This is a genomic window from Falseniella ignava CCUG 37419, from assembly GCF_000301055.1.
Taxonomy (GTDB): domain Bacteria; phylum Bacillota; class Bacilli; order Lactobacillales; family Aerococcaceae; genus Falseniella; species Falseniella ignava.
In genome coordinates this window covers 1-115343 of sequence record NZ_JH932300.1, presented here as the reverse complement: position 1 = coordinate 115343, position 115343 = coordinate 1, and the positions used below count along the sequence as shown (strand labels likewise).

The window sequence follows — 115343 nt, the reverse complement described above, 5'->3', positions numbered from 1 at the left end:
TTGCGGTTTCATGAGGAATAATTGGAATCCCTCTTTCATTGGCATAAGCTTGAATTTGATTAACACCTTCACTATCAAATCCACCCTGAGCCGTCCGCATAAATTCGACTACTTTCTCCATCACAACAGGGTGATGCATCATTTCATTTAACATTCTTTATTTCTCCTTTATTAAAATAAATAACGAACCTACCCCTCATTCGAGGATACTGTAGGCTCGTTCATCATTAATCCTTGAGTGTTTCTAATTCATTTATCTCACGAGTCAACTCTTGATGGACGCGTTCTTGATCCACATCACTATATAAATTATAGTCTGTATCAATCGTGGCAAGCGGATCGAGCTCAACGCGAATGCCGCGAATTCGACCATTTTCGATGGTATCGGTAGTAAGAACATATCGATTGGCACGAAATGTCAATTGCTCGTCATTTTCAGGAACATATCCGAGATGGTAGATCATTAATCCTGCAATCGTATCTACTTCATCGGATTCTAACGTCTCTTCAAAATAATTATTGAATTTATCTAATGGTACTATTCCATTGATATAAAAGTGCGTCTCATCGATTTGTTCAATATCCCCTAACGAGATTTCATCCGTTTCATCTTCGATATCTCCCACAATTTCCTCTAAGACATCTTCCATCGTCACAATTCCTTCAACACCACCATACTCATCTCGTAAAATCGCCATATGATTCTCCGCTCGGCGAAACTCTACCAATAAATCATCGATATAAATCGTTGAAGGAACAAACAATGGCGGACTCGCCAATTCATGCAACTGAATATGTTCAAACCCATGTTCCGCTGCTGCTTTAAGTACGTGTTTAATATGCAAGACCCCTACCACATTATCTTTATCATCTTCATAAATTGGGATCCGTGAAAAAGGTGAACTCAAAATTTCTGCGATATTTTCAGTGTAGTTGTCTTCGATATCGATCATAAATGTATCTGTTCGAGGCACCATAATCTCCCGTGCCATTTTGTCATCTAATGACAATACCCCTTGCAACATGGTAAATTCCTCTAGGTCAATCGAACCTTCATCGCGACTTTCAGAGAGAATGGCTTTCATCTCATCTCGTGTGAAACGTTCGTCTCCCTTATGGAAATCGATTGGCGTAATTTTTCGCAAACCACTTGAGGCTACTTGAATTAACCAAACGAAGGGTTTAAATAAACGATAAGTTCCCATAATAATGAAACTCGTTGACAGTGCTACTTGTTCTGGTGCTTGCAACGCCACTTGCTTAGGATAAACTTCACCTAATACGATAATTAATAAGGCTAATCCTAAAAATCCTAGTCCAATCGCTACATACTGCAAAACATTCCATGTCGCCATGGTTCCATTGGAAGACATATACGATAAATAATACAATGTCATTCGTGATCCGATGACCAACGTGATTAAGGTGGTAATCACTTGCATCGTAGCTAAGAAAGTTTCAGGTAATTCAATCAATTGAAGCACACGACGTGCATTACGTGAGCCGTCATCCGCCATGGCACGAATTTTGGATTGATTCAATGACACATAAGCCGTCTCATTTGCCGCATAAAATGCATTTAGCATAATTAATATTAGTAGTACCAACAACTGCGGCCACAAGGAACCCGGGGAATCCATGTTTATTCTCTCCTTTTTGATAAAAAATATTTCAGTTTTCTTCTATTTTTTCATAATGTTTTCTCTACAATAATATAAGCAATTTCAGTTAAAAAATCAATCATTGCCCTAAACGATGCAACGTTAACACGCGACTCAATGGTATTTTATTAAATGTTTATGATTTTTATCAGATTAATGTTAAAATACTATGAGAGAAAGATAGCTATTATAATGGGTAAATGATATAATCTAGTAGTTAATACATACGAAAGGCAGGTTAAGCATGCTAGAGCACTTAATGGTACCCGCATCACAAGTTATTACAATTGCAGAATCATTTAATCTTCAATCAGCCTTAGAAGTATTGGAAAAACACCAACTCCGCTGTGCACCAGTGATTGATAACAGCGGGCAATTATATCGCGGGAATATTTATCGATATCATATCTATAAGTATGCATATGAGCATCCTGACACACAACTAGAAACGATTCCAGTAACACATTTATTAAAAAATTCAAGTCATGTCATCCAAGAACCTAATTCTATTTTGCATTTATTTTTCGCTATTCGTGACTTACCCTATATTGCTGTATTAAATGAACAACGTTCTTTTATTGGTATTATTTACCATAAAACGATGCGTGATTATATCGTACAGGGATGGGATCTAAAAAATGCGAGCTACTTTATACAGATTGATCTTCAACATACTCCCTTTGAAGAAATCAAATTATGGTGGTTAATGAGGCGCCATCTCAATGTTACTGGCCAATTAACTTTTGAGGAAACAACATATGATACACCAAATTGTTTATGCCTCTTAATTCCAAATCATATCTCGGATATTAAAGTTAATCAGTTTATCCATCATTTAACAAAACGAGATTATCGCGTCAATTCTTATCCAATCTAAGACTCAATAAGAAACCTAGTGTAACTGTCTCATTCAGTGCACTAGGATTTTTTTGAGCGCATCACTGCCAAACAAAAATTATTGATCGCTAAAGTTATGCATGTCTTTACGACGGAATACTTCAAAGAAAGGATTAGTTTTTAATTCTTCACCAATGGTTGTAGTACCACCATGGCCTGGATATAGCCGGTAATTTTCTGGTAATGGAATAATTTCTTGACCAATATAATAGATGAGATCAAAGTAACTTCCTCCTGGAAGGTCTGTACGACCAATCGTCCCTTTGAAAATCGTATCTCCATTGAATATTAGAGCTTGATCATGGAACACATACACGACATGCGCAGGGCTGTGACCGGGAACAAAGCGGACTTCAAATTCAAAATTCCCAATTTGATACGTTCCCTTATGCTGCCAATAATGTTCAGGTGCTCGGTAATGCCCCATTTGATCTGCAGTATATTCAATAAATAAATCTTCTTCTGCTTCAGGAATATATACTTCAACTTGATAGTGTTCTCTAATGTCATTGACTGCCCCTACATGGTCAAAATGACAGTGGGTAATTAAGATTGCTATAGGGCGTACTTTCAATGAATCAATCCACTCAATCAATCGATCACTTTGAGCACCAGGATCAATAATAAGCGCTTCTTTTTGTTCATTGATTAAGAGGTAGGTATTTTCTTGCAAACGACCTACTTCCATTTGCTCTACTTGATACATTTTACATAACTCCTTATTTACTCATTCAAATAAACTCTAGGAACACGTTCCCCGATTGAGGTGACAATTTCGTAACCAATCGTTCCAACTTGTTTCGCAATATTCGACGCACTATTATTCGACTGCGTCTCCGGACTAATCAAAATGACTGACGTGCCGACGGGATAATTTTCTGGGAGTCGAATCATCAATTGATCCATATTGATTACCCCTAATACTGGGCATGGTTGACCCTTAACACTTAAAGTGACCTCCCGATAGTGTCTCAACCAACCATCAGCATAACCAATCGGAATGGTGCCAATCCACTCGTCACTCTCGGTTGTATAAGTCGCACCATAACTGATAGATTGTCCAGCAGGGACTTGTTTGACGTATACTAACTCCGATACTAGTTCTAACGCGGGTTGCAACGTGTATTGCGCGCCACTATCTAATTGATCTTTCGGATCAATTCCGTACATTCCAATTCCAAAACGGATGATGTCACTTTTTTGCGTCTGGTGCGCTGCTAACCAAGCTGAATCATTGTGCCAAATACCCATCGCCGTATTGGCAAAGTGACGTTCTTTGACGGAGCTAGGGACCGATTCAAGCAAAGTATTCCACTGATTTAATTGATGTTCAATATAATCAGCAGGTCCTCCCCCAGCCGTTGAAAAATGGGTGAAAACCCCTTGCCAATCTACCCAATCCAACTGGGATACTGCCTGATGGAACATCTCAATCTCGTCACACGTGCGAAGCCCAATCCGTCCCATTCCTGTATCAAGCGGGAGATGACAAATTAAACGGTGATGCTTCAACAAGTCTAATTGATCCGTTTGTTCTAATTGGCGGTATGCTTGATCAAACCAACTTGGATGCGCAACTGTAACGGTAATTTGATAATGCAAAATTTCTGCAATCCCTCTTGGGTCGGTGAGACCCAGAACAATAATCGGTACCGAGGTGATGTTAGCTTCTCTCAGTTCAATCGCTTCATCAACTGTTGCTACCAACAATCCCGTTGCTCCTGCTTCAAGAGCTGCCTTGGATACTGGCACACTGCCATGGCCGTACGCATTGGCTTTAACCGTTGCATATAACTTCTGATCTGCCGACAACGTCTCAAGCACATGCTGAACATTGTGACGGATCGCTGCTAAATCTACAATAGCCATTGTTGGACGATGATCCGTAAATTGCATAAAATTGCTCCTTTCGTAGAACCTTATTTTAATTATTCTTCAATAATAACTGTAGCCATCGCATAATCTCGACTATGACTAATCGATACAACCACTTCCGGGTACAAGACTGGACCTGCTATCATCCTAGGTTCACCGTCAGCGGTATTTATTACCGATAAACTATGAAATGGAATTCGCTTCGCTTCAGCGGAAGCAAGTGCTTTGATAAAAGCTTCTTTCGCAGCAAATCTTCCAGCTAAATAGGCTAGACGACGGCCTGGGTGTTGGTAGGAAAAAAATTGTGTTTGTTCTTCAACACTTAAGATACGTTCGACAAAGTGTGGGTGTTTTGCCAAAACATGTTGAATTCGATCGATTTCAATAATATCTGTTCCTAGCCGCATTCCCTCACCTCTTAGAGACCTTATTAACGTTGACGTTGTCGTATTTTAAATCCTTTATTATTCTTTCTCACTTGGCTATTTCTTTTAGTGCTAGAGCGTTTGGATGTTTCCTTAAAATTTCTTGATCTTTTGCCCGAGTATCTTGATTGTTCTTCCTTATTTTTTCGTTCATGTTTTGAACGTTTGGAATATTTTTTCTTTCTTATATCTTTAGTATCATACTGCTTATTTTCTGGTTTAATCCGTTCTGAACGGTTCGATGAAGTGTGCTTCCGGCGCTGTTGATGATGTTTCGACTTTGAATCTCGTTGACGGGAATGACTGTTATGCCGCTTGCTTTTACGCTTTGGTAATGGTTTTTGGGGCGAAATCACAACATCAATTTGCGTCGAATCACTGATGACTTCCGTCAATAAGGCCGTTACTAAGTCATTCACTTCATAGTGTTCTAATAACATCTTCGCTGTATTACGTAATGCATCCGCTTCTTCAGATTGTAACGTTAAATTCATGCGATCAATCAACTGTTGTATTTGACCGTGTTGGGCTTCTTTCGAAGTTGGTGGACGCATTGGCATCATCTGAATACGAGTTAATTGCTCAATCGTCTTTAAATATGCCATCTCGTTATGGGTCACAAAGGTAATCGACATCCCCTCTTTGCCCGCTCTACCCGTTCGCCCGATGCGGTGAACATAGCTTTCAGGGTCTTGAGGAATATCATAGTTATAGACATGAGTTACACCCGATATATCCAGTCCGCGAGCGGCTACATCGGTAGCCACTAATATTTCTAAGACGCCGTCTTTTAATTCTTTGATCACACTCGTTCGTTTCTGTTGGGTAATATCTCCGTGAATCATCTCCGCATTATAGCCACGCAATGCGAGCCCACGACCTACTTCATCCACCCTTTTTTTCGTGCGACAAAAGATAATCGCTTGTTTCGGGTTATGAATATCAATAAAACGTGTTAAAATATCAAATTTTTCACCGTCACTACACTTGGTAAAATATTGATCAATTAAATCCGCTGTCATCTGTTGGGCTTCAATTTGAACATGTTGAGGATGACGTAAAAACTCCTCTGCCAATGCCTTAATTTCTGAAGGCATCGTAGCTGAAAATAACATTGTCTGGCGTGAATCCGGAGTAGCTCGAATAATCGCGCGAATATCTTCAATAAATCCCATATTCAACATTTCGTCCGCTTCGTCAAGCACCAATTGTTCCAATTGACTAAAATCGAGCACATTACGGTTCATCAAATCTAAAATACGCCCCGGTGTTCCGACAATAATTTGCGGATTATAGCGTTTAAGTCGTTCAATTTGTTTGCCAATCGGCGTTCCGCCATAGACTGAGTAGACTTTGGCTTTTAATAATTTACCATAACGGTATAATTCTTCCTGAACTTGAATTGCTAATTCACGCGTCGGTGCGATAATGAGTCCTTGGATCGTTCGATTCGATAAATCGAGATGTTCTAGCATCGGGATGCCAAAAGCTGCGGTCTTTCCAGTCCCTGTCTGCGCTTGACCGATAAGGTCGTCACCCGTTAAAGCAATAGGAATCGCATCGCGCTGTATCGGTGTTAATTCCTCAAAGCCTAATTCATCAAAAATTTGTATTAATTCTGGTTTTATATTAAGTTGGTTAAATTCCACTCAGTACATTCCTCTTTCTCTATCGGTTATTCTTTTCGTAAAAAATTATGTGTTTCATGATTGGTTAACGCTGTAACGACTTGTAACAAATCGACACCTAAGCTGGATTTTACGAGCACGATGTCTTCAGGGCGAATCGATGCTTGGATTCGTTCAATCAAACGATCGTGATCTTTGCGAATATAATGAATCTGATCGGAAGGATAATTTGGGTGGATTTCTTCATATAGCGCACCCATTTCATCACCAAAGAGATAGACTAGATCTATGGTTTCCGGATCAATCACCTCTGCGATACTACGATGATAGGCTTCACTCTTCTCACCAAGTTCGCGAATATCCCCTAAAACAGCAATCCGTCGACCACCTTTTGGACGTTGCAGTCGTGCAAAGGCTTGAAGTACCGCCTTCATCGATGTTGGGCTCGCATTATACGCATCATTCAATACTTGAAGACCATTGTCAGCTTGAATCCATTCCAAGCGACTGGCGGTCAATTTAAATTGTGCGAGCTGGAAAATCGCTTGTTCGATTGGAACATTTAATCGCTTCGCAACACTTAATGCAACGACCGCATTATTCACATTATAGGCGCCCATTACTGGAATTTTACATATGACATTTGAATCTAAATTCGTTTTAAAATAAGTTTGGTCTTTTTCCTCAATAATGTCATAAGCATAGACATCGTTGTCCTCTTCCAAACCAAAACTAATACACTCAACAGAAGAAACCCAGTCTTCGAGAAAATCGGTAATTAGCGGTTCCGCCCCAGGATAAATAAAGACTCCCTCTGGATTTAAACCTGATAGTATCTCTAACTTAGCTTGCGCAATTCCAGCCCGGCTTCCTAAAAACTCCAAATGACTTTCGCCAATCAAAGTAATTACGGCGATATCGGGCTCCGCAATATGACTTAATAATGCTATCTCACCAAAGCCACTCATGCCCATCTCCAACACTGCCACTTCTGTTTCTTTCGGCATCGAAAGAATCGTGTAAGGCAAGCCGATTTCATTATTATAGTTGCCTTCAGTCTTGTGGATATGATATTTGGCGGTTAAGGCATTTGCCATCATATCTTTAGTCGTTGTTTTCCCGTTGCTACCGGTAATCCCAATAACAATCGGATCAATCAAATGACGGTAATAATTAGCTAAAGATTGCATCGCCCGCAATGTATCATCCACATAAATTACCGCAAGTTGATCGATCGGAGCGCTATCCGCTTCACGCGACCAAAAAGTTGCGACAGCTCCTTGCTCAATTGCATTTACTACATAATCATGTCCGTCCGAAGCACCACCCGTTAATGGTACAAATAAATCTCCCGGCTTAATTTTTCGTGAGTCAAACTCGACACCTGTTATATTAATTTCATGATCCGGTCCAGGCGCCGTAAATTCACTCGCACCAACCGCCTGAACGATATCAAGGATGTTTATTGTCTCCACAGTACTCTCCTTACATAATGCGCAAAGACACGAATAAGCTCTGTTCAATCCACAGAGTAGATTCGTGCCCAGCATCTTTTTCTAATATTCAACCCGCTTTTGTGCTAATTGCTCGTGGCGGCGTATAGCTAGCTGAAGTAACTCTTCAACTAAATCAACTTGCGATAAGCCTGTTCGTTCCCACAAAACAGGATACATACTAAACTGCGTAAATCCTGGCATGGTATTAATCTCATTAATATACACATCATCATTGGATGTTAAGAAGAAATCGACACGCGCTAAGCCACTACCGTCAATCGCTCGATAAGCTTTCAATGCATACTCACGAATCGTATCTGAAAGAGACTCCTCAATATTCGCCGGAATTTCCATATCTACTGTATTATTAATGTACTTCTCTTCATAGTCGTAGAAAGAAGCCCCTTTTACTAAACGGCCCACTACGCTTACATGGGCATCATCGTTTCCAAGAACGGCAACTTCAATTTCATCGGCATTAATTCCTTGTTCTACAACAATTCGGTGGTCATACTCTAAAGCTAAATTAATTGCTTGAACGAGTGCTTCACTGTCTTCAACACGTGAAATCCCAACTGATGAACCCATATTTGCTGGTTTGACAAATAATGGATACAACAAACTACCCTCAGCTTTATTAATCAGTGCATCTGGATCTTCATTCCATTCTCGACGATCAAATGCAATATATGGAACTTGAGGAATTCCAACATGATCGAATAATTGTTTGGTGATAATTTTATCCATCCCACACGCGCTAGCACAAACACCGGCACCAACATACGGCAGACCTAATGTTTCTAGAAACCCTTGGATCGTTCCATCTTCGCCATTGGGGCCATGTAACACTGGAAATACAATCGCGTCTTCTTGGTGAATCTCACAAGGTGAAATTTCGACGCCGTAAGACGTATCTGAGGCATTTTCTCCCCAACTTGCTTCTTCAGATTTTATCAGATGAAGTTGACCTTCATATGCCGGAGGAGCAGATAGTTTTGGCCCTTGCAACCATCTACCATCACGCGTAATCATCACAGGTTGTACAGAATACACTTCGTAAGTAATCATTTGTGCAATATTGTGCGCGGATAATATTGAAATGTCATGTTCCGCACTTTGTCCACCATATAGTAAAATGATATTCATCTTGATAAATCCTCCGTATCTGTACTCAACTGCTCTTCATTCAATTCGAACAACCATGTTTTAGTCGCATCATCATAAGTTATAAAACCAACATGTTCTTTCGGAAGTTGATGTTGGGTTAATAAAGTTAATTCATCTTCAATAATATTAATTGGAATACGCCAACTCTCACCAATCGGGACTGCTTGGGAAAAATTAATTTTCAACCCATCTACAAAGAGCGGGGCCATCTGCTCAGCAATTTCCAAAGGCATTTTTGCCACTTCTTTTTTGCGGAACAATGAAAATCGATTGGATTCCTCAACCAACAATTGGGTCTGTTGACATATCATCCGTTGAAATCTCGGTAGAAAATGTGCTACATGTCGATAATAAACCTTTATCAATCCGTTCGGTAAGGTCAAAAACACATAGTTATTTTGTAATTTATAGAAAAAAGCGGATTTTAACGGACGATTCGCATGAAATAAATATAGCATTTCAGATATTTCATTCGGTGTTAGTTGATGCATCGCCTCGACACTCTCAAAGTCAATCCAGGCACACAGACGTGTTTTATAATCTTCAACCGCTCTGAAATAGTTAATCACTTCACCGCGTGTTCGCAAAATTTTAAAGTTTGTTTGCACATCGAAACGCCCAAAATCTAGCGCCGCATCAGATAAAATCATCGCTTTCGGAATAAAGCTCGGATCAAAATCTATTAATTTTAAATCCATACCGCGAGTCATCACATGGTTCGTTACCGAATCATAATGGATATATAAATTTTTACGCATCACCGAGCTCCTTTCTACAATGGTTCATACCGAATTATTTTAACATTTTTTGAGATGATTTGAAATCATTCTTTGTCACAAAAATACCCGAATAGTTCGTTGAAGTCAAAGTTCAAGCAACTATTCGGATATACCTAAGCATTTTTAAAGAGTGAGTCCTCTTAGAATTGAACTTCTGGGACTTTTCGATCTTCTTCAGGTGTTTCTAACAAGTTGGATGGTTCAAAGTTATGAATGCCTGCGATTAAATTCGTTGGAAAACTTTGGATGGCTGTATTGTATTGGGTAGCACTAGAGTTAAATAATTGACGTGCTGTCGCAATTTGTTTTTCCAATTCTTCAAGGGTTGATTGCAATTGTAAGAAGTTCGTATTCGCTTTTAAATCTGGATATTGTTCTGCCACTGCTAATAATCTTGATAATGCCCCTGATAATTGATTGGAAGCCGCATTAATTTGTTCAGGCGTTGCATTCGCTGGCAAATTAATTAATTGTTGACGTGCTTTTGTGACGGATTCAAGTGTATCTGATTCATGCGTCGCATAACCTTTAACAGTATTAACTAAGTTTGGAATTAAATCATTTCGTCTTTGTAATTGAACATCAATTTGAGAGAATGCTTCTTTGACCCAGTTACGTAATTTGATTAAACGATTATAGGTACTAACCCACACGAGTCCAATAATAACCACGATTCCTAAAATAATCCATAACATATTAACAACTCCCTTGATTATGATAATTAATTCTTACTAAAGTATAACATATTCAACGTCTGCGCACACGTAATATCCTCGAATTGGTGCAATGACTTTATCATTGTATATGATATAATACGTTTGAATTAATGACATAAGATATGCGTTAAGAACATTAAGATAGGAGATCACTTATGCCCCCTACAAAATCACGTCAATTTAACCCTTATATATTTCTTAGTTTGATGATGCTATCCATCGGAGTCCTGATTGGATGGCAAGGTTGGTATATTGGAAATATTGCCCCTGTAACGAGTCAATTGCTCGCATTATTTTTAGCAAGTCTTATTTTATGGCTCAAGGTAGCCATTGACTGGCCGAGCTTAATTACACTTATCGGTCTAGGTTTGCTGCCAGGACTGACATATAGCGAAGTCTTTACATTATCCTTTGGCAATACGACCTTTGTTTTCTTATTCTTTACGTTTATTGTGACCTATGCCCTCGAACAAACTTATGCCCTAAAACGAGTGATTGCCTGGGCGATGAATAGCCGTTTTGCACAAGTATCTGCAGAGCGATTTATCTTCGCGTTTTTGTCTGTTGTTTTGCTATTGGCATCCTTTATTTCTCCAACCATTTTATTTATGATTGTCTTTCCACTTTACGAAGAAATCATGCATCAATTTGACTTAAAAAAGGGAGATCGACGAGCATCTCAACTGTTAATTGCCCTATTTTCAACGATTGCGATTGGGACAGCGATGACACCCATTAATCATGTGTTTGCGATTACTGCAATGGGAATCTATTCGAGTGCTTCTGATGTTACTATCAGTAATGCGCAATATATGTCTTTTGCAGTCCCAGCGGGGTTGGTAATTTATCTTTTACTACTCTTTTCACTCAAATATTTATGGCATTTTGATTTGTCAGACATTCAAATTAAAACTGTCCATTCTCTGAAAGATTTGCCTCCGGTAGACACTCAGGAGCGGTGGACGATTGCAGTTTTTATCGCAATGGTTCTAATGTGGATTGTTCCGGAACTGCTGGGGGGGCTCTGGCCGAATGTGACACTCTTTTTCAAAACCGCGGGCATTGCCTTTCCCCCAATGCTCTGCTGCTTACTACTTGCCGGCATCCATCTTCAAGGCAAACCTTTAATCCATTTGCCTGAAGCCATTCAGCGTGGTGTCTACTGGCCAAGTCTACTAATAGTTGCAGCTACATTAAGTTTAGGGAGCGTACTAACGAATCCAGAATTTGGCGTGACCCAATTAATCGAGTCTTATCTCGGGACCCTTTTGATTGGTTTAACACCCCTTATGATGTGCTTATTATTTATCACTTGGGCTGGAATACAAACCAACTTTGCTTCCAACTTGGTCACCACAACAATGGTTACAACCATTTTAACAACGGTTGCTGCTACTCAAATGACACAGAACTTTAACGTCGGTGTGGTCGCTTGCTTAATTGGCTTTATTGCCTCCATCGCATTAATGACCCCGCCAGCCATGCCATATGTCGCCATATCCATCGGTTCCAATTGGACCTCCTCCCGCGACTGTCTTAAATATGGAGGATGGATTCTCGTCATTAGCATTTTAACCGCTACATTTATAGGCTATCCATTAGGCCATTATCTGATTTCTCTTCCATAGAAATAGAAAGGATGATTCAAATGTTAGAACAACAACGTCAGCAAATTGATCAAATCGACCGTGAACTCGTCCGACTTTTTGAAGCGCGCATGCATGTCGTTCAAGAAGTTGCTCAAATAAAATCAAAACATCATTTACCGATCTTAGATGCTCAACGCGAAAAACAAGTTATTACGAAAGTGCAAGGATACCTTGCCAATTCAGAATTTGAACATGCACTGGCTGATTTTTATACAGAGCTTATGCGCATTTCGCGCCAACACCAACAACAGTGGATCGATCAAAATTAAGTTTATAGAATCTCTACACAAAAAAGACAGCGCTATGGCTGTCTTTTCTCTACTCTAATCTAAATCTGCTTTTCGAATCATATCATGTGGTTTAAGTGGGTGTTTTACCCGAATTTTAAAGATGTCCATTGGGTTTGGTGCCTCCGTAACGAGTACACCCTCCTCATCCCATATCTCATCAATCACATCATATTGATGACGTAAGCCAGGTCCGTAAAATTCAACTTCGTCCCCTTTTTCAAACTTATAACGTTGTTGGACGGTCGCAATTTGTGTGGTTTCATCATAATCTAGAACTTCTGCCACAAAGCGATATTGACGTATTTCACGGGGTTGTCCAAAAATTTGCTCCTTCTCTGTCGGTTGACCATAGAAGAAACCTGTCGCTAACTCACGGTGAGCGGTCTTCCATAATTCATCCACCCACTCTTGCTTGAGCTCGTAATTCTCTGGGTCTTCTAAGTAAGAATCGATTGCTTTACGATAAACGTTGCAAACCGTAGAGACATAGTGAATCGACTTCATGCGACCTTCAATTTTTAATGAGTCTACCCCCGAATTTACAATATCCGGAATGTGCTCAATCATCGATAGGTCAACCGCACTCATTGCAAAGGCTGACTCTAACTCTTCATGCTCACTCTCAACGGTTAAGCGTTCATCTAACGTAATCATATCTGATAACCCGTATTTCCAGCGGCAAGATTGACAACAGCCACCACGGTTCGCATCACGATGTGCCATATGGTTTGATAAAGTACAACGACCCGAATAAGAAATACACATCGCACCATGAATAAAGACTTCGATTTCTACATCGGTATTAGCTCGAATTTCTTCAATTTCTTGCATTGAAACTTCACGACCTAATACACAGCGAGTTAATCCTGCATCTTGCCAGAAGTTCAACGTTTCATAGTTTACCGCAGATTGTTGTGTAGATAGGTGCATCTCTAAACCAGGTGCTTCTGTTGCGCAAATGTGCATTAAGGCAGGGTCTGATATAATAACCGCATCAATCCCAATATCTCGAATTGTCCGGAAAAATTCTCCCGCTCCTTTTTCGTCCCCCATATGGGTGACCATATTAGTCGCACAATAGACTTTAGCACCTCGGGCGTGTGCGAATTCTACTCCTTCACGCATCTGATCGTAGTCAAAGTTACGTGCACGGCTTCTTAAGCCATACGCAGGAGCACCAATATAGACCGCATCGGCTCCATAATGAATCGCGATTTTTAATTTTTCTAAGCTACCTGCAGGCGCTAATAATTCTGGACGTTTTAACCCATTCTCCATCGCAGGTCTTGGTTGTTTTAATATTTCTGTCATCATTTACTCCTTATTATTTAACAGTTCCTGGTTCATGTAAGAAGAATCCAGTATCTAAATCTCGATAAGCCGGTTGAAATTGATGCAATTGTTCATCTAGAGCTTGCATCGCTTCTTCATTCCACTGATTACTTTCAATCCGTCGTTTCGCCTCTAAATATACACTGATAATGCGATTATAATTTTCCTTAGGGCATAAAATACCATCTAAAAACCAGTGATTCACGCCACATTCTACCAAATCATTTAAGTAAGGTAGTAGATCTAAGTCATTATCTGCAAAAATATGGGTACCATGCGAATCTTCAAAGATTGCATAATGCGAGTCCGGATTATTTGGGGTCGATAACGCTAAGTGTCGATCTTCAAATCGACTGGGTTCCGCTTGAATATAGTTAAAATAATTCTCCAATAATTGACGACGGCTATGATGAATACACGTAGCTCCATATACTTGATAGTACAATGGAATTACCGCTTCTTTTGCCATCTCAACTAATTCATAATAAGGAACTTCTCTAGCTACAAACGAAGCTACCGCACCATATCGACTCCAAAAATTCACTTGCCCCGCACTAGCAACTAAGGTTGCCGCATCATAAATATAAGGCATCGAACAATCCGGCTCTTTTAAGATTTGAATCAGACCGGTATCACCAACTAATAATTTATCCGCGCCTAACGCTTTAATCCGTCTTAAAAAAGGACGTGCCTGCTCTATCTTATCATTATGCAAGATGGCATTGGCTGCCACAATTACTTCGACATTATGTTGATGCGCATAGTCAATCATCTCCGCCATCGCTTCTTCCGAAAAATGTCCTGGAATGCGCAAACCGAAAACAGCTTCTCCAATCAGTAATTGATCAACGCCAAGGTCGACCAATTCGCGTCCTTGCTCTAAGGATTCTGCTGTTGCTAGAACTTTTATCATATTTATTTCCTCTTTCATCATGCACTGTACACACTTCATTCAGTACACACTAATTCGCTTGTCATATCATATCATAGCGACTCTATTTGTAAAAGTCATCTTACTTTAATTTCTCAATCGACAGACGATTAAAGCGATTACTTGAAACAATTATGTTATAATAAAATCATTAAAAAGCAAAGGAGTATTGGGATGAAATTTTTCTTAGACACAGCAAATATCGAAGAAATCAAACGCATCAACGCACTCGGCTTAGTCGATGGAGTAACCACTAACCCTACGTTGATTGCTAAGGAGAACTTACCATTCAAAGAAGTGATCGTTGACATCTGTCGTGAAGTTAAAGGTCCTGTCAGCGCAGAAGTTGTCGGGTTAACTTACGAAGAGATGGTTAGTGAAGCTCGCGAAGTCGCGGCTTGGGCTGATAATGTTGTCGTTAAAATTCCGATGACCGAAGCAGGTCTAAAAGCCGTCCATACACTTTCACAAGAAGGTATTAAGACCAATGTAACCTTAATCTTCACCGTCGCCCAAGGACTGATGGCAGCAAAAGCTGGTGCTACTTATATTAGTCCATTTTTAGGTCGCCTTGATGATATTGGTGCAGACGGTCTCCAACTCGTTGCAGATTTAAAAGAAGTGATGGATATTTATGGCTTCTCAACCGAAATTATTGCAGCAAGTATCCGCCACTTACCACACTTAGAAGGTTCTGCTTTAGCAGGTGCTGATATTGCGACAGTACCTGGATCCATTTTCCCTAAATTATGGTCTCACCCATTAACCGATCGCGGGATTGATTCATTTTTAGCAGACTGGGAAAAATACCAATCCGAACAAAAATAAATAATAATCTTTAACACAAAAGACTGCCATTATGAGGTGTCCCTCCATAATGGCAGTCTTTATTAACAATTATGCACGTTTTTGGTACGTTCCGTCAGTTGTATTAATAATTAGTTTTTCGCCAACTTCAATAAAGTCTGGAACGTTAACCACTAATCCCGTTTCCATTGTCGCAGGTTTTCCTGATCCTGTTACCGTCGCACCTTTAATTGACGGTTGTGTTTCAGTTACCGTTAGAACTACTGTTTGTGGTAAAGATACCCCAATCACTTCTGAGCCGTAAAATTGGATGCTAGTTTGTTCATTTTCCAATAAGTATTTTAACTCATCTTCGATCGTATTCATTGGAATTTCATATTGTTCAAATGTTTCCATATCCATAAAGACCGCATTATTGTCTGCGTTATATAGATATTGAACATCTTTATCTTCTAAATAAGCACGCTCAAATTTTTCATCTGGGCGGAAAGTCGTCTCAACCGTTGATCCCGCTCTAACATCACGTAATTTCATACGCATTACGGTATTTCCTTTACCTGGTTTGTGGTGACTCGCTTCCAATACTTTAATTAATTTCCCATCAACAATAATGGTCATTCCCGCTTTTAAATCTACTGCAGAAATCATCTTCTCATCTCCTTTTTGAATCAAATCCGTTCACATTATAGCATAATTCAATATACTTGCGCTATGAAACTTTTTTATTCTATCGGCATCATAACCGCCAAGGCATTCAAGCCAAATTGTGGTGAATCTCTTCGGCAAGAATGAAGCGTCGATGTTGTATAGGTTGATTGGCTCGCAACTTCAATTTGCTCTTGTGAGAAACCTAACTCCGTCAAAATCGATCGATTCGCATTGATCATACTGAGCCGATAACGCCCTTCATCATCCGGAACGATAAAAGTGTCACGTTCTGAAAAAACATCAAATGCTTCATAGACTTCACGACCAACTTGGTAATTCGCTTGATCAATTGAAGGTCCAATATAGGCAATCATATCTTTCAACTGACATCCAAATTCATTCACCATCTGGTCATATGCTTGCTGGGCTATTCGTTGTACCGTTCCTCGCCAACCTGAATGCACGATGGATAGTACTTTACGCTGCGTATCATATAAAACTACCGGTGTACAGTCGGCAAATTTTACCAGTAAGGCAATGCCAGGTCGGTCCGTGATCAATCCATCGGCATCTCCTGCCAATCTTCCCCAAGGCATTTGCTCCCCATTATTGCCATCGCAATAGATGACCCGATTTCCGTGAACTTGCCGTGCGGTATAAAGCGCCTGCGGGGTTGATTCAAGTTGCTTTTCAATCCATTGATAAGATGGGATAAGCTGGTCCCCTGCCGTCTCAGCCTTAAAGTTCGCTTCGCCTCGACCTGCCAAATAATGACTAATGCCATTGGCTGTTAATAACTTCGACTTCACTTTATTCTCCTTTAAAGACAACGCCATTTGTTCGAAGACACTTGATCGTCCCCTCAGCAATTCCAGGCTGACTCACTAATTCCGCTACGGTCACATTCCGGTAGGACTCAACGGTTGTCAGTCCCATTTCCGTTAGCTTAGAATGAGCTCGTCCTCGGACCCCTTTAAGTGGCGAATCAACCTCTGTCTTAGAGGAATTATTTTTCGCTTGAGTTTTCACTGAAGTATTTGCCGATGCTTTTTTGGACACTGCTTTTATTTTAGGCTTTGCTTTTGATTTGTTTTTTGTCTTACTCTTTGGAAAAGCTACAATCGTTGCCTTTTCCTGTTTCGCCGTATTGCCTTGTCTTTCTTCACGGATTAGCGACGCATCGATTAATTGGGCTACTTCATCCCATGGTTTCATATGAACGAAATATTCAAACAATCTTTCCAACTCTTGATCTGTCACTCTAAACTGTTGTATGAACCCTTCAATAATTTGATCGAATGCAACATACGGTCCGCGATGATTTCGCAAAAACATTAAAAATTTGTGAATTACATCTGGTTTTATATTACCCATATGCTCCCTCCTCTGATACACTAAGTATACCGATTATTTTGTGATTTGAATAGTAGATTGGAGATATTCTTAATGGATTCATGGATGAAACGATTAAAATCATATCAACCTCAGCCCCTAGGCGTCCAGCGCATCTATGCGATTTTAATGCCGCTCGTCCAAATTCAGGACGAATGGCACCTTCTTTTTGAAATACGCAGCGCAACCATCTCCCAACCTGGGGAGACCTCATTCCCTGGCGGACGCGTTGACAACGATGAAACTCCAGGGCAAGCCGCAATTCGCGAGACTTGCGAAGAGCTGCTAATCGAACCTGAAGCCATCCAAATTCTTGGGGAATTGGATTCGATTATCGATTTTGGAAGATGGATTCACTGCTTTGTCGGTGTATTAACTGATTTTGATATCGAAAATTTTACAGCAAATTCAGAAGTGGAACGAATCTTTACCGTACCCATCGAATTCTTTAAAACCCATCCCCCTGAAATACACGCTTTAACAAGAACTTACGACGTCAAACGTGATCGCTTTCCATTCGACCTTATCCCCGAAGGACAGCGTTATCCTTTTGATGCATTGAGTGATTATCCGATCCTATTTTATTCGCTACCCGATGAACGTCTGTGGGGAATCACCGCAACGTTTGTTAATCGTTTGATTCAATTTATTTACGAAAATTAATTATATTAAAGGAGATTAAATCTCATGAAAATGGCCATCGTTGGCGCCGGATTAAGCGGTGCGACATTAGTCAATGAATTCGTCAACCATCCAACAATCAACAAACTACAAATTGACGTCTATGAACCCCGAGACTTACTATGTGTGGGACAAGCCTATCAACCTGATACTGACGAAGCAATTCTTAACTTACATGCCCAAGACGTATCTGTTAAACCCGATGATCCTTCAGATGCGCTCAAGTGGTTAGACGAATATTACCCAAGTTACGCTAATCCCCATACTTTTTTACCTCGGTCGATTTATGGTGAATATTTAATAGATCGCTTGGGGGGTGCTTTTAAACACCCGCATGTCCACGTAATTCAGCATGACATTAAAGACTTGAAAATCGATGGCACCAAATATTATCTTCAGTCTCATCATGAGCTCTGGAGTGATGCCTATGACGCTGTGTTCTTATGTATCGGACACCCCCCCTATGCCGATTATTATGAATTAGCTGGCCAGCCAAACTTTATTCAAAATCCATTTCCAATTCAGGAAAAGCTCCAGCATATTCACTCAACTCAACGTGTTGGAATTATCGGTACGTCGCTTTCGGCAATGGACGCTTTAAAGTTTCTCGTTCATCACACCCAATTCGATGAACCTGTTCAATTACTCAGCCACATTGACATTCCTTTTAACTCGATAAAAAAACCAAGAGATTTAGGCGAAATTTATAGTGCCATTAATCATAACTGGATTGATTCACAAGTTAAGAAATGGGGCCACTTACCGCTTAATCAATTCATCAAAACCCTAAAAAGTGATTTAAAAGAAAATCAAATTGATCTCGAGCAACTCAAAATATCCGAGTCAATGGGGTCTCTTAAATCTGTTGAAGCTGCGCTTAAGCATGATGAACCAGAAATCAACAAATTACAATCCTATATTGTTTATTTAAACCAATTTTTCCCTGATCTCTATCAAGCACTGACACCAAGCGACCGAGACCGCTATGAACAAGATTACGCACCGAAATTTAATCGCTATCTCAGTCAAATTCCAGCTGAATCTTTTGATGTCTTTTTTAAAGCATACCATCAAGGCCAAGTTAATCTTGTCTCAAATATTCAGTCGATTGATATTCAAGATGATAAAAACTTTCTCGTTACAACGCAAGAAAATAAACAAATTGCAGTAGATCTATTAATTAATACTGCAGGATTTGAATTCGATGTGACTCGAGCCGCTCACCATGATCCTTTCGTCAAAAATCTTTATGATCGCGAAATCATTACCCCTTACTACCGAGGTGGAATCCATGTCAGTTGGCCTAATTGTGAAGTTATCCGGCCGAGAAGTGGTCGCCAACCAAATCTTTATCTATTAGGACATTGGATTTCAAAGATTCAATATGCCAATAATAATATTTTATTGATCCAACAAAAAGCGCGTGAATTGGCCCGAAACTTGATCAATCAACTATAAATATTATTAAAAAACGTGCGGAAGATGCTTTATCGATACATCTCTCGCACGTATTTATATCTATAGATAATGTTGAATTTGTTGAAGTGCCTGACTGGCTTTTTGATGAAGAACAACATCTGCATAAGAGTCTAACGGCGTGGGTTCTAAATTGATAATAATCAAATGTTTGACCAGGCTAGGCAAATATGCCACCGGCATGACTTCTAAGGATGATCCGATAACAATCATCGTATCCGCACGTTCAACGGCCGTCATCGCTTGATCAAACGCTGTCGGCATCGAATCGCCAAATAAAACGACATTGGTTCGTAATATTCCACCACACTCAGGGCAGCGCGGAGGAATCTCTCCACGTTGAATCCGTTGATCAAAAGTCATCGCATCCTCTGCATACCCACAAGCTTCACAATGATTCTTTGAGGCATCGCCGTGTACTTGCAATACCGATTGGCTTCCTGCTTTTTGATGCAAATCATCGATATTTTGAGTAATAATCTCCTGCAAATAACCTCTTTGTTGCCAATCTACTAATATTTGATGTGACACGTTCGGTTCTTTATCGAGCACATCTTGAATAATGGTATAGCCCTCTCGATAATATCGTTCAGGATTTTGATACAAAATACTCACAGATAAAGCTTCCTGCGGCAGGATCGTTTGATAATACCCTCCGGTCCCTCTAAAATCTGGAATTCCCGATTCGGTCGATATCCCTGCGCCTGTCAAAGCGACCAAATGCTTGGCATCCTTAATTAATTGAGCTGCTTTTTGATAATGATCCACGTTTTAACCTCTCCTTTACGAATATTATTCCCCCAATGAATCTCTGCTCTAAGTGTAGCGTTGATACATAAAAAAAGCTACTCCCCGAAGAGAGTAGCTTTCACCTTGGAAATATTCCAGTGGCATATCAAAATGATTATTCTGCGTTTTCGTCTTTGAAGCCGTATTTCTTGTTGAAACGGTCCACACGACCATCGGCTTGCGTGAATTTCTGACGTCCAGTGTAGAATGGATGAGAGTCTGATGAAATTTCAACACGAATTAATGGATACGTATTGCCATCTTCCCATTCAACTGTCTCGTTAGAAGTTCTTGTAGAACCAGATAGAAATTCATAACCTGTCGTAGTATCACGGAATACGACTGGATGGTATTCTGGATGGATATCTTTCTTCATTCTATTACTTCCTTTCTGCCGTGATCTATAGGCTAGACCACAGTTATTCGTACCTATATTGTGTAACATACGAATTGTAACACATACCATTATAGAACTCAATCAGAATTCGATTTAAAATCGATTAAATTTCGTAATATTCTCGAATATAATCTAAACGAGCTTGTCCTAAGGAAGTTAATTGATAAATTTTCCGGTCTGCATCAACATAAATTAAATCCGCTTTAAATAACTCTTTCAAAGTCGTGTTAATGATATTTTGATTCCACTTAAAGTGTTCTGACAGCGTATCGACTTCCAATTCTTCTTGTTCTTGATTTTGCTGAGTATGACTTTGAATATGTAATAAAATCAAATCTTGCTTCAATTGATGTTTACGACGTCTTTGAATAATTAGCGAAGTAATTAAGCCTTGACGATGGAATAAAAATACTAGGATAAATGTTAAGCCTGTAATGACGGAAGCCATCCCCCCAATCGATACATTCAGAACAATGCCGATAATATAACCCAAAGTGGCATTCCAAAAAGCGTAACAAGCCGATAACGTGAGCATACCACTTAAGGTTTTGCTCGTTAAATAAGCTGTTGCTCCAGGCCCCACTAAAAAAGCAACCACTAAAATCGCCCCTACAGCATCGAAGGATACGACCGTCGTAATTGAGACCAATGTCATCAATAAGTAAAAGAGCACGGTCATATTATAACCTGCCATGTAACCAAAATCACGGTCAAAGGTAGTAACTTTTAATTCTTTAAAGCATAGCGTCATAAATAAAAGGTTAACCCCGAATAAAACAACCATCTCAACCACCGCTCGTGGTAAATCCCACCCGAATAATTCGATTCGAGCAAATGGAGCGAATAATACTTCCCCAGTTAACACCACATCCATATCCAAATGAACATTGCTAGCAAAGCGTGTAATTAAAATGACTGCTAGCGCAAAGAAAAATGGGTAAACAATTCCAACCGCATCATCATTTTCTACCAGACCCGTTTGAGTCAATCCTTCAGTCGCCCAAACCGTTAAAATGCCAAAAGTTGCTGCACCAATAATCAGCAAAGGCGAGTCTAAATTTCCTGCTAAAAAGAAACCTAAGACAATCCCAAGCAAAACAGAATGTGAAATGGCATCGGCAATCATTGATAATTTACGTAGTACCAAAAAGGCGCCAATCAAAGCACAGGTCACCGCAGTTAAAATTAACAAGACATAAGATTCAAATGACGTTATAAATAACTTTAATATTTCATCCCATACTAACACTTTGATGACCTCCTTTGTCGCCAACGATGGATGACACCACGCCGTCCGATGACTAGAGAGATTAGGGCTAAGGTTGTCATTACGACAATAATGGTGGGGCCTGTACTAAATCCGAGATGGACAGTTGAAATATAAGTTCCAATCACTGCCGAGATACCTCCAACACCTGCAGCAATAAAACAGACTTTATGATATTGATTACTCCATTGTAAGGCTGTAACCGCTGGAACGATTAACAATGAAGCAATAAGGATTGTTCCGACTAATTTAAGACCTACCCCAATGATAAACATTGTCATTAAGACGAGTAAGGTATACATTGTTTTTGCATGAAATCCTGTAGCTTGACTATACCCTTCATCAAAAATAAAAATTTTAAATTCTTTAAAAAACAGAGCGAAAATGGATAATGAAATAATCGAAACAATCAATATCAAACGGACATCTTGTTCCATAATATACGCTGCTTGACCAAAGATATAATTATTTAATCCTGCTTGCGATTGTTGTGAATAAATGGGGTGTCCTTGAATCCAAGTTTTTAATACCATCCCCATCCCAAAGAACATCGATAACACAATGGCTAGAATCGCATCTAACTCAACTTTTGAATAATGATTGATTAACTGAATTAAGCCAAAAGCTAACGTCCCAGTAAATAGAGCTCCCAATAATAAATAAGTTGGATTTTTTGTTAACGTCAGCATAAAAGCAATAATAATCCCTGGATAAGCCGCATGCCCTATCGCGTCGCCAATCAGCGATTGTCCTTTTAACACACTTATCGTCCCAATCACACCTGCAGAACTAGCGAGAAGGAAGGTCCCTACCGCAATTAATATAAAGGAATAACTCGTTAAGATTTGCCAATCAAGCATAATTATTCCTCCTTCAGAAGGATAGCCTGCGCAGACAGCATTTGAGCTTCCTCGAGATTTTGTTTTGTAAAGACCTGATCAAGAGGGCCAGAAGCAATTAATTCTTTATTCAAGATGACTAAATAATCAAAATAACTTGATAAAGTATTCAAATCATGGTGAACAACAATCGATGTTTTTCCTTCAGATTGAGAACGTTCAAGAAAATCAATAATAATTGCTTCGGTTCGCTTATCCACCCCCGCGAGTGGCTCATCCATCATATAAATATCTGCTTGTTGAGCGATTGCTCTTGCAATAAACGTACGTTGGCGTTGACCGCCTGATAATTGTGAAATTTGACGATGGCGCAATTCATATAAGCCAATCTCTTCTAATGCCGCATCAGCAATCTCTCGATCGAGCTTCGTAGGGCGTTTAAGCCATCCTAAGTGGACATAACGGCCCATTAAAACCACATCTTCAACGGTTGTCGGAAAATTCCAATTCACCGAAGAAGTTTGTGGAATATATGCGATATCTTTCAATAATTCTTTCGCTTTTTTACCTTGAATCAAGACTTCACCTGCTAAAAGGGACTCTAAGCCTAGAATCCCTTTCAGTAGAGTGGATTTACCCGCGCCATTGGGACCAATTATCGCAGTCCTTGATCCTTGTGGAATATCTAAGTCCACATCCCAGATGACCGGTTTGTCATGATAAGCCATTGTCAAATCGCGAACTTGAATCAATGGTTGACTCATCATCAACACTCCTTTATTTAATTATTTTAAGTGACTTGTAATTAAATCAATATTATGTCGATACATTGTTAAGTATGTATCTCCAGGTTGTCCTTCCGGTGCCAGAGAGTCTGAGAATAATTCTTGACCTTCACCGTGAACGACTTCCACATCAAACCCTTTTGCTTTGCAAGCTTCTTTTAGTTTTTCCATTCGAGCAGGGTCTGTCGTAGATTCTGCAAAAATTGCTTTAATCTTGTTCTCGACAATCGCATTAACCGTCTCATCAATATCGGCATTCGCCACCTCTGTATCCGTTGATACACCTTGTGGTGCAATTACAGGAATTGCATAGCGTCTTGATAAGTAATTAAATGCATCATGCGGAGTGACTAAAAAACGATTTTCTTCTGGGATTGCTTGGAATTGTTCTTGCGCGTACTGGTCGAGTTCATCGAGTTCTGCTAAATAAGCTTCTTTATTCGCTTCAATGCTATCTTTCGCTTCAGGAACTAATTCAGATAATTTTGCCGCAGCATTATTAACCGCCTCTTTATACAAATCGATATCAAACCAGAAGTGAGGGTCAATGACTATCTCACCGTCCTGTTCCATCCGACCAACCTGATCTTCAGTAAAAGTCTCTGAAACTGCGTATCCTATTTCTTCTAAAACATCAATCATTCGACCTTCAAAGTGCAAACCGTGATATAATACCAAATCTGCTTCCTTTAACTTTACTAAATCTTGTGGCTTCGGCGTATAAACGTGCGGATCTTCTCCCGCCGGAATAATTAACTCATTATTCACTGCATCCCCAGCTAAAACATTCACCATATCATACAAAAACGAAGTAGTGGCGGTTACAGTTTTCTTCTCTTCAGCATGACCTACAAGACCAACTTGACCTAAACATAACATTCCTAAAACGAATGCAACAATTATTTTTTTAAATTTTGACATCTTTACATCTCCTTTAATATTTTCTAATTTAAGGCTACCCTAAAATAATTTTTAAGTCATCCTAAAATTGGTGCGGGGTTAATTTTTCATGTTATACTAACCTTAAAGGAGGCGACCTATGACACCGAGTAAAGAAAACTACCTGAAGGCGATTTTTGAAATGGGTGGTGGCACACGGCATGTGTCAAATAAAGAAATTACCCAATTACTTAACATCTCTGGAGCTTCCGCAACGGAAATGAATATTCGCCTGGAACAGCAAGGATTACTCCACTATATTCCCTATAAAGGTGCTAAATTAACTCAGTCTGGATTAGATTTATCCATTGAATTAATTCGTAAACATCGAATTTGGGAAGTTTTTCTCGTCGACGTATTACATTATGATTGGTCTGAAGTACATGAAGAAGCCGATCGCCTCGAACACGCTTCGAGCGACCGACTGATTGAACGTCTCTATCAATTTTTAGGACAGCCAACGCAGGATCCTCATGGCGGGACCATTCCGGTGCTCGGCAGTGGTTGGACGAGCGATAATTATTTGCCATTATCATCCCTTGAAGAACCTGTTAAATTCGTGATTCGAGCATTTAATGACCAGCGTGAGGTGTTAGATTACGCTGATCGATTAGGCATCTCTCTCAATGGATCCTATCAATTTATTCAACAAGAGCCCATTGACCAAGCCTATCGTATTATGAATTCGCAAGGTGATGAGTTGATAATTAGTCTTGATTTAGCTCAATCAATCTATATTGAATTAAACTAATAATACCGTGGAGCCGAATTTTTCGGTCTTCCACGGTATTTATGTTAAGCCTTGTTTTCAAAGGGGGTTAAAGCTTCAATCAAACGATTGAGTGCTTCTTCTAAAGTTGCTCTCGGACAAGCGAGATTGATTCGCATCAATCCCTCACCCGCTTCTCCAAACCAAATTCCTGCATTCAATGCTACCCCAGCTTTTCGATAAATTAAATCTTCGAGCGTGGCCTCATCGAGCAGATAATTCGAGAAGTCTAAAATAGATAGGTAGGTAGCTTGTAATTCTAGTACTTCAAGTGACGGCAGTGATTGAGCCAAACGCTCTTTCATATAATGATAATTATCATTGAGATAGACAATTAACGTGTCTAACCAGCTATCTCCATACTGATAAGCCGCTTCCACTCCAACAAAGCTGAGAGGATTACAGAGTCGAATTCCCATTTGTTCTAAGTGACGACTGAATTTTTGACGAATTCCTTCATCTGGAATGACCATCGCCGACCACTGTAATCCCGCAATATTAAATGATTTACTCGGAGCCATACAAGTAATAATCCTTTGATAATAGGCTTCGCCTAATTGTCCTATCGTTGTGAACTCATACCCTGGCATAATAATATCGTTATGGATTTCATCCACAATGACTTGAACATCATATTTGAAGCAAATATCAAACATCCGTTTCAATTCATCAGGTGTATAAATTCGACCTAATGGATTATGCGGTGAGCATAAAATAAATAAGCGAGTCAGTGGATCTTTGGCTAGCGTTTCGAAGTGTTCAAAATCGATTTGATATTGATCTCCCTGACGAATTAATGGGTTATTAGCTACTTGTCTTCCATTATTGATAATACTGTGATAGAAAGGTGGATAGACGGGTTGTTGGATTAGTACTTGGTCCCCGGGTTGGGTAAAAACTTGAATCGCATTATTTAAACCTACGACGACCCCTGGTGTATTTACAATCCATTCGGATTTGATTGTCCAATGGTGACGGCGTTCGACCCAACTTGCAAAAGCTTGATTTGCTTGTTCCCCCATTGAGTATCCATAAATTCCATGTTCTACTGCTTGTTTTAAATGGTTGATTACTTCGGGTGGTACTCGAAAATCCATGTCTGCTACCCATAGTGGTAGCGCTTCTTGATTACCAAACATCTCTTCTAAGGTCTGTGGATCCCACTTTTTACTTAAAGTGCCTCGCCGTTCCACAACTTCATCAAATTGATACATCTTCTGCCCCTTCTTTCGTAATCTCTAGTCAAATAATTCGCCTAATATATTATATAAACTATGTAATTCTTCTTCAGTAAAGGTAATTCCTTTCCCCATTTTTGAATAGTCCGAACTCCAGTCACGAATATCATACTTTGCTTCGCGCCCATTCCAAGAAACGCGGGTTAATTCTTTAGACCAACCGTTCGGTTTTTCCGATAATACACCGACGTGCTCTTGAATTTCAAAACTAAATTCTGCCATCTCTTCTATCCTTTCAATGCTCTAAAGCTACATTGCCATATTGTCCGTTTACAAGTTCTAGTAATTGGTCTGGTTTCATCCCAACTGAAAATTTAATTCTTCCACCACTAAAAATTATTTTATCAAGTGTCTTCGCCGAATCATCAAGAATTGTCACGAAGTGTTTTTTCATCCCGATTGGCGAGCACCCTCCGTGCACATAGCCAGTTAAAGGTAATAATTCTTTCTCTTTAATCATATGGATACTCTTCTCACCCACGACTTGGGCTGCTTTCTTGAGATCCAACTCACAATCGAGTGGAATTACAAAGACATAGTGTTCCTTTGACTTCCCAACGGTTACCAACGTTTTATAGATTGGGGCATCGGGGATAGAAGGAGTATCACCTTCAAATTGATATGCATCATAGTCCAGACGTTGTTGATCTAATATTCGCATTACATTTGTTTTATCTTTTTTTGCCATTTTATTCATCACCTAATACGAACGCAACTCAAATTGATCGATATCTTCTTGAGTTAACCCTCTCAATGTCGCTAACATCAGTTGAAGTGCATCCTCAAAATCTTGATAACAAATATAGCTTGCATGACTGTGAACATATCTTGCAGGCACACTGATCACACCACATGGAATACCCTGTTGCGCTAAATGAATCGAACCAGCATTCGTACCGCCACCTTCCCTTACAGCATGTTGAAGCGAGATGTTCTTTGCCTCAGCTGCGGATTGCAGCCATTGAATAATTCGTGAATTTGATATATAGCTTACATCGCGGTGACGTATTTGCGGTCCAAAACCTAATTTTCCTTGTTCGAGTGCATCGCTCGATGTAAAGTCATCACTTGGGCAACCTTCAAATACAAAAGCCATTTGTGGCTTGACCCGTTGTGCTGTCACTTTAGCGCCGCGAAGTCCAACTTCTTCCTGAGTAGAGAATGCAGCCACTAGATTATACGGTAGCTGATCTAATTCATCCGCCAGCTCATTCATAATCGCTACCGACAATGCAACGCCAATCCGATCGTCAAAAGCTTTGCCTAAAACAAAGCCGGTCTCGCTTTTTACTTCCGCTTGCGTGGCTGGAACGATTGGCTGTCCTACTTCAATTCCATAGACTTCAATGGCTTCTTCGCGTGATCTTACGCCCACATCAATTTTCAAGTCTTGAAGTTCTATCTTGCGTTCACGTTCAGCTGGGGTTAAGAAGTGAATGGGTTTGGAAGTACAAATACCTCGAATATATTCTCCCCAACGATTACGGACAAAGTACGTCTGTCCGGCAATATGTTCATTCATCCACCCTCCCAATGTCTGGAGCGTAATTAAGCCGTGCGCATCAATGCCTTTAACCATTAAGGCTACTTCATCTAAGTGCGCATCTAACATCACAGTTGGTTTACTTGAATCGATAGACTGGAGATTAAAGTAAGTATTATGCATGGAATCTACCTGCATCGAGTAAGAACCCCTAAATTGTTGCAACACTTCAACAACTTCCTCTTCGAATCCAGGAGCTCCTTTCGCGTTCGATAGTGCCGTAATTAAGTCAATATATTTCATCGCCTGCCTCACTTTCTATATATCTAATTATAGAAGAAACACCCTTTATCGCCAAGCGCTTCCAAGAATATTTCATGATACTTCTATAGATCAAAAAAGACGACGGTACCGTCGCCTTATTATTTCATTTGAGTTAGTTGATTCATTTGTGCAAAGAAATCTTCATTATTCGCTGTATTCCGCAACATATTAACAAATTGATCGGTATAATCTAGCGAATCACCGGTCATCATTCGACGGAAATTCCAAATCGATTCTAGCTGTTCCGGCATCATTAATAGTTCTTCTTTTCGCGTACCTGAACGTTGAATATCAATCGCAGGGAAAATACGTCGCTGCGCTAACTGACGTGACAGGTGCAACTCCATATTCCCGGTCCCTTTAAATTCTTCATAAATGATATCGTCCATCCGGCTTCCCGTATCAACTAAAGCAGTCGCTAAAATAGTCAGTGAGCCACCGTCTTCAATATTGCGAGCCGCTCCAAAGAAGCGTTTTGGGAAATAAAACGAAGCCGGGTCTAAACCACCACTTAATGTTCGCCCACTCGGTTTGACTACTAAGTTGTATGCTCGAGCTAAGCGAGTAATACTATCCATTAGAATTACAACATCTCGTCCATCTTCTACCAGTCGCATTGCCCGATCTAAAACGAGTTCCGCAATTCGAATATGATTTTCAGGTTTTTGGTCAAAGGTTGACGAAATAACTTCGCCTCTTACTGAACGTTCAATATCGGTCACTTCCTCGGGACGTTCGTCGATTAAAAGCACTAATAACTCGACATCTGGGTAATTGGTTGCAATTCCATTCGCGATTTCTTTTAAAGTCGATGTCTTACCGGCCTTCGGTGGCGATACAATCAACCCACGTTGTCCAAATCCAACGGGTGATACAATATCAATCATCCGATTGGTTAACACATTGACTTGATACTCTAATTTAATTTGCTCATCAGGATACAGTGGTGTCAGGCTCGGGAAGTGATCTCGTTCCTTCGCTAATTCTGGATCTTTCCCATTAACCGTTGAGACTTGCATTAAGCCATAATAACGTTCGTTTGATTTGGCAGGACGAGCTGGCCCTGCCACTTTATCACCATTTCTCAAATCAAAACGACGAATTTGAGAGTTAGAAATATAAATATCTTCTTGACTTGGTGAATAGTTAATCGGACGTAGAAAACCGAAATTATCACCAGGGATAATATCTAGGACTCCTTCAACATTGAAAAAGCCTTGTTTTTCTTCTTGCGTACGCATTACTGCGAGTGCTAATTCTTTTTTATTTAATTCACTATAATTAGGAATTTCCAACTCTTTCGCATAATTATAGAGTTCTTTCACTTCTTTATTGAGTAACGTTTCTAAGGAGAATTCATCGCTCATTGATTGCCTCTTTCTAATACGTTCATTCCAATTATTCGTCCTCTTCAATCATCTCAATATCCGCGCCGATTGCTTTTAATTTATCAACAATATGCGCATAGCCTCTTAAAATATGGTCAACTCCAGTAATCACCGTCTCTCCCTCAGCCATGAGACCTGCGATGACAAGACAAGCTCCTGCTCGTAAGTCACTTGCAACAACCGGAGCTCCGGTCAGCTTGCAAGGGCCTTTTAGGCGAATAATATCGCCATCGACACGAATATCTGCTCCCATTCGATTTAGTTCTGGAATATGCTTCACGCGTTGTGGGTAAATTGTATCCATAATGGTCCCTTCTCCGCGCGTCTTCAGCAATAATGCAGTTAAAGGTTGTTGTAAATCAGTTGCAAAACCAGGATATGGTAAGGTCTTAATGTTAACCATATTGAGCTCATCTGTGCGCTCGATATCGATCGAATCTTCGCCAATCGTCATTCGTGCGCCCATCTCATCTAATTTCGCAATAAAACTTTCAATATGTTCATAAATCACGTTATTAATCCGGACTTTCTCTCCCATAGCTACTGCTAAAGAAATATACGTCCCGGCTTCGATACGGTCAGGGATAATCGTATGATTGGTACCTGTTAATTCTTTCACACCTTCAATCCGGATTACGTTGGTTCCAGCACCACGAATGTTGGCTCCCATTTTATTCAGTAATGTGACAACATCAATAATTTCAGGTTCTCTTGCCGCATTCTCGATAATAGTCTTACCTTCTGCTTTAACAGCAGCTAAAATAGCATTAATTGTTGCTCCAACAGACACGACGTCCATATAAATTCGGTTGCCTTTTAGTCCATTTGGCGATGTCAAGGTAATGACACCGTACTGATCATCAACTTGTGCGCCTAAAGAGCGAAAAGCTTTCAAATGTTGGTCAATCGGGCGAGGCCCTATGACACAACCGCCAGGTAATCCAATGACTCCCTCACCGAACTTAGATAAAAGTGACCCCATAAAGTAATATGACGCTCTTAAACTTTGAATTTTACCTGTTGGCATCGGAATGGATTGAATTTCTGTCGGGTCGATTCGTAATACGTTATCTTTGAATTCTGTTTTAACGTGAAAATCATTCAATATTTCAATCAATGAGTGCACGTCTTGAATATCTGGTACACCCTCTAAGACAACTTCAGAATCAGCCAAAATAGCTGCTGGAATTAAAGCCACAGTACTATTTTTGGCACCGTTAATTGTAATTTCTCCATTCAGTGGATTTCCACCGCGTATAATCAACTTTTTCATAGTTTACTCCCTTAGTTTAAAAATCTTGATGTATCGACGTGCGCAATTCTTCGTCAATATTACTTAAAATACCTATCTGTCTTGGATCATTCAATTGAGCTTGCTGACATAAATGATGCAACAGTTGGTGAATCTCTTCCGCTGTCATTAAGCTCCGGTGATAAATCCGCTCTGGCGACAAGTAAATGGCTTCGTGCGCAACGATATTACGTATATCTTTTTCAATTCGACGCAATGTTTGTGCAGGGGTTACAAAGGACGGATCCATTGTATCTTGCATCAATTTAATTAAATGGCTCGAAGACACATAATGGCCATAGTTAAAATAATCACCATAATAATTTTGCCATGTTTTGCGGATTACATTATCATCCGCCTCAATTTTTTCTTGAATCCAATGAAGACCTTTATAAATCTGGCGCCCATCATCAGTTGGTTTAATAACAGGTTCCATATAATGACTCAATTCCGGAATGGCATGCCGTTCAATTAATAATGCAAAGAGATCTACCATAACTGGTGAGATTGCTCTGAAATAGTCTGTCCAAGCTTGACGCTCATAGAGTTGATTCATATGGTGAATATAGCTGTAGATTCTTAATTCTAATTGCGAAGGTGCTAGCAAGTAATTTCGTTCTAACACCACGGCTAATTCACGGATTGACTCTAAATCATTGGTGAGATATGCTTGCGCAAGTTGCGTTAAGGTGATTTGCTTTTGCCACTTCTTGGCATCTGCTTGGTGAAGGGTTTCTTGAAGGATTGAATACTGACGATGCTCAATCATATGCTCTGTTAATGCAGCAAATACGTGATGCTCACATTCTTTGTATTGTACTTCCATTTTGCGCTCCCCTCCATTTCATTCATATCGCTCATCGATTTTAACACATTTGGCTATAAATATAAAGTTGATATACCTATTCAATCATTGCTATAATAAAGCTCACTTATTAATACGATGTAATTTAAAAGAAAGGATCACTTAGATGAATTCATCGCACTTAACAGATCGCTCTCCAATCAGCGGTACTACCCTTAAAATTGTCGGAATGCTGTCAATGTTGATTGATCATGTGGGGGCTTTTTTATTGTTGCCATGGATCAATTTTCAATTGATAGGCATAACATCTGCGGACGCTCAATCTGCTGCCACTTGGCAACAGATTTACTATGCTACGCGTGCTATTGGCCGGTTGGCCTTCCCTATTTTTTGCTTTCTAATTGTTCAAGGTGCTATTCATACTCGTAATATCCAACGTTACCTACTTCGTTTAGGGATATTCGCTTTATTATCTGAGATCCCCTTTGATCTTGCCAGATCGCAAGTGATTTTTGATTTTTCTGCCCAAAATGTATACTTTACGCTCTTTCTAGGATTACTCACATTGGCCGGTATGAAACATTTTAAAGCCAACACACTAATTCAAGTAGCGATTATTTCTTCCACTTGCGCACTCAGTTATTTTTTAAACACAGATTATGATATTTTTGGTGTTTTATTGATTGTTGTATTGTATCTTTTTAAAGCCGAACGTCTTTATCAAGTGCTAGCTGGAAGCTTCATTTACTTAGGCTATAATTTTTACGCTTTACCAAGCTTTATTTTGATTTACTTTTATAATGGACAGCGGGGTAAATTCAACTCAAAACTATTTTACTTATTTTACCCAATTCATTTAATTATTTTAGCAGGTTTGGCTCGCTACTTAATCTACCCATAACTTTTGTTGTTGTTCTCGTTTTGCTTGGTAATGTAAGTATAATAAATTAAAATCATTATTTGTTTTAGCATCCCATGGCTTATCTTTGCCGCAATAGTGCAAGAAGACAGTTTCTTGCATCACGCGCTGAGCAGTCATGGGATGTTCGCTAAATAGTTCATACACTTTTGGATAGCGAACGTCATAGTTATAAATTTCATCTGGAATTAAATGAATATGGGCTCCGTACAGACCATTTAAGACGTCTTGGTCTGGTAAAAGTAATAGGCGCCGATTGGCCTCAATATAATCAAAAATCACCTTATCTGACACATTCTGCCGGCAAGCTTCCAAATTAATTAATAATACGCCTGTATTAATATATTCTTCAAGCTGAGGATTTTGTAGACGCAATCGATTAAATTTTTCCCTCGTCTCATTAATTAATCGCCCATGGCTCGCTCCCGCGTAATAGTTAGCTCCCATTTCTAAATCATACAATGAATCGAGCGCATTAATACATAATATATCAGCATCTAAATATAAGACTCGCTCTAAATGATGAGGTAAATAATCGTGCGCCAACAGTCGATAGTAGATTGTCTCATTCCAGTGTTTTAGGACCGGGGCATGTTGAAAGGCTTCCGCATCAATTAAAATAGGGTGGTACGTCATCTGATAAGCTTCACACCATTGGCTGATCCGTTGATTTTGCGCTAAAGGTTGTTTTTGTAAAACAAAAATATCGAAATGTGGTTGTGGATTATTTATGCGAATAGAATATAATGTCGTCAGCATCGGTTCGACAAATCGTTCATCAATAGAAAATAATATATTCATCGGCTTCTCCTTCGTCTCTTTAAGTCTCATTATAACATGATTTATAGATAACGCTGATAATGAAACCCACAAAAAAAGCTGTGACATCCGTCACAGCTTTCTTGAATTTTATGCTTTACCTGTTGATCCAAACATATCCATTGTTTCTTTGGTAATTTTAATAATCGCTTCTTTACCAGGCCCAATGATTTTACGTGGGTCATAGACTTTGTCATCGGTTGCTAATTTTTCACGAACCGCTTTCGTCCATTGTTGTTGCAATTCCGTGTTCACGTTAATTTTAGCATGACCACGTTCAATTGCTTTTTTAATTTGATGTTCTGGAATTCCAGATCCACCGTGTAATACTAGCGGTGTTTGAGTCGCTTCAGAAATAGCTAACATTTCATCAAAACCTAAAACAGGTTCTCCTTGGTAAGGTCCGTGAACAGAACCGAGTGCCGCTGCTAACGCATCCACTCCAGCCTCTTTTACCATACGTTCACATTCATGAAGGTCTGCATACTGGATACCACCAATTACGCCATCTTCTTCTCCACCAACCGTACCTACTTCTCCTTCGACCGATACGCCTTTAGGATGCGCGTAGTCAACAACTTCTTTCGTCATACGAATATTGTCTTCAATTGGATGATGAGATCCATCGAACATAACAGATGAATAACCTGCATCAATCATTGCTTTACATGTTTCAACACTTGAACCGTGGTCTAAGTGTAAAGCAACTGGAACCGTAATATCCATTGTTTCTAATAAAGCATTGACCATCGCTACAACAACTTCTGGCCCTCCCATATATTTTGTCGCTCCTTCAGAAGCTCCTAAAATAATTGGAGATTTATTTTCTTGTGCTGCTTGCAATACAGCTTGGGTCCATTCAAGGTTATTAATATTGAATTGACCAACCGCATAATGTTCCTCTTTTGCTTTATTTAACATTTCTGTCATACTGACTAATCGACTCATTTATAATCTCCTCTCAGATATTCTGATTCTATTATACCTTATTGTTTTCGATGACAACAGTATTTTTATGAAAACTTTTTGTTTTAATTTACATCGTAATTTTCGCTATGTTCAATACTTGCTTGAATTAATCCCGCAAAGAGTGGATTTGGTCGGTTTGGTCGTGAAGTGAATTCTGGATGTGCTTGTGTTGCAATAAAGAATGGATGATTTGGCAGCTCAATCACTTCAACTAATTTGCCATCTGGGCTCACACCGGAGAAGTGTAAGCCGTGTTTTTTTAACATTTCACGATATTCATTGTTAAATTCATAACGGTGACGGTGTCGTTCATTCATTTGGTCCGCATTACCATAAAGGCGTTTTGCTAATGAACTTTCTTCTAAGACCGCTGGATATAAACCTAAACGCAAGGTACCTCCCACTTGATCGACGTCCGTTTGATCGGTCATTAAATCGATAATACGGTATGGCGTATTCGGGTCGATTTCAACAGAATGCGCATCTGTCAAATTCGCAACATAACGCGCAAACTCTACGGCAGCGAGTTGCATCCCTAGACAAATTCCTAAAAACGGTACGTTATGCGTGCGTGCATAATTAATTGCTAAAATCTTACCATCGATACCACGTTTCCCAAATCCGCCAGGAACAACAATTCCATCAACATCTTGCAATGCTTCTTGAACATTTTTTTCATTAATTTTGTCAGACGCAACCCATTTAATATCGATATCTGCATCATATTGGTACCCCGCATGTTTCAATGCTTCAACGACTGAAAGATAAGCATCCGGTAACTCAATATATTTCCCTACAATCGCAATTTTAACGCTCTTAGATAGATTTAAAACACGTTGTTCCAATTCTTCCCAAGCGGTCATATCAGCCGGCGGAACATCAAAACCAAAATAATCAACGACAAATTGGTCCATCCCTTGCTCTTGAATGGATAAAGGAATCGTGTAAAGTGTTTCAACATCGCGAGATTCAAAGACTGCCTTATAGGGTACGTCGCAAAATAGCGCCAATTTTTCTTTTGTAGAAGAAGGGATTGGCTCTTCGGTTCGAACGACTAGCATATTAGGCTGAATACCGAGTGAACGAAGTTCTTTTACACTATGCTGGGTCGGTTTTGTTTTTAATTCACTCGATGCTTTCAAGTATGGGATTAATGTTGTATGAATATAGAGAACATTCTCAGGCCCAACATTTGCCCGCATTTGACGTAGCGCCTCTAAGAAAGGAAGACCTTCAATATCCCCTACGGTTCCTCCTACTTCCGTAATCACAATATCTGCATCCGTTGTTTCAGCCGCTCGCATGATTTTCTCTTTGATTTCATTCGTGACATGAGGGATTACTTGAACGGTACGACCATCGTAGGCACCTTGACGCTCTTTGCGTAAAATCGTGTCATAGACTTTACCAGCAGTCACGCTAGAGTATTGGTTTAAGTTAATATCAATAAACCGTTCATAGTGCCCTAGGTCTAAGTCGGTTTCAGCGCCATCTTCTGTCACATAGACTTCCCCATGTTGATAAGGACTCATCGTCCCTGGGTCGATATTTAAATACGGATCAAATTTTTGGATATTAATTTTTAATCCACGATTTTTTAAAAGTCTTCCAAGTGAGGCTGCGATAATTCCTTTTCCGATGGATGAAACGACGCCACCTGTTACAAATATATATTTAGTCATATTACTCCTCCTCATTAATTTGGCGATTAAGATCTGCTGACTGGTTGCTTCTTAAAATAAAAAAACTCCTCATCCAGCATGGGATAAGGAGGCTCAGTTTGTTTTGATTCGACTTCTCGCTATGAGAAGTGCCCAAGATAAATAATAATTGATTTTCACACGAGAGTCAACAGTGAGTTCTGCTCTATTCTGTCAACTATTCGTGATCCTCATCATATTCTTCGTCTTCATCTAAACTATCTTCATCTTCATCGTACTCTTCACCGATATCTCCGATCTCATCATCATAATCTTCGAGATCATCGTCCAGTTCATCGGGATCATCTTCAAAGTCATCAAGTTCACGATCATATTCGATATCGTCATCATCTTCATCTTCATCGCTATCTTCATCGAGATCATCATCTTCAAATTCTTCGTCGTAATGATCTGAATCTTCTGGGTCATCCGAATCATAGTCGACCACATCATCTCCGTAAACACTTCGTTTCGATTTACGACGGCGGCGTGGCGCGCTTTCCTCATCAGAGGTGGCTGTCTCTTCATCAATCTCATCAATTGCGAACCATAATCTTAATCCCCAACGGTTATCTCCAACAGAGATAAAACGACCATCAATATTTAAATCGGTATAAAAACGGGCCATAAAACGATTCAACTCATCATCATTTAATTCTAAATATTCTTGTAACTTCATTAAAAGGTCATTAAAGTGATGGATTTCTCCACTTTCTTCAAGAATAGCATAAGCAACTTCAATCCAAGACAATTCATTTTTTTGTTGACCTGCTAAGGTTTTTAATTCCATTATGGGCACTTCCTTCCTGACTTTATTATCTTACCGACTTAGTGATTAAATTGCAATTGAAATTGATATTCTCCCAAAGGTCCTTGGGGTACAGAGAGCTGATAAGCGATATCCAAGCTGACATAATCTGAAGATGCTTGATAAGCTAATTGATTGGTATGTACATCAAGTAACCATAATCCCTGGGGGGTCATATACGGTGTTTGCGTTGTTAATTGATGCTTGAATTGTAAGGTATATTCTGGCATTCGAATCTCCAAGTGATCTATTTGCGCATCGTTCGCCCATTTTAAACTCACATTACGTTGCATCGCATCTTGATATTCAATTTTTCGGTATGACTTCAATTCCGTATAGATTCCTTCACAAGACAATTCTTCGACTTCCCATTCATCGCAGTGACTATATCGAATTAATTGCTTTACTTTAACCTCTACGCTTTGACGCTTCATTCAATTTCTCCTCCTGTACACATTCCTATTATAATCAAATTTCTGCTATAATGAAACTATCGTTACAGATAACTTTATAAATCGATAACAATGAAGTTTAAGATTGGAGTTTTTATGACACAATTAAATGATTTTCTAGCAACTTTCCAATGGCAGACATTAAATGAAGCGAACAACCCAGATGATCAAGATGTAAACAGTGCCTTAGCTTATCAGGACGCTTTAGTACGCTATATCGTACAGCAAAATCAAACTCAGCATGACAAACCCTATGGCGTTCTCCACTTCTATTCAACAAAAATCGACAGCATCTACCTTGGAGCAAAAGATACCCGCGTTGAAAGATTCAATCAAGGAATCGCTTATTTAAAGGATAATGACTATCGAATTGCGGTTCGACCTCATGGTGGATTATGCGTCATTAGTGATCCTGGAATTTGTAATGTCAGTTTCGTTGTAGACTCAGATTATTTCGCCTTATCAATTGATGAAGGCTATCAATTGATGGTCGATCTAATAGAAACACTACTCAACCCATACCATCTTCAAGTAGAAAGCTACGAGATTGTTGATTCCTATTGCCCAGGGAGCTATGACATTGTTGTAAATGGTTTAAAATTAGGGGGCATTGCCCAAAGACGTTTCAAATCAGGCGTAGCCATTGCGGCTTATCTAAGTATTGAAGGTAATCAAGAAGAACGTAGCCGATTAGTTCAAACTTTCTACCGGATTAGCGAGGCCGATCCGACCTATCCGCTTGTCAATCCAGCAAGTATGACGACACTCAGTCAATTGCTCGACCAACCCATTACGGTAGAGCAATTCGAGCAAATGATTATGACATATTTTGAATCGCACACCGAAATTCAACCACTAAGCTATCAAGATTCTACCCTTGATTCAATCTATCAAGAGATGCTATTAAAGCAACACCAACGCAGTTCTAAGTATCAGCTATAACACTATAAAGGAGCAGACGATGACTACTTATCAAGCCCGATACGAGCAACAAATTTTACCTCGTGAAAAAGTTTTTCGTGACCCTGTTCATGGTTATATACATATTCGAGATAACTTAATTTTACAGTTAATTGATACGAAAGAGTTTCAACGTCTGCGCCGAATTCGCCAACTAGGTACTTCAGCTTATATCTTTCATGGCGCTGAGCACAGTCGCTTCAATCATTCGTTAGGCGTTTACGAAATCACACGCCGTATTATAAATAATTTCCAGCGAAACTATCCTTCAGTAGAAGCTGGGGATGGTCTTTGGGATGACAACGAGCGCCTAGTGACACTTTGTGCCGCTTTATTGCATGATATAGGGCATGGCCCATTCTCGCATACTTTTGAGTCTATTTTCCAGACAAATCATGAAGCAGTGACGCAACAAATTATCACTTCTCCTGAGACCGAAGTGCACCAAGTGCTGCTTCAAATGGGAACTGATTTCCCGGATAAAGTCGCCAGTGTGATTAATAAAAGTTATCCGAACCGTCAAGTCGTTCACATTATTTCAAGTCAAATTGATGCTGACCGTATGGACTATTTAGTTCGAGATGCTTATTACTCTGGAGTAACTTATGGCAAATTCGATACAACACGTATCTTACGCGTCATCCGCCCTTACCAAGGCCAGATTGTCTTTGATTTTACTGGGATGCATGCGGTTGAAGATTATGTTATTAGCCGTTATCAAATGTATATGCAAGTATACTTTCACCCAGTTGCACGAGGTATGGAGGAAGTCTTAAAAAATCTCCTCGCTCGAGCCCGAGATTACTTCCAACAATATCCAAGTCGGATCGCCTCCTGCAGTGAATATTTGGCACCATTTCTAGAAAATCATTGGACACTCGCGGACTATCTCAAGTTAGACGATTATGTATTAACAAGCTATATCTCAGCATGGATTGAGGAAGAAGATACCATCTTATCCGACTTAGCTTATCGCTTTATCAATCGCAAACCTTTCAAATCCTTACTCACCACAGAAGCAACCATTACGGAATTAACTTTAGCCATTCAAGAAGAATTAGTTCAAATGAATTTAGACCCTGAGTATTATTTCGGTTCTAATTCTTCATTTGATTTACCATATGACTTCTATCGACCGAATGCTACAAGTCAAAGAACTCAAATTGATTTAATTACCAAAATGGGCCAAATTGTTGAGCTCAGCCAAGTTAGCCCGCTAGTCCAATCATTTGCTGGAGAGCAACGCGGAGACCACCGGCTCTATTATCCACGTGAGCTAATTCATCAACTGCTAGAAACAGATCCGGAATTATTGACAGAAAATCAAACGAAAGTACTATTGGCTTATCAAGCCGAAATCAATGACGTGACCTTTAATATTCAAGAAAGACTCTTTTAATAAATAAACACCTCACAACGCTTTTTAGAGTGACCCCAATTAGTTGGACCAAAGAGATAAGCATATTTTGCTTGTCTCTTTTTTATGTGTATAGGATTTAATCCTTAAGCAGTTTGTGCCTGTCTATATTCAACAGGACTTAACCAGCTCAACTTTTCCTTAATTCGCTCTTCGTTATAGTAACGAATATAATCAATGATTGCTTGTTCCAATTCCTTGTAACTTCGATAAACTTTTCCATAATACATCTCTTGTTTCATTACACCAAAGAAATTCTCTATCGGTGCATTATCGTAACAGTTGCCTTTACGTGACATACTTTGAAATATTTGATGTTCTTCCAATAACGCTTGATATTCTTTCATTTGATAAGCCCAACCACGGTCTGAATGGAAGGTTCGTCGATAAGAGCAGTCTTTTGAAACTTCAATCGCTTCCACTAATGCTTCAAGCATCGTTTCTTTATTAGGCTGATGAGAAACTTTAAAACTAATGATTTCTAGATTGTACAAGTCCATAAAAGGATCTAAATATAATTTCTTTACTTGAAGCTTGCCCGAATCATCTGCTTCATAGTATTTGAACTCTGTTGTGTCCGTCGTAATCTTCTGATACGGTATCGAGCTTTCGAATCGACGATTGATTCGATTGGGTGCAATTTGTCCGACAATGCCTTTATAACTATTATATCGACGATATTTGCGTCCAAAGTTTTTGACTTGAATCTTTAATTCTTGACAGATGCGTTGAACTTTCTTTCGATTGATTTTCAAGCCATCTTTTACAAGTTTTGCATGAATTCGACGGTAGCCATAATTTGAATGTGCCTCACGGATTGACATTATTTTTTCTTTTACTTCTTGATCTGGATCTGGTTTTTTCCATTGAGACTGCCAATACATATAGGTGGATTTAGGGAAGTTGATTGCCGCAAGAATCTCAGTTAAGGTAAATCTTTCTTGTTGACGGAGCTTGTGGATGATTCTTGCTTTGTCTTCGTTGCTTTCTGTAGCCGCAAGCTCTTTAGCATTTCCAAGTACTCATTTTTAATGGTCTGCATTTTAAGCTCATATTCAAGCTCTTTAATGCGATTGTTTGCCCGTTCTAAATCCGTTATTTTCAGTGGCTGAGAATCCATTTGATTTTTGTTTTTAGATTGTTTATTTCTAGACATCGGTGGCCTCCCTCGTTTTCGAGAAAGTCCTTCAACCCCTTGATTATGGTACTCTTGACGCCATCTAGCAATGAGACTTGGATTATTTAATCCCAACTCATTCGCTACGTCTTGATAGGACTTCTCACTTGCTTCATACAACGTAATTGCCTTCAACTTAAATTCTACACTGTATGAATTACTTTTGCGAGAACGTTTTAAACCTTCTATACCTAAAGTTTGATAAGCGTTGATCCATGTTCTAATTTGAATAGTCGATTTGAACTGATATTTTTTAGCCAATGATCTTAAGCTGATGGTTCCAGAAAGATACTCTGCGACCACTTTCATCTTGAATTCTAAACGATATTTAGCCATACAAATACCCCCTAAAGTTGGATTTTTCTTGGTCCAACTTTAGGGGGTCAGTTCATTTTGTGAGGTGTTTTGATTTAGAATTAAATTAAATTCTTATAGGTCATCTTGATCTGACCAAGCGGGCACATCGCCACCGTCTGAGACTTCAGCTAATTTTTCTTTGACTTCATCTGTTTGGTATAGAGAAACGATAAAGCGATATACTTCGTTATCTTTGTCGTCTTTACGTGTTGCAATAACATTTTTGTAGTCATCACTTAATTCTGCTGGATTATCCGTATCTAAGAAAATAGCACTTTCTTGATTTAAACCTGCATCCAGTGCAAAAGTATTATTAATTACTGCGGCTGCAACGTCCGGTAACACACGAGCTAATTGACCCGCTTCTAATTCTTCAAATTGAATATTTTTTGGATTTGAAGTAATATCTTTCACTTCTGGTAAGATGCCTGCGGCATCATCAACTTCAATGACGCCCGCTAATTCTAAAGCAAGCAACGCGCGACCACCATTAGTAGGGTCATTAGGAATTGCAACCGTATCGCCATCCTTTAATTCATCTAATGATTCGATTTTATCAGAGTAAACTCCGATTGGTGTGACATATGTATAACCAATTGGAACTAAATCTCCATCGTTTGAGTCGTTCCAATCATTTAAGAATGCGACATGTTGGAATGCATTTAAATCAACTGAGCCATCTTGCAGTGAAATATTTGGTTGTACGTAGTCTGTGAATAAGACAATCTCAATTTCGATGCCTTCCTCCTTCGCTCTCTCCGCTACAACTTTCCAAACTTCTTCTTCAGCCTCACTACATACGCCAACCGTTACTTTTTCATCTTCAAATTTAGGCTCTGCGGATACTTCGGTACCTAGACCAATGAATGACCCCGCTAAAACAACCGCTGCAGATAAAGCTTTTAAAAATTTTTTCATTTTACATTCTCCTTTTTATAAAATCTAGTACGACAACAACTTGACTCACCAATCGTTTCAGATTGGCTATGCGACAGACTCTCTCAGATTAACCACAATCCAAAATAAAAACTCCCGTCCTTCATAATTGAAAGGACGAGAGTTATACTTCGTGTTACCACCTTTATTTGTTGTTATATTACTATAACAACCTCTACCAGTGCGGAAGGATACTAAACTACGATACCTTCGATACTGTGGCATGGATAACGGGTGCTTCCGTTCATTCTTATTGCTTAAGCATTCAGAATGACCGCTCAGTGACCATTTTCAATTAAGTTTTTCTTACTTACTCTCACCACACGTAAGCTCTCTGAGAAGAATTGCTCAATTTACTTTTCACATCATTGCGTTTCTTAATCTGTGACATTATCTTACCCTCTCATAAAATAAATGTCAACACTTTTTTGAAAAACTTTTCAGAAATTAATTTTCTAGATGTTTACTGGCACGTCGTGTTAAATAATTGAAAATTAATTGCGAAATAAAAACAATCAATAAAATCAATAGGGTAGAAACAATAATAACATCGTAGCGACTACGGTTATAACCTCGGGCAATCGCAATCGTTCCTAAGCCACCCCCACCAACATAGCCAGCCATCGCCGTTAAACCAATTACATTAATCACGGTTGAAGCTGTTACGCGTAAGAGCGAGGTCAGTCCTTCTCTTAAATAGACTCGCGTAATAATATCAAAGTTTGATGAGCCCATCGCTTGAGCCGCCTCAACAACGCCAGGGTTTACTTCCAGCAAAGCAATCTCAACTTGACGGGCAAAAAATGGAATCGTACTAATAATCGTCGGAATAGTTGCAGCGGTAGGTCCGGTTGTTTTACCGACAATCCAACGTGTCACCCCTACCAATAATGCGAGTAAAATAATAAAAGGAATCGATCGGAAAATATTGACAAAGGTATCTAAGACACGGTAAATAAACCGATTCTCTAAGATGCCCCCTTTTCCGGTAACGGTCATAATAACTCCCATAACAAGGCCAATTAAGCCCCCGATAACCATCGATACGAGTAACATATAGATTGTTTCCCAAGTTGCTGTTACAAATTCATCACGTAAATCCCAAGCATATGGGAAGTGCTGCTGAATAAAATCGAGCATTTGGACAGAAGTGTCTTCCCAAGTTAATACAGGTTGCATTAATAATCGCCCCCTTCTACATTTACATATTCACGTAATAGTTCGTTATAGCGTTGAACCATAATGCCTTGGTCTGTCATGCCTTGCACAGCATGTTCAACTTGTTGTCGATTTCCCTCTAATCCAATAAGTAAATTACCTACAGGCGTATTATCTAAAATTTCAATATGCCCGTATAAAATATTCGCCGTTAAATCATACTCTTGCACTAAATGCGTAATAAAAGGTTCCAACGTTTGGTCACCAATATAGCGAATACTAATGATTTCGCCACGTTCATTCAAGGCTTGTGTGGATGGATGCTTCAAAACAATTTCCATTTCTTGGTCGAAGTGAGTTGCCGTATTAATAAACTCACGCGTTAAAGGACGTTTTGGTGCGGTAAAGATCTCCACAATTGAGCCTTGTTCGAGTACACTCCCGTCTTCCATCACCGCAACGCGATGGCATAAGTCTTTGACCACAGACATTTCATGTGTGATCATCACAATCGTAAGATTTAACTGTTGATTTAACTTCGCTAATAATTCTAAAATCGAACTCGTTGTTTTCGGGTCTAAAGCACTGGTCGCCTCATCACATAGCAAGATATCCGGTTCATTAGCTAAAGCACGGGCAATCGCAACCCGTTGCTTTTGACCACCCGATAATTGGGTTGGATAGCTATCAACCTTATCAGCAAGACCTACTAAATCCAATAGTTCTGCCACACGTCGACCTTTTTCTTCTCGGCTAAGCCCGCTCCCTTTCAACGGGAATGCTACATTATCAAAGATGGTTCTTGATTCCATTAAATTAAAATGTTGAAAAATCATCCCGATTTTTTTACGAGCTTGACGTAATTCTTTAGGAGTTAACGCCATCATGTTCTGTCCCTTTACCCAAATTGTTCCTTCCGTTGGCGGTTGTAAAAGATTAATCGTACGAACTAAGGTACTTTTACCCGCGCCACTATAACCTACAATTCCAAAAATTTCTCCCGGCTGAATATGGATATTCACATCTTTAACGGCTTGGACCGCTGAGTTTTTATTTTGGAATACGACACTGACATTGTCTAATTTAATCATGATTTTATCACTCCCTTTTCACTCAATGTATCATAGTCTAGTCTCTCGCTTCGAAAATGTCAATCTATCATATGAATATTTTTTCATTTGTTTTTCAATTTCAGCAAAAAAACACCTCTTATCTTTCGATAAGAAGTGTCTTAATTTTACGTTAAGATTAGTCTAATTCTGCTGTCTCGATTAAGCCATAGCGGCCATCGTTTCGGCGATAAACAATCGCAATTTCCATCGTTTCAGCATCCGTAAAGATAAAGAAGTCGTGCCCTAACATATTCATTTGTAAGACCGCTTCTTCACTATCCATCGGTTTAAGATTAATACGTTTACTACGGACAATCTTCAATTCATTTTCAGGGTGTTCCTCTGGTTCAGAAGACTCAACGAAGATGGCTGCTTCTTCCAAGCCTTTTTCACGTGATTTACGATTAATACGTGTTTTATATTTGCGAACTTGACGCTCTAACTTATCGACGACAAAGTCGATACTCTTATATAGATCGTCCGTTGTTTCTTCCGCTCGTAACACTAAAAATGAGAGTGGAATTGTCACTTCAGCTTTCGCTGTTTTATCATGATATACTTTTAAGTTCACATAAGCGGTAGCTTCTGCGACATCATCAAAGTACTTTTCTAATTTACTGACGCGTTTTTCTGCATATGCACGTATAGCTTCAGTGACTTCAATATTTTCTCCGCGTACGTTGTAGTTAAACATATCTATCCCTCTTTTCCAAATATTCTAAATAAGTTTTCAAACAAAGAGACTTATTTAGCGAAAAAGTAGTATCAACCACTTTTATTAATTATAACATAAAAAGGTATTTTAGAAAACGCAAACAATCAAAAAAGTAAATCTTAAGATATGAACTGGTCTGTAAAGTCATCTTCTTGTGAAATCGCAATTAGCGCATCCCCGTCTTTCAAAATATAATCCGGTGAGAATTCCATCGTATGGCGCTGGTCACTGCCGGTCTTAATGGCTAAAATATTAATTCCATAAGTTGATCTTAAATCTAACTCTCTAAGCGTATGCCCAATCCAATCTGGCTGAACTTGAATTAAGCCCATCGCATACTCTTTGTTCAACTCTGCTAACTGACCAAAAGATGGGTTAGCTAATTCACGACCGATTCTCACACCCATTTCCGTCTCAGGTAAAATAACTTGATCTGCTCCTAGCTTTAATAAGACTTCACGATAAGTCATATTCTTTGTTTTAACAATAATATGCGGCACACCCATTTTCTTCAAATGTAATAACGCAACAATTGTATCTTCAAGCTGACTTGAGGTCGCAATAATCACTATATCGCACGTATCGATACCTGCTTCTTTTAAATTCTCGATTTTTGTAAAATCTCCTTGGACTGCTTGCTCAACGATATCCATCATTTCCTCAACGTGATCCATTAATTTGTCCATAATAATGACATCATGACCTTCTTGAGTCAATGTTCGAGCTAAGGCTGCCCCAAATAGGCCTAATCCTAATACACCAAATGTTTTTTGTTCCATACTGTCTCTCCTAACCTATCATCATATTCATTTCTGGATAGTGAATTTGCCAATTTTTTTCATGACTACCCAATGACCATAAAAATGTTACCAAACCACAACGTCCCATAAACATTAACCAAATTAAGACAAGCTTACCGACTGCAGATAATTGTGGCGTTATTCCCATTGTTAATCCTACTGTACTAAAGCACGATACAACTTCCATTAATATTACTTCAATCCCTGTACCATGGGGAAAAGGTTCAGTAATTAATAAAATTAAAGTTGCAAACAGTATGAAAGTAAAGCCCATTGTTAAAATGAAAAAGGCACGTCGCAATGTTTCTTCACGTAATTCTCGACGATACAACGTCATCGGATGCCCTCGGAACGTATTAACTAGGAACAAGCCGGCCACAATTACAGTCGATACTTTAACCCCACCTGCTGTTGACCCTGAAGTCCCGCCAATAAACATTAATGCGATTGTTAAAAATAAACTCCCTGGCATTAGAAAATTATAATCAACATTAGCATATCCAGCCGTACGAGGAGTTACCGCTAAGAAGAATGAATTAATCACCCGATTCACAGGCGATAAATGCTGCCAAGTTTGATTATTCCATTCAAAACAAATAAATAGTAACGTACTGGACAACAGGAGCGCTAAAGTTCCAATAATAATTAACTTCGTATAGCGCATTAACTTACGGTTACGATACACTGTCAATAAGTCGCGCCAAACAATAAAACCTAAGCCACCCGCAATAATCAACACACTAATCGTCAACATTACTAATGGATTCGCTTGATAATTAATCAAACTATTACCAAATAAATCGAATCCTGCATTATTGAAAGCAGAAATACTGTGGAATACAGAATATAACGTCCCTTTGACCCAACCGAATTGAGGAATAAAGACTAACGAAAGGACTAACGCTCCCAAAGATTGGACTGCAAGTGTAAATTTAATGATATACTTCACAATATCGATGGAACCACTCATCGTCTCAATATTTAGCGTTTCAAGTAAAACACGACGTTGTCGCAAATTCGTTCGCCGACCACTTTGAGTAAAGAAAACCACCCACAAAGTCATAAAACCAATTCCACCAATTTCAATCAGTGTAATAATCACTAACTTGCCAAACGGACTCCAATGTTGTGCCGTATTTAGCGTTGTCTGCCCCGTCACACACACAGCACTAGTTGCTGTAAACATCGCATCTAATAAGTTTGTCCATTGATGGGCATTCGATGCAAAAGGTAATGCGAGTAAGATACCTCCGATTAAGATAATTGCCATGTAATTTACCACAATGTATTGTGGAATCGTTAATTGTTTTATTTTATATTTTTCCATGTTGCATTCTCTCCTGACACATTCTATTCAAGTAGTATATACTCTTTTGCTTAGAATGCAATCAATCAGATAAAATATCTCGCGCTAAACTTAAACTCAACACTTTACTTCCTTTTGGAAGAGCAAATATCAGTAGCGATTTAGAACAATGCATGGTCGCCCCAGTTGTATAAATATCATCAAAAATTACCCACGGTTTATCCGAAGGAAGTTGCCGAGATGTAGTAATTCTGAAAGGTTGTGACAACGACATACGTTGCATTCGATTCTTTTTAGCCTGCTTTGTACCATCGCCAATATAACTAAAAATAGATTCGACCGGAATCTGCGCCACCCGAAGTAATTCTAATGTGGCTGGGAAACCACGCTCTTCAATTGACTGAGGAGAATTGGGTAAGTAAGTCCAGTAACATGATTGATATTTTCGATACATCTCACGGAGTGGAAGACACATCACATGAGCCATTCGCACATCCCCCACATACTTATATTGAGTGATCCATTCGCGAAATACTTGATTATAGTGGAAAATAGCTTGATGATACAATTGTTCTTGAGGATAGACTGATAACCAACGATAACAGTCATAGCACCAGCTTTCTCCTTCTGAATGATAACATTGAGTGTATGGAGATGAGGCTTTCGTATCCAGAGGACGCTGGCAACCCGAACAAGATAACTCATGATTTTTGGAACCATACCGTTTCCAACGTTTTTCACATTTCTGACAGATTACCGGTTGAATTACTGGCTGAAACGATAATATTTGTTGGATGGTTAAGTCATTATTTAAAGGTTGTTCACACATTAAACACTCTGAAATATTATTCATTCGCTAACATCCCCTTTTCTATTGCAAGCTGATTCATCTGCTGAATCTCTTCTCGAGCTTGCACCATCGATTTGGAACGACCGAAATGACCAAAAATCAGTGTCCCCGTCGGATAATCAGGTCGCCTACCTACCCGCCCACTTATTTGAACCAAAGAAGACATATTAAATTGAGGATGTTCAGCCCCAACGACAAAAACATGACATTGCGGAAAGGTTACCCCTCTTTCCAAAATCGTTGTCGTTATCAAACCGTCCAACTCCCCTTCCCTCAACTGCAATACTTTCTCTTTTCGATCAACATCTTGTGCATGAACACAAGCTAAGCGTACGGACGTATCCAGTTCACTTAGCCAATCAAATAAGGCTTCTGCCATCGGAATACTTGGTAGAAAAATTAATTTTACCCCCGATAAATGCAAAAAAGATTGCAAATGATTCGCTAAATGACTCCATCGATCTCGCCGTTGAATGGCACGTCGCCAATCACCCAACCATACAAATTGTGGTTCTGGTAAGCGATGACGATGGTAACGTGCAGGAATTAAAATCGAATTCACCTCATGGTTAGCAATTTGTTGCTGTAACTTCGCATCCGGTGTTGCCGTTAAAAAGACGCATTTACCCTGAGGCCGATTCGCTTTTTGAACGGCATAATGCAGCATTTCGCTATTAACGTATGGGAACGCATCGACTTCGTCCACAATGATTAAATCAAACGCATGTTTAAATCGAAGCAATTGATGCGTTGTACTAATCACCAAAGGAGCGTAACGATAAGTTTCCTCGCTACCACCATACATTAATTGAATCTCAACTTGTGGAAAGGCTTGGGCCAAGCGAGGTGCCAATTCCAACACAACATCAATACGGGGCGACGCTAGCGCAGTACGCTTACCTTGTTGTAGTTGATGCTCGATCAGAGGATATATAATTTCAGTTTTCCCAGATCCTGTTACTGCATGCACCAAATCAGCGCGTGTTACATCGGATAATTGATCAATCAGCTGGTGTGCAGCTTGGTGTTGTGCGGGAGAATAGTGCCCCTGCCAAGCGCAACGAATCGTTGGATTGGGGTCCGATGGTAGAGAAGGCCAATAATAAAGCTGCGTGGACAAAGACATCCGACCTAAAGTTAAACACTCCAGACAATAGATTAGCCTTGAATAAACTTCATGTTGGAAAAACCTGGCAGAATCCATATTCGAACATCGTAAGCAACGATAGCCTCCGGACATTGTTGCCTCGACGGCAGGGTACTTTATCACCACTTGACTACTCTCTAATTCGGGTATTTCTGACTTTTGTTGCTTTGGTAAATTTAAAAACCGAACAATTTCATCCATTGTTAACTCACAGCCTTGTAATTCATAATCAATCGAAAACATTCATCAATTCCCTCCTTATGAATAGATACGCATAAAATTTAAAAATTTTGATTAAAATAAAAAAACGCTAAACAAATTTGTTTAGCGATTAAATAATAAATTGAATAAGTTCATAGTGATCATTTTAGCGATTATCAATCTTTGGAATCAGTGCGATGCCGCGTCCCCCATGTCCTAAGTGAGTTGAAATCACGGATCCAAGTGGGCGAATTTGAATCGGGATATTCGGGTGTTTTGATTGAATAGACTCTTTAATAGACTGAATAGTTGGTTCAATATCTCCATGAGCTAACCAAATCTCAATGCCTGCTGGATATTGTTCTAATCGGTCTGCAGCGAGTTCACACCACCGTTGAATCACTTTTTTATCAGTACGTAACTTCTCAAATAAAACAATCTGTCCGGCCTCATCAAAGACCATCAAAGGTTTAATCTTTAAAAGATTTCCAATCAAAGCACTTCCGCTTGATAATCTTCCCCCTTTGCTCAAGTTATCGAGATTTTCTACCGTTAAATAAATCTCGCTCTGCTCAGCTAACCACAACGCTTCTTGATAGACTTGTTCAAAGTCTATCCCTAAAGCGACTCGGTCCATAATATGGCGAACAAGAACCTCTTCAACAACGGAAGCTCCTTTAGAGTCAACCAAGTATATTGGCAACTGATCTTCATAATCTTCTAAGATCATCGAAGCAGTTTGGAAAGTCCCGCTAATACCCGATGACATAAATACACCAAAGACCGCGTCATACCCTTCATTAGTAATCTTTTCCATCACTTCAATATAAGCGCCAGCGGGAGGTTGTGAAGTTGTGGGTAGCGGATCACTCTTGGCTAACTTTTGATAAAAATCGGCTTGATCAACAGCTGAGTCAACCATATCAATACCGTCTGAAAAATGAACATTCAAATTCACAATATAAATGTTTGCTAGTGCTTGAAGTTCCGACGGTAAATAAGCCGAAGAATCTGTTATAATTGCAACTTTCATGCTCTATCCTTTCTTATAAATGTTGTTTGTTCCCTTTTGTTTAGATTGTCTATTCTGATTTCACATGATACAGTAAAGAAAGAATAAACAAAGGAGTTCATTAGATGATTAATTTACTCACGATCCAGCAGCCGATCGAAGATGAAATTGAAATTCGTAAATCAAGATTTATCACTTACCTGATCCCCATCGAAAATGAAGATGAATTTCATCAAGCTTATGATGAGATTAAAAAACAACACCCCAAAGCCACCCACCACTGTTATGCTTATATCTTAGAAGGTGAACAAATTATCCAGCGGATGAGTGATGATGGTGAACCTTCTGGTACAGCAGGGGTTCCAATGCTTGAAGTTTTGCAAAAAAATAATTTAAATCATATTATGGCTGTCTGTGTACGATATTTTGGTGGCGTTAAATTAGGGGCTGGTGGATTAATTCGTGCGTATAGTAGCAGTGTTAGTTCGGCGTTAGACCATGCTACGATTGTAGCTCAAGTTGATCAGCAAATTATCGAATTATCGATTGCTTATGAACATAACGATACGGTCTTTCACTACTTAAGCGTTGATGCTCCTCAACCCATTCAAATCATCAATACTGAATATACTGAACAAGTGCGCTATCAACTTGCACTCTTTCCACATAATTTAGCAGATTTTACGCAACAAATTAATAATCTAACTCATGGACAAGGTATTATTAATCCCATCCATATCCAACAAGTCCGTATTCCTGCGGCCCAGCTTGAAGAAATTAATTCTTAGGTAAGATAGGCAAAATACCTAACCCCATACAATCTTTACCTCCATGTGTTCCGATTACAGGTGATAAATAGCCTGTTCGAATCGAAATATGGGGGTATTTTTGTTTGATTTGTTGGCTGAGCCATTCCGTATCAGCCAAGTTATCCCCATGCGCCAGACCTACTTCAATACCTGATTCGTATTTCTCAACGGCGTCATCAACAATTTGTAAATAGCGTTGATATACGCGTTTGAGTGTCCGCTGTTTTTCAAAAATATCTACCTTCGAGTCAGAAGTAAAGTAGACAATCGGATGAATTTGTAATAGGCCACCAATAAAAGCGCCCGCCTTACTTAAACGTCCGCCTTTAACTAAATTTTCAAGATGTGGAATCACGACATACACTTCAGATTGCGCTGCAAACCACTCGAGTTGTTCGACGATGGCATCAAGTTCCCATCCCTTCGCTTCTAATTCAATCGCATCCATTAACATCCGTTCCATGACAAAAGATACGCGCTTTGAATCTACCACCCGAATGGTCAACTTCGACTGGTATTCTGAAGCAATCATTTGCATTGTTTGATAGGTTCCACTTAATCCTTTGGCCATTGAAATCATTAAGACTTGCTGATAGCCTTGTTCTACAATCTCATCAAGACAAGCGGCCCATTGGTAGGGCTCTGGTTGAGATGTCGTTGGTAACGTATCCGAATCAGCTAAACGTTGGTAAAATAATTGAAGCGCTGAAGGATCCGATGTATCTTGAATCACTTCATCATCCCAAATAAGTGAGAGCGGCACTTCATAGACGTCAGGCCGCGCTCTTAAGGTATCTGATATGGTGGCAGTGCTATCAATAATATAAGCCGTTTTTGGCATTTTTAATTCGCCTCCTCGATTATACCCCCATCATATCACCGTTAAATTAACTCAATATGAACTAGAGCATCGATTTAGCTATTATTTCCAAAAATCATCAAAAATTGTAATCGGCATATGTCGCTTATGTTGATTCGCTAGATATAAACTTTCAATCCGTTCTGCCGCTTTTTCCGCAATGGCTTCTCCATGTAAATACGCATCAATTTCACGATAAGTTACTCCAAGTGCTTCCTCATCCGATTGTAGCGGTTGGAGATCTTCTAAATCTGCGGTCGGAACTTTAGTATAGAGGCGCTCATTAGCATTTAAATATTGCAACATCTGGGCACCTTGCGATTTCGTTAAGCGCCACAATGGCATTAAATCCGCTGCACCATCGCCAAATTTGGTAAAGAATCCGGTCACATTTTCAGCTGCATGATCACACCCAAGTACAACCCCTTGACGCGCTCCCGCAATCGCATATTGTACAATCATCCGTTGACGCGCTTTAATATTCCCTTTATTAAAGTCCGTCATCACGACTTCATTTTGTGTTAATTCTTCAACCAATTGATCCGTAGCGGACTTAATATTAATCGTTAATACTTCATCGGCTTGAATAAAATCAAGCGCTAATTGTGCGTCTTCCTCATCCAGTTGTACGCCGTAGGGTAAGCGAACTGCAATAAATCGGTATGCCGTATCTAGGGTCTCTTGGCGCAATTCTTCCACTGCTAATTGTGCTAATTTCGCTACCAAAGTGGAGTCTTGGCCACCACTGACACCTAAGACATACGTCTTCAGCCCGGGGAGACGTTTGAGGTATTGTTTTAAGAAATCAATCGTCCGACGAACTTCGTTAGCTGGATCAATTATCGGTTGAACTTGAAGTTGTTGGATAATTTCTTGTTGTAATGGTCTCATGTTTACTCCTACTCCTTAGCTTGTTGCATCGCTTGGACACGTTGGTTGACTTCTGCTTGAATTTTTCGAATGCTATTCATTTTTTCATCGTATAATTCTTGGGACAAGTCTACTGGATATGGCGTTGGATTTAAAACACGCTTATGTTCGTCATCCAACCATTCTAAGTTAGCTTGCGCATAAGAACGAATTGTATCTAAATCAGGTTGGTCATATACCAACTTCCCATTATCAAATATTTGATGAAGCATCGGCTTCGCTTCAAAATTCTCAACCGTTTTATTAATGTATGTATACGTTGGATGGAACATAAAGAGCGAATCTTGTTCATTTGGATCCGCATCTTCAAAGGTAATATAATCACCTTCACCTTTTCCTGTTTCTTTACTAATAATCCGCCAAACTTGTTTAACACCTGGGGTTGTAATTTTTTCGGCATTACTTGAGATTTTCATGGTTGGGACTAGTTGACCAGTTTCGTCTTCGATACTTACTAATTTATAGACTGCACCTAGAGCGGGTTGATCATAGGCAGTAATTAGCTTGGTGCCAATTCCCCAATCATCTACCCTGGCTCCTTGCATATTTAAGTTTAGAATCGTCAATTCATCCAAATCATTCGATGCAATGATATGCGCATCTGGATAACCTGCCTCATCTAACATCTCGCGAATATGTTTTGATTGATAAGTAATATCTCCGGAGTCAATCCGAACACCGATAAAGTTGATACGGTCTCCCATTTCATCAGCCACACGGATTGCATTTGGCACGCCAGATCTTAGTGTGTCATAGGTATCGACTAAAAAGACGACATTTTTATGTGTTTCAGCATAGGCTTTAAACGCTTCGTACTCATCGCGATAAGCTTGAACTAAAGAGTGGGCGTGTGTTCCAGAAATTGGCATACCAAATAACTTACCCGCTCGAACATTGCTTGTAGAGTTAAAGCCACCGATATAAGCAGCACGCGTTCCCCAGATTGCTGCATCAAATTCATGTGCTCGACGACTTCCGAATTCCGCAATCCCTGCTTTCGGTCCAGATACATACCGGATTCGGGCAGCTTTCGTCGCAATTAATGTTTGGTAGTTAATAATATTCAACAACGCCGTCTCAACTAATTGGCACTGAAGTAACGGACCTTGTACTTGAATGAGAGGCTCATTGGCAAAGCACAACTCGCCTTCAACAAAACTTCGGACGGATAGCTTGAACTCTAACTCCCCTAAATATTGAATATATTCTTCTGGGAATAGTTCGGTGCTTCTTAAATAATCTAAATCACTTTCGGTAAATTTCAGATTAGATAGATATCGAATCATTTTCTCTAAGCCAACAAAAATAGCATACCCACTCTCGAATGGGTTAGAACGAAAATAACCTTCAAAAACAGCTTCCTTATCTTGAATCCCTTCCGCCCAGTAGGTCATCGCCATATTGATTTGATATAAGTCTGTATGCAGCATAAAGCTGTCATCGCATGGATAATATGTCGTCATAGTTCTACCTCTTATCTATATTATATTACGGTCATTGTATCACATTCTAATACTGTTTGACTAAATTAGTATCGTAAGACATTAAACAAACCCCATGCCTCGACATGGGGTTTGATAAAACTTTTTATAATTTACGTGACTTATTCTGCACTTGTTTCTTCTTCAGCCGCTTCTGTTTCTTCTAATGATTCCGCCTCAGTCTCTTCAATAGATTCATCGCTTGGCTCTTCTTCTGATGCTTCTTCAGATACTTCTTCAGATTCGTCAGCTGCTTCATTTTCAACAGATGATCCAAGCGTTGGTGCTGTAATTGGACCTCCTTGGAATTCTGGATCAATATGAATTTCAAGTGTTAACATAAGTTTGAATTCATCCAAGACCGCTGACTCTTCTTCGGTCATACCATTAACCTCTTCCATAACTTCACGAATAGCTGGACCATCAAGCTCAATTTCCATGCGTGTGTAAGTCATTCGTTTTGTTTCTTTATCGTAATGAATTTCCGCATCTTTTAAAGCTTGAATACCTAACTTAATTTGCTCTTCAATATTTTCAGTCGCACTGTTAAGCATTTCTTGTTTTTCTTCTTCTGTGAGTCCAACAAATTCTTCGGGATCTTCCCCGGCTTCTTCTGCTTCTTGACGCGCTTCTTCGATGGCTTGTTCGATTTCTTCAATCATCTCTTCAGTATTTTTACGTGATTGTTCTTTTAATTCTTCCAAGTCAATCATTTCAAGAACTTGTTCATAACTTACATCGTCTTTTAATGTCATGATGTATTCTGTATCAGTTTCTTCAAAATCATACAGTTGTTGTACGAGTTCCCAGTCTTCAGGAGTTTGTCCTTGCATGTCCTTGATTTGATCGAAAATTTCAGCGAATTGCTCTTCAAATCCATCGAAATTGATGACTTCCCATTCAAAACCTGTATTATAGTAAACAGTGTCATCGACATAAATTGCTTCACCTGTAAAATCAATATTTTGCGGTTCTGCGTCTTCTTCAGATGCTGGTGGGTTCACTAGCCCTTTAATTGTTACGTTCCCTTGAGCCGTTAAAGGTTCGGTTGTAAATTTGAATGCACCATCTACATCGCCATTAACGCTAAGTTCATCCGCTCCAACTAAGTTTGCTGTTAATTGATAAGTTCCAGAGGTAGGTTGAAGTTCCATGCTTGTTTCAACAAGTTCTTCGTAAATACTCTGCCAATCTGTTTCAGCATGAACGGATTGACCTAAGGTACCCATACCGATACTTGAGCCTAACAAGCCAACTACGAGCCATTTTTTCATCTTTTTCATCATAGCAATCTCTCCTTCGTTGATTGATAATTTTAGTATACGCTTTTCATAAAAAAATGATACTAAAATGATTAGTATCATCAAATAGTATCATTCGTATTCTTTATTTAATAATCGTCATTTGATCTTCATAATCTTGCCACTCATCTTCCACTCGTTCGACTTCTTCTTCAAACCCTCGCGAAGAGACTTTATCAAATAAAATTTTTGTCGTTCTAAATAATAATTTAAAATCAAATGCTAACGAATAGTTCTTAATATATAGCAAATCAAAGTTTAATTTACGATTAAAATCTGAACTATACTTGCCGTAGACTTGTGCATAGCCTGTAATCCCGGCTTGCACATTGTGACGTAGCGTATAGTACGGGTTTTGCTCTGCGTATTGTTTTACGAAGAATGGACGTTCCGGACGGGGCCCTACAAGCGACATATCACCTTTCAAAACATTGATTAACTGTGGCAACTCATCAATCCGCGTCGAGCGAATAAACCGGCCCACGCGAGTAATTCTGGCATCATCCTTTGTCGCTAAGACGGGACCTGATTCTCTTTCTGCGGTTGCACTCATCGAACGGAACTTCAAAATATTAAAGTGACGCCCCCCCTTAGTAATGCGCTCCTGCTTATAGAAAATCGGCCCTGGAGAATCCAACTTAATTAAAATTGCCGTAATTAACATAATTGGTGAAGTAACAATTAGCAATGCGACTGATACAATCAAATCGAAAGCACGTTTCAACACCGCTTCTTCAGGATTAATCTCAAAGTTCGATATTTCCAGAACACTCTCGTCATCAAAGTTCATCACATTGGCATTCAACATCATTAAGTGTTCAAACTCTGAACTTAAAAATAATTTCTTACTCTCTTGCATCAAATATTCGTATACTTTCGTTCGAACAGCTTCATCGATCTGTCCGGTCATATAGACAATATCCACTTCCGAAGCGTAAGCTTTAATATTCGATAAATAATTGGAAAGAATAACGTGGGTAACTTGGTGGCGCTGATTTTTCATCGCATCAAAGTTGCGTACAGCCTCTAATACACGTTCATTTTCCCCGACAATCATCACCCGCTTATGACCGCGAACTTTCTGGTAAATCATATAGACAATCGCGTTATAAATAAATAAAATAAAAGTCCCTAAAACAAAGTTAATCAGTAAAACCGAACGTGGAAACGTTAAACGACTGCGTGCATATATCAATACCATAATATAGCACGTTAATGCCAATTCGCTCAACATCGTAAAATAAAACAAATCTAATAAATTTTTATTGTAAAAAACATATGTCCCAAAAAGAAAATTAATAACAATAAAACCAACTACAATCCACAAATAATTCGCTTGAAATGCACTGTAATTTCGATATGGAATATTCCCAGCAAAACGTAAGTAAAAACTTAGATACATACTGCCTAACGCGATTAGAGAACTAACAATGACAACTGCCAGACGCAACAGCGTATTCCATTCGGCTTTCTTAAACATAGTATCCTCCTTCCAAGCTTTGGATTCTCATCTATTATACTGATTCAAGCTTTAAAATGCTAGACCCTGAAGAAATGGACTTAAAAACTCTTTAAATCACTAAAAAACCACTCAGCGCAAGCTAAGTGGATTTGAAATTCGTATTCGTAAACTTACCTTAAAATTTCTCATCAAAGAGTGGACTTACTGAACGATCTTCATGAATGCGCAGTAAGGCTTCAGCCACTAACTTCGCAACCGTAATTTGTTCAATCTTATCAAGCTCTTTTTCTTTTGGTAGAAGAATTGAGTCTGTAATCATAACCTTCTTAATTGGAGAAGCTTCGAGGCGCTCAATTGCGGGCCCTGATAAAACAGGGTGAGTACAGCAAGCATAAACTTCGGTAGCACCTTGATCTAATAATGCTTGTGATGCTAAAGTAATCGTACCTGCCGTATCGATCATATCATCGATAATGATACAGCGTTTGCCTTTAACATCCCCAACAATATGCATCACTTCAGCGACGTTCGCTTTAGGTCGACGTTTGTCAACAATCGCGATCGGTGATTTTAAGAATTCCGCTAACTTACGTGCACGGGTCACCCCACCATGGTCTGGAGAAACTACAACCACATCATCACCATATAAACCATCATTCATTAAGTGGCTCGCAATTAAAGGCGATGCGAGCAAGTGATCCATTGGTATATCGAAAAATCCTTGAATTTGTGCTGCGTGAAGATCTAAGGTTACCATGCGCGTTGCCCCGGCAGATGTTAGCATGTTAGCAACTAATTTTGCGGTAATTGGCTCGCGAGACTGCGTCTTACGTTCTTGACGAGCATATCCATAATATGGCATCACCACATTAATGGTTCGAGCGCTCGCACGCTTGCACGCATCAATGGCAATTAATAATTCCATCAAGTGTTCATTGACTGGGTTTGATGTAGACTGCACGATGTAGACATGGCTACCTCGAATACTCTCAGCAACATTTAACTTGATCTCTCCATCTGCAAACTGGGTTAAATTAATCGTACCTAACTTAACGCCTAATGCATCAGCGATTTTCTCTGCGAGCGGTTCATTTGAACTCAGCGAAAACAACTTAAATCTTGGATCATCGATAAAACGATTACTCATTTTTTTCCTCCCAATAATTATTTTTGCATAAATTTTTGCCAAAAATTAGATTTTGTCGTCTGTCTAACACGACCAATACCGAGACTCTCATCTGGCATATCTTCTGTGATGGTTGATCCCGCTGCAGTAACCGCATGATTACCGATTTGTACAGGTGATACAATCACTGAACCAGATCCGATAAAGCATTCATCACCGATAGTACTGTGATGCTTTTTCTTACCATCATAGTTTGCGATGACCGTACCACAACCAATATTCACATTTCTACCAATCGTTGCATCTCCAATATAGGTTAAGTGGCCCGCTTTCGTATGGGCACCTAATTCGCTTTTCTTCACTTCGACAAAATTACCGATATGAACGCCTTCGTCTAATACCGTTTCAGGTCTTAAATGCGCAAAAGGACCGATCGTCGCTTGTTGGGCGATCTGACTCAACTCAATAACCGATTGGCGAACAACGACTTCATCACCAAGTTGACTATCTTCAATTACACTATGTGCTCCAATCGTACAATTTGAGCCGATACGTGTCTTCCCTTTTAACTGAACGCCTGGTTCAATCACTGTGTCGTTACCAATTTCAACGTCGACTTCAACATAAGTAGACTCTGGTAAAACAAAAGTTACCCCATTATCCATATGCTGATCCATAATGCGTTGATTCATAATACGGGTCACTTCTGCTAAGCGTTGACGGTCATTGATCCCAATAATTTCATCAAATTGCTCCGTCACATATGCTTTGACCATTTCACCGCGTCCTTGTAATAAGCCAATCACGTCGGGTAAATAATATTCGCCTTGAGCATTATTATTATCAACCTGATCTAACAATTCAAAGAGCTTCTGATTGCCGAAAATAAATACACCTGAGTTAACTTCCGTAATTTGTATTTCTTTTTCATCACAGTCTTTAGTTTCAACAATTTTTTGAACGTTACCTGCTTCATCTCGGACAATCCGACCGTAATCATTCGGTAATGAGGCAATCGCTGTTAAGACCGTCCCCGATGCGCCTGATTGTTCGTGGAAATCATACAATCGCTCTAACGTCTCGCCGGTTAAGAGTGGACCGTCGCCGTTAACCACTAACGTTGTTCCGGGCTGTCCTTCTAAGATTGACTTCGCTTGTAAGACCGCATGCGCTGTACCAAGTTGTTTTTCTTGAATTGCACACTCACTTTGACCGGTTAAAACTTGTTGAATTTCTTCGCCGTCGGTCCCGATAATTGTGACAACTTGATCTACCCCTGCTTTGCGAACTGCTCGAACGGTATGTTCAATCATCGTAATACCGTTAATTTTATGTAAAACTTTTAATTGATTTGATTTCATACGGGTGCCTTTGCCTGCAGCTAGCACTACCGCCATTCGTTTATTCATCCCAACACTCCTTGTGTTTTTACTGGCCTATCACATTATACGTCTTTTATATCCTTTAATCTATGGTAGGTTCTGACTTTTTTTCAAAAAGACTGCCTAAGGCCAATTCTAATTCATATTGTCGACTTTCTTCGTTGAATGCGAGATTGATGCTCACTAATGAATCAAACGCTAAGGTGCGCACGATATCCGGTGCGGGATTTTCTCCTACGACACAAACCCCGACAAGTTTTGCATCAAATGCCTTAACTAAATCTATCATCCCTTGGCATGTCCCACCATTTCGGATAAAGTCGTCGACAATTAAGACGCGCTCTTTGGCTTCAAGTTGACTTTCTTCAAGCTCCATCCGACCGACTTTGTGGTAAGAACCTGAGACAAATTCTACTGAGCGGGTAGCTTCGCGAGAAGTGGTTTTCCCGGTCCGCGCAAAGATAAATTTCGCATCCAAATAACGGGCTACTAATGTCGCCAACCCAATCCCGTTCGATTCCATAGTCATAACTGCATCAACTTGTTCATAGATATAGCGCGAAGCCATTAACCTCGCAATTCGATCAACAATATTAGGGTTTTGTAAAATATCCCCAAGATAAATATAGTTACCTTGTAAAATACGGTGTCCTTTGGATAACATCTCCATTAATTTCTCACCAATTTGACGCTGTTCTTCCGGATGAACAATTGGGTAATAGACTACGCCACCTGAAGCCCCTGGAAAGGTCTTTATCGTTCCAAGTCGTTGTTGCTCAAAGACTAATTTTATTAAAGATAAATCTTCACTAACAGATGTTTTAGCACAATTTAGATGGTCCATAAAGGTTTGATAATTAACTAATTGACTCGGTCGGTCGACTAAATATTGCGAAATATAGACAATGCGTTCATTTCTCTTCGGTTTATATCTATGCCCTGCTACCACTTGATTTCCTCCATTATCATTTCACTTTAGTCTCGTATCGTTCACGAATTACGACAAAAAAGCCTGCTGGTAATCTGCTTCTTTAAATCCAAGGACAACATCCTCTTGGCTTACAACGAGTGGACGCTTAATCAACATTCCGTCGGAACTTAAAAGTTCAATCTTTTCTATATCTGTTAATTGATTGAGTTTATCTTTTAAGCCCAACTCTTTGTACTTCATCCCGCGGGAATTAAAGAATTTTTGAATCGGCAGGTTTGATTTTTCAATAATTTGTTGCAACGTTTTGACAGACGGAGGTTGTTTTATCATATCGATTGCCTCAACCTCAACACCATTCGCTTCAAGAAAAGCTTTGCCATTGCGGCAGGTCGAACACTTCGGATATTCATAAAAAGTAACTTTCATTTTCTGTCTCCTCCTTAGTAATTCCAGTGTATCAAAAAGTAAGCTATAATCATAGTTGAAGAATCAAAGCGTAACCATTTTGTTACGAATTACAAAATATTATTATGGGAGGGTTCAACATGCTTAATTCAATTATCGCCCAACATCCTGAATTGACGGAGATAATCAATCTCGAGCCTACGCTGTGGCTCAATCCAAAGTTACAAAGTGATACTCAAAATTTGTGGACCAGATTACCCTATCAACTTGAAGATATTCAAGCTGCTAACGCAAGATTAGAGCGATTTGCTCCATTAATTGCTCATTACTTCCCCGAGACCAAACAACAAGATGGGATAATTGAATCCGAACTGCGTCGAATTGACCGTTTTGCCCGAGCCATTCAACTCAATGCCCCGCTCTATTTGAAGATGGATTCACACCTGGCGGTGGCTGGATCGATTAAAGCACGCGGTGGAATTTATGAAGTGTTATATTTTGCTGAGCAACTCGCTCTAGAGGCCGGCTTTATCCAACCTCAAGATAATTATATTGCTTTAACCAAACCAGAAGTACGTCAATACTTTCATCGATATACGCTACAAGTCGGATCAACCGGTAACTTAGGTCTTTCGATTGGTATTAGCGCTGCCGCACTTGGATTTAAGGTCATTGTTCATATGTCACGCGATGCCCAAGGGTGGAAGAAAGATTTACTCCGCAGCAAAGGCGTTCAAGTCGAAGAATACGAAGGCGACTTTACCCTTGCTGTTGAAACAGGACGAAAAGCGGCCGAATCAGATCCATATAGCTACTTCATCGATGACGAACAGTCTCTCCAATTATTTATGGGCTATGCTGTTGCAGCCTTGCGTTTGCAAAAGCAGCTTGAAGCACAAGCCGTGCCCGTCGATATAGAACATCCCTTATTTGTTTACTTACCTTGCGGTGTTGGAGGCTCACCAGGGGGTGTCGCCTACGGACTCAAACGATTGTTCGGTGACGCTTGCCATATTTTCTTTATCGAACCTACCCATGCGCCGAGTATGTTAATCGGCATGATAACGGAGCAGTACGGAAATATTAGTGTTCAAGATGTCGGTATTGATGGTCGAACCGAAGCGGATGGCCTCGCTGTAGGACGTCCTTCAAGCTTTATCGGTCAGCTGATGGATTCTTTGATAGCAGGCATTATGACCGTTGAAGATGCCACCCTCTTTGACGACATGAAATTATTAAATCAAACCGAGTCCATCCAAATCGAACCTTCCGCCTGTTCGACTTTTGCTGCGATAGACCAACTCCATCAAGTTGACAGTAAAGTTGGTCAACGCATGCAACATTATATTCAGCAAGCAGGGATTGCGAGCCCCCAATCGATTACCCATCTCTGTTGGGCAACGGGCGGTGCACTTGTTCCACAAGAAGTGATGAAGGCTTATTTAAGTCGATAGTTTCTTCATAAAAGATATAATAAATACCAAGGTTATTGAACTCCATTCAATGACCTTGGTATTTTTGATGCTAGATTTTTAATTTCTCTCATTTTAACTTATTTGTTAGGATAACCAATATTTTCTTCGGTCGTTTTGTTAAATAGATGGATTTTATTCACATCAAAGTGAATATGCGCTGAATCCCCTTTTTCCCAATCTCGAATTGAGCTAATGACAACCCATTCGGTCGACTTTGTCTCGACATAAACGGCATAATTCGGTCCTAGATTTTCTGTCATTTTAACTACAGCATGAATCGAATTCTCTGAAGGCTCTTTTGAGATGCTAATGTGTTCCGGTCTAATTCCGATAATATAGTCTTTCTCCGAGAAGTCATTGAGGTATTGCAACCATTCGCTATTTAATTCTAACTCTTGAGAACCGATGAGCAGATGATTGTCACGCCAACTCACGGGTTGTAAATTCATCTTAGGTGTTCCGATAAAAGAAGCTGTAAATACATTCTTAGGTTGATTATAGACTTCTTCCGGCGTCCCAACCATTTGTATTTTACCTTTATTCATTAAGACGATCCTGTGTCCTAGGGTCATTGCCTCTACTTGATCGTGTGTAACATAAATAAAAGTCTGATGATATTCATCGTGGATATCAATCAATTGATTCCGCGCTGATTGTCGTAAAGTCACATCAAGATTTGAGAGTGGCTCATCCAGTAAAAAATACTTAGAGCGTTTGACGATGGCTCTGGCTAAGGCTACCCTTTGTCTTTGCCCCCCTGACAAATCTTTTGGGAGTCGATCTTGATATTGGGTTAAGTCTAACATTTCAAGCGCTTTTTGAAGACGTCTTTCAATTTCCTTTTTTTCGACTTTATTCGCTTTTAATGCGAAAGTAATATTATCTTTAACTGTCATATTAGGATACAAAGCATAATTTTGGAAAACCATCGCAATATCTCGCTTTCCGCTCTCCAAATTTGTTACATCTTCCCCATCTAAGTATAACTTACCAGATGTAATAGATTCTAACCCAGCTATCATTCGAAGCGTCGTGGATTTACCACATCCTGAAGGACCTAAGAAAACCACCCGTTCCCCAGCATTAATCTCTAAATCCATCTCATGGATTACTTCAGTATTACCATAGCTTTTAGATACATTTTCTAATTTTATTCCTGTCATAATTGCCTCCTACTATTTAATACCCGATGAGGAAAAGCTTCCGATAATATATTTTTGGAAGATTAAATACAATCCTAATGGGAAAATAATCGTAATGACCGTCACAGCCATTGCAACCGTAAAGTTTGTTCCACCTTCTGCTGAAATGAAGTTTTGAATCGCAATCGGCAAGGTATAATTCTCTACTTTGTTTAATATTAAACGTGGCCATACATATTCGTTCCAAGTCGTAATAAAATACCATATCCCTGTTGAGAATAGTGCGTGCCGTGTTATCGGAAGGACAATCCCTTTAATAATTTGCAAGTCTGAAATATTATCAATTTTAGCTGCCTCAATAATCGGCTTTGGTATTTGGCGCATCGTCTGCACGAGCAAGAAGATACCTGTTGCGTCTGCCAACTGTGGCAAAATTACACCCCAATTATTATTTAATAATTTGTATTCAGACATCATCAAATAATTAGGAATCATAATTACCGTAAAGGGAATAAAAATCGTAGAAATTAACGCAAAATATAATAATCTTTTTCCCGTGAATTTAAAGAACGTGAGGGCATAGGCAGCCAAAAATGAAATAGTCAAGCGAACTAAGGTCGTGACAGATGCAATGAAAAAAGTATTTATCGTTATTTTTACGATTGGCAATGATTCCGATAGATACTTAAAATTTTCTAACGTTGGATTCCTTGGAATCAACTGCAAAATCGTATGATACGCATCTTGTAACGTTTTAAACGAATTACTAATCCCAAAGACGATCGGATACAGCGAAATAACCATTAAGAAAATAAAGGGAATATGCCAAAAAATATATTTTTTGTTTTTAGTTTTCATAATAAACCCTTCTTTCCACAAAGACATATTCAATCAATAATAAGATTACACAGATTAATAATGTGATGACTGAAAGAGCAGCTGAGCGTCCTGTATTAAACATTTCGAATCCTTGGCGGTAGGATTCGTAAATAATATTGGAACTTGCCCCATCGGGCCCGCCTTGAGTTAATACAGCAATCGGTGTAAAGACATACTGAAGCGCCTGCACAATTGCCATAATTAACACATAAATCCCCGTTGCAGATGAGATGGGTAAAATAATCTTAAAAAAGATACGCCCATTAGAAATATTATCCATTTTAGCTGATTCTATGAGTTCTTTGCTAATCCCTGAAATAGCTGCAAATAACAAAATGAAATTATAGCCAAATACTTTCCAAGAAACGATTAAAGCAATGACGAAAATAACCCAGCCTTCACTATTAGACCAAAACGGCATCGAAATCCCTACCTGACGTAAGATTAAAGCGACCGGTCCAGAAATAGGATTAAGTATCCAAGTAAATAACACCGACGCAACCACTAAGGACATGACAGCAGGTACAAATAAAATTGCTTTATAGGCATCGATAAATTTTGGAAGAAGATAATTTAAGACGAATGCCATAATATAGGGTAGACAGACTGCAAATATAATAATCCAAAAAATATACCAAAATGAATTCATTAAAATTTGCTTCGTACTGCTATCCTTAAAGATTGTTAAATAATTTTCGAACCCCACAAACACTTTGTTTTTAGAAATCATATTCCATTTAAAAAAACTTAAATAGACGGTGTAAATTAATGGCCATACTAAAAACATTCCAAAAACAAGCAAGGTAGGGAATAAAAATACGAAAGCTTTTAAATTAAATATTGATTTATTTTTCATTTTATCTCCTAATCTTCAAACTCATAGGTACTATTTAGTTCTTTCATTTGGTTTGGATTGGTTGTTTTTAAAATTTGATATGCCGGCTGAATAATTCGTGGCGCAACAGTCAGTCCGGAATCATCGCGATACTCGATGACAGAATAGCCACAAGTATCTGTAAAATGTTGGGTCCCATCCTTTACTTTCTCCAACCCAAAACTTACGGCATAAGTTGTGTATTGCTTTAAATGCTGATAAATATTGATTGCCGGCGAATGGGTATGTCCCGTAAAGACTCCAACCACGTTGGGGTTATTTAACAAATGCAAAACTTCATCCGGTTCTTCCATCGTAAACTGATCGAAATAAATTCCCCCAATAATTGGATGGTGTTGAAAAATTAATTTCTTATGATTATTTTTTGCCATTGTTCGTTCAAGCCACTCTATCTGTGTGGAGTCTAAAATGCCACTGTGAGAATAATTCTTTGCCGTATCGAGCACAATAATATGGAAATGATCCATTTCAAAATCATAATCATAATTAGCATCCTTTGACTCACCAGTCATCCCTTCGTAAAATACCGGCTTGCGGTCATGATTTCCTAAGCAAAAATAAATCGGCAGCGGGGAAAAAGTTCTTTCGATTAAATTTTTAATCGTTCGATAATCTTCCGGTGTCCCTTCGTGAACAATATCTCCCGTTACCATCACCAAATCAAAGGTATCTAAGTTTTCATGCTCTAAAATCTGATTGAATTTCTTCTCTAGGGGAACTTGCGCGTCCAATACAGGCTTTAATTCAGGATCATCGATGTCACGTGTATAATGCGTATCGGATAAATGTAGGATTTTCACTTTTTATACCTCTTTCTAAAAAAGAAAAGTCATTGGCAACCCAAGGACTTTTCTTATAAGTAATATTTGAACAAATAAATTAGTTAAGTAAGTTATTAATGGCCTCTTGCGTTTCAGGTAATGCTTCTTCGACAGTCTTCTTACCTGTTAAAATTGCATCACGCATATCTAATAACATTTGCTCAGCTTCTAAGCCCGCTTGACCAGGGAATGAAGCCCATTTATTCACTTTGTCCATTTGAACCATCGCAGCTTCCATCATTGGGTTTTCTTCCAAGAATTTTTTCATCTCATCTGAATCTTTAACAGTAGCTGTTGATGGTACATATCCCGTTCCTTCAGTCCAAGCTAATACATTTTCATTTTCGTATAAGAATTTCATAAATTTCAAAGTTGCTTCTTTTTTAGCTTCATCTTGTGACGTTAAGACTAGCATCGCGCCTCCGGCAGGGATGCGAATATCTTTGTCTCCCCATGAAGGTGCAGTAATCGTTGCGACATCAAATTGTGCATTTGACTGAACATTGGTTCTTTGAGCAATCGTTGTAAATAACATCGCAACTTCACCTTGGATAAAACTTTGGACCCCTTGGTCCCAAGGTAGATTAACGGCTGTTTGGTCTTCATTTACCATATCAGCCCATAACTTATAAGCTTCAATCCCCTCTGGTGAAGCAAAAGCTGCTTTACCTTCTTCAATAAAGTTAGCACCATTAGATTCTAGCAAAGCTTGTGTTGCCCAATTATCTGCAGGTTGTTGTAGATAGAAACCATATTTGCCTGTTTGCTCTTTCACTGTCTTAGCGAATTCACGAACTTCTTCCCATGTTTTAGGTCCATTTTCATCTAATCCAGCTTCTTTTAATAAATCCTTATTAATGTATAAAACAGGGTTCGAGATTGAATAAGGTAACCCGACTAACTCACCGTCTTTATTTACTGCTAGATCCAATACGTTTTCTAAGAAATTATCTTCCAAGTAATTTTTGTTTTCAGCATCAAATTGATCGATAATAGATTGAGGTGTGTTATATTCAAAGTTTTCAGAGAAATAATCCACAAAAGCCCATCCGATTTGTACAACGTCAGGGGTGTTACCGCCCGCAACTGCTGCTTGCATGTTTTGCATTAAGCCTTTATACATATCTGGATTGAATGTTGCCACAACTTCAATTTCATCTTGTGATTCATTGAATTTTTTGACCAATTCATCGACGGTTTTACCACCTTGGGTGTCTGCATTAACATGCCAATAGTTAATTTGGACTTTTTCTTGAGCAGATGCTGTTACACCGCCAGGTATCATTGATAAAGAAGTCATTGCAACCATTGCTAGAGAGATAGCTTTTTTAATAAATTTCTTCATTCTTTTCCTCCAAATTTATTCTTGTCTGAGTTACCAGTTTCATAACCCATTTTCATTATAGTTTCAAGATGTAAATATAGCGTAAATTAAGCGTAAAAATAAGGTAAATTTAAAAAGCGAAAAAAGATCTATCCACTTAAGATTGCAGGATTTTTCTGAAAATAAAAAGAACATTTCAAAAAATGAAATGTCCCTCTATAACTTCAATTTCTTTTATCGATTTTCAATTAACCATTCCATTCGATTGACTTTACAACGCAGTAAGTACATCGATACGACCCCTTTTGCAATCGACGTCGAACTCATCGCAATCCAAACCCCGATAACACCAAGTATTGGCATTAGCACTAGCGAAATTGGAATACGGAATAGGTTCAAAATCACGCCGATTAAAGCCGGCGTTCGAGTATCCGATAAGCCATTAAACGCTCCTGCCAAACCAATCTCAATACTCATAAAGGCTTGGGATAGTCCTAAGATGATTAAATAAATACTTCCTAGACGAATTGCTTCCGGATCATGTGGCATAAACATCGTAAACAAGCCTTCGCTAAATACTACTAAAACAATCGTGGCGATGACGCCAATCATTGAGATTAGCTTAAAGGATTCGCGAATACTTTCGATAACACGTTTAGCATTTCCAGCTCCAAAGTTTTGGGCCACTAATGCCTGAATCCCAACTTGTAGCCCTTCCGAAGTGTTCCACGAAATGGATTCTATTTGAGAACCAATGGACGTAACTGCCACGGGTGTCGGACCGAACCCAGACATAAAACGATTTAAGACCATCGAAATACTCGCATGAAAACCACTTAATAAAGCAGCTGGAATTCCTAACTTGAAGATTGCAACTTGCCAATCCCAACGTAAGGTAATCCGTGTAATCGCACGTCTTAAAAGCCCATTTTCAATAAGAATTGTTAAAATAAAAGCAAAGAAAACAAATAATTGACTCAATACGGTTGCCCAAGCCGCCCCTTCAACACCTTGCGGTTCAATCGTCCCAAAACCAAAGATAAGTACGGGATCTAATATCATATTCGCAACTAAACCAATCGTATTAATAACAAAAGGTGTAAAAGAATTTCCTAACGATGTAAAAGATTGCGTCAAAATGGGATTCACAAAAAATAACAACATAGCCGAAGCGACAATGGTCATATACTCCTTAGCACTTTGCTCTGCTTCCATCCCCAATTGATAAAACTCAATAAATACATTACGTACGGCTAAGGAGAACAGCGTAAATAGAAGGCCTAAGATGAGTGCCTGTAGAAGTCCGTTGTTGATTACACGAATCGTCTCATCTTTATGATTTGAACCATAAGCCTGCGAAGCATAAACCCCCATCCCAATCTTAGGTATCAATGCTAACGAGTTCGCAATCCAGAAGACAAAGCCTGCGATACCGACTCCTGCAACGGCATTGGTTCCTAATTTCGCAATCCATAACATATCAACAAATCCGTAAGCGATTTGGATAAATGCCGTTAATGCTAAAGGAATGGACAAGCGCAATAAGGTGGATTTAATGTTACCTTCCAATAAATTGATATTCTTATTCACTGAATCACCTACTTATTCTCTCTTCATCTGAAATACCTTACTTATTATAGCGAACTTCTCCCAATTAACAAGAAAAAACCTCCCGAAGGAGGCTTTTAAGAATTTGTTAATCGGTAAATTGATTTTTGATCAGGGATGTCACCACAAAGATTACAATAAAGAAGAGTGTAATCGTCGCTCCTGGAGGAGTATCAAAATAAAATGATGAAATAATTCCTCCAATGATACCGATTAAGTTAATCACAATTCCAATTCCAATCGCTTGATTAAAGCTCTTAGAAATACTAATCGACGTTGCCGCTGGAATCACAACTAAGGCCGATACTAACAGAGCTCCGACAATCGGCATCATCAAACTAATCACAATGCCATTGATAACTGAAATAGCCATCGAAATAAACTGTACGGGCAACCCACTCGTATGTGCCGTATCTTCGTTAAAGCTCATCACATACAAAATCCGATGATAGATTGCATAAAGAATGACAACAATCACTGCTAGGCCAATCAATAAATAGACTTCTTGTTGCGTAATAAGTAAGATCGTCCCAAAAAGGTACTTATCAATTTGAACTGATGAAGCACTCGTTGAAAGACTTAATAGAACCAAGGCTAAAGCCATTCCACCTGACATCATCACCGCAATTGAGACTTCTGAAAAGTTGCGATACATCCGTCGCATCGACTCCAGTAACATCGACGCGATGACAACGACAATAATGGTGGACACTGTTAGATTGAATTTTAGTAATAAGCCAAGTGCCACCCCAACTAAGGAAACATGCGATAAAGTATCGGACAAGAGTGACTGACGACGCAAAATTAATAATAAGCCTAAAATCGGGGTAATAAAGGATAAGGCTACACCCGCAATTAATGCTCGTTGGATGAATTGGTATTGAAGCATCGCCACTCCACCCCTTTCTCACGCGTTAAATAAATCTCACGGTCATATAATCCTTCCATTTCACTATCGCTATGCGTCACCATCAAAATAGTCTTGTGGTGAACCTTACTACTATGATTCAACAATTGATAGAATGACTTGCGTGAAGCTACATCCATTCCTGTTGTCGGTTCATCTAAGATAAAGAAATCCGGGTCTTGCGCGAAGACCCGTGCGATATTAATCCGTTGTTTTTGCCCACCGGATAGATCTCCAACCTTGCGATTTCTTAAGTGTGCCATCCCGACCGATTCCAGAGCGCGATCGACATGCGCATGATCTTCGTCTGTCAGTCGTTTGAACCAACGTCCTTGCGGATAACGCCCTGACTCTACTAATTTTTGAACCGTACTTGGAAAGCCGTTATTAAAGACTGTGACGTCCTGTGGGACATAGCCGATTTGCAGCGGCTCGCCTTGATCATTCGTTGGTTGCAATTCAACCGTTCCGGATTCAGGCAGTAAAAGCCCCAATATTAGGCGAACTAATGTTGACTTGGCTGCACCATTCTCACCGGTTAATATAATAAATTCTCCCGAATCGATTTGGAAGTTAATATCATGTAAGACTCGCTCTTCCCCATAGGAGAATGCGAGATTATTTACTTTTAAAATTGCCATTCGATCACTCTCCAGGGTCAAATTATTAAAAAGTTATTTTGTTAAAGAAGCTAAGTTCTCATTCATTAAATCGAAATAGTCCAGTCCTTCTGCACTCTCTTCTTGTGAAATTGTTTCTAAAGTACGCAATGGACGAACTTCTACGCCTGCTTCATTAGCAATCGCTTCTGAAACCTCTGTTGGCATTGCTGGGTCTACATAAATTGCTTTAATATTATTTTCTTTAATGAATTCAATCATTTCTGCCATTGTTTCAGCACTTGGATCGCTATTCGTTAATAAGCCAGTAATACCGATTTGCTCTAGATTATATTCATGAGCCAAGTAGCCAAATGCTGGGTGTTGTACAACAATGCGACGATCTTCTAATGATTCTAACGCTTCATGGTAGTGTTGATCTAATTCATTCAATTCTTCAATTAATGCTTCAGTACGTTCACGGTAACCTGCTTCATTTTCAGGATCTTTCGCGATCAATGCTTCCATTACAACTTTAGCTTGTTCTGCATAAAACTTAGGTGATAACCAGCTATGAGGATCCCATTCGTGCGTATGTCCGTGGTCGTGGTCATGATCGTGGTCGTGGTCGTGATCGTGGTCATGGTCGTGGTCATGGTCATGGTCATGGTCATGATCGTGGTCGTGATCGTGGTCGTGATCGTGGTCGTGGTCATGGTCGTGGTCATGGTCGTGATCGTGGTCATGATCGTGGTCGTGATCGTGGTCGTGGTCATGGTCGTGATCGTGGTCGTGGTCATGGTCGTGATCATGGTCGTGGTCATCTGAACCTTTCAGAAGTTGTAACCCTTCAACGGATTCCACCACGGTTACCTCGCCATCCTCTAAGACCGGCGCCATTGCTTGCATAAAGAATTCCATTTCTTGGCTTTGATAAATAAACATATCTGCCTCTTGAATTTTAACTACATCTTGTGTGCTTGGTTCATAACCATGCGCATCGCCACCACTTGGCACTAACATTGTAATATTTGCATCGGGTTGCGCAATACGCTTAGCTAGATAATAGACTGGATAAATCGTTGTTACAATATCCATTCCTTCTTGAGCTGACGCAGTTGGCAATACAAGATGGCTTAACATTAAGCTGAATGCTGCCATCATTTTGATAATTTTTTTCATCATTAATGATTCCTCCTATTTCAAATTTTAATGATTGATGAGCGCAGAATTTTTACCTCGTTCCGGCGCTCAAACATAACACATTATTAATCAGAGACTTTTAATAGTCAAAGGAAGAATCATTCATGTGTTCCTTTTCGAATCCACTCTGTGATGGCCTAACCCCTTGGTATTACAAGGGTTAGACCTTATCAACCATCGATAATTAAGCTACACCTGAAACTTTTTTCATTTATTTTAATTCGATTAATTACGATTTGAACGGTTAGATAATAGGATGAAGCGGACGATTTGGAACAATGTACTTAAACTTGCCGCGACATAGGTAAAGCCTGCTGCACGCAATACTTTTCTCGCAGGTTGAACTTCTGCTTCAGTAAAGATATGTCCTTGACCTAAAATTTCAATCGCGCGGCGACTCGCATCAAATTCAACTGGCAACGTGACAAGTTGGAATAACAAGACCAAGCTAAAAGCTAGAATGCCCAATTGAATGAGGCCTACTATTTGCATCAGAAAACCAATTAAAATCAATGGCATTGCGATTGTGGATCCTAGATTGACAACTGGCACTAATGCAGCTCTTACACGCATAAATTTATAATCTTGTGCATCTTGCAAGGCGTGTCCACACTCGTGCGCAGCAACGGCTACCGCGGACACTGAAGTATTTTGATAGGTTGCCTCAGATAGACGTAAAACTTTATTTCTTGGATCATAATGATCGGTTAAATGTCCTGCAACTGGCTCAACGCGCACATTTGTAATCCCTGATTGTTGTAATATAAATTCTGCAGCTTGTCGGCCTGTCACCTGGTGCTCGGTCATCAACTGGTCGTATTTATTAAATGTCGATTTTACTTTAAACTGGGCCCAACCTACAATCGCCATCGCAATTAAAACTAATAAATAAGTTGCATCAAATCCATAATAAGAGTAAGGCATAATATTTTCCTCCTACCTTAATATTTCTTGATCATATTATATCATAGTGTTGTATTTATTGAGGAGTTCAATGCCTTACTAATGAAATTATTTCCATTAAAAAAAGCACCTCAACGAGATGCTTTCACAAAAATTATGAATAAATTAGTTATTCGCGTCTGCTAAAGTCTCATAAGGTAAGACTATATTTAAGATAACCCCAACAATCGCACTGAGAGCAGTCCCTGAAATCATCAACACGCCTCCGATATTTAGTACTGCACCCCCAAGCCCGATAACTAACATTGCACTCGCAATAATTAAGTTACGTGTATGTGCAAAGTCAACGCGATTTGTAATAAGCACTTTCAGACCGTTACTTGCAATTACGCCGTATAGAAGAATAGACATTCCTCCTAGCACTGCTGATGGGATAGTAGAGACTAAGGCGGTAAATTTGCCTAGACAGCTTAATAAAATCGCAATAATCGCTGCATTTCGAATTACTGAGACGCTCGCCACGCGGGTCATCCCAATGACACCTGTGTTTTCACCGTAAGTAGTGTTGGCAGGACCACCAATAAACGCTGACACAAATGTCGCAACGCCATCCCCCAAGATTGTACGGTCAAGTCCTGGATTTTCCAAGAAGTTGCGGCCGGTAATTTCACTAATAACCATTGAGTCTCCCATATGCTCTGCAATCGTTACAAATGAAATTGGAACGAGCGCCCAAGCTTCAGGACCGAAGTAGAAGCGGTAACTACCAGCTCCCTCTCCCCAAGGAAGACTGAATTCTGGCAATTGAATCCAATTTGCTGCAGCAACCGGTGACAAGTCAACTAAACCAAGCGCCAAGGCGAAGATATAACCGACGATAATCGCAATTAAGAATGGAATAACTTGAATAAAACCTTTACCTTTTGAAGTGACTAAAGCCGCTACTGCAAAAGTTACAATCGCTACAAGTACATTACGTAAATCCCCGTCTTGCGCCAACCCTGCATTGGAAACGGCGGTGGCTGAAAGACCTAACCCGATCACGATAATCATTGGACCAATCACAATCGGTGGGAATAAGTAGTTAATCCACTCGACGCCAATAAATTTAATTAAAACACTGACTAAGACATAGACAAGTCCGACCATCATAATTCCCGTTTGGGCGGCACTAATATCACCATTCATCTGTTCAATCGCGAGCGCCATACCACTAATATAAGCAAAGCTTGACCCTAAATAAATTGGCACTTTAAATTGTGTCAAAATCATATAAATTAGCGTACCGACACCACTGGCTAATAATGCAGTCGATACGGATAGCCCTAAAATTAAGGGGACGAGAACTGTCGCCCCAAACATCGCAAAGACATGTTGGAAACTAAGTAGTAAGCCCGGTAATAATTTCGGCTTATCATCTACATCTAGTAACATCTTCGTCTGATTAGTCGTTTGAATATTTTCCATTTTCTCTCTCCTCACGGAGCTGATTGCACACAAAAAGCCCCTATTTTTTGAGAATAAGGGCTTTAAATCAACGGGTGACCTTAGTAACCTCACGGGATTACCTTAAAAGTCCTTATTGTCTTATGACATAATACCATGATAAATATTAATTGCAACCAGCATTTTAGAAAAATAAACATCACTTTAAAAGATGTCAAGATTTCGCCAAAATGATACACAGTTGTTATGGTATCTCGCTGCATTCCTTGTTACAATGCAACTACGAATAAATAAAGGACTGATTTATATGAAACGAATAACCTTACTCATCTTAACGATTTTAATGACTGGATGTAGTTGGTTTGGGTCTAATAACGACGATCCTGCTCAAGACGACCAAGCCGCTCAATCTGGTATTGATATTGATAGTCTGGGTACTGGCAACAAAATTCCTAATAAAGAATATGAGAATGTATTTGGTGAGATTGTTGATAATAACTTATCTGTACCCCCAACCCAACTCCCTGATGAAATTCCGATTGGTGAAGTACGTGAAGCGGTCAATGCTTACTTTATCGAAGATGTGCCAGAAGATGAACAAGATAATAATCTCGAACCGGTCTCTAAACCTATCTTAAAAAGAATCCAGAAAACATTAGCCGAAGACGAGCAATTAAAGCAACTTGAAGCTACCGTTGATCAAGTGACCATGCAATTAAATAATACTAGTCAATATGTGGTTCGAATTGTCGTTCCGCACACTTATCCGGAAGCCGAAGCCAAAGTCGATTCGAGTGACGTCCACTTAATGAATACGGCACTATCAATGATTGGCAATCGTTTAGTTATGATCAGCTATTATGATGAAACACATGACTACTTAATTCCATACCATTTAGGTACATCGACTTATTCACTCTTTTCAATGAGTTCACTTTACGAATAATGATAAAATCCCTCTAAAGATTCTCTTTTTGCCTGAACCTTTAGAGGGATTCGTTTATTCATAATAACGATTTTGATAAATTAATTGATCAGGGAAGACAAATTCATAGCCTCGCTCCACCAATACTGGCATTAGGAGTGCCAATGCATCGACCGATGTTTGACTCGTATCATGCATTAAAAGTAACGTATCATTACTTAACATCGGGATGACCCGATCAAAAATTGCTTGCGCATCTTGGAGCTGCCAATCCAATGAGTCTAAATTCCAAGTGATTGACGTTAACTCAGGTAACAACTGGACTACTCTCAATCCACCCGCTCCAAAAGGCATTCGATACATTGTTGGAAGATAACCTGTCGCTTCCTCAACAATTTCTTGCGTCCAATTGATTTGTTGTAAGACCTCCTCGTCGGATATGTCATCGAAATTCGGGTGGCTATAAGAATGATTCCCAATCAAATGCCCCTCGTTAATAATGCGCCGCGCCATATCAGGGAACTGTTCAACATACGCCCCATAAACGAAGAAAACTCCTTTAGCCCCGTATTGATTTAAGATATTTAATATTTGCGGTGTAAATTCTTCATTAGGCCCATCATCAAAAGTCAGTGCAATCTTCGGACGTTGATGGAGCGGTGTCCCATCCAATAACGTAAATAGCGCTGGGTTCTCTTGGATTTGTAACATTGTTGCTTCCGTATAAGAATCAACTTGATACTCCTTAACGAGATAATCCGCAAACAAACCCAATTGATGCTGATATTGATCCAAGTAAGAAGCAAGATAAGTTTGATCCAACCAAGGTTCAAGATAATCACTTGCTCTATTCAATAACTCCAATGCGTCGTTCAAGTTATCTCGTGAATAAGTTACGCTCGATTCATATTCACCTAAGTATGCGAGACCTGACTCCATTTCACGCAATTGGTGTCGTGCTGATTCAAAAACTGCTTCCCATTGATCCAAATGTTGCGTTAAAACATTTTGAGCTTTTTGTTGTAACTGAAGAATTTGTTGATCGTTCACATCCGCTTGCACATCAATTTTCAAAGCGCCATCCTGTACAGTCAATCGTAATACTGAATCTGACCACTGACGAAACGTTAACTGCTCGAAAGCCTCCTCATAAGAGGGAACAAGTTGCGTATATTCTTCGGGTGCTAACTTAACTAGCTCCGAATAAATCTGATGCAAGGTTTGTTCATCCACATCCTCACGCAAAACAGGTAATTCCCCTTGAGGATTTTGCCACAATTCTTCTAATGCTAACTCCGCTTTTGCAACACGCTCTTGATAAGAGGGCACCCAGACCATACCATAAAGATACACAATAACCATGAGTGCGCCGAAAAGACTTAAAATCAATCCGCGGTGCCAATGTTGCTGTGACTTCAAACCTTCCATCTCCTATACGTTATAATTATTCATTGCTTAATCTTCGATTAAAAGTATCACTGTGAGCTAAATCACCATAGCGGTACCCTTCCATAAACCACGCTTGACGCTGCTCAGCAGTTCCATGAGTAAAGCTGTCTTGAACGACTCGCCCATAGGTTTGCTCTTGAATCGTATCATCTCCTACTGCAAATGCAGCTTGAAGAGCTTCTTCGATATCCCCTTCGTCTAAAATACCTAATTCTTCCGCATATTTAGCCCATGCTCCGGCAAAATAATCGGCTTGAAGTTCGAGTCGGACGTTTAACGCATTCCCTTCTCGTTCTGACAAACGACGACGTGCTCTCTGATATTCATCCATAATACCTAATTCATTTTGAATATGGTGTCCTACTTCATGGGCCAAGACATACGCTTGTGCGAAATCTCCGGGTGCCCCGAAGCGTTGGGACAATTGTTCCCAAAATGATAAGTCTATATAGACCGTCTCATCGGCTGGACAGTAAAATGGTCCCGCTTGGGCTTGACCAATCCCACACCCACCCGTCATGGTTCCACGTTCGTAAATAACAAGTTGCGGCTCGCGATACGAACGGCCTTCTGATTGAAATATTTCGTGCCAAAAATCTTCGGTACTTCCTAACACACGTGTCATAAATTCATAGTCTTGGTCGCTAATTTCACCTGAATCGATTTGATCTCGATTGACGGAAGCATTATTGCGATCGACTTGTTGGGTACGATAATCCGAATTCGGTTGAGAATGTTGCGAAGAATCACCCAAGCCGAGCCCACCAAAAAATTGGAAAAGTAACATCCCGCCAATAATTAATAATACAATCCGTCCCATCCCAGGTAGCATCAATAATAATCGAATTAAACCGAATAACCCGCCTCCACCGAGTCCGCCAGACCCTCCTGGCATGCGGTATGAACCACCTGGCCTCCGACGGTTAAAGGGTGAGCTATTTTGTCCACGTCGATCTTCAACGTTCTGACTGCGTCGTAAATCTTCCCACTTCATTTAATACATCCTCTCTCATCTATATACTATATCAACGGTGCACCTAATCTTAATATTGCATTCCATAAACCACCAAACACACCAACTTTTATATCATCCAATGTTACTTCACGACTGAGAAGCAATGTCTGCTCAAAATCTTCCCGAATCGAATGGATAACTGGATGATGGTACAACAGCGTATTCGATTCAAAATGTAAGTATAAGGAACGATAATCTAAATTAATCGTTCCTACTGTAGCAATCACGTCGTCTGACACAAAGGTCTTCGCATGTAAAAATCCTGGGGTATACTCATAAATTTTGACCCCCGCTTCCAGTAACGGACGATAATACGAGCGGGTCACCCGAAAGACTAATTTTTTATCTGGAATTCCAGGTGTTAATAAGATGACCTCTACACCGCGTTTCGCTGCTAACTGCATCGCGGTTTGCATCTCATAGGATATCACTAAATAAGGAGTATAAATATAAACATAATCGGTAGCCTGTCCTAATATTTCGCGGTAGACACTCTCACCAATTTGTTCATTATCTAAGGGCGTATCTCCAAATGTTTGAACAAATCCACCTTGATAATTTTCCAAAACACTTTCATCATTTGCGAAGGCTTCCATTTGCTCAAAATAAGTCTCATCGCGATAAGGTAAGTAAGATTCGTCAATGGGATAATCTGCATTGAACATATTAAGGAAAAGATTGGTCATCGACCAAACTACTGGCCCTTCCACACGGATCATATTATCTTTCCAGTAGCCAAAGCGCTCTTCAACGTTAATATATTCATCTGCCAAGTTCATTCCACCTGTGTAACCAATCTTGCCATCAACAATGATAAATTTTCGGTGATCACGTGTATTATAAACCATCGAGAGGAATGGACGGACAGGGTTAAATTTTACCCCCTTAATACCATAACGCTCCAATTGTTCTACAAAGTTTTCTGGTAATCGTGTTAACGCCCCAAAACCATCGTATAAGAAACGCACGTCCAGCCCCTCTTGTGCCTTACGAATCAATATTTCAAAGATTTGATCGAACATTTTCCCATGGGAAACAATAAAGAACTCAATAAAAATCGTTTCTTTCGCGTCATTTAAATCTCTTAATAAATCCTCCATCACCGCTTCGCCGACCGGATAATATTTGACATCGGTGAGCGGGTAGAGTGGCATATTCGACACTTGACGGACATAGTGACTGATCCCGGCTAAGAGTGGATCTTTATGCTTAAGGACGCCATTAATATCAGGAACTTCGGCTAGACCGTGCATGTGATGTTGTTCTTGATATTCGATTCGGCGACGAATCCATCGGGCGGGACGTTTGTTACCGATTAACAAATATAAGACGGTCCCAAACAATGGCACAATAAACAATACGACAAGCCAAGTTACCTTATAAGCAGGATTTTCATCCTTAACAATTAAATATAACGTGACAAAAATCGAAGTTAGTTGCAATAACATCGAAAGTAAGGAGAAATATTCGATAACAGAAGTTGCAATCATAATAAACCAGATGATTTGTAACACAAATAATATACCTAAGATACCAGCACGAATCATCGGTGCTTTATCTGCTTTAAACATCGAACTCCCCCTTTCATTTTAAAAAACTTGAAGCACTGACTCACTAACTCATGGAAATAATCGTTAAGAATCCAATCAAGTTTTGTACCATATGTAAAAAGATAGAATATTCTAATCGACGTGAATACCAGTACACTCCAGCTAAACAAGCAGAAAGAATAAAGTAGGTTGTAAAATCAATCCAATTAGCGGGTGAATGTAATAGGGCAAAAATAATTGAAGAGACAATAAAGCCCAGCGCAGGTGTATAGGTGAAGATATACTTCATAATCAACCCACGCAATAAATATTCTTCGACGATAGGGGCAATAATTACGACCGTAATAAAGGCATAAATTAAGTTCATATTACCGACCATCTCTTGGACAAGCGTTTGATTATCAGGTTGGGTATATTCTGGGGCAACTTGGGTCACTAGTGCACCCCATGCGATTTGAAGTGCAAAAAATCCTAGATAAATCCCTAAAGCTTGCAAGATATTTTTCCAATTCATTGTCTTAAATTGGAAGAAACGGAAGCCAACTTTATAACTGACACCAATCACGAATAATGTTAAAAGAATGCCCCCAACAACACTTTCCACTTGAGTTACTTGGAAGACTTGCCCCAAAAATTCGGGGTCTTGTAACATATCGAGTGTCGGTTCTGCAGTAACTTTTAAGGCTCCTTGAGCATACATCCAAGATTCAAACATCACACGCAAAACAAAATAGACGATGACAATTAATAAAGCTTTCCACCAACTACCTTTAACTTGGTCCCCCCAAGGCGCTTTCATAGATCCTAATTTCATTATTCACCACTCTCCTCTACTGGCACAAATTGATCGGCGGTTAAGCCCGCTTCGAATTCATTCACTTCTTTTAATACATCAAAACCTACCAGCTCATTGAATTGGTCAGTTGTCATTAATTGATCCGCTGTAAAAGGTGGGAGCGCATCTTCAGATGCTTCAAGGTATATTTCAGAACCCGTTACTAATTCATCCGTAGCTTCTGCAATCAATCCTAATCCAAGGAGGTTTTTATCATAGTTAATCATTAATGTACCGGCGATACCTTGGCTGAATTGTTCCATAAAGGACTCGATGCCTGGGTAATTACTCATACGTTCTTGTGCAATTTGGTTGAATAATTCACCGTTCGCTCCATGAATATCAACTTGGATCCCTAATTCCGTCTCCATAAAAGCCTCGTTGACGGAGTCATAGGCTAACCACTCTTCGATCACATCCATCAGGAAGGTCTCAATCGTGAACATATCCATTACAATTGGACCGAGTCGGCTATTTTGTGGATCGATGACCAAACACTTATCACTTAAGTCAGGTGCTGCTTCGTTCTGCTGGAAGAAGTCGTGAAGTTGCGCGACCGGACTCTCTTGATAAATTTGAGGCTGTTGTTCCAGTGCGTCGGCTGCATAAGCTTTTAACTCATCAATTGACAGGTATGCTTGTTGAATCGATTGACGATCACTTTCAACATATTGAGTATAAGGTAAGAATGGCGGATAGACTTGCGCAATAAAGTAACGGTCGCCATCTTTATGTAACGTATGTGATAAGAGGCTCATCGTCTCTTCACCCTTAGCAAATGAAACATACTCCAAACTACGTTGCTTCACGCGACTTAATGTTTTAACAAATTCTAAAGGACTCTCATGACTAATTTGGTCGGTCGATAATTCCTCAGCTGAATCTGTTCTTTCTTGTTCACCTTCAGGAGATTCCTCCGCTTCCATCGTCTCTTCCGAATCCGTTGACGGTTCCTCTGTGGACGCTTCCGAATTCGACCCTTTCCACTCAATTCGTTTAATTGGCGTTAAATTATCGGCTTTAATACTTGTAACGGGAAGGAGCGCTAGCACCGTCAAGCATATTAGCCATTTTTTGATTGTTTTATTCATATTATTTCCTCCGATCTTCTTCATCGATTGCATCAATGACTAAGGGTAATTCACTAAAATGACGTAATTGGTAATCAGCATCACTTAAATAATCCGCTTGCCCTGTGGGATCGTACGCAATCGAAGCGCGCGTCCACTTACCATAGGCCATATCTAATTGAGAATCCCCGACATAGACCATTTCATGTAACCCAATGTCAAAACGCCGGGAAAATTCATGCAATGCCTGAGGATTCGGCTTGGGACCGTATTGATCCGCACAGCCAATAAAATCGAAATAATCAAGTAACTTCAGTTCCTCTAACATATGATGGGTTAGTAGATAATGGTCATTGGTAATTAAACCAATATGATAATGCGGTGCGAGTGTTTGCAATAAATCTATCACTCCCGGCTCAATTAATGCATCGCTTAATTCTTGTTGTTGAAACTGATAGTAGTAATCTACGAGAATTTGCTCGATTTCTTGACAATCCAGTGGGACATATTCAGCGAAGAACTGCGCCTGATCGCGAATACTCCCTGCTAAAAAAAGCGAATTCGGTTGCAATTGATCGTGTTCGATCCCTGCTAACTTCGCAATCTCTTGCTGCTTCGCTTCCGCAAGGTCCGATTGATTTAACAAATAGTCTGTCGCTTGGATTGAAGGAATCGACCAGGCCTGTGTGGCCGAGATCAGTGTGCCATCTTTATCGAAGATAATCGCTCGTATTGTCATAGGTCCTCCTTGATTGATTCGTACCCATATTCTATCATACCGCATCAAAAAAACGAACGCTTAAGGCGAATCCAATCGCTAATTCCTAATCGTTCGTTGAGAAATAAATTTCATTTGTGGCAAGCCAATTTAACCCCTCATTAATCAGCGTTCCGACAATCGGTGGAATATAAGCCGGTGAACCTAACTTCATCACCTCTTGCTGGCTTAATAGCGCTAATTGAGTGTAATGACAAAATCGTTGCAAATCCGTTAAATTCGATGGTACTTTCTTCGCAACCATTGAAATGGTCGGACGGCTCGATGGTACTCGATTAACCGGCGCTGATTTTTTTACTTTATCGGCTTCCTTCGTCGTAGTCTCCGTCTCTTCTTCGGTTGTTTGAACTTCTGTTGTTTCGCTTGTTTCTTCCGTACTCTCAGTAACAATCTCTTCTACAGTTGTTGTCGTCGTAGTAGAATCTGGTTGTGTTTGAGGTGGATCGGGTGGTGGGGGGAGTTCCGTCGAGGGTTCTTCGGAAGACGTTGACTCTTCTGACCCTTCCTCCTCTTCTTTTACTGATTCTTCAGTCGTTTCATCAGATTTGGTCGTTGTTTCTTGGGTGGTACTTGTCAATGCCTGCAAAACCAACGGTCGCTTCGTCAACACACTCGCGCCAGTCACACGATTGATATCGACCGCATTTAAACCACATATGATCGCCAGCAATAGAACGAACGGTTTAACGACTTTGTGAAATTTTCTATCCTTGAACATTTTAAGCCCACCTCCTTAAATTTATTGGATTATATGTAGTCTTATTTTAGCATATTTCCCGAGTTTGGGTAGTGATTTAATCGTTTTGTCTTATGATGCTAATATAATATCAATAAAAGTTACTTCACAAAGATAACACCGTCATAAAAAAATAATTGTCGCTCGCTTTTTTTCGCGTTATGATATAACTACAGCGAATTACTATAGGAGGTATTTTATGAAAGTCATCGTATTCGATAATGCTCAATCTGCTGCGCAATATGCTTACAATCAGTTTGAACAAGCCTTAAAAGACGGGGCCACAACCTTTGGTCTAGCGACTGGTTCGACACCTGAGCCACTGTATCAACTGCTACGTGAGTCTGACTTGGACTTTACACAAGCAACATCGATCAACTTGGATGAATATTACGGGCTGAGCGCCGATCACCCTCAAAGCTACGCTTACTATATGAATGAACAACTCTTTCATGCAAAACCCTTTGCACATCATTACTTACCAGATGGGACGAATACCGACCCGCTTCAAGAAACGGCGCGTTATGACCAATTAATTGAAGACAACCCGATTGATCTGCAAATTTTAGGAATCGGACAAAATGCGCATATTGGCTTTAACGAACCTGGGACATCCTTTAATTCGAAAACAAGCTTAGTTGACCTGACCGAATCAACCATTCAAGCCAACCAACGCTTCTTCGAACGGATGGAAGATGTCCCTAAACAAGCTTACTCAATGGGAATCCAATCCATTATGAGTGCGAAAAAGATTATTTTACTGGCATTTGGTGAAAATAAAGCACAAGCCATCTACGATACCGTTGAAGGACCTGTTAGTGAGGCAGTTCCCGCCAGTATCTTACAAAACCACCCAGATTGTTACATTCTCTTAGATGAAGCCGCCGCCAGCCAACTCAACTCAGAAAATTATGAGCGAGTTAATTAGTACACATCAGATCAATGGCTGCAGTTCATATCATGCTGCAGCTACTGATCCGTTGGTTATTAAATTGAGTCATCGTGAGTTTCATCTTCCGGATGACTACCAGACACGGTGGATTCAATCGACAGATTACCAATTACTTTATATTCTTCGAGGTTCTGGATTACTCAACACGATCAATCAATCCACTCAAGTCATCCATCCCCAAGCCTTCTGGATAAATCCGCACCAGCGATACAAAATACAAACTACTCTGAATTCTCCACTAAACTACGTTATTTGGACTTTCGAACTCCAATCACCGACGCAACCGATGCTAGCCTTTGACACTTCTTTCGTTACCATACTCCCTTCTCAACATTCTCAAGGCCTTGATATGCTTCTACATAAATCAATCGAGTCGCTCAATCATCTGAGACATATTCCTAATACTGAAACACTTCAAACGATGGTCTTCAACCACTTACTTAGTTATTGGACTCATGACTCAGAACCTAATCTTCCCTCATTATCCCCATTAATCCACCAAGCTACCCTATATATTCATCATCATTTTCGGACGGATCTTTCGATTCAAGAAGTTGCGAATCATATACAGCGAAGCTCTTGGTTTCTTTCGACGCAATTTAAGGCCGAGACAGGCTATTCTCCCCAAGAATACTGGATTCAATTGCGTCTTGAACATGCTTGCAACCTACTTCGAAATTCTTCTCTTACAGTCCAACAAATTGCAGACGAATCCGGTTTTCATTCAAAAAGTTACTTTGCAACTTACTTTAAGCGGACTTACCACTTAACACCAACGGAGTATCGCAAGCGAAACAAAATAAATTTGCGATAAAAAATTTTTATATTTTTTGAAAAAATTTGTTGATAGAGGTTCATTTTTATAATATCATTATATTATGGATATATAGTTTAAATGAAACGAATATAATATATAGAAAGGAGCGAATCGATGTATATCTCTAACATTAGTTCATCATCGATTAATTTACAGTCGGTTGAGCATACCGCTATCTCGGTAGGAGATGTCGAACGAATTTACTCGGACGACAATGTGATTATCTGCTATATCAACAAAGGAGCAGCGAGCTACGAAGATAGTGGGTTGAGCGGGGATTTAGCTAAACGTGGAATATTAATTGTCAACCCGCAAACAGAAGTTTATCTCAAAGCTATTCGGAATATTGATTGCACGATGATTACCCTTCAGGGAATTTTATTTACTTCTAGCAATGATATTAACTCAAAACAAGCCGTCTTTACCTCTATAGATGAGTCAGGACTTATTCGTGATTACCTCGAATTGGCAGTACTCGAACAAGCCAATCCATTCCGCGGAACGGATATGATTTTACGAAAAATAACTGAATCAATGCTCGTTCATATCTTACGCAATGATAGCTTATCGATTAAAGATGCCAGCATTAAGATAAAGCACGATGATATCGATAAATTGCTTGATTTTATTAGTGAAAACTACATGCACAAAATCACTCTGTCTCAACTTTCAGAATTAGTCGGTATTAATAAGTACTACTTAATCCGATTGTTCAAACAGAAGACAGGTCTTTCACCCATTGATTATTTAATTCATGTACGACTTCAAGAAGGCGAACGCCTCTTATCACAGACCGATACTAAAGTTTCAGATATTTCAGATATGGTTGGATTCCACTCACCTTCTCACTTTACTAAGACCTTTAAAGAAGCCAATCATTGTACCCCTACGGAATACCGTAAACGCTATAGCTTATTAGGCTTCGGTGAGCGTCACCGTAAGAAAAACAGCTAACCTCTTAGTAATACGAAGACACACAAAAACCTAGCAGCTTGTATAGTCAAGTTGCTAGGTTTTAATATTTGACAGTTTTTGATTGTTGCTTGTACTAAGCGTCTCCAATGATCTTTTCTAAATATTCTCGATTATGGATTGAAATATAGGAGCCTTTAACTGAAATAGCACCTACCTCTTTTAATTTTTGTAACTCTTGATTCAATGTCGAGCGGGATGTTTGAAGTATATCCGCAAACACGGCCTGCGTTCCCGGCATAAGAATCTTGTTCGGGGCTATTTCATTAGAAGTGAGTAACCAAAAGGCAAGACGTTCAATTACCTTTGAATATATCGTAGTTCGAATTACTCGTTTGTTATAATAACAGTATTCTGAGATGAATTTTATGATATTCAACATAAGTTGTGGATCGTCCCGGATCACTTTGTCGAGTCATGTTGCAGGGACATGGATGACCTGAGCATCTTTAAAGCAAGTGATATTGTAAGGCTGAGTTTGAGCACCAGAATAAAGTAAGTAAAATGGGAAGATACTTCGTTTAGGATAATATGACGAGACGATTTCTCTTCCTTGAATGGAATACTCTGTTGTTTTTAAAGTACCTTTTAAAATAAAATGAATATATTTAAGCTCTTCTCCAAAAAAAGAAACTATTTCTTCCGCTTCATATTCTTTATAAAGAATCGGAATTTTCATGATTCTCTCTTTCGATTGTTCAGAGATGCCTTCAAATATATGAAAATCAAGTAGTTCTTTATACATTCTAGTACTCCTGCCTTTCATAATATTTATTTTATACTTTACAATATATCAAAAACGTTTTCATCAATCAAATAATTTTTCTATACAAAAAACCTCTCAAATGCACCGCATTTAAGAGGTCGAAAATCAAATAAATTAATGGCTCGCTTTTTGGAAAACCGTAGGTTTTTCAACTGCAGTGGCCAATGATTCTACTGCTCGTTCAACAAGCTCATCGCGCACCTGACGGTCTTCATTCGTGCCTAATTCAGGATTACCCACCGGGTAAGGTATTGCTACCGTTGGAACAATTCGGTTAGCTCCAACTGATTCTGAAATCGTAGTAATCGTTGCCATATGGACGATCGGTAACCCGTACCGCTCGATTTCTTTTACCATCGTTGCTCCGCAACGTGTACAGGTCCCTCAAGTGGAAGTTAGAATCACGCCATCAACTCCGGATTCTTTCAATTCCTTCCCAATTTCTTGACCAAACTTTTCAGAGTTCGCAACCGATGTCCCAGTTCCCGTTGTTGAATAGAAGTATTCAAACACTTTGCCAATCTTGCCTTCTTTTTCGAGACGCTTCAATTCATCCAGTGGCGCCACACGGTCAGCACGTTCATTAGCATAGACAGGGTCAAACCCACCGTGAACAGTTTGATAGACACCTTTCAGTTCATCTAAGCTTGAAACATCATATTTTACCCATTTTTGGGCTGAAGCAGATTGTAAGTGATCAGGGTTTCCATTCGGAACCATCCCCCCGGTCGTTACAAGTGCAATCGTGGCCTTCGATAGATCAGCGATCGGTGCTGCCGGATCCACATAATCAAATTCTGGCATTGGTAGTTCTGTCTCAAATTCTTCTCCCTTGAAACGTTTTACCAACATATTGACTGCGCGTCGAGCCCCAATATCTTCCGCATGAATTGTCAAGCGGCGTCCTTGAAGCATATAGCCATCTTCCTTGGCTTTGACCGCTTTACCTGCTAGAATTTTGTTCGCTAATTCGGCTAAAGCAGGCAATGTTTTTCGCATCGCTGCTGCGGACTCTCCAGTTGGAACAATATATGCAATGGAACGACACGCATCAACCCCAGGGTTTTCCTCATACATGGAAGTCAAAATCGGCACTTTACCTTTAAGCGCTTCAGCTACCCCTGCAACCGCCATACCGTAACGTCCCGCATTGAATGCAGGACCTGCAACGACTAGATCAGGTTGAACCTCCTCAAATGCATCTTGCACAAACTTCATAGCGGCTTCTTTATTTTCATTAAAGTAGTTATCCCCACAAATAATCGTATGTGAGACTTCCGCACCTTCTAACATATTCGAAAAGGCCATTGAAGGACCCACGGTTCCTTCTACAAGTCGTGGTTCGATATGGGCTTGATCTTCACCCCCGATTTGTCCAAAGAACTGGTTAACATAGTATAATACTTTTTTCATGTGACACCTCCTTACACTTCTTCTACGGTTAAGTTATGATAACCTATTTCAGACGTGGCTCCGATGACGGCGTTTAGCTCAACGGTCATCGTACCATCTTCAGCTAAGCTACCTTCCCAACCACCAGCTAAGTTAGCAACCGCATTCTCGTCTCCTAAGACTCTCTCAGCGGCTTCTAGATGCACTAGATGCGACACGTTACCTGTTGAGATAACAGCAACAGCTTCTTCTTTCGTATCTGTTAATGGTTGTGAATCACCATCCCAACCTGAACATTCGTCGGTAATTAATACGGACTTAATTCCAGCTTGTTCAACGCCTTCACAAATCATAACTAAGTCTGAGTCTGGATTACCATATCCTTCTTCAGAGATAATAACCCCATCTACTTCAAGCATCTTACATAACTTCACAGTAAAATCTCGCGTACGATATTTTCCATCAAGGGTAGTCAACTCTGGTACCACAATGAGTCCAACGAAGTTAAGCTCTTTGCCATGAAGTTCAAGTAATTCTTTGACTACCGCATTATTTTGATGTTGGTAAGTTGTGATTTTATCACAGGCTGCCACACAGTTCCCGGAAATCACTGCACCGTCAATTTCTTCCAGAGGATTCAGTAAGGTTGGCAATGAATTCTTAATGTCGACACCATAGACGTACCCATCATGAAGTAAGCCTTGAGCAATCATCATTTGCACATAAGCTACGCGTGGTAGTCCTTTATGTTTATCTAATCCTGTTACAAGGTCTTCGACTTCATAAACTTTAACATTGTCAGGTTCATGTTCTTTTAGCACTCGACCTAAATATTCACTGGCCTTCAGTCCCACGATTCGACACGTTTCCTCATGAACATGTGGCTCGATTCCCTCTTCAGGTACGATATCAACAACCACATTCAATGTTTTAGAAAATGGTGTCCATTTGGCCCCTTCGCCCCACATATCGATAATCCCTTCTTGGAAACCAACAATGTCCCCTACAGTTACGACCGCTACATTTTTCATCACTTTCGTGACGCCGTCACCTGTTTGTTCTGCAGGACCAGTCACACCTGGGAATGACGATTCGCCATCGACACGATAGCGTGGCTCAATACAGTCTTTTACCGGAATAATCCGAACGCGTTCGCCTGGACGAGCCAGATCAATGGTGACTTCTTTAACATAATCTATTTTTGCTAAATACTCCGCCATTTCTGTTTGATTAATGATTAATGTTTGGTCTTGTACTGCTGTTTGATCACCAAATTTTACATCATTAATTACAATTTCTTGTAGCTCTAACTTCATCTTATCACCTCTTCAATTTATCTGATTATAAAAGAGGAATTGCCGAAACAATCCCCCTTCTTTTCTGTATGCTTGAATTGAGCACTATGCTCTAATTCTTTTATCTTCTTTAGGTTTATAATTTTGATAACATAAAGCGTATGGTTTAGGTTCGATATATTTACCTGTACCTTTTTCACCTACGAACTCACCTTTTTCAGCAACAAGGTTTCCGCGAAGATATACTTTATCTGCACGACCTTTTTGTTCGAAACCTTCATACAATGCGTAGTCGGTTCCTTCATAGCTATTCGCGTGAGTAATAACGCCTTCATACTCAGGGTCCCAAATTAAGATATCTGCATCAGATCCCGGTAAGATCGCTCCTTTTTGAGGATAAATTCCACAAATTTTAGCTGGGTTCTCCATACATAAGCGCACAAAGTCTTGAGGCGTAATTTTGCCTTTTTCAACACCTTGAGTCCAGATCATATGAAGTCGATCTTGCATACCTGGTGCTCCGTTAGGAATCTTCGCAAAATCATCGATACCCTTTTTCTTCGCTTCAAAACCACCTACGACTGCGGCATGGTCTGACGAAATCGCTTTAAGCTCGTCATTTTTCACCGCTTTCCATAAAGCTTCTAAGTGGTCTTTCGTTCTTAAAGCAGGCGCACAAACATATTTGGCTCCTTCAAAATTATCTTTCAAGAAGAATGATTCATCTAATGTTAAATAATGCGCACACGTTTCTCCATAAACATCTTTACCTTCGCGAGCTGCCCTGACTAAGTTCTTCAGCGCCCCTTTAGAAGTAACATGAACGACGAACAGAGGACAATCTGCCATCTCTGCTAAATAAATCGCGCGTTGTGTCGCTTCATCTTCAACTAGCGGTGGACGAGAGTATGAATGGTTAATTGGTGCTTTTTGCCCCATTGCATGTAATTCGTCGACCAACACTTCAATCATGTCGCCATTTTCACAGTGAGTCATCACAGTAATCCCATGATCTCTACAGAGCTGCATCGCCTTGAAGATTAAGTCATCTTCAACGTGGAAAGGTGTTCCGTTGTATGCCATGAAAAATTTCAAGTTGACAATGCCATTTTCTACCATTTTTGGTATTTCATCTAAAACAGCTTCAGAAGTATCCATTACCATTCCATGGAAAGAATAGTCTACTGATGCAATCCCATCTGCTTTTTCGTCTTTATGACGATGCATCGACTCGATAACACCCTTGCCCTTGTCTTGAGGGGCAAAGTCAACTAATGTCGTAGTCCCCCCTACTAGTGCAGCATGGGATGTCTCAAAGCCATAGGTATCAAATGGTCCCATATGAACATGGTTATCAACCCCTCCAGGAAATACATATTTCCCGGAGGCATCGACAACTTCATGACCATCTTCTGGGATATTTTCACCGACTAACTCAATTTTTTTCATTTTCAACTAAGATATCTGCAATATATTCTGACGTAGGAGTAACGATTCGGCCATTTTTAATTAATAATCCCATTATTTCACTCCTTAGCATTGATTACCGATTGGTAATACGGCTTAACTATGCGTCAACAGCTTTAACTTTTTCTTCGTCACGACGCTCTGGACGGCGGTATACAGATGGGTCGATACCTTCTAAGTATTCAACCACTTTGTCTACTGGCCATACGTCACCGAATTTAGCTTCGATATCGAATAAGTTCCACTCGATAACACCTGGTACACGGTCTCCAATTGTTCCTTCAGGAATTAATGTCTTGAATCCATATCCTGTAGAATCCATCGCAGTATGGCGTACACATGCACAAGCTGTAGCACCCATAACGATTACCGTATCAACACCTAAGTAAGTTAAGGTTGATGCTAAGTGAGTACCAAAGAAGTTAGATGCAAACTTTTTGTGAATCACTGGCTCTTCTGGTCTTGGTTCTAATTTCGGATCAATTTCCATCCAGTGAGAGTTAATATCTAATGAGTGCATAGGAATTTTCTCATCCCAACGAGGAAGATCCCATTGTTCAGTTCCTACATAACCTGTCGTTGTATGGAAAATTGGCACTCCTGATTTACGAGCTGCGTTAAGAACTTTCAGTGCATTCGCACATACTTCTTCCGCATGGTTACATGTGAATGGGTGTCCTTCAGACATCCACGCTTTAGCCATGTCAACTGTTGTGATTGCAGGTGCTTTACCTACACCCATCTCACGCATGAATCCACGCTCTTTATAAATACGACGCGCTTCAGCAAATGCTTCTTTAAGTGCTTCTTCATTAAAACCATACTCATCTACGAATTTGTAATCTTTGTTTTCAGCCATTGTTGCAAACCTCCGTATTTTTATTATTTTAAGACATGTAATCAACAGTTACTTCTTGTACATCACCTTAACTAAAGAGATAGCCTATCTCTGCAAGAGAAGATTGGAAGAGTTCGGCATCGATCAACTCATAATCTTCACGATGCGCCCAATCCGGCTGACGCTCTCCAAGTGTAGTGTCATACTTTTGGATTGAACTTTCAATTACTTCAATTGAATCGCTAAGCATTCCTTTTGTTAAAATAATTGTACGTATCGGTGAAAGAAACATTCGACTCGAAGAAGGAAGGGGATGCGTAACCGGCCGGTAATTAAGGTGAATATAATCTCTCACCTTAAGTAATACATCCCGAAAGTCGCCATCAATACTAATAACGTTTTCAAAACGATCTTGAATTAATCGATTGTTAGAAATGATCGCAACTTGACGCTCCTTCATAAGTCGAACCTCTCTTCCATAACCTTGACTACAGTATGCCACATGTAATCGTTATCAAATGTTAGAGTTCTAACATTTGATAATAATTCATGAAAAACATTTCCAAAAATCGCTATTTTTTGGAAGAGTTTCCACTCAAAAAGCTGGAAAGCAAGCTCTTTTCGAGCATCCTTCCCAGCTTAATATTTTTGTTAAATTTATTATTTTCTTATTCTTCTAAGCCACATGTCTGACGAATGACATCTGCGATTTTATCGACAACGTCATCGACTTGTTCATCGGTTGGCGCTTCAGCCATCACGCGAACGATCGCTTCCGTACCGCTTGGGCGGACTAAGATTCTGCCTTGCCCTTGAAGTTGTTGTTCTTTTTGGCGAATAATTTCTTGCACTTCCGGTTGATCCATTACAGTTCGCTTATCATGCACCGCAATATTGACGAGCTTTTGAGGATAAATCGTCACTTCAGCGGCTAATTCTGATAACTTACGCCCGGTATCACGCATGACACTTAATAATTGAATGCCTGTTAAAAGACCATCTCCAGTTGTATTGTAATCCATTAAAATAACGTGCCCGGATTGCTCACCCCCGAGGTTATAGCCACCTTCGCGCATTGCTTCCACTACATAGCGATCCCCTACTTGAGTTTCTACAGCTGTCATCTCTTCAGCTTCTAACGCTTTATGGAAACCGATATTACTCATCACGGTAGATACGACGGTATCTTCATTTAATCGACCGTGCTCCTTTAGATACTTCGCTAAAATGAACATGATTGCATCGCCGTCCACAATTTGGCCCTGTTCGTCCACTGCAATCACTCGATCTCCGTCTCCATCGAAAGCTAAACCAACATCTGCTTCCTTCTCGATAACCATCGCTTGTAAGGCTTCAGGATGCGTTGAACCCACTTTGTCATTGATATTTAAGCCATCAGGACGGTCACCCATTGTAAGGAAGTCTGTCTCCAAATCCGCAAATAATTGATTAACCACCGGAGAGGTTGCTCCATTGGCAGCATCGAGACAAACTTTCAATCCAGCCAGGTCACCCGGTACGGTAGATTGTAGATGTCTTACGTAACGACCACTGCCTTCTGGATAATCATCGATCGTCCCTAATCCTGCGGCAGTTGGGCGCGGCAAGGTATCTTCTTCAGTATCGAGCAAAGCTTCAATCTCTAATTCTTGATCATCAGATAATTTAAAGCCATCTCGGCCAAAGAATTTGATGCCATTATCTTGAGCTGGGTTGTGTGATGCACTAATCATCACGCCCGCTGAGGCGCCTAAATCTGTCGTTAAAAAAGCAATTCCTGGTGTTGGAATAACACCACAATGCATCACTTCAATTCCAACGGATAATAACCCTGCTGTCAACGCCGCTTCAAGCATCTGACTTGAAATACGTGTGTCTCTTCCCACAACAACGCGTGGTGCATGGTCAGCCAACTCTTCTTCACTCGTATGTTGGATTAATACATACCCTCCTGCGCGCCCAAGCTTGAATGCTAGTTCCGGTGTGAGCTCGGTGTTAGCTACTCCTCTGACGCCATCTGTTCCAAAATATTTACCCATTCTGTTTCTCCTTTATATTCATCACTTAATGTGCTACTCACTAATTGGTTCTACTTCGACGTGAATCGTAGGATTGAGGTCCTCAACTAATTCCACGCCACGTGGCAATTGGATTTCTGCGTCCACGTCACCACTTTGCGTAATACCTGTGACATCGACAACTAAGTCGAGTTGATCGATAATATCGAGCGTCGCACGATTACCGACAATTTCTACTTGACTCGGTTCTTGCAGTTGATACGTATACCGATAACGATTTGGATTCTCACCAAATGGTACCACCGTTAAATCAACTTTCTTACTTGGTCGACCAATCTCCACTTGGGCTTCTAATTCTGTAATGTCTGCATTGACGTCTAACACTTCGCCTTGCTGATTCACCACCCGAATCTGATACTTATCTGTAAAAGACTCATTCATGCGCTCAGAGCGCGTAATATAAATGTACGCTCGGCTGATCTGATTAATAACATCTTCGTCCCCGGTTAAAGTCACTTGTTTCGGAGCGAGAGTCACTTGTTTAACTTCAAGTCCATTTGCTACCAGCTCTGGATCTAATTCATAACCTACCGTTAAAGATTGAGATTTAATCGTCGAAATTTTTACATAACGCTGTGACGGTGTGATCTGGTAATCAACGGAAGAAGGTAAATCCGGTAATACAAGACGAATATATTGGTTCCCCGGGGATTTCCCCTTAAGATCTTCAGTCATAACAATTAGATTGCCATCAATAACTTGATTAATCACGTTCCGTGGTCCAGTTAGTCGGACTTGTACAGATTCTGGTAAGCCACTAATAAATTGCCCTTCATCGATTTCACCGACCGCAACCGGAACATTGGAGAGTGTCTCAGTCACATTGACACTCGCAAATTGTTGGTTCGCTGCTCGTTGGAAACGCAAAGCGTTGTTCTCCGAAGCTACAAATAAATAGAGGAAAATCGCAATGATTAAGGAGACACCCGCGGCCCCTCGTCGGTCCTTTAAAAATTTATCAATCATTTCGATTGCCTCCTTTCATCGGAACAGTTAGGAAGCTAATAATTTGATTCCATAAGGTTTCCTGTGCTTCTTCATCGTTAGTATATAAATATTTCACCAATAAGTCTGTTAATTCTTCCCCTTGAACCCCTCGATATAATTCATCACCTACTGCGATACTAATATCGCCCGTCTCTTCAGAAACAATTAAGGTTACCGCATCGGTTAATTCACTTAAGCCGATTGCTGCACGGTGACGTGTCCCTAATTCTTTCGGAATATGGGTGCTATTTGAGAGTGGCAAGTAACAAGACGCTGCCATAATTTTGAAATCTTTAATAATTACAGCCCCGTCATGAAGTGGAGTATTTGGAATAAAGATATTAATCAACAACTGATTGCTCGTCTCTGCTTTCAATGGAATGCCTGTCGCAACATACTCTTCTAGCGAGTCCGTTCCTTCAATTGAAATCAGCGCCCCAATCTTCCGGCGCGACATATAATATAGAGACTTTTCTAGCTCTTCAATCATCTTGACGCTGGCATTTTTGGTATAGCGCTTATTGCGGAATAAGTCCCGTCCAATCACTTCAAGCGCGCGACGCAGTTCGGGTTGGAATAAAATAATTAAAGCGACAACCCCCCATGACAGTACTTGTCCTATAAGCCAGTCGACTGTATGTAGACCTATCAGTCCCGTAATGAACTTCGCGGTAATAATAATACCAACCCCTTTAAGTAAGTTCATAATTTGGCTGCCGCGAGCATTCATCAGGAGCAAATAAATTAAATACCAAACCACTAAAATGTCTAATAGACGGATGAGTGGTTGGTCCGTTATATATTGCGAAATAAATTCTTGCACAATCACACCCACTTTCTTCTCAATTCGTTCTCCATATTATATCACAATTTTTGGTTCATCATCCTAGCCAATTCAACTTCATGTTGTTCTTCCGGTGAGAGTGGATTCCGATGGATCGTAAAGTAATCGGGGACATAATCGATGCCCCCTTTGACAAATGGATTGCATCGAATAATTCGAGCCGTCCCCATGACCACTCCTTTTAACATGCCATGTCTTTGAATTGCTTGAATCATATAGTTCGAACAACTCGGATGATAACGGCAACTTGGCGGTAACCCTGGGGAAATATAGCGTTGATAGCCATGAATTAATTTAATAAATAATTTTTCCATCCGAGCACTCCTTAACGGTGAATGTATTGATAAATAAATTGAATCACATTCGAAACAATATATGTATACAAGAACATCGAAGCTGGACGATACTTGATCACGTAACCCATAAATTCTTTAAACGTCATATCAGACATCCCTGAAATCATACAAAAAATATCATCCGGGAACAGTGGTGCAATAAAACCAATCTTCAATAATCGGCGATACCCTTCCCCTTCATTCATCTTCTGAATATACCGGTCGAAATCCGAATCCGACACAAAGGCGCGCACAAAGGCTTCGCCGTATTTGCGCCCAAGATGGAAGTTAATCCCTGATCCGATAATCATCCCAGTCGCATTTAATACAAAACCACCTAAATGCCCGAAAATTAAATCCCCAATCACATTGGTTAATCCGAGCGGAATGATTGGATAAATAATTTGACTTGTTTGAACTAAGATAAATAAAACCGGTGCAAAAACACCCATCCGGCGTAAGAGTGCCTCAAATTCCCCTCCAGGTTTAAACATTGGAGAGCGGCTAATATAAATAGACCCTACGATGGTCAAAATCACTCCTAGAATGGTCGTAACACGGATGATTTGACGCCGAGTCTCTAACGATAATCTTCTCAATAGTGAAGCTCCTTTAGATGGACAAAGTAAAAAATCAACAATTTAAATAGTAATCAGATTGCTTATTCATTATACTATAGATAGATATAGAAAGTGAATCCAACTTGAGAAGGAGAATATCAAATGAATTTGAAACGATTGACCGAAGCGATGCAAGCAGCAAATGTTGCGAACATGATTGTGTCGGATCCTTACAGTATTCGCTACTTAACCGGATACCATACGGACCCCGGCGAACGTCTCTTAGCACTGATCGTGCCGGTGGAAGGCCCACTGACATTGATTTTGAATGACTTGTTCCCTCCTTATCAACATCTGGAAGGTGTCAACGTAGTGACCTATCACGACGGCGAACCAGCGGTTGAAGCGATGGCAGAACATCTACTTGATGGGGTAACAAGTATCGATAAATATTGGCCTAGTCATTTCTTACTACGCTTAATGCAAGCCAAACCAAATCTACAACCGGTAGATCGTACCGACTTAATCGACGGCTTACGTGCAATTAAGACTGAAGAAGAACTTGCGATTATGCGCGAAGCTTCACGATTAAACGACCAAGTCATGGCGCAAGTCATTAAGAAATTAGAAGAAGACCCATTAAGTGAACGCGAAATGGCCGATTATGCGAAGCAACTCTACGCTGAAACAGGTCACGAGAGCGTCTCTTTTGAACCAATTATTGCCTACGGCGCTAATGGATCAGACCCGCACCACGTCAATGGGGATGCAACCTTAAAGCAAGGTGACCTGGTGATTATTGATATCGGCGGTCTCTATAAAGGATACGCGTCTGATATGACACGGACCATCTGTGTTGGCACGCCCCGCCCAAGAGCTCTAGAAGTTTATCGCGTGGTGAAGCATGCGAATGAAGCAGCCATTGAAGCGGTGAAGCCAGGTGTACCTCTTTGCGAAATCGACCAAACCGCTCGTCGCCACATTGATTGCGCAGGTTACGGCAAATACTTCACTCACCGCTTAGGACACTTTATCGGACAAGAGGCACATGAAGCGGGTGATGTCTCTAAATTCAATGAAGAACCATGCCAAGTCAACCAAGTCTTCTCGATTGAACCCGGTGTTTATTTACCAGATAACTTTGGAGTCCGAATTGAAGACTTAGTTGCTGTTACCGAAGATGGTTGCGAAGTGTTAAATCACTTTACCAAAGAATTACTTATTATTAATCCGGATTTATCAGACCATTAAATTAATTAGAAGGAGGTCATGACTTATGGCACAAATTAAGCTAGGTTACAGTACCCACCCTATCGCGTTGCATACCGATAAGCTCAATCGTCACGGCATTATCGCCGGTGCGACCGGGACGGGTAAGACCATCACCTTAAAAGTGTTAGCCGAACAACTCAGCCAAGCCGGAATTCCAGTATTTCTATCCGATATTAAAGGCGATATTATGAGTATTGTCGATGCGAATTCAGGTGAAGGGCTTGAAGACCGCCTCAAAGCTACCCACTATGACGACTACGAGCCTCAAGGGTTCCCAGTCCACCTATGGGATGTTAGCGGAGAGTCGGGAATTCCATTACGAATGACGGTATCGGAAATGGGTCCAATCTTACTTGCTAGACTGCTCGGCCTGAATGAGACGCAAGCAGGCATATTAAATATTGTCTTTAGCGTAGCTGATGAGCAAGGGCTTCTATTAATCGACTTAATGGACTTGCGCGCTATGTTGAATTATGTCGGCGAACATGCCAAAGAGCTTAGCGGACATTATGGCAATATCTCCAAAGCGTCAATCGGTGTCATCTTACGCAGTATCTTAGTGCTTGAAAATCAAGGCGGTCAACAATTCTTTGGCGAACCTGCCATTGAGTTGGACGACTTTTTCTCAACCGACGAGCAAGGACGTGGGTATATCCATATTCTCAACGCCATCAAGCTCTATAACCAGCCAATCTTGTATTCGACAGTCTTACTCGCGTTACTCTCGGAATTATTTGAACAGCTGCCTGAAGTTGGCGACTTAGACAAACCTAAAATGGTATTCTTCTTTGATGAAGCACACTCTTTATTCAAAGATACCCCGAAAGCATTAGTTGACAAAATTGAGCAAGTCGTTCGTTTAATTCGTTCTAAAGGGATTGGCGTCTTCTTCGTCACCCAAAACCCAACCGACCTACCCGATTCGGTCAGCAGTCAACTAGGACACCGGATCCAACACGGTCTACGTGCCTATACGCCAAAAGAAATCCGAACGATCCAAAGTGTGGCCGAAACGTTCCGTCAGGACGACTCAATGGACTTACCGCGCGTTATCCAAGACTTACAAGTCGGAGAAGCCGTCGTCTCTGTCTTAGATTCGGACGGGGTACCTACTTCCGTTGAGAAAGCAATTATTTATCCTCCGATGAGTAAGATTGGCACCATCGAGCCGAGCCGCCTATTACAAGTGATCAATCAATCTGACTTCATGGAGAAATACGGTGAAATGATTAATCGTGAAAGTGCCCATGAAGTCCTTCAAGCACTCGTAAAGGAACAAGAGGAAGCCTTAATTCAAGCCGGTCAATCGGCCGAAGTCTCCGAAGTTCCGCTCGATACACCGCAAAAAGATTCAATCTTTGATACATTGAAAGAAGCGGTCACGCAATCCGCCCAACCGAAGCGCAAACGTAACAGCGACTCGCCAATGGATCGCTTTACGAAGAATATGATGAGCGCGGTTGGACGCGAGATGGGACGCGCCATTACCCGTGGTATTACCGGGATGTTTAACCATAAATAATCACGAATCATTCAGCAACGAATTCACAACAATTTAAAGACCGTTCGACCTGAGCTTTCTCAGTTCGAACGGTCTATTTTTATTTATATATATCTAGTTGGTGAATCGCATCGTCATATTCTGCTTGGATCAGCGAATCGGATTCTTGTTCTCGAGTCCGTTTGAGCAGTTGAATCACTTCTTGATTTCCCTTTAGATCTGGCATCTCACCAATCGCCCAGGCAGCAGTGGCACGAATCTCCGGTCGTGGGTCTTCTTCTATCAATTCCAATAAGATGGGCACTGCCGTCATCTCTTGATAATTCGCCAACGCAATAATGGCATTGCGTTGCAGTGGTTTTTTACCGCGCCAAGACCCTGCCAGATGGCCAAACTTCGCCTTGAACTCACGATTACTCATCTTAAGCATTGGCTTCAGCTCTGGAAAGACAACCTCACCTTCCGGTTCCATCTCTGGATGGTGATGAACGTCGATTCCACGATTGTACGGACAGATAACCTGACAAATATCGCACCCATAAATCACCCGTCCCATCGGCTTGCGAAATTCTCGAGGCATTAACGTCTTCGTCTGTGTCTGATACGACAGACAACGCTTGGCATTCATACTGCCATCCCCCAACAACGCTTGTGTTGGACAACCTCGAATGCAACGGTCACAATCGCCGCAATCATAATCTACCCGTGGATCAGGCTCAAAGGTAATTGATGTTAGAATCTCCCCCAAATACATATACGAGCCGAATTCGCGCGAGATCAATAAGCCATTACGCCCGATAAACCCGAGCCCTGCACGGGCAGCTACTGAGACATCCGAGAATTCTCCCGTATCAACCATCGAAACCATCTGCCCCGCTTCGATGCCATAATCTTCCGCTGATTGTTCGATATAGGATACCAATAACGCTAACTTCTCTCGCAAAATATGATGATAGTCAATTCCCCAAGAGGCTCGCGCGAAACTTCCCCGCGGTTCCCCTTTTCGTGTCTCAACCCGTTGCTTCGGCCGACTCGGATAGGCTAACGCAATCGAAATGAACGATTGTGCCTTCGGTAAGGTCAACTCCGGATAGATACGCTCCTCAATGACCGGGTGCTCAAAGCCAGATTGATGACCAAGCGCTTGTTGTTTACGCAATTTCGGTTCCAACGCTAGAAAAGGTTCTGCATGGGTAAAGCCAATCTTATCAATGCCAATCGAGTGCGCATAAGCGCGAATCGCTTCTTTGAACGTTTGATTGCCTGCTTCTTGCATACCCATCCCCCTCTCGTTATTGGCGATAATGATTCGCTCGTTGAATCAAATCTTGAAATATCGCTAACTGATCTGAAGCATCTTGATAGAGTGTCTCAGGATGCCATTGTACGCCTAGAATGAGCGGCACCTCTTCTTCACTCTCCACTGCTTCAATCACTTGGTCTGGACTAAATACCGTTGCTTTCAAGCCCGGAGCCAATTGATCAATCACTTGATGATGATACGAGTTCACATAACTTTGGTCGGTCACGAGACGACTCCAATAACTTTGAGATTCTACTTCAATCGTATGTGTCACAACATTCGGCGCCGACTTCTGATCATGTTGTATCGAGATGTTCGGATTCTCTGACAAATCTTGATGCAACGTACCACCTAAGACCGCGTTCAGCAGTTGCATCCCCCGACAGACTCCTAATACTGGTATTTGCGCTGCTACTGCTGCTTTAAATAATTCAATATCGTTCAAATCACGTTCGGGCTTGATTGGCCCTAGCTTCTCGCGCGGCTGTTGTTGATAATGGATTGGCCCGACATCACTGCCACCGATTAAGATCAATCCGTCGATTAACTCGATCACTTCACTCAGATAAGCTTGGGCATTCAAAGGAATAAGGTACGGTATCCCGCCCGCTGCTTCAACGGCTTCCGCAAAGGCTGCTTGTGCATAATGCACCGTGAGCCCCGTATAAGTCCCACTCGCTTGCATCGCACCCACATCCATCGTAATACCAATAATAGGTCTTCTCATGCTCCACCTCTTCTAATCTCTTGATACTAATGATTGTCTCCATTGTACACTTCTGGAGGAATCCCCTCAAGATAATCTCTACCTTCTGGAACAATCCCCGACTCAATATACTGCTTCACCGCTTGCGAAGTAATCATCGTCCCCGCTACATCAATAATATAGACCGCATAAGGCGGTTGTTTTTGCCGTACGATCAAATAATTCTCCGCCCCCAAGTCTAAGTGAAGCGACCATATCTCACACCAGCGCTCTTTGATTTGGATATGGTCATTAAAAAGATGATATTCCGTTTGGATTTTATAGCCTTTCTCCTTGAGAAAGGACTTCACATTAAAGTAACGCTGCCCTTCATAGTATCGAATCGAACGCATCAACTTCACCTCCCACTTCTTATTATACGAACAAACGTTCGATAAGGGAAGTGGGAGATCTCCTTATTAACTCAAATGAAATATCCACTTGATTTTACGGAGTCTTCAAATAATCCAACGTCAAAGCTAAAAATGTTTGGATGGCAAGTTCGAGATAATCTTCGTTAATATCGAACTTTGGATGGTGATGCCCGTGGAATTGACCTTCGATGTGCCCAGGGTTACTTAAGTAAATAAACGCGCCTGGAACTTCCTCTAGGTAAAAAGCAAAGTCCTCGGAAGACATCAGAGGTTGCGGCAAAGTATATAATGCATCTTCGCCCAGAACTTCTTCTAGCACTTGATGGGTTTCTTCAACAGCTTCAGGCGTATTGATAATGGCAGGGTATTTGTAATCATACGTGACCTTGCATTGCACATCGAATGCTTGCGCAATCCCATCCGCAATCCCTTGAATCCGTTGGTGAATATTCTCTCTCAGTTGATTGCTGTAAGTACGGACTGTGCCCTCCAACTCAACGGTATCGGGAATAATATTTTGATTAAAGCCACCTTGAACACGGGTAATCGATAAGATTGACGGATCAAAAGCTGAAATATTGCGTGATTTAATCGTTTGAAGTGCGGTGATCAGTTGACCGGTTGCGACAATCGGATCATGACTTAATTCCGGATAGGCTCCATGGTAGCCTTTGCCTTGCACTTCAATTAAGAATCGATCCATCGAAGCCATCATTGGTCCTTCAATCAAGCCGATCGTTCCTTCGGGTTGTTGACTATCGAGTTGCCCTTGATGCATGCCATAAATCCGTGTCACCCGAGGATTTTCCAACGCACCTTCTTTAATCATCGGCAAAGCGCCACCAGGATATTCTTCACCCGGCTGGAAAATTAATTTGACGGTTCCTGCAAATTGATCGCGATGTTGCGATAAAATCGCTGCTACCGACAACAGAACAGCAGTATGTGCATCATGCCCACACGCATGCATTGCGCCATTCGTTGAGGCAAAATCCAACCCCGTGTCCTCTTGAATTGGTAAGCCATCCATATCCGCACGTAAAGCGAGTACTTTATTAGCGGGACGCTCCCCATGAATTAAGGCAACAATCCCATTGCCCTCAACATAATGTGAATCATACTCAATGCCTAATTCATCTAATACACCGCAGACATAAGCGACCGTCTTTGGTAGTTCCAGCCCGATTTCAGGCATTTGATGTAGCGCTCTGCGCCATTGGATGGTTTGAGGTAAGATTTGTTGTGCGAGTTGTAATAATAATTTTGGATTCATATCTTTTCTCTTCCTTATTGAGTTAAATAATGAACTAACATCTCCGTTGTTAAGAGTAATTGGTCAATCTCTAAATATTCTTCTGTCGTGTGAACTTGTTGCATCCCCACACCGACAATCGCCGCATTAAATCCATGCGCCGCAAAGAAATTCGCATCCGATCCGCCACCAATAATCTGTGGCTTTGCCTGAACACCTATCGCTTGATAGGCTTCAATCACCTCTTGAACGAACGCCCCTCCGTCTTTTGAGCGCAACGCTGGATAATCTAACGTTGCTTTAAAGTCATAATGCTTTGAATCCCCTACCTGTTGTTGGATGATTGATTCATATTGAGCTAGGATTTGATCCGCACGTTCTTGACTTTGCGTCCGAACTTCTCCGGTAAACGTACATCGATCCGGCACCACATTTGTCGGAAAATCCGATTGAATGGTCGAGATATTGGCGGTGGTGTCCGCATCAATCCGAAGTAAAGGCAGTTCACTAATAATCTGACTTGCGAGTTGGATCGCACTGATCCCCGCTTCCGGCTCAATACCTGCATGGGCTTTTCGCCCATGAATTGTCACTTCGAAATGATACGAACAAGGCGCTTGGTATGCGACCCGGTCAGCTCGGCCTGCATTATCAAAGACGATCATATTTTTAGGCAAAGTCATTTCAGCATCAACTTCCTCCCAGTTAGTATGCCGTGCACCAAGCATTCCTTGTTCTTCCCCAGGGGTAATCACTAAATAAAATGTCCGATGGGGAATCGCGTGGCGTTTTAAATAATCTATGGCACCGAGAATCGCGGCGAGTCCCGCTTTATCATCTCCCCCAAGTGTCGTTGTGCCATCCGTCCGCCATTGATTTCCATCTTTAATAATATTAAGTTCCGCATTGGGCTCAATCACATCGGTATGTGCATTTAAAGTAACGGGTGGCGCATCGAGCGTCCCCAATATCTCGGCAAAAATCACTGGCGAATCCCCACCATACTGAACTTGATTTTCATGCAAGTAGACTCGGGCTCCTATGTTATTCAAATACTTCACTAAATATTCCGTCATTTGATGCTCATGACGGCTAGGCGAATGAATTCGCAACATGTCTTCCAACAACGTTAATGTCCGTTCTTTCATATCATTTCTCCTTCATCGCTCGTACTTGTCATTATTTAATCATAGGATGAATCGAGAAGCAATATCAATCAATAGACTTATAACTGACTTGAATTCATGATAGAATTAAAAGCGAAAAGATTATCAAATGAGGTGACGCAAATGGAACGGATTAGTTGGACAGATTACTTTATGGCACAAAGTCTAGTGATTTCAACCCGAAGCACCTGCGACCGACTGATGGTTGGAGCCGTCATTGTAAGAAATAACCGGATTGTGGCAACAGGGTATAATGGCTCAGTATCCGGCCTAACACACTGCATTGATCATGGATGTTTTGTAGTAGACGGCCACTGCATTCGTACCATCCATGCCGAAGTGAATGCGGTTATTCAATGCGCTAAGATGGGAACTCCGACCGAAGGTGCAGAAATCTATATTACGCATTTCCCTTGTTATAATTGCTCGAAGGTCATTATTCAAGCCGGCATTAAAAAAGTTCATTACCTCTACGATTACCGCAATGACCCCAATGCTATTGATTTGTTCAAAGAATGCGACATCCAAGTGACCAAACACGAACTCAGTCCGGATCTATTCGAACAAATCAAAACCCTCCACCTCAAAAACATCGATTACCAGTAAAATAATTCAAGCTACTGAAGACAGAGTGCTTCGGTAGCTTGTTTAATTGGGATTTTATTTAATTTTGAGAATAAAAATAACACTCTGAATGGAGTGAGTGTTTGTTGAAAATGAGCTAAATAAATTACATAGCTCTCAAAATTTTCTACTTGTACCATTCCTAAACGTTCTTTCTTGAATATTACAACTTCGTTAGCATAATTATTGACCCCTTATATGTAAATTATATTAAAGTTCCATTTCGGTAACGCGATGAGTTGCTATGCAAATAACGTTTCCAAATTGGAGCAATTTGTGCTATGATTCATACAAGACATGAGGTGTTTATAATGGAACTTTCAAAATTTATCGGATTTAAAATAAAAGAGTTAAGAGAAGCCAATAAGAAAACACAAGAAGATTTAGCGAAAGCATTAGGCACCACTCGTCAAAGCATCAGCCGATACGAGAATGGCCTAAGGAAAGTCGGACAAGATGAGTTGTTTAAATTAGCTGATTATTTCAATGTCAGCTTAGATTACTTTTTTCCTCCAATCATTGACAAGACAGATATCCAAAAAGTATATGAACAACTAAGTCCTGATAGACAGCGAACTGTATACAACTTCGCTGAGCATCAACTCGATGAACAGAATAATGTTAACGAAGAATCATCCGTTTACGTTTACGGGCAAACAGCAGCCGACATACCAGTAAGATATGTTGATAGGTGGTATGACACTGTCTCAGCAAATGTTCCTGAAGGAGCTGATGGTGCATTGTTAGTTCAAGAAGATTCAATGGAACCTCTTATTAAGAAGAACTCAATCATCTTTTATAAAAAGCAGCCTATCGTTGAAAATGGTGAAGTAGCAATTATTGAAATCAAAGGAGGTGAAATGACCTGTAAGAAGTTCTACTTTAATGGTGAGAAAGTCATCCTTCGGTCGATTAACGGTAAATTCGAAGACATGATTTTTGAAGATGGTGTAAGAGTTATCGGGAAAGTAATTTTATAGAAAGAGGAGATTATAAATGGCTAAGAAATACTATGACGAAAATGGCCGAGAAGTTGTTATTAAAAAAAGAGGAGGATGTTTAAAAAATATCCTCATTATGATTGGGGTATTGGTAATAGTTGGATTTATTGGGAATTATTTTTCAGGATCAGACAATACATCTACAACTAATAATTCACAAAATAACGTTGCAGATGTGAAACCAACAGAAAACAATAAAGAGGAAATTCTAGAAGAAGAGCCAATCATAGAAGTATCTGCTACTCAGCTTCTAGAAGACTATGACGCCAACGAGGTTCGTGCAAATGAACAATATAAAGGTAAACGAGCTAAAATTTCTGGTATCGTAGACTCTATAGGGGAAACCTTCGGACAAACTTATGTCACGATTAACGGTGGTGATGAATTTGAACTACTATCCGTCCAATGTTTCTTCAAAGATAGCTCCGCTCTATCATCTTTAAATAAAGGTGATCAAATTACAGTTGAGGGTACTATAGACGGTAAATCTATGAATATTGGTGTAAAGGACTGCACTTTAATTCAGTAAATAAAGGCTATGACGATATTATTGTGAACGACATTTCAAATGTTGAAATCGTTTGGGTAGTGGTTCCGTAAGAATTATGGGGATTTTTTTTATAGAAGATATTGATGTTAAAAAATATGATGAGGTATCATTATCCGGAACAAATAAAAGAGAAAACAATGATATATCACGTATTCTATATGCGTTTCTTGATTATATCAATTCTTGGGTGCATTGTTTACACAACTAGTCATTCATCGTTTATTTATTATTGCTATAATATGGAATTAGTCTTCACTAGTGCTGTTGCAATGTTAGTACCTTGCGTAATTATTTTCCTATTTTTAAGATACAAAGAAGCGTTGCACCAGTCGCTTATGGCGAGTGAGTACACCTACCCGACAAAGTTTTTGAAAAAACAAAAGAATATTAGGTGAAGTTATGCAAAGAAAGTTATCAAAGTGCACATTAATACTGATTATTTTTACTGCATTGGTCGGATTTGATTTTAAAAAGTATGACAAGTATGTACTTTATAAACATGACGTTGAACAAACAAAAACAAATATCAGATTAATGTATAATATGAAAAGTGAAGATTGGACTTTTGAAAAATTCGATGAAAAAGATTCTTACATGCTAAAAGATTTAGTAAGAGTTATTCTCAAGAACGATGATGAGATTGAGTCAATCGTATTTCTTCATTTGGATGAGAGAGATTTAAGGAATGTTATGCACCATGTAGGATTGCAATTAACACCTCATATGGTTAAAGCTATTAGACCAGAATGGCTGCCATCAGAAGAGGTCAAGACGGAATCTGTAATAACAGATGATTTCTTGTTAACTGTAGCTAATTTTTTCCCTAACAAAACAGAAAAACACCTCTCTGCTACTTTTACATTTGATAAAAAGTCAGTAGAGTCATTATTTGACACAACCTTAAAGGTATTAGATATGGAATAAAAAAAGCCCTACTCCTGAGGTGACCCCCATAAAGTTAGTTTCTAACTCTAACTTTCGGGGGTCAGTTCAGATGAGTGAGTGCTTATTCTTCTGCGGATAATTCAGATATCAACTGTTTTACATTGCAACCTTGGATTTCGACATTATCTGTTTCTGGAGATTCGATAAACGCAGTAGGATTAATAATCTCGATCCGATTTAAGATGTCGTTTTTGTCTACCTGGTATCTACAAACTGCATGAATTCCGTCGGGAAGCTCGATCTCGTCCGTATATCCGCCTGTAGGGTATTCGAGTATTACGTCTAAAACATCAATAGAATCATCTAGCTCGTAATCAGTTAGGCGCATTGTTGGTATCATAGATTTTCTCCCCCTTTTTCAATACATTATTTCTCAAATAGTTCTCGCTCGGTGTATATGCTGTAATTATATCACTTCTTGTTACAACGAGCTACGGAAATCAGCCAAGAGTTCCTATATAGGAATTAGCATCTCGTCCTAAAGAGTCCTTGGTTATAAATATCATTTCAGCTTTAACTAAGGCTTCGACAATGGAATCAATAGCATCTTCACTAAACAATTCTTGTTTGTGTCCTCGAATTATATGATAATACCTATCTTGGTTGTCATTTATTGTCTCAATAGGCATTTGATCCCCATCCTTAAAACTTTATCAAACCTTCTTTTTACGAGTAAAACTTATCCCCGTTCAATAATCTTCTGATATGAGTTGAAGAATCTCATGCTTATCCGGAACCATTTTGTAAACATCTCCAAGTCCAAATTAAGATTCAACTTAGTTTTTTTCTAATCTTTTAACATTTCATCTAACTTAGTACGTTCTCCATCTACATTCGGCACGATCGTACAATGACAATGTGGATGCAAAGGCGAGGCATTCACTCATGGAATTAAGCTACAAAAGGTTAGCTTAATTCCTAAAAAGTGTTTTATCAACCCTATTTGACAAAAATCCAAAAAACACTTATCAGAGCAGTTAAGCGTTAGTCTTCAAACTCTACTCTTTCGACATCTTTGCCAAGTATTAATCTCCCAACAGTAGTATCGCCATCAACATCTAGAATAAATCCGTCTCCTTCGCCATTGTCACATTCGGGATCAGCTTCAATAAATATTCCTTTATCAATTGTTCCATCCTTTAAAAATATTTTTATTGTTTTTAAGCGATTCTCCCATTTATTATATTTAAAAGGATCCACCATAACTATCTTCCTATCTTTTCTTTGTTTGGAATCTACGTACTCCTATTTTTGATTTATGAATTTTGTTATTCTGATAAGATTTCTTATGCTATCATTATATAAAGTAATTATTGTTAACTATGATTTCAATAGTACAGTATAAGGTAAAGTGGACAGATATATCTATGACAGAACGTCACATAATCACCCCTGCCCTATACTCCTAATCATAACCATAAAAAGGTTGAATTCCAATGAAAGAGATTATTTTCGTAATGCTGTGTTTTCTAGTAACATGGTTGACCTTTAATAAAAATGATGATGATTAATACAGATTCTATTGAGATCATAGAGCTATATCATAAAATTTTTAAAACTATTCAAGAAGAATTGGATGCCAAACAACCATCGATCGGAAAAATAATAAGAAAAGAAGGAAAGAGGCAATCACATGAGAAAAGAAGTTGAAGATTTACTTCGTTCTGATATATCTACATATCGCATTTCTAAGGAAGCAAACGTTCCATATATGACTGTAAATGATCTTATAAATGGGAAGTCTTCGATTGATAATGCCAAGTTCTCTACAGTTGAAAAGTTATATAATTATTCTATTTCATTGCATAAAAATAACCTCATTGATTAAAGCGGGGTTTTGATTTATTGGTAAAATTTTTCTGACTAAAAAATCCTCGTATCCGTCAGGCTAATATAAATCTTATTTCCAATACATAATATGTTCTTTAAAAAAATCATCAAAATTGATAGAACCTTTCAAAATAAATATAATAGAGGTGAAACTATTGATTAAGTAAAAGTTATTGGGATGATGATTATATAGAAAGAGGGATTATTATGAAAAAATTGTTACTGACGTTAGTTTTTGTATGCTTATTTAACAGTCATTCTGCAGTTGCATATGGATTAGAATTAACAGATTATGAAGCATTAATCACTTCTTCACAAAATATCAAGCCCACCGAACTTTCTTCGGGAGAATGGATCGTAGGAGAAGATATTGAGCCAGGTAGATATAATATTAAACCATCAGACGAAGAAGATAGTGGAAATATAATGATATACCAAAAAGATAAATCCACTCTTCTTCTTAATGAAGTGCTTGGCTTTAATCATTTCGGTGGGGTCGAACAAATTAGGGTGTATCTGACCGGGGGCGAAAAAATTGAAATTATAGGATTGGATTCAGTCACCTTTACACCGGTTGGTCCTGAGGAGAAGCACGAAGAAATCCATGCAGGATTTTGGATTGTTGGAATTGACGTTGAACCGGGTACATATATTGCGACAACAGAAAAAGAACAGTCTGGCAATGTATTTGTAACTGATAAAGATGGATACCTTGTTACCACTGAAATTCTTGGTGAAAATATGTTCAGAGGCGTAGATCAAATGGAACTCAAGCTAGAAGAAGGATACAAAATTGATGTAAGTAATCTATCGAACGTATATTTGAATAAAAAATAAGCCGAGGAAAATTTGCACATTTTAAAAACCCCACTCCTATCTAAAAGATATAGAGTGGGGTTATTTATAGGGCTTATAACAGTTCAAAAATATTATTTAACCTTTTTGGAATAAAAATAAGCCACCTGTCAGAATCGAACTGACGACCTCTTCCTTACCATGGAAGCGCTCTACCGACTGAGCTAAGGCGGCAAATAAGATGTAGCTTATTAACACATAACAACATAATTATACCTGATTTTACGAGTAAAGTAAACAGTAAATCCGAAGATCTCTTACGCCTTAGCACAGTCTCTGCTTAAAGTGATCATTCGCCGCTACAAAGAGAGTACCCAATAAGATGTCTTCGGATTTTATAAGTATAGAAAAGCGTTTGGTTCTTTTTCCAACTATAATTTACCACCGTTTGTATGCGTTTGCAAGGTGTATTTTTGATGATTTTAGTCAAGTTGAGCTTCTAATCATTTTCACCAATTTATATTTTTTCACTGGAGTTGTGTCAAATCAAATACGAGCTAACCAATTCAACAGTTCAAAAAACAATAATTTAATCTCGCAACTCATAAAAATATAATTTTCAACAGGATAATTTAATTTTAAGCAAAAAAAAATAAGCTCGACTGGCTTAGAATAAAAAGCTCCGCCAGTTGGGCTCGAACCAACGACATCATGATTAACAGTCATGCGCTCTGCCAACTGAGCTATGGCGGAATCATCCAACTGAAGATCAGATCTTCTCTTAAATGAATTAATATAATTCAGCGTGGCGACGACCTACTCTCACAGGACCCAAGGTCCAACTACCATCGGCGCTAAGAAGCTTAACTGCTGTGTTCGGGATGGGAACAGGTGTGTCCTTCTTGCAACCATCACCACACTAAATTATCTGAATGAACCTTTGTCCACTCAAAACTGAATATCTCTTCCAAAAGTTTCCTTAAATTGACTGACTCGTGGTTAAGTCCTCGACCGATTAGTACTAGTCCGCTCCATACATCACTGCACTTCCACTTCTAGCCTATCTACCTGATCGTCTCTCAGGGGTCTTACTTCTTACGAATGGGAAATCTCATCTTGAAGCTGGCTTCGCACTTAGATGCTTTCAGCGCTTATCCATCCCGCACATAGCTACCCAGCAATGCTCCTGGCGGAACAACTGGTACACCAGCGGTGCGTCCATCCCGGTCCTCTCGTACTAAGGATGGCTCTTCTCAAATTTCCTACGCCCGCGACGGATAGGGACCGAACTGTCTCACGACGTTCTGAACCCAGCTCGCGTACCGCTTTAATGGGCGAACAGCCCAACCCTTGGGACCGACTTCAGCCCCAGGATGCGATGAGCCGACATCGAGGTGCCAAACCTCCCCGTCGATGTGAACTCTTGGGGGAGATAAGCCTGTTATCCCCAGGGTAGCTTTTATCCGTTGAGCGATGGCCCTTCCATACGGTACCACCGGATCACTAAGCCCGACTTTCGTCCCTGCTCGACTTGTAGGTCTCGCAGTCAAGCTCCCTTCTGCCTTTGCGCTCTGCGAATGATTTCCAACCATTCTGAGGGAACCTTTGGGCGCCTCCGCTACGCTTTAGGAGGCGACCGCCCCAGTCAAACTGCCCACCTGACACTGTCTTCCGTGTGCTACACGCGAGTTAGAGGGACCATCTGTCAAGGGTAGTATCCCACCAACGCCTCCCTGTAATCTGACGACCACAGTTCCTAGGCTCCTACCTATCCTGTACATGACAAACAATCACTCAATATCAAGTTGCAGTGAAGCTCCATGGGGTCTTTCCGTCCTGTCGCGGGTAACCGGCATCTTCACCGGTACTATAATTTCACCGAGTCCCTCGTTGAGACAGTGCCCAAATCGTTACGCCTTTCGTGCGGGTCGGAACTTACCCGACAAGGAATTTCGCTACCTTAGGACCGTTATAGTTACGGCCGCCGTTTACTGGGGCTTCAATTCGTACCTTCGCCGAAGCTAAGCACTCCTTTTAACCTTCCAGCACCGGGCAGGCGTCAGCCCCTATACGTCACCTTTCGGTTTGGCAGAGACCTGTGTTTTTGATAAACAGTCGCTTGGGCCTATTCACTGCGGCTGACATACGTCAGCACCCCTTCTCCCGAAGTTACGGGGTCATTTTGCCGAGTTCCTTAACGAGGGTTCGCTCGCTCACCTGAGTGTTCTCCACTTGACTACCTGTGTCGGTTCTCGGTACGGGTTGGTTAAACTCGCTAGAAGCTTTTCTCGACAGTTTGATCTATTCACTTCGCTACTAAACTTCGCTCCCCATCACACCTTACCCTTCAGTCATAAGCATTTCACTCATGACAAAGCTCGGTGCTTGGACGCCCTATTCCATCAGGGCGATGAACACAACCTCCTGTGTCCCTCCATCACTCAATCGTTTAATCCAAGTACAGGAATCTCTACCTGTTATCCATCGCCTATACCTATCGGCTTCAGCTTAGGTCCCGACTAACCCTGGGCGGACGAGCCTTCCCCAGGAAACCTTAGTCTTTCGGTGGACGGGATTCTCACCCGTCTTGCGCTACTCATACCGGCATTCTCACTTCTATACGCTCCACCACTCCTCACGGTATGGCTTCACCGCCTATAGAACGCTCTCCTACCATCCTTACGGATCCACAGCTTCGGTGTTCAGTTTAGCCCCGGTACATTTTCGGCGCAGAGTCACTCGACTAGTGAGCTATTACGCACTCTTTCAAGGGTGGCTGCTTCTAAGCCAACCTCCTAGTTGTCTGGGCAACTCCACATCCTTTTCCACTTAACTGATACTTAGGGACCTTAGCTGGTGGTCTGGGCTGTTTCCCTTTTGACTACGGATCTTATCACTCGCAGTCTGACTCCCAAAGATAAGACAATGGCATTCGGAGTTTATCTGAACTTGGTAAACCATAAGGCCCCCGCATTCAAACAGTGCTCTACCTCCATCGCTCTCACTTTGAGGCTATACCTAAATATATTTCGGAGAGAACCAGCTATCTCCAAGTTCGATTGGAATTTCTCCGCTACCCACACGTCATCCAAATACTTTTCAACGTATCCTGGTTCGGTCCTCCAGTGCGTCTTACCGCACCTTCAACCTGCACATGGGTAGGTCACTTGGTTTCGGGTCGACAACCATTGACTCCTCGCCCTATTCAGACTCGCTTTCGCTACGGCTCTGCTTCTTCAGCTTAACCTTGCCAATCATCGTCACTCGCCGGTCCATTCTGCAAAAGGTACGCCATCACCCATTAACGGGCTCTGACTACTTGTAGGCACACGGTTTCAGGTACTCTTTCACTCCCCTCCCGGGGTGCTTTTCACCTTTCCCTCACGGTACTGGTTCACTATCGGTCACTAGGGAGTATTTAGCCTTGCCAGATGGTCCTGGCGGATTCCAACGGAATTCCTCGTGTTCCGCTGTACTCAGGATACTCATAGGTTGAATCTCGCTTTCGTCTACGGGGCTCTCACCCTGTGCCGCACACCTTCCCAGATGTTTCGACTAACTTGATTCATACCACGTCTGAGTCCTACAACCCCAATGTGCATGCACATTGGTTTGGGCTCGTCCCACTTCGCTCGCCGCTACTATGGGAATCGCGTTTGCTTTCTCTTCCTGCAGGTACTAAGATGTTTCAGTTCCCTGCGTCTACCTCACTTGCGTGTGACAACCTGCGGTTGCCGGGTTCCCCCATTCGGATATCTCTGGATCTTAGCTTACTTACAGCTCCCCAAAGCATTTCGGTGTTCGTCCCGTCCTTCATCGGCTCCTAGTGCCAAGGCATTCACCGTGCGCCCTTACTTACTTAACCACTATGATGGTCGCGCTATTTTTTCTTCATCTTTCGATGAACTCGGTCAATTCTCGGTTTGATTATATCTCTTTCTTAAGAAATTATATCTTCACTTTTGAAATTGTTTCTTATTATTTCCTCGCATCGAAGAAATAATAAGCGATATTCAGTTTTCAATGAACAAAGTTGAGTAAACCTGAAGCTCACTCAAAACTAAACAAAGACGAACACAATGTGTGTCGATAACTTCGTCTGCCATTTTGGCAGCTCCATGTCTCCTTAGAAAGGAGGTGATCCAGCCGCACCTTCCGATACGGCTACCTTGTTACGACTTCACCCCAATCATCCATCCCACCTTCGACGGCTCCCTCCATAATGGTTAGGCCACCGGCTTCGGGTGTTACAAACTCTCGTGGTGTGACGGGCGGTGTGTACAAGACCCGGGAACGTATTCACCGTGGCGTGCTGATCCACGATTACTAGCGATTCCGGCTTCATGCTCTCGAGTTGCAGAGAACAATCCGAACTGAGAATGGCTTTAAGAGATCTGCTTGGCCTCGCGACGTCGCTTCTCGCTGTACCATCCATTGTAGCACGTGTGTAGCCCAGGTCATAAGGGGCATGATGATTTGACGTCATCCCCACCTTCCTCCGGTTTGTCACCGGCAGTCTAACTAGAGTCCCCAACTCAATGCTGGCAACTAGTTATAAGGGTTGCGCTCGTTGCGGGACTTAACCCAACATCTCACGACACGAGCTGACGACAACCATGCACCACCTGTCTTCTTGTCCCGTAGGATTTCACCTATCTCTAGGCTATGCAAGAGATGTCAAGACCTGGTAAGGTTCTTCGCGTTGCTTCGAATTAAACCACATGCTCCACCGCTTGTGCGGGTCCCCGTCAATTCCTTTGAGTTTCAGCCTTGCGGCCGTACTCCCCAGGCGGAGTGTTTATTGCGTTTGCGCCAGCACTGAGGGGCGGAAACCCCCCAACACTTAACACTCATCGTTTACGGCGTGGACTACCAGGGTATCTAATCCTGTTTGCTCCCCACGCTTTCGAGCCTCAGCGTCAGTTTCAGACCAGAAAGCCGCCTTCGCCACTGGTGTTCCTCCATATATCTACGCATTTCACCGCTACACATGGAATTCCGCTTTCCTCTTCTGTACTCAAGTTGACCAGTTTCCAATGCAACTCCACGGTTGAGCCGTGGGCTTTCACATCAGACTTAATCAACCGCCTGCGCTCCCTTTACGCCCAATAAATCCGGATAACGCTTGCCACCTACGTATTACCGCGGCTGCTGGCACGTAGTTAGCCGTGGCTTTCTGATCAGTTACCGTCAAACCTATAACAGTTACTCTATAGGCTATTCTTCTCTGATAACAGTGCTTTACGATCCGAAGACCTTCTTCACACACGCGGCGTTGCTCCGTCAGACTTGCGTCCATTGCGGAAGATTCCCTACTGCTGCCTCCCGTAGGAGTTTGGGCCGTGTCTCAGTCCCAATGTGGCCGATCACCCTCTCAGGTCGGCTATGCATCAAAGCCACGGTAGGCCGTTACCCCACCGTCTAGCTAATGCACCGCGGGACCATCCTTCAGTGACA

The 115343-nt window shown here is 40.3% G+C and carries 114 protein-coding genes, 2 tRNA genes, 3 rRNA genes and 1 other annotated feature (1 of these 120 running past the window's edge); of the genes, 24 read left to right on the top strand and 95 right to left on the bottom strand.

Translation table 11 applies throughout. The features are described 5' to 3' along the window. Both HMPREF9707_RS00600 and HMPREF9707_RS00595 read right to left on the bottom strand, forming a co-directional pair. Positions 1-154 carry the beginning of an O-methyltransferase gene (locus tag HMPREF9707_RS00600; protein ID WP_006700787.1) on the bottom strand. Its footprint begins 524 nt before the window's first position, so 154 of the gene's 678 nt are visible here — the first part of the coding sequence; it begins with the start codon at positions 152-154; its stop codon lies beyond the left edge, outside the window. A gap of 73 nt (positions 155-227) precedes the next feature. Then, positions 228-1640 carry a hemolysin family protein gene (locus tag HMPREF9707_RS00595; RefSeq protein WP_006700786.1) on the bottom strand — a complete coding sequence of 471 codons (1413 nt, stop codon included), beginning with the start codon at positions 1638-1640 and terminating at the stop codon, positions 228-230. A 265-nt stretch (positions 1641-1905) separates the two neighbouring features. Here HMPREF9707_RS00595 and cbpA point away from each other — a divergent pair, with 265 nt between their 5' ends. Continuing rightward, positions 1906-2538 (top strand): cyclic di-AMP binding protein CbpA, encoded by a 633-nt coding sequence (gene cbpA, locus HMPREF9707_RS00590; RefSeq protein WP_006700785.1) that lies wholly within the window; start codon positions 1906-1908, stop codon positions 2536-2538. Between the two features lie 78 nt (positions 2539-2616). On the opposite strand, the gene HMPREF9707_RS00585 is transcribed toward cbpA, so the two are convergent. From HMPREF9707_RS00585 to HMPREF9707_RS00550, 8 genes are all read right to left on the bottom strand, one after another. Beyond that, the gene (locus tag HMPREF9707_RS00585) at positions 2617-3264 is read right to left on the bottom strand and encodes an MBL fold metallo-hydrolase (protein ID WP_006700784.1); all 648 of its coding nucleotides are present in this window, start codon (positions 3262-3264) and stop codon (positions 2617-2619) included. A gap of 17 nt (positions 3265-3281) precedes the next feature. Next, positions 3282-4454: an alanine racemase gene (alr, locus tag HMPREF9707_RS00580; RefSeq protein WP_006700783.1), complete on the bottom strand. Its 1173-nt coding sequence runs from the start codon at positions 4452-4454 to the stop codon at positions 3282-3284. Positions 4455-4486: 32 nt separating this feature from the next. After that, entirely contained in the window at positions 4487-4840 is a 354-nt protein-coding gene (acpS, locus tag HMPREF9707_RS00575) for a holo-ACP synthase (RefSeq protein WP_006700782.1), read from the bottom strand. Between the two features lie 23 nt (positions 4841-4863). Next, positions 4864-6507 (bottom strand): DEAD/DEAH box helicase, encoded by a 1644-nt coding sequence (locus HMPREF9707_RS00570; protein ID WP_006700781.1) that lies wholly within the window; start codon positions 6505-6507, stop codon positions 4864-4866. Positions 6508-6533: 26 nt separating this feature from the next. Continuing rightward, positions 6534-7961 carry a UDP-N-acetylmuramoyl-tripeptide--D-alanyl-D-alanine ligase gene (locus HMPREF9707_RS00565; protein WP_006700780.1) on the bottom strand — a complete coding sequence of 476 codons (1428 nt, stop codon included), beginning with the start codon at positions 7959-7961 and terminating at the stop codon, positions 6534-6536. Between the two features lie 81 nt (positions 7962-8042). Beyond that, positions 8043-9128 carry a D-alanine--D-alanine ligase gene (locus HMPREF9707_RS00560; protein WP_006700779.1) on the bottom strand — a complete coding sequence of 362 codons (1086 nt, stop codon included), beginning with the start codon at positions 9126-9128 and terminating at the stop codon, positions 8043-8045. Then, complete coding sequence (locus tag HMPREF9707_RS00555) at positions 9125-9907, bottom strand: hypothetical protein (RefSeq protein WP_006700778.1); 783 nt, start codon at positions 9905-9907, stop codon at positions 9125-9127. Before HMPREF9707_RS00555 ends, HMPREF9707_RS00560 begins: the two co-directional genes overlap by 4 nt. A gap of 161 nt (positions 9908-10068) precedes the next feature. Then, complete coding sequence (locus HMPREF9707_RS00550; RefSeq protein ID WP_006700777.1) at positions 10069-10623, bottom strand: LemA family protein; 555 nt, start codon at positions 10621-10623, stop codon at positions 10069-10071. A gap of 176 nt (positions 10624-10799) precedes the next feature. Here HMPREF9707_RS00550 and HMPREF9707_RS00545 point away from each other — a divergent pair, with 176 nt between their 5' ends. Next, entirely contained in the window at positions 10800-12272 is a 1473-nt protein-coding gene (locus HMPREF9707_RS00545; RefSeq protein WP_006700776.1) for an SLC13 family permease, read from the top strand. A 20-nt stretch (positions 12273-12292) separates the two neighbouring features. Next, entirely contained in the window at positions 12293-12562 is a 270-nt protein-coding gene (locus HMPREF9707_RS00540) for a chorismate mutase (protein WP_006700775.1), read from the top strand. A 54-nt stretch (positions 12563-12616) separates the two neighbouring features. On the opposite strand, the gene HMPREF9707_RS00535 is transcribed toward HMPREF9707_RS00540, so the two are convergent. Further along, positions 12617-13894, bottom strand: coding sequence for a peptidase U32 family protein (locus HMPREF9707_RS00535; RefSeq protein ID WP_006700774.1), 1278 nt, complete (start codon positions 13892-13894; stop codon positions 12617-12619). A gap of 13 nt (positions 13895-13907) precedes the next feature. Next, on the bottom strand, positions 13908-14828 hold the full coding sequence (locus tag HMPREF9707_RS00530; RefSeq protein WP_006700773.1) for a peptidase U32 family protein: 921 nt from the start codon (positions 14826-14828) through the stop codon (positions 13908-13910). 192 nt (positions 14829-15020) lie between these two features. On the opposite strand from HMPREF9707_RS00530, the gene fsa reads away from it, so the two are divergent. Next, complete coding sequence (fsa, locus tag HMPREF9707_RS00525) at positions 15021-15674, top strand: fructose-6-phosphate aldolase (protein ID WP_006700772.1); 654 nt, start codon at positions 15021-15023, stop codon at positions 15672-15674. 69 nt (positions 15675-15743) lie between these two features. On the opposite strand, the gene efp is transcribed toward fsa, so the two are convergent. The 3 genes from efp to HMPREF9707_RS00510 form a co-directional block, all read right to left on the bottom strand. Further along, positions 15744-16301 carry an elongation factor P gene (gene efp, locus HMPREF9707_RS00520; RefSeq protein WP_006700771.1) on the bottom strand — a complete coding sequence of 186 codons (558 nt, stop codon included), beginning with the start codon at positions 16299-16301 and terminating at the stop codon, positions 15744-15746. Positions 16302-16375: 74 nt separating this feature from the next. After that, positions 16376-17110: a peptidoglycan editing factor PgeF gene (gene pgeF, locus HMPREF9707_RS00515; RefSeq protein ID WP_006700770.1), complete on the bottom strand. Its 735-nt coding sequence runs from the start codon at positions 17108-17110 to the stop codon at positions 16376-16378. 1 nt (position 17111) lies between these two features. Continuing rightward, a complete protein-coding gene (locus HMPREF9707_RS00510; RefSeq protein WP_006700769.1) occupies positions 17112-17675 on the bottom strand; it encodes a hypothetical protein in 564 nt (187 codons plus the stop codon). Between the two features lie 72 nt (positions 17676-17747). Between HMPREF9707_RS00510 and HMPREF9707_RS00505 the strand changes: the two genes are divergently transcribed. Together HMPREF9707_RS00505 and HMPREF9707_RS00500 are read left to right on the top strand one after the other, a co-directional pair. Continuing rightward, positions 17748-18356, top strand: a complete 609-nt coding sequence (locus tag HMPREF9707_RS00505) for an NUDIX hydrolase (RefSeq protein ID WP_006700768.1) — start codon at positions 17748-17750, stop codon at positions 18354-18356. A 24-nt stretch (positions 18357-18380) separates the two neighbouring features. Next, a complete protein-coding gene (locus HMPREF9707_RS00500) occupies positions 18381-19832 on the top strand; it encodes an FAD/NAD(P)-binding protein (RefSeq protein ID WP_006700767.1) in 1452 nt (483 codons plus the stop codon). A 60-nt stretch (positions 19833-19892) separates the two neighbouring features. Here HMPREF9707_RS00500 and HMPREF9707_RS00495 read toward each other — a convergent pair whose 3' ends face one another. The 6 genes from HMPREF9707_RS00495 to HMPREF9707_RS00470 all read right to left on the bottom strand — a co-directional run bounded on the left by HMPREF9707_RS00495 (position 19893) and on the right by HMPREF9707_RS00470 (position 24848). Then, positions 19893-20618 carry an SIR2 family NAD-dependent protein deacylase gene (locus HMPREF9707_RS00495; protein ID WP_006700766.1) on the bottom strand — a complete coding sequence of 242 codons (726 nt, stop codon included), beginning with the start codon at positions 20616-20618 and terminating at the stop codon, positions 19893-19895. A 136-nt stretch (positions 20619-20754) separates the two neighbouring features. Beyond that, positions 20755-21015, bottom strand: coding sequence for a type B 50S ribosomal protein L31 (locus HMPREF9707_RS00490; protein ID WP_006700765.1), 261 nt, complete (start codon positions 21013-21015; stop codon positions 20755-20757). Positions 21016-21139: 124 nt separating this feature from the next. Next, on the bottom strand, positions 21140-22285 hold the full coding sequence (locus tag HMPREF9707_RS00485) for a metal ABC transporter permease (RefSeq protein ID WP_006700764.1): 1146 nt from the start codon (positions 22283-22285) through the stop codon (positions 21140-21142). Continuing rightward, positions 22279-23163 (bottom strand): metal ABC transporter permease, encoded by an 885-nt coding sequence (locus HMPREF9707_RS00480; RefSeq protein ID WP_006700763.1) that lies wholly within the window; start codon positions 23161-23163, stop codon positions 22279-22281. Before HMPREF9707_RS00480 ends, HMPREF9707_RS00485 begins: the two co-directional genes overlap by 7 nt. A 2-nt stretch (positions 23164-23165) precedes the next feature. Then, the gene (locus HMPREF9707_RS00475; RefSeq protein WP_006700762.1) at positions 23166-23909 is read right to left on the bottom strand and encodes a metal ABC transporter ATP-binding protein; all 744 of its coding nucleotides are present in this window, start codon (positions 23907-23909) and stop codon (positions 23166-23168) included. An 18-nt stretch (positions 23910-23927) separates the two neighbouring features. Continuing rightward, on the bottom strand, positions 23928-24848 hold the full coding sequence (locus tag HMPREF9707_RS00470; protein ID WP_006700761.1) for a metal ABC transporter solute-binding protein, Zn/Mn family: 921 nt from the start codon (positions 24846-24848) through the stop codon (positions 23928-23930). 118 nt (positions 24849-24966) lie between these two features. Between HMPREF9707_RS00470 and HMPREF9707_RS00465 the strand changes: the two genes are divergently transcribed. Then, the gene (locus HMPREF9707_RS00465; protein WP_006700760.1) at positions 24967-25617 is read left to right on the top strand and encodes a metal-dependent transcriptional regulator; all 651 of its coding nucleotides are present in this window, start codon (positions 24967-24969) and stop codon (positions 25615-25617) included. Between the two features lie 44 nt (positions 25618-25661). On the opposite strand, the gene HMPREF9707_RS00460 is transcribed toward HMPREF9707_RS00465, so the two are convergent. The 7 genes from HMPREF9707_RS00460 to HMPREF9707_RS00430 form a co-directional block, all read right to left on the bottom strand. After that, positions 25662-26849: a MalY/PatB family protein gene (locus HMPREF9707_RS00460; RefSeq protein ID WP_006700759.1), complete on the bottom strand. Its 1188-nt coding sequence runs from the start codon at positions 26847-26849 to the stop codon at positions 25662-25664. Between the two features lie 24 nt (positions 26850-26873). After that, a complete protein-coding gene (locus HMPREF9707_RS00455; RefSeq protein ID WP_006700758.1) occupies positions 26874-27095 on the bottom strand; it encodes a YdbC family protein in 222 nt (73 codons plus the stop codon). A gap of 13 nt (positions 27096-27108) precedes the next feature. After that, on the bottom strand, positions 27109-27561 hold the full coding sequence (locus HMPREF9707_RS00450; RefSeq protein WP_006700757.1) for an aminoacyl-tRNA deacylase: 453 nt from the start codon (positions 27559-27561) through the stop codon (positions 27109-27111). 12 nt (positions 27562-27573) lie between these two features. Then, positions 27574-28659 (bottom strand): M42 family metallopeptidase, encoded by a 1086-nt coding sequence (locus tag HMPREF9707_RS00445; protein WP_006700756.1) that lies wholly within the window; start codon positions 28657-28659, stop codon positions 27574-27576. Positions 28660-28778: 119 nt separating this feature from the next. Next, positions 28779-30047, bottom strand: a complete 1269-nt coding sequence (rho, locus tag HMPREF9707_RS00440) for a transcription termination factor Rho (protein ID WP_006700755.1) — start codon at positions 30045-30047, stop codon at positions 28779-28781. 31 nt (positions 30048-30078) lie between these two features. Continuing rightward, complete coding sequence (locus HMPREF9707_RS00435; RefSeq protein WP_006700754.1) at positions 30079-31341, bottom strand: UDP-N-acetylglucosamine 1-carboxyvinyltransferase; 1263 nt, start codon at positions 31339-31341, stop codon at positions 30079-30081. 16 nt (positions 31342-31357) lie between these two features. Beyond that, the gene (locus HMPREF9707_RS00430) at positions 31358-32185 is read right to left on the bottom strand and encodes a hypothetical protein (RefSeq protein WP_006700753.1); all 828 of its coding nucleotides are present in this window, start codon (positions 32183-32185) and stop codon (positions 31358-31360) included. A 145-nt stretch (positions 32186-32330) separates the two neighbouring features. Here HMPREF9707_RS00430 and HMPREF9707_RS00425 point away from each other — a divergent pair, with 145 nt between their 5' ends. Then, complete coding sequence (locus tag HMPREF9707_RS00425; RefSeq protein WP_006700752.1) at positions 32331-33065, top strand: TraX family protein; 735 nt, start codon at positions 32331-32333, stop codon at positions 33063-33065. Here HMPREF9707_RS00425 and HMPREF9707_RS00420 read toward each other — a convergent pair. The 5 genes from HMPREF9707_RS00420 to HMPREF9707_RS00400 form a co-directional block, all read right to left on the bottom strand. Further along, positions 33051-33884, bottom strand: coding sequence for a glycosyltransferase family 8 protein (locus HMPREF9707_RS00420; RefSeq protein ID WP_006700751.1), 834 nt, complete (start codon positions 33882-33884; stop codon positions 33051-33053). The two genes, HMPREF9707_RS00425 and HMPREF9707_RS00420, sit on opposite strands and share 15 nt — an antisense overlap. Positions 33885-33992: 108 nt before the next feature. Then, complete coding sequence (gene fba, locus HMPREF9707_RS00415; protein ID WP_006700750.1) at positions 33993-34850, bottom strand: class II fructose-1,6-bisphosphate aldolase; 858 nt, start codon at positions 34848-34850, stop codon at positions 33993-33995. A gap of 83 nt (positions 34851-34933) precedes the next feature. After that, positions 34934-36553, bottom strand: coding sequence for a CTP synthase (locus HMPREF9707_RS00410; RefSeq protein ID WP_006700749.1), 1620 nt, complete (start codon positions 36551-36553; stop codon positions 34934-34936). Between the two features lie 196 nt (positions 36554-36749). Further along, positions 36750-37361: a DNA-directed RNA polymerase subunit delta gene (gene rpoE / locus HMPREF9707_RS00405; RefSeq protein ID WP_006700748.1), complete on the bottom strand. Its 612-nt coding sequence runs from the start codon at positions 37359-37361 to the stop codon at positions 36750-36752. A gap of 38 nt (positions 37362-37399) precedes the next feature. Next, positions 37400-37813, bottom strand: a complete 414-nt coding sequence (locus HMPREF9707_RS00400) for a DUF1934 family protein (RefSeq protein ID WP_006700747.1) — start codon at positions 37811-37813, stop codon at positions 37400-37402. Positions 37814-37927: 114 nt separating this feature from the next. Between HMPREF9707_RS00400 and HMPREF9707_RS00395 the strand changes: the two genes are divergently transcribed. Both HMPREF9707_RS00395 and HMPREF9707_RS00390 read left to right on the top strand, forming a co-directional pair. Then, positions 37928-38773 (top strand): lipoate--protein ligase family protein, encoded by an 846-nt coding sequence (locus HMPREF9707_RS00395; RefSeq protein WP_006700746.1) that lies wholly within the window; start codon positions 37928-37930, stop codon positions 38771-38773. A gap of 19 nt (positions 38774-38792) precedes the next feature. Beyond that, positions 38793-40190, top strand: a complete 1398-nt coding sequence (locus tag HMPREF9707_RS00390; protein ID WP_006700745.1) for an HD domain-containing protein — start codon at positions 38793-38795, stop codon at positions 40188-40190. A 104-nt stretch (positions 40191-40294) separates the two neighbouring features. Here the strand turns inward: HMPREF9707_RS00390 and HMPREF9707_RS08630 are convergent. The 10 genes from HMPREF9707_RS08630 to HMPREF9707_RS00335 form a co-directional block, all read right to left on the bottom strand. Continuing rightward, positions 40295-41721, bottom strand: a protein-coding gene (locus tag HMPREF9707_RS08630; RefSeq protein WP_415751406.1) for an IS3 family transposase whose coding sequence is annotated in 2 segments (ribosomal slippage) — positions 40295-41157 and positions 41157-41721 — 1428 coding nt in all. Because the reading frame shifts where the segments join, the coding sequence is not laid out codon by codon here. Between the two features lie 93 nt (positions 41722-41814). Continuing rightward, entirely contained in the window at positions 41815-42660 is an 846-nt protein-coding gene (locus tag HMPREF9707_RS00375; RefSeq protein WP_006700742.1) for a MetQ/NlpA family ABC transporter substrate-binding protein, read from the bottom strand. 128 nt (positions 42661-42788) lie between these two features. Next, positions 42789-43056 (bottom strand) — a binding site (T-box leader). 69 nt (positions 43057-43125) lie between these two features. Beyond that, entirely contained in the window at positions 43126-43818 is a 693-nt protein-coding gene (locus tag HMPREF9707_RS00370) for a methionine ABC transporter permease (protein ID WP_040442946.1), read from the bottom strand. A 38-nt stretch (positions 43819-43856) separates the two neighbouring features. Beyond that, positions 43857-44927 (bottom strand): methionine ABC transporter ATP-binding protein, encoded by a 1071-nt coding sequence (locus HMPREF9707_RS00365; protein ID WP_006700740.1) that lies wholly within the window; start codon positions 44925-44927, stop codon positions 43857-43859. Positions 44928-45084: 157 nt separating this feature from the next. Then, positions 45085-45642 carry a ribosome hibernation-promoting factor, HPF/YfiA family gene (gene hpf / locus HMPREF9707_RS00360; protein WP_006700739.1) on the bottom strand — a complete coding sequence of 186 codons (558 nt, stop codon included), beginning with the start codon at positions 45640-45642 and terminating at the stop codon, positions 45085-45087. Positions 45643-45782: 140 nt separating this feature from the next. Further along, positions 45783-46442 carry a potassium channel family protein gene (locus HMPREF9707_RS00355; RefSeq protein WP_006700738.1) on the bottom strand — a complete coding sequence of 220 codons (660 nt, stop codon included), beginning with the start codon at positions 46440-46442 and terminating at the stop codon, positions 45783-45785. Positions 46443-46452: 10 nt separating this feature from the next. Continuing rightward, positions 46453-47790, bottom strand: a complete 1338-nt coding sequence (locus tag HMPREF9707_RS00350) for a TrkH family potassium uptake protein (RefSeq protein ID WP_006700737.1) — start codon at positions 47788-47790, stop codon at positions 46453-46455. Positions 47791-47851: 61 nt separating this feature from the next. Further along, positions 47852-48622 (bottom strand): ComF family protein, encoded by a 771-nt coding sequence (locus HMPREF9707_RS00345; protein WP_006700736.1) that lies wholly within the window; start codon positions 48620-48622, stop codon positions 47852-47854. Continuing rightward, positions 48615-50009, bottom strand: coding sequence for a DEAD/DEAH box helicase (locus tag HMPREF9707_RS00340; protein ID WP_006700735.1), 1395 nt, complete (start codon positions 50007-50009; stop codon positions 48615-48617). The genes HMPREF9707_RS00345 and HMPREF9707_RS00340 overlap by 8 nt, the downstream gene beginning before the upstream one ends. A gap of 124 nt (positions 50010-50133) precedes the next feature. After that, on the bottom strand, positions 50134-51000 hold the full coding sequence (locus HMPREF9707_RS00335; RefSeq protein WP_006700734.1) for a DegV family protein: 867 nt from the start codon (positions 50998-51000) through the stop codon (positions 50134-50136). Positions 51001-51104: 104 nt separating this feature from the next. Here HMPREF9707_RS00335 and HMPREF9707_RS00330 point away from each other — a divergent pair, with 104 nt between their 5' ends. Continuing rightward, positions 51105-51767 (top strand): YigZ family protein, encoded by a 663-nt coding sequence (locus tag HMPREF9707_RS00330; protein ID WP_006700733.1) that lies wholly within the window; start codon positions 51105-51107, stop codon positions 51765-51767. Here HMPREF9707_RS00330 and HMPREF9707_RS00325 read toward each other — a convergent pair. The 9 genes from HMPREF9707_RS00325 to HMPREF9707_RS00285 all read right to left on the bottom strand — a co-directional run bounded on the left by HMPREF9707_RS00325 (position 51757) and on the right by HMPREF9707_RS00285 (position 61686). After that, positions 51757-52629, bottom strand: coding sequence for a DegV family protein (locus HMPREF9707_RS00325; protein ID WP_006700732.1), 873 nt, complete (start codon positions 52627-52629; stop codon positions 51757-51759). The two genes, HMPREF9707_RS00330 and HMPREF9707_RS00325, sit on opposite strands and share 11 nt — an antisense overlap. Before the next feature lie 81 nt (positions 52630-52710). Next, the gene (nadE, locus tag HMPREF9707_RS00320; protein WP_006700731.1) at positions 52711-53538 is read right to left on the bottom strand and encodes an ammonia-dependent NAD(+) synthetase; all 828 of its coding nucleotides are present in this window, start codon (positions 53536-53538) and stop codon (positions 52711-52713) included. A gap of 8 nt (positions 53539-53546) precedes the next feature. Further along, positions 53547-55040, bottom strand: coding sequence for a nicotinate phosphoribosyltransferase (locus HMPREF9707_RS00315; protein WP_006700730.1), 1494 nt, complete (start codon positions 55038-55040; stop codon positions 53547-53549). 140 nt (positions 55041-55180) lie between these two features. Continuing rightward, complete coding sequence (locus HMPREF9707_RS00310) at positions 55181-56344, bottom strand: hypothetical protein (protein WP_006700729.1); 1164 nt, start codon at positions 56342-56344, stop codon at positions 55181-55183. A gap of 100 nt (positions 56345-56444) precedes the next feature. Then, complete coding sequence (locus HMPREF9707_RS00305; protein ID WP_006700728.1) at positions 56445-57839, bottom strand: sugar transferase; 1395 nt, start codon at positions 57837-57839, stop codon at positions 56445-56447. Positions 57840-57996: 157 nt separating this feature from the next. Further along, positions 57997-58968, bottom strand: a complete 972-nt coding sequence (locus HMPREF9707_RS00300; RefSeq protein ID WP_006700727.1) for a ribose-phosphate diphosphokinase — start codon at positions 58966-58968, stop codon at positions 57997-57999. A 17-nt stretch (positions 58969-58985) separates the two neighbouring features. Continuing rightward, the gene (gene glmU / locus HMPREF9707_RS00295) at positions 58986-60356 is read right to left on the bottom strand and encodes a bifunctional UDP-N-acetylglucosamine diphosphorylase/glucosamine-1-phosphate N-acetyltransferase GlmU (protein WP_006700726.1); all 1371 of its coding nucleotides are present in this window, start codon (positions 60354-60356) and stop codon (positions 58986-58988) included. Between the two features lie 55 nt (positions 60357-60411). Then, positions 60412-61278 carry a phosphoribosyltransferase family protein gene (locus HMPREF9707_RS00290; protein WP_006700725.1) on the bottom strand — a complete coding sequence of 289 codons (867 nt, stop codon included), beginning with the start codon at positions 61276-61278 and terminating at the stop codon, positions 60412-60414. Between the two features lie 48 nt (positions 61279-61326). Next, complete coding sequence (locus HMPREF9707_RS00285) at positions 61327-61686, bottom strand: arsenate reductase family protein (protein WP_006700724.1); 360 nt, start codon at positions 61684-61686, stop codon at positions 61327-61329. Between the two features lie 119 nt (positions 61687-61805). On the opposite strand from HMPREF9707_RS00285, the gene HMPREF9707_RS00280 reads away from it, so the two are divergent. Next, entirely contained in the window at positions 61806-63119 is a 1314-nt protein-coding gene (locus tag HMPREF9707_RS00280; protein ID WP_006700723.1) for a D-serine ammonia-lyase, read from the top strand. A gap of 98 nt (positions 63120-63217) precedes the next feature. Here HMPREF9707_RS00280 and HMPREF9707_RS00275 read toward each other — a convergent pair whose 3' ends face one another. The 11 genes from HMPREF9707_RS00275 to HMPREF9707_RS00225 form a co-directional block, all read right to left on the bottom strand. Continuing rightward, positions 63218-64303 (bottom strand): ABC transporter ATP-binding protein, encoded by a 1086-nt coding sequence (locus HMPREF9707_RS00275; protein WP_006700722.1) that lies wholly within the window; start codon positions 64301-64303, stop codon positions 63218-63220. A 12-nt stretch (positions 64304-64315) separates the two neighbouring features. Beyond that, positions 64316-65140 carry a carbohydrate ABC transporter permease gene (locus HMPREF9707_RS00270; RefSeq protein WP_006700721.1) on the bottom strand — a complete coding sequence of 275 codons (825 nt, stop codon included), beginning with the start codon at positions 65138-65140 and terminating at the stop codon, positions 64316-64318. Continuing rightward, entirely contained in the window at positions 65130-66017 is an 888-nt protein-coding gene (locus HMPREF9707_RS00265; RefSeq protein WP_006700720.1) for a carbohydrate ABC transporter permease, read from the bottom strand. Before HMPREF9707_RS00265 ends, HMPREF9707_RS00270 begins: the two co-directional genes overlap by 11 nt. 8 nt (positions 66018-66025) lie before the next feature. Beyond that, positions 66026-66856 (bottom strand): metallophosphoesterase family protein, encoded by an 831-nt coding sequence (locus tag HMPREF9707_RS00260; protein ID WP_006700719.1) that lies wholly within the window; start codon positions 66854-66856, stop codon positions 66026-66028. A 79-nt stretch (positions 66857-66935) separates the two neighbouring features. Further along, positions 66936-68222, bottom strand: coding sequence for an ABC transporter substrate-binding protein (locus HMPREF9707_RS00255; RefSeq protein WP_006700718.1), 1287 nt, complete (start codon positions 68220-68222; stop codon positions 66936-66938). 213 nt (positions 68223-68435) lie between these two features. Further along, the gene (locus HMPREF9707_RS00250) at positions 68436-69791 is read right to left on the bottom strand and encodes an MATE family efflux transporter (protein ID WP_006700717.1); all 1356 of its coding nucleotides are present in this window, start codon (positions 69789-69791) and stop codon (positions 68436-68438) included. 106 nt (positions 69792-69897) lie between these two features. Next, entirely contained in the window at positions 69898-70704 is an 807-nt protein-coding gene (locus HMPREF9707_RS00245; protein ID WP_040442771.1) for a metal ABC transporter permease, read from the bottom strand. Further along, the gene (locus HMPREF9707_RS00240) at positions 70665-71357 is read right to left on the bottom strand and encodes a metal ABC transporter ATP-binding protein (protein WP_006700715.1); all 693 of its coding nucleotides are present in this window, start codon (positions 71355-71357) and stop codon (positions 70665-70667) included. The genes HMPREF9707_RS00245 and HMPREF9707_RS00240 overlap by 40 nt, the downstream gene beginning before the upstream one ends. Before the next feature lie 33 nt (positions 71358-71390). Next, positions 71391-72500, bottom strand: a complete 1110-nt coding sequence (locus HMPREF9707_RS00235) for a metal ABC transporter substrate-binding protein (RefSeq protein WP_006700714.1) — start codon at positions 72498-72500, stop codon at positions 71391-71393. A 243-nt stretch (positions 72501-72743) separates the two neighbouring features. Further along, entirely contained in the window at positions 72744-73445 is a 702-nt protein-coding gene (locus HMPREF9707_RS00230) for a zinc metallopeptidase (protein WP_198003478.1), read from the bottom strand. A gap of 141 nt (positions 73446-73586) precedes the next feature. Beyond that, complete coding sequence (locus HMPREF9707_RS00225) at positions 73587-74888, bottom strand: solute carrier family 23 protein (RefSeq protein ID WP_006700712.1); 1302 nt, start codon at positions 74886-74888, stop codon at positions 73587-73589. Positions 74889-75174: 286 nt separating this feature from the next. On the opposite strand from HMPREF9707_RS00225, the gene HMPREF9707_RS00220 reads away from it, so the two are divergent. Next, the gene (locus HMPREF9707_RS00220) at positions 75175-75813 is read left to right on the top strand and encodes a hypothetical protein (protein ID WP_006700711.1); all 639 of its coding nucleotides are present in this window, start codon (positions 75175-75177) and stop codon (positions 75811-75813) included. A 54-nt stretch (positions 75814-75867) separates the two neighbouring features. On the opposite strand, the gene HMPREF9707_RS08415 is transcribed toward HMPREF9707_RS00220, so the two are convergent. The 7 genes from HMPREF9707_RS08415 to HMPREF9707_RS00185 all read right to left on the bottom strand — a co-directional run bounded on the left by HMPREF9707_RS08415 (position 75868) and on the right by HMPREF9707_RS00185 (position 83207). Further along, positions 75868-77211 (bottom strand): polysaccharide deacetylase family protein, encoded by a 1344-nt coding sequence (locus HMPREF9707_RS08415; RefSeq protein ID WP_006700710.1) that lies wholly within the window; start codon positions 77209-77211, stop codon positions 75868-75870. Positions 77212-77236: 25 nt separating this feature from the next. Next, the gene (gene ypfJ / locus HMPREF9707_RS00210) at positions 77237-78235 is read right to left on the bottom strand and encodes a KPN_02809 family neutral zinc metallopeptidase (protein ID WP_006700709.1); all 999 of its coding nucleotides are present in this window, start codon (positions 78233-78235) and stop codon (positions 77237-77239) included. A 26-nt stretch (positions 78236-78261) separates the two neighbouring features. After that, positions 78262-79827, bottom strand: a complete 1566-nt coding sequence (gene cls / locus HMPREF9707_RS00205; RefSeq protein ID WP_006700708.1) for a cardiolipin synthase — start codon at positions 79825-79827, stop codon at positions 78262-78264. A 43-nt stretch (positions 79828-79870) separates the two neighbouring features. Continuing rightward, on the bottom strand, positions 79871-80620 hold the full coding sequence (locus HMPREF9707_RS00200; RefSeq protein ID WP_006700707.1) for a CPBP family intramembrane glutamic endopeptidase: 750 nt from the start codon (positions 80618-80620) through the stop codon (positions 79871-79873). Further along, positions 80620-81732, bottom strand: coding sequence for a hypothetical protein (locus HMPREF9707_RS00195; RefSeq protein WP_006700706.1), 1113 nt, complete (start codon positions 81730-81732; stop codon positions 80620-80622). The genes HMPREF9707_RS00200 and HMPREF9707_RS00195 overlap by 1 nt, the downstream gene beginning before the upstream one ends. A gap of 1 nt (position 81733) precedes the next feature. Then, positions 81734-82450 carry an HAD family hydrolase gene (locus HMPREF9707_RS00190; RefSeq protein WP_006700705.1) on the bottom strand — a complete coding sequence of 239 codons (717 nt, stop codon included), beginning with the start codon at positions 82448-82450 and terminating at the stop codon, positions 81734-81736. 85 nt (positions 82451-82535) lie between these two features. Continuing rightward, positions 82536-83207, bottom strand: a complete 672-nt coding sequence (locus HMPREF9707_RS00185; RefSeq protein WP_006700704.1) for a hypothetical protein — start codon at positions 83205-83207, stop codon at positions 82536-82538. Positions 83208-83424: 217 nt separating this feature from the next. On the opposite strand from HMPREF9707_RS00185, the gene HMPREF9707_RS00180 reads away from it, so the two are divergent. The 3 genes from HMPREF9707_RS00180 to HMPREF9707_RS00170 all read left to right on the top strand — a co-directional run bounded on the left by HMPREF9707_RS00180 (position 83425) and on the right by HMPREF9707_RS00170 (position 85948). Continuing rightward, the gene (locus HMPREF9707_RS00180) at positions 83425-84153 is read left to right on the top strand and encodes a glucosamine-6-phosphate deaminase (protein ID WP_006700703.1); all 729 of its coding nucleotides are present in this window, start codon (positions 83425-83427) and stop codon (positions 84151-84153) included. Beyond that, positions 84137-84991 carry a helix-turn-helix domain-containing protein gene (locus tag HMPREF9707_RS08410; protein ID WP_051007487.1) on the top strand — a complete coding sequence of 285 codons (855 nt, stop codon included), beginning with the start codon at positions 84137-84139 and terminating at the stop codon, positions 84989-84991. Before HMPREF9707_RS00180 ends, HMPREF9707_RS08410 begins: the two co-directional genes overlap by 17 nt. A gap of 117 nt (positions 84992-85108) precedes the next feature. Continuing rightward, positions 85109-85948, top strand: coding sequence for a helix-turn-helix domain-containing protein (locus tag HMPREF9707_RS00170; protein ID WP_006700701.1), 840 nt, complete (start codon positions 85109-85111; stop codon positions 85946-85948). A gap of 94 nt (positions 85949-86042) precedes the next feature. Here HMPREF9707_RS00170 and HMPREF9707_RS08405 read toward each other — a convergent pair whose 3' ends face one another. From HMPREF9707_RS08405 to HMPREF9707_RS00110, 12 genes are all read right to left on the bottom strand, one after another. Beyond that, positions 86043-86348, bottom strand: a complete 306-nt coding sequence (locus tag HMPREF9707_RS08405; RefSeq protein ID WP_006700700.1) for a Crp/Fnr family transcriptional regulator — start codon at positions 86346-86348, stop codon at positions 86043-86045. 33 nt (positions 86349-86381) lie between these two features. Next, positions 86382-86711 (bottom strand): cyclic nucleotide-binding domain-containing protein, encoded by a 330-nt coding sequence (locus HMPREF9707_RS08400; protein ID WP_006700699.1) that lies wholly within the window; start codon positions 86709-86711, stop codon positions 86382-86384. A gap of 135 nt (positions 86712-86846) precedes the next feature. Next, positions 86847-88145 carry a glycine/betaine/sarcosine/D-proline family reductase selenoprotein B gene (locus HMPREF9707_RS00155; RefSeq protein ID WP_083857121.1) on the bottom strand — a complete coding sequence of 433 codons (1299 nt, stop codon included), beginning with the start codon at positions 88143-88145 and terminating at the stop codon, positions 86847-86849. 11 nt (positions 88146-88156) lie between these two features. Then, on the bottom strand, positions 88157-89440 hold the full coding sequence (locus tag HMPREF9707_RS00150; protein ID WP_006700696.1) for a glycine/sarcosine/betaine reductase component B subunit: 1284 nt from the start codon (positions 89438-89440) through the stop codon (positions 88157-88159). 84 nt (positions 89441-89524) lie between these two features. Further along, positions 89525-90868: a dihydropyrimidinase gene (gene hydA / locus HMPREF9707_RS00145; RefSeq protein WP_006700695.1), complete on the bottom strand. Its 1344-nt coding sequence runs from the start codon at positions 90866-90868 to the stop codon at positions 89525-89527. Positions 90869-90986: 118 nt separating this feature from the next. Next, positions 90987-91745 carry an isochorismatase family protein gene (locus HMPREF9707_RS00140; RefSeq protein ID WP_006700694.1) on the bottom strand — a complete coding sequence of 253 codons (759 nt, stop codon included), beginning with the start codon at positions 91743-91745 and terminating at the stop codon, positions 90987-90989. 67 nt (positions 91746-91812) lie between these two features. Then, the gene (locus tag HMPREF9707_RS00135) at positions 91813-92184 is read right to left on the bottom strand and encodes a GrdX family protein (protein ID WP_006700693.1); all 372 of its coding nucleotides are present in this window, start codon (positions 92182-92184) and stop codon (positions 91813-91815) included. Positions 92185-92392: 208 nt separating this feature from the next. Further along, on the bottom strand, positions 92393-93763 hold the full coding sequence (gene glmM / locus HMPREF9707_RS00130; protein ID WP_006700692.1) for a phosphoglucosamine mutase: 1371 nt from the start codon (positions 93761-93763) through the stop codon (positions 92393-92395). A gap of 33 nt (positions 93764-93796) precedes the next feature. Further along, a complete protein-coding gene (locus HMPREF9707_RS00125; RefSeq protein ID WP_006700691.1) occupies positions 93797-94768 on the bottom strand; it encodes a CdaR family protein in 972 nt (323 codons plus the stop codon). Continuing rightward, positions 94761-95612 (bottom strand): diadenylate cyclase CdaA, encoded by an 852-nt coding sequence (cdaA, locus tag HMPREF9707_RS00120; RefSeq protein WP_051007496.1) that lies wholly within the window; start codon positions 95610-95612, stop codon positions 94761-94763. Before cdaA ends, HMPREF9707_RS00125 begins: the two co-directional genes overlap by 8 nt. A gap of 41 nt (positions 95613-95653) precedes the next feature. Continuing rightward, a complete protein-coding gene (gene yidD / locus HMPREF9707_RS00115; protein WP_006700689.1) occupies positions 95654-95947 on the bottom strand; it encodes a membrane protein insertion efficiency factor YidD in 294 nt (97 codons plus the stop codon). Between the two features lie 11 nt (positions 95948-95958). Next, positions 95959-96567 carry a TVP38/TMEM64 family protein gene (locus tag HMPREF9707_RS00110; protein WP_006700688.1) on the bottom strand — a complete coding sequence of 203 codons (609 nt, stop codon included), beginning with the start codon at positions 96565-96567 and terminating at the stop codon, positions 95959-95961. 123 nt (positions 96568-96690) lie between these two features. Between HMPREF9707_RS00110 and HMPREF9707_RS00105 the strand changes: the two genes are divergently transcribed. Continuing rightward, positions 96691-97779, top strand: coding sequence for a M24 family metallopeptidase (locus HMPREF9707_RS00105; RefSeq protein ID WP_006700687.1), 1089 nt, complete (start codon positions 96691-96693; stop codon positions 97777-97779). Positions 97780-97804: 25 nt separating this feature from the next. After that, complete coding sequence (locus tag HMPREF9707_RS00100; protein ID WP_006700686.1) at positions 97805-99322, top strand: helicase HerA-like domain-containing protein; 1518 nt, start codon at positions 97805-97807, stop codon at positions 99320-99322. Between the two features lie 79 nt (positions 99323-99401). Here the strand turns inward: HMPREF9707_RS00100 and queG are convergent, their stop codons facing one another. The 5 genes from queG to HMPREF9707_RS00075 form a co-directional block, all read right to left on the bottom strand. After that, positions 99402-100577, bottom strand: a complete 1176-nt coding sequence (gene queG, locus HMPREF9707_RS00095) for a tRNA epoxyqueuosine(34) reductase QueG (RefSeq protein WP_006700685.1) — start codon at positions 100575-100577, stop codon at positions 99402-99404. A 16-nt stretch (positions 100578-100593) separates the two neighbouring features. Next, positions 100594-101331, bottom strand: coding sequence for a gamma-glutamyl-gamma-aminobutyrate hydrolase family protein (locus tag HMPREF9707_RS00090; protein WP_006700684.1), 738 nt, complete (start codon positions 101329-101331; stop codon positions 100594-100596). 26 nt (positions 101332-101357) lie between these two features. Continuing rightward, the gene (locus HMPREF9707_RS00085; protein ID WP_006700683.1) at positions 101358-101702 is read right to left on the bottom strand and encodes a hypothetical protein; all 345 of its coding nucleotides are present in this window, start codon (positions 101700-101702) and stop codon (positions 101358-101360) included. 94 nt (positions 101703-101796) lie between these two features. Then, positions 101797-102996 (bottom strand): M20 metallopeptidase family protein, encoded by a 1200-nt coding sequence (locus tag HMPREF9707_RS00080; protein WP_006700682.1) that lies wholly within the window; start codon positions 102994-102996, stop codon positions 101797-101799. Positions 102997-103010: 14 nt separating this feature from the next. Further along, on the bottom strand, positions 103011-104123 hold the full coding sequence (locus tag HMPREF9707_RS00075; RefSeq protein WP_006700681.1) for a M20/M25/M40 family metallo-hydrolase: 1113 nt from the start codon (positions 104121-104123) through the stop codon (positions 103011-103013). Positions 104124-104264: 141 nt separating this feature from the next. Between HMPREF9707_RS00075 and HMPREF9707_RS00070 the strand changes: the two genes are divergently transcribed. The 4 genes from HMPREF9707_RS00070 (at position 104265) to HMPREF9707_RS00055 (ending at position 107240) form a co-directional block, all read left to right on the top strand. Further along, positions 104265-104747, top strand: a complete 483-nt coding sequence (locus HMPREF9707_RS00070) for a ComE operon protein 2 (protein WP_006700680.1) — start codon at positions 104265-104267, stop codon at positions 104745-104747. A 329-nt stretch (positions 104748-105076) separates the two neighbouring features. Beyond that, positions 105077-105745 carry a helix-turn-helix domain-containing protein gene (locus tag HMPREF9707_RS00065; RefSeq protein ID WP_006700679.1) on the top strand — a complete coding sequence of 223 codons (669 nt, stop codon included), beginning with the start codon at positions 105077-105079 and terminating at the stop codon, positions 105743-105745. Between the two features lie 16 nt (positions 105746-105761). After that, on the top strand, positions 105762-106295 hold the full coding sequence (locus HMPREF9707_RS00060) for an OB-fold protein (protein WP_006700678.1): 534 nt from the start codon (positions 105762-105764) through the stop codon (positions 106293-106295). 420 nt (positions 106296-106715) lie between these two features. Continuing rightward, positions 106716-107240, top strand: coding sequence for a hypothetical protein (locus tag HMPREF9707_RS00055; RefSeq protein ID WP_006700677.1), 525 nt, complete (start codon positions 106716-106718; stop codon positions 107238-107240). Positions 107241-107322: 82 nt separating this feature from the next. Here HMPREF9707_RS00055 and HMPREF9707_RS00050 read toward each other — a convergent pair whose 3' ends face one another. From HMPREF9707_RS00050 to HMPREF9707_RS00040, 3 genes are all read right to left on the bottom strand, one after another. Further along, positions 107323-107601, bottom strand: coding sequence for a hypothetical protein (locus tag HMPREF9707_RS00050; protein ID WP_006700676.1), 279 nt, complete (start codon positions 107599-107601; stop codon positions 107323-107325). 100 nt (positions 107602-107701) lie between these two features. Then, positions 107702-107890, bottom strand: coding sequence for a hypothetical protein (locus HMPREF9707_RS00045; protein WP_006700675.1), 189 nt, complete (start codon positions 107888-107890; stop codon positions 107702-107704). Positions 107891-108245: 355 nt separating this feature from the next. After that, complete coding sequence (locus tag HMPREF9707_RS00040; RefSeq protein WP_006700674.1) at positions 108246-108464, bottom strand: hypothetical protein; 219 nt, start codon at positions 108462-108464, stop codon at positions 108246-108248. 430 nt (positions 108465-108894) lie between these two features. Here HMPREF9707_RS00040 and HMPREF9707_RS00035 point away from each other — a divergent pair, with 430 nt between their 5' ends. After that, on the top strand, positions 108895-109089 hold the full coding sequence (locus HMPREF9707_RS00035) for a hypothetical protein (protein ID WP_006700673.1): 195 nt from the start codon (positions 108895-108897) through the stop codon (positions 109087-109089). A gap of 209 nt (positions 109090-109298) precedes the next feature. Then, a complete protein-coding gene (locus tag HMPREF9707_RS08395; RefSeq protein ID WP_006700672.1) occupies positions 109299-109928 on the top strand; it encodes a hypothetical protein in 630 nt (209 codons plus the stop codon). 119 nt (positions 109929-110047) lie between these two features. On the opposite strand, the gene HMPREF9707_RS00025 is transcribed toward HMPREF9707_RS08395, so the two are convergent. From HMPREF9707_RS00025 to HMPREF9707_RS00005, 5 genes are all read right to left on the bottom strand, one after another. After that, positions 110048-110120, bottom strand: a tRNA-Thr gene (locus tag HMPREF9707_RS00025). A 446-nt stretch (positions 110121-110566) separates the two neighbouring features. Next, positions 110567-110639, bottom strand: a tRNA-Asn gene (locus tag HMPREF9707_RS00020). Between the two features lie 50 nt (positions 110640-110689). Then, a 5S ribosomal RNA gene (rrf, locus tag HMPREF9707_RS00015) occupies positions 110690-110805 on the bottom strand. A 76-nt stretch (positions 110806-110881) separates the two neighbouring features. Next, a 23S ribosomal RNA gene (locus tag HMPREF9707_RS00010) occupies positions 110882-113751 on the bottom strand. Positions 113752-114016: 265 nt separating this feature from the next. Next, positions 114017-115343, bottom strand: a 16S ribosomal RNA gene (locus HMPREF9707_RS00005); the annotation flags it as partial.

Coding starts and splice junctions, on each gene's coding strand:
- HMPREF9707_RS00595 (WP_006700786.1), bottom strand. CDS start 1,640: ATGGATTCCCCGGGTTCCTTGTGGCCGCAGTTGTTGGTACTACTAATA.
- cbpA (WP_006700785.1), top strand. CDS start 1,906: ATGCTAGAGCACTTAATGGTACCCGCATCACAAGTTATTACAATTGCA.
- HMPREF9707_RS00585 (WP_006700784.1), bottom strand. CDS start 3,264: ATGTATCAAGTAGAGCAAATGGAAGTAGGTCGTTTGCAAGAAAATACC.
- alr (WP_006700783.1), bottom strand. CDS start 4,454: ATGCAATTTACGGATCATCGTCCAACAATGGCTATTGTAGATTTAGCA.
- acpS (WP_006700782.1), bottom strand. CDS start 4,840: ATGCGGCTAGGAACAGATATTATTGAAATCGATCGAATTCAACATGTT.
- HMPREF9707_RS00560 (WP_006700779.1), bottom strand. CDS start 9,128: ATGAATATCATTTTACTATATGGTGGACAAAGTGCGGAACATGACATT.
- HMPREF9707_RS00555 (WP_006700778.1), bottom strand. CDS start 9,907: ATGCGTAAAAATTTATATATCCATTATGATTCGGTAACGAACCATGTG.
- HMPREF9707_RS00550 (WP_006700777.1), bottom strand. CDS start 10,623: ATGTTATGGATTATTTTAGGAATCGTGGTTATTATTGGACTCGTGTGG.
- HMPREF9707_RS00545 (WP_006700776.1), top strand. CDS start 10,800: ATGCCCCCTACAAAATCACGTCAATTTAACCCTTATATATTTCTTAGT.
- HMPREF9707_RS00540 (WP_006700775.1), top strand. CDS start 12,293: ATGTTAGAACAACAACGTCAGCAAATTGATCAAATCGACCGTGAACTC.
- HMPREF9707_RS00535 (WP_006700774.1), bottom strand. CDS start 13,894: ATGACAGAAATATTAAAACAACCAAGACCTGCGATGGAGAATGGGTTA.
- HMPREF9707_RS00530 (WP_006700773.1), bottom strand. CDS start 14,828: ATGATAAAAGTTCTAGCAACAGCAGAATCCTTAGAGCAAGGACGCGAA.
- fsa (WP_006700772.1), top strand. CDS start 15,021: ATGAAATTTTTCTTAGACACAGCAAATATCGAAGAAATCAAACGCATC.
- efp (WP_006700771.1), bottom strand. CDS start 16,301: ATGATTTCTGCAGTAGATTTAAAAGCGGGAATGACCATTATTGTTGAT.
- HMPREF9707_RS00510 (WP_006700769.1), bottom strand. CDS start 17,675: ATGGGTAATATAAAACCAGATGTAATTCACAAATTTTTAATGTTTTTG.
- HMPREF9707_RS00505 (WP_006700768.1), top strand. CDS start 17,748: ATGGATTCATGGATGAAACGATTAAAATCATATCAACCTCAGCCCCTA.
- HMPREF9707_RS00500 (WP_006700767.1), top strand. CDS start 18,381: ATGAAAATGGCCATCGTTGGCGCCGGATTAAGCGGTGCGACATTAGTC.
- HMPREF9707_RS00490 (WP_006700765.1), bottom strand. CDS start 21,015: ATGAAGAAAGATATCCATCCAGAATACCATCCAGTCGTATTCCGTGAT.
- HMPREF9707_RS00480 (WP_006700763.1), bottom strand. CDS start 23,163: ATGCTTGATTGGCAAATCTTAACGAGTTATTCCTTTATATTAATTGCG.
- HMPREF9707_RS00475 (WP_006700762.1), bottom strand. CDS start 23,909: ATGATGAGTCAACCATTGATTCAAGTTCGCGATTTGACAATGGCTTAT.
- HMPREF9707_RS00470 (WP_006700761.1), bottom strand. CDS start 24,848: ATGTCAAAATTTAAAAAAATAATTGTTGCATTCGTTTTAGGAATGTTA.
- HMPREF9707_RS00465 (WP_006700760.1), top strand. CDS start 24,967: ATGACACCGAGTAAAGAAAACTACCTGAAGGCGATTTTTGAAATGGGT.
- HMPREF9707_RS00460 (WP_006700759.1), bottom strand. CDS start 26,849: ATGTATCAATTTGATGAAGTTGTGGAACGGCGAGGCACTTTAAGTAAA.
- HMPREF9707_RS00455 (WP_006700758.1), bottom strand. CDS start 27,095: ATGGCAGAATTTAGTTTTGAAATTCAAGAGCACGTCGGTGTATTATCG.
- HMPREF9707_RS00450 (WP_006700757.1), bottom strand. CDS start 27,561: ATGGCAAAAAAAGATAAAACAAATGTAATGCGAATATTAGATCAACAA.
- HMPREF9707_RS00445 (WP_006700756.1), bottom strand. CDS start 28,659: ATGAAATATATTGACTTAATTACGGCACTATCGAACGCGAAAGGAGCT.
- rho (WP_006700755.1), bottom strand. CDS start 30,047: ATGAGCGATGAATTCTCCTTAGAAACGTTACTCAATAAAGAAGTGAAA.
- HMPREF9707_RS00435 (WP_006700754.1), bottom strand. CDS start 31,341: ATGAAAAAGTTGATTATACGCGGTGGAAATCCACTGAATGGAGAAATT.
- HMPREF9707_RS00430 (WP_006700753.1), bottom strand. CDS start 32,185: ATGGAAGTACAATACAAAGAATGTGAGCATCACGTATTTGCTGCATTA.
- HMPREF9707_RS00425 (WP_006700752.1), top strand. CDS start 32,331: ATGAATTCATCGCACTTAACAGATCGCTCTCCAATCAGCGGTACTACC.
- HMPREF9707_RS00420 (WP_006700751.1), bottom strand. CDS start 33,884: ATGAATATATTATTTTCTATTGATGAACGATTTGTCGAACCGATGCTG.
- fba (WP_006700750.1), bottom strand. CDS start 34,850: ATGAGTCGATTAGTCAGTATGACAGAAATGTTAAATAAAGCAAAAGAG.
- HMPREF9707_RS00410 (WP_006700749.1), bottom strand. CDS start 36,553: ATGACTAAATATATATTTGTAACAGGTGGCGTCGTTTCATCCATCGGA.
- rpoE (WP_006700748.1), bottom strand. CDS start 37,361: ATGGAATTAAAAACCTTAGCAGGTCAACAAAAAAATGAATTGTCTTGG.
- HMPREF9707_RS00400 (WP_006700747.1), bottom strand. CDS start 37,813: ATGAAGCGTCAAAGCGTAGAGGTTAAAGTAAAGCAATTAATTCGATAT.
- HMPREF9707_RS00395 (WP_006700746.1), top strand. CDS start 37,928: ATGACACAATTAAATGATTTTCTAGCAACTTTCCAATGGCAGACATTA.
- HMPREF9707_RS00390 (WP_006700745.1), top strand. CDS start 38,793: ATGACTACTTATCAAGCCCGATACGAGCAACAAATTTTACCTCGTGAA.
- HMPREF9707_RS00375 (WP_006700742.1), bottom strand. CDS start 42,660: ATGAAAAAATTTTTAAAAGCTTTATCTGCAGCGGTTGTTTTAGCGGGG.
- HMPREF9707_RS00370 (WP_040442946.1), bottom strand. CDS start 43,818: ATGCTCGATTTTATTCAGCAGCACTTCCCATATGCTTGGGATTTACGT.
- HMPREF9707_RS00365 (WP_006700740.1), bottom strand. CDS start 44,927: ATGATTAAATTAGACAATGTCAGTGTCGTATTCCAAAATAAAAACTCA.
- hpf (WP_006700739.1), bottom strand. CDS start 45,642: ATGTTTAACTACAACGTACGCGGAGAAAATATTGAAGTCACTGAAGCT.
- HMPREF9707_RS00355 (WP_006700738.1), bottom strand. CDS start 46,442: ATGGAACAAAAAACATTTGGTGTATTAGGATTAGGCCTATTTGGGGCA.
- HMPREF9707_RS00350 (WP_006700737.1), bottom strand. CDS start 47,790: ATGGAAAAATATAAAATAAAACAATTAACGATTCCACAATACATTGTG.
- HMPREF9707_RS00345 (WP_006700736.1), bottom strand. CDS start 48,622: ATGAATAATATTTCAGAGTGTTTAATGTGTGAACAACCTTTAAATAAT.
- HMPREF9707_RS00340 (WP_006700735.1), bottom strand. CDS start 50,009: ATGTTTTCGATTGATTATGAATTACAAGGCTGTGAGTTAACAATGGAT.
- HMPREF9707_RS00335 (WP_006700734.1), bottom strand. CDS start 51,000: ATGAAAGTTGCAATTATAACAGATTCTTCGGCTTATTTACCGTCGGAA.
- HMPREF9707_RS00330 (WP_006700733.1), top strand. CDS start 51,105: ATGATTAATTTACTCACGATCCAGCAGCCGATCGAAGATGAAATTGAA.
- HMPREF9707_RS00325 (WP_006700732.1), bottom strand. CDS start 52,629: ATGCCAAAAACGGCTTATATTATTGATAGCACTGCCACCATATCAGAT.
- nadE (WP_006700731.1), bottom strand. CDS start 53,538: ATGAGACCATTACAACAAGAAATTATCCAACAACTTCAAGTTCAACCG.
- HMPREF9707_RS00315 (WP_006700730.1), bottom strand. CDS start 55,040: ATGACGACATATTATCCATGCGATGACAGCTTTATGCTGCATACAGAC.
- HMPREF9707_RS00310 (WP_006700729.1), bottom strand. CDS start 56,344: ATGATGAAAAAGATGAAAAAATGGCTCGTAGTTGGCTTGTTAGGCTCA.
- HMPREF9707_RS00305 (WP_006700728.1), bottom strand. CDS start 57,839: ATGTTTAAGAAAGCCGAATGGAATACGCTGTTGCGTCTGGCAGTTGTC.
- HMPREF9707_RS00300 (WP_006700727.1), bottom strand. CDS start 58,968: ATGAGTAATCGTTTTATCGATGATCCAAGATTTAAGTTGTTTTCGCTG.
- glmU (WP_006700726.1), bottom strand. CDS start 60,356: ATGAATAAACGAATGGCGGTAGTGCTAGCTGCAGGCAAAGGCACCCGT.
- HMPREF9707_RS00285 (WP_006700724.1), bottom strand. CDS start 61,686: ATGAAAGTTACTTTTTATGAATATCCGAAGTGTTCGACCTGCCGCAAT.
- HMPREF9707_RS00280 (WP_006700723.1), top strand. CDS start 61,806: ATGCTTAATTCAATTATCGCCCAACATCCTGAATTGACGGAGATAATC.
- HMPREF9707_RS00275 (WP_006700722.1), bottom strand. CDS start 64,303: ATGACAGGAATAAAATTAGAAAATGTATCTAAAAGCTATGGTAATACT.
- HMPREF9707_RS00270 (WP_006700721.1), bottom strand. CDS start 65,140: ATGAAAACTAAAAACAAAAAATATATTTTTTGGCATATTCCCTTTATT.
- HMPREF9707_RS00265 (WP_006700720.1), bottom strand. CDS start 66,017: ATGAAAAATAAATCAATATTTAATTTAAAAGCTTTCGTATTTTTATTC.
- HMPREF9707_RS00255 (WP_006700718.1), bottom strand. CDS start 68,222: ATGAAGAAATTTATTAAAAAAGCTATCTCTCTAGCAATGGTTGCAATG.
- HMPREF9707_RS00240 (WP_006700715.1), bottom strand. CDS start 71,357: ATGGCAATTTTAAAAGTAAATAATCTCGCATTCTCCTATGGGGAAGAG.
- HMPREF9707_RS00235 (WP_006700714.1), bottom strand. CDS start 72,500: ATGATGAAAAAAATTATCAAAATGATGGCAGCATTCAGCTTAATGTTA.
- HMPREF9707_RS00225 (WP_006700712.1), bottom strand. CDS start 74,888: ATGGAAAATATTCAAACGACTAATCAGACGAAGATGTTACTAGATGTA.
- HMPREF9707_RS00220 (WP_006700711.1), top strand. CDS start 75,175: ATGAAACGAATAACCTTACTCATCTTAACGATTTTAATGACTGGATGT.
- ypfJ (WP_006700709.1), bottom strand. CDS start 78,235: ATGAAGTGGGAAGATTTACGACGCAGTCAGAACGTTGAAGATCGACGT.
- cls (WP_006700708.1), bottom strand. CDS start 79,827: ATGTTTAAAGCAGATAAAGCACCGATGATTCGTGCTGGTATCTTAGGT.
- HMPREF9707_RS00200 (WP_006700707.1), bottom strand. CDS start 80,620: ATGAAATTAGGATCTATGAAAGCGCCTTGGGGGGACCAAGTTAAAGGT.
- HMPREF9707_RS00195 (WP_006700706.1), bottom strand. CDS start 81,732: ATGAATAAAACAATCAAAAAATGGCTAATATGCTTGACGGTGCTAGCG.
- HMPREF9707_RS00190 (WP_006700705.1), bottom strand. CDS start 82,450: ATGACAATACGAGCGATTATCTTCGATAAAGATGGCACACTGATCTCG.
- HMPREF9707_RS00185 (WP_006700704.1), bottom strand. CDS start 83,207: ATGTTCAAGGATAGAAAATTTCACAAAGTCGTTAAACCGTTCGTTCTA.
- HMPREF9707_RS00180 (WP_006700703.1), top strand. CDS start 83,425: ATGAAAGTCATCGTATTCGATAATGCTCAATCTGCTGCGCAATATGCT.
- HMPREF9707_RS08410 (WP_051007487.1), top strand. CDS start 84,137: ATGAGCGAGTTAATTAGTACACATCAGATCAATGGCTGCAGTTCATAT.
- HMPREF9707_RS00170 (WP_006700701.1), top strand. CDS start 85,109: ATGTATATCTCTAACATTAGTTCATCATCGATTAATTTACAGTCGGTT.
- HMPREF9707_RS08405 (WP_006700700.1), bottom strand. CDS start 86,348: ATGTTGAATATCATAAAATTCATCTCAGAATACTGTTATTATAACAAA.
- HMPREF9707_RS08400 (WP_006700699.1), bottom strand. CDS start 86,711: ATGTATAAAGAACTACTTGATTTTCATATATTTGAAGGCATCTCTGAA.
- HMPREF9707_RS00150 (WP_006700696.1), bottom strand. CDS start 89,440: ATGAAGTTAGAGCTACAAGAAATTGTAATTAATGATGTAAAATTTGGT.
- hydA (WP_006700695.1), bottom strand. CDS start 90,868: ATGAAAAAAATTGAGTTAGTCGGTGAAAATATCCCAGAAGATGGTCAT.
- HMPREF9707_RS00140 (WP_006700694.1), bottom strand. CDS start 91,745: ATGGCTGAAAACAAAGATTACAAATTCGTAGATGAGTATGGTTTTAAT.
- HMPREF9707_RS00135 (WP_006700693.1), bottom strand. CDS start 92,184: ATGAAGGAGCGTCAAGTTGCGATCATTTCTAACAATCGATTAATTCAA.
- glmM (WP_006700692.1), bottom strand. CDS start 93,763: ATGGGTAAATATTTTGGAACAGATGGCGTCAGAGGAGTAGCTAACACC.
- HMPREF9707_RS00125 (WP_006700691.1), bottom strand. CDS start 94,768: ATGATTGATAAATTTTTAAAGGACCGACGAGGGGCCGCGGGTGTCTCC.
- yidD (WP_006700689.1), bottom strand. CDS start 95,947: ATGGAAAAATTATTTATTAAATTAATTCATGGCTATCAACGCTATATT.
- HMPREF9707_RS00105 (WP_006700687.1), top strand. CDS start 96,691: ATGAATTTGAAACGATTGACCGAAGCGATGCAAGCAGCAAATGTTGCG.
- HMPREF9707_RS00100 (WP_006700686.1), top strand. CDS start 97,805: ATGGCACAAATTAAGCTAGGTTACAGTACCCACCCTATCGCGTTGCAT.
- queG (WP_006700685.1), bottom strand. CDS start 100,577: ATGCAAGAAGCAGGCAATCAAACGTTCAAAGAAGCGATTCGCGCTTAT.
- HMPREF9707_RS00090 (WP_006700684.1), bottom strand. CDS start 101,331: ATGAGAAGACCTATTATTGGTATTACGATGGATGTGGGTGCGATGCAA.
- HMPREF9707_RS00085 (WP_006700683.1), bottom strand. CDS start 101,702: ATGCGTTCGATTCGATACTATGAAGGGCAGCGTTACTTTAATGTGAAG.
- HMPREF9707_RS00080 (WP_006700682.1), bottom strand. CDS start 102,996: ATGAATCCAAAATTATTATTACAACTCGCACAACAAATCTTACCTCAA.
- HMPREF9707_RS00075 (WP_006700681.1), bottom strand. CDS start 104,123: ATGAAAGAACGGACATTAACGTTGTTGGAAGACATGTTGCGAATTCAT.
- HMPREF9707_RS00070 (WP_006700680.1), top strand. CDS start 104,265: ATGGAACGGATTAGTTGGACAGATTACTTTATGGCACAAAGTCTAGTG.
- HMPREF9707_RS00065 (WP_006700679.1), top strand. CDS start 105,077: ATGGAACTTTCAAAATTTATCGGATTTAAAATAAAAGAGTTAAGAGAA.
- HMPREF9707_RS00060 (WP_006700678.1), top strand. CDS start 105,762: ATGGCTAAGAAATACTATGACGAAAATGGCCGAGAAGTTGTTATTAAA.
- HMPREF9707_RS00055 (WP_006700677.1), top strand. CDS start 106,716: ATGCAAAGAAAGTTATCAAAGTGCACATTAATACTGATTATTTTTACT.
- HMPREF9707_RS00050 (WP_006700676.1), bottom strand. CDS start 107,601: ATGATACCAACAATGCGCCTAACTGATTACGAGCTAGATGATTCTATT.
- HMPREF9707_RS00045 (WP_006700675.1), bottom strand. CDS start 107,890: ATGCCTATTGAGACAATAAATGACAACCAAGATAGGTATTATCATATA.
- HMPREF9707_RS00040 (WP_006700674.1), bottom strand. CDS start 108,464: ATGGTGGATCCTTTTAAATATAATAAATGGGAGAATCGCTTAAAAACA.
- HMPREF9707_RS00035 (WP_006700673.1), top strand. CDS start 108,895: ATGAGAAAAGAAGTTGAAGATTTACTTCGTTCTGATATATCTACATAT.
- HMPREF9707_RS08395 (WP_006700672.1), top strand. CDS start 109,299: ATGAAAAAATTGTTACTGACGTTAGTTTTTGTATGCTTATTTAACAGT.